This window comes from Alistipes sp. AM16-43 (assembly GCF_003435745.1).
GTDB classification, from domain to species: Bacteria; Bacteroidota; Bacteroidia; order Bacteroidales; family Rikenellaceae; genus Alistipes; species Alistipes onderdonkii.
The window spans coordinates 221,988-337,330 of record NZ_QTUQ01000004.1; the positions used below are offsets into that span (position 1 = coordinate 221,988).

The 115,343-nt window shown below is 59.6% G+C and carries 98 protein-coding genes, 1 tRNA gene and 1 riboswitch (1 of these 100 only partly in view); of the genes, 66 read left to right on the forward strand and 33 right to left on the reverse strand.

Annotated features, from left to right (window positions below):
* Positions 1 to 381 precede the first annotated feature (381 nt).
* Positions 382 to 2,412, forward strand: coding sequence for a glycoside hydrolase family 2 protein (locus DW189_RS09435; RefSeq protein WP_117507755.1), 2,031 nt, complete (start codon positions 382 to 384; stop codon positions 2,410 to 2,412).
* Here DW189_RS09435 and DW189_RS09440 read toward each other — a convergent pair.
* Both DW189_RS09440 and ispG read right to left on the reverse strand, forming a co-directional pair.
* Positions 2,336 to 2,950 (reverse strand): WbqC family protein, encoded by a 615-nt coding sequence (locus tag DW189_RS09440; RefSeq protein ID WP_232044663.1) that lies wholly within the window; start codon positions 2,948 to 2,950, stop codon positions 2,336 to 2,338. The genes DW189_RS09435 and DW189_RS09440 overlap by 77 nt on opposite strands.
* Positions 2,935 to 4,416, reverse strand: coding sequence for a (E)-4-hydroxy-3-methylbut-2-enyl-diphosphate synthase (ispG, locus tag DW189_RS09445; RefSeq protein ID WP_117507758.1), 1,482 nt, complete (start codon positions 4,414 to 4,416; stop codon positions 2,935 to 2,937). The genes DW189_RS09440 and ispG overlap by 16 nt, the downstream gene beginning before the upstream one ends.
* A gap of 101 nt (positions 4,417 to 4,517) precedes the next feature.
* Between ispG and DW189_RS09450 the strand changes: the two genes are divergently transcribed.
* From DW189_RS09450 to DW189_RS09480, 7 genes are all read left to right on the forward strand, one after another.
* Complete coding sequence (locus DW189_RS09450) at positions 4,518 to 4,967, forward strand: radical SAM-associated putative lipoprotein (protein ID WP_022331834.1); 450 nt, start codon at positions 4,518 to 4,520, stop codon at positions 4,965 to 4,967.
* An 86-nt stretch (positions 4,968 to 5,053) separates the two neighbouring features.
* Positions 5,054 to 7,162 carry an ATP-dependent DNA helicase RecG gene (recG, locus tag DW189_RS09455; RefSeq protein WP_117507759.1) on the forward strand — a complete coding sequence of 703 codons (2,109 nt, stop codon included), beginning with the start codon at positions 5,054 to 5,056 and terminating at the stop codon, positions 7,160 to 7,162.
* A gap of 44 nt (positions 7,163 to 7,206) precedes the next feature.
* Positions 7,207 to 8,004 carry a DUF3108 domain-containing protein gene (locus tag DW189_RS09460; protein ID WP_022331836.1) on the forward strand — a complete coding sequence of 266 codons (798 nt, stop codon included), beginning with the start codon at positions 7,207 to 7,209 and terminating at the stop codon, positions 8,002 to 8,004.
* Positions 8,005 to 8,083: 79 nt separating this feature from the next.
* Positions 8,084 to 9,022, forward strand: coding sequence for a hypothetical protein (locus DW189_RS09465; RefSeq protein ID WP_117507761.1), 939 nt, complete (start codon positions 8,084 to 8,086; stop codon positions 9,020 to 9,022).
* Positions 9,023 to 9,265: 243 nt separating this feature from the next.
* Positions 9,266 to 9,832 (forward strand): alkyl hydroperoxide reductase subunit C, encoded by a 567-nt coding sequence (ahpC, locus tag DW189_RS09470; protein ID WP_018696289.1) that lies wholly within the window; start codon positions 9,266 to 9,268, stop codon positions 9,830 to 9,832.
* Between the two features lie 5 nt (positions 9,833 to 9,837).
* Positions 9,838 to 11,388: an alkyl hydroperoxide reductase subunit F gene (ahpF, locus tag DW189_RS09475; RefSeq protein ID WP_117507763.1), complete on the forward strand. Its 1,551-nt coding sequence runs from the start codon at positions 9,838 to 9,840 to the stop codon at positions 11,386 to 11,388.
* Between the two features lie 28 nt (positions 11,389 to 11,416).
* Positions 11,417 to 11,890 carry a Dps family protein gene (locus tag DW189_RS09480; RefSeq protein ID WP_022331839.1) on the forward strand — a complete coding sequence of 158 codons (474 nt, stop codon included), beginning with the start codon at positions 11,417 to 11,419 and terminating at the stop codon, positions 11,888 to 11,890.
* Positions 11,891 to 12,068: 178 nt separating this feature from the next.
* Here the strand turns inward: DW189_RS09480 and DW189_RS09485 are convergent, their stop codons facing one another.
* Positions 12,069 to 13,073: an ROK family protein gene (locus DW189_RS09485; RefSeq protein ID WP_022331840.1), complete on the reverse strand. Its 1,005-nt coding sequence runs from the start codon at positions 13,071 to 13,073 to the stop codon at positions 12,069 to 12,071.
* Positions 13,074 to 13,189: 116 nt separating this feature from the next.
* On the opposite strand from DW189_RS09485, the gene DW189_RS09490 reads away from it, so the two are divergent.
* The 15 genes from DW189_RS09490 (at position 13,190) to DW189_RS09560 (ending at position 31,574) form a co-directional block, all read left to right on the forward strand.
* Positions 13,190 to 14,158: a polyprenyl synthetase family protein gene (locus DW189_RS09490; RefSeq protein WP_117507765.1), complete on the forward strand. Its 969-nt coding sequence runs from the start codon at positions 13,190 to 13,192 to the stop codon at positions 14,156 to 14,158.
* Between the two features lie 44 nt (positions 14,159 to 14,202).
* Positions 14,203 to 15,447: a peptidase U32 family protein gene (locus DW189_RS09495; RefSeq protein WP_117507767.1), complete on the forward strand. Its 1,245-nt coding sequence runs from the start codon at positions 14,203 to 14,205 to the stop codon at positions 15,445 to 15,447.
* A gap of 185 nt (positions 15,448 to 15,632) precedes the next feature.
* Positions 15,633 to 15,836 (forward strand): hypothetical protein, encoded by a 204-nt coding sequence (locus DW189_RS09500; protein WP_117507769.1) that lies wholly within the window; start codon positions 15,633 to 15,635, stop codon positions 15,834 to 15,836.
* Positions 15,837 to 15,856: 20 nt separating this feature from the next.
* On the forward strand, positions 15,857 to 17,773 hold the full coding sequence (locus DW189_RS09505; RefSeq protein WP_390613249.1) for a S9 family peptidase: 1,917 nt from the start codon (positions 15,857 to 15,859) through the stop codon (positions 17,771 to 17,773).
* Between the two features lie 412 nt (positions 17,774 to 18,185).
* Entirely contained in the window at positions 18,186 to 19,547 is a 1,362-nt protein-coding gene (locus tag DW189_RS09510; RefSeq protein ID WP_117507773.1) for an MFS transporter, read from the forward strand.
* A gap of 130 nt (positions 19,548 to 19,677) precedes the next feature.
* The gene (locus DW189_RS09515; protein WP_232045725.1) at positions 19,678 to 20,808 is read left to right on the forward strand and encodes an LD-carboxypeptidase; all 1,131 of its coding nucleotides are present in this window, start codon (positions 19,678 to 19,680) and stop codon (positions 20,806 to 20,808) included.
* A gap of 274 nt (positions 20,809 to 21,082) precedes the next feature.
* Positions 21,083 to 22,474 carry an aminopeptidase P family protein gene (locus tag DW189_RS09520; protein WP_117507775.1) on the forward strand — a complete coding sequence of 464 codons (1,392 nt, stop codon included), beginning with the start codon at positions 21,083 to 21,085 and terminating at the stop codon, positions 22,472 to 22,474.
* Position 22,475: 1 nt separating this feature from the next.
* Entirely contained in the window at positions 22,476 to 23,171 is a 696-nt protein-coding gene (locus DW189_RS09525) for a phosphorylase (protein WP_117507777.1), read from the forward strand.
* Positions 23,164 to 23,397: a hypothetical protein gene (locus DW189_RS09530; protein WP_055202212.1), complete on the forward strand. Its 234-nt coding sequence runs from the start codon at positions 23,164 to 23,166 to the stop codon at positions 23,395 to 23,397. Before DW189_RS09525 ends, DW189_RS09530 begins: the two co-directional genes overlap by 8 nt.
* On the forward strand, positions 23,394 to 24,170 hold the full coding sequence (locus tag DW189_RS09535) for a 1,4-dihydroxy-6-naphthoate synthase (RefSeq protein WP_117507779.1): 777 nt from the start codon (positions 23,394 to 23,396) through the stop codon (positions 24,168 to 24,170). Before DW189_RS09530 ends, DW189_RS09535 begins: the two co-directional genes overlap by 4 nt.
* A gap of 328 nt (positions 24,171 to 24,498) precedes the next feature.
* A complete protein-coding gene (locus tag DW189_RS14450) occupies positions 24,499 to 24,675 on the forward strand; it encodes a hypothetical protein (protein ID WP_153919712.1) in 177 nt (58 codons plus the stop codon).
* An 81-nt stretch (positions 24,676 to 24,756) separates the two neighbouring features.
* Positions 24,757 to 25,881 (forward strand): DUF418 domain-containing protein, encoded by a 1,125-nt coding sequence (locus tag DW189_RS09545; RefSeq protein WP_117507783.1) that lies wholly within the window; start codon positions 24,757 to 24,759, stop codon positions 25,879 to 25,881.
* Positions 25,882 to 26,050: 169 nt separating this feature from the next.
* On the forward strand, positions 26,051 to 28,207 hold the full coding sequence (locus DW189_RS09550; RefSeq protein WP_117507784.1) for an elongation factor G: 2,157 nt from the start codon (positions 26,051 to 26,053) through the stop codon (positions 28,205 to 28,207).
* Between the two features lie 297 nt (positions 28,208 to 28,504).
* The gene (locus DW189_RS09555) at positions 28,505 to 30,742 is read left to right on the forward strand and encodes an inorganic phosphate transporter (RefSeq protein ID WP_117507786.1); all 2,238 of its coding nucleotides are present in this window, start codon (positions 28,505 to 28,507) and stop codon (positions 30,740 to 30,742) included.
* 265 nt (positions 30,743 to 31,007) lie between these two features.
* A complete protein-coding gene (locus tag DW189_RS09560) occupies positions 31,008 to 31,574 on the forward strand; it encodes a DUF4924 family protein (RefSeq protein WP_117507788.1) in 567 nt (188 codons plus the stop codon).
* Between the two features lie 215 nt (positions 31,575 to 31,789).
* Here DW189_RS09560 and DW189_RS09565 read toward each other — a convergent pair whose 3' ends face one another.
* Together DW189_RS09565 and rpmH are read right to left on the reverse strand one after the other, a co-directional pair.
* Positions 31,790 to 32,287, reverse strand: a complete 498-nt coding sequence (locus DW189_RS09565; RefSeq protein ID WP_055202345.1) for a GNAT family N-acetyltransferase — start codon at positions 32,285 to 32,287, stop codon at positions 31,790 to 31,792.
* Positions 32,288 to 32,349: 62 nt separating this feature from the next.
* Entirely contained in the window at positions 32,350 to 32,511 is a 162-nt protein-coding gene (gene rpmH, locus DW189_RS09570) for a 50S ribosomal protein L34 (protein ID WP_018696309.1), read from the reverse strand.
* 247 nt (positions 32,512 to 32,758) lie between these two features.
* Between rpmH and murA the strand changes: the two genes are divergently transcribed.
* Together murA and DW189_RS09580 are read left to right on the forward strand one after the other, a co-directional pair.
* Positions 32,759 to 34,075, forward strand: a complete 1,317-nt coding sequence (murA, locus tag DW189_RS09575; RefSeq protein ID WP_117507790.1) for a UDP-N-acetylglucosamine 1-carboxyvinyltransferase — start codon at positions 32,759 to 32,761, stop codon at positions 34,073 to 34,075.
* 73 nt (positions 34,076 to 34,148) lie between these two features.
* Positions 34,149 to 34,727, forward strand: coding sequence for a thymidine kinase (locus DW189_RS09580; protein WP_117507792.1), 579 nt, complete (start codon positions 34,149 to 34,151; stop codon positions 34,725 to 34,727).
* A gap of 178 nt (positions 34,728 to 34,905) precedes the next feature.
* Here the strand turns inward: DW189_RS09580 and DW189_RS09585 are convergent, their stop codons facing one another.
* Together DW189_RS09585 and DW189_RS09590 are read right to left on the reverse strand one after the other, a co-directional pair.
* Positions 34,906 to 35,598 (reverse strand): tetratricopeptide repeat protein, encoded by a 693-nt coding sequence (locus tag DW189_RS09585; RefSeq protein WP_117507794.1) that lies wholly within the window; start codon positions 35,596 to 35,598, stop codon positions 34,906 to 34,908.
* Entirely contained in the window at positions 35,579 to 37,048 is a 1,470-nt protein-coding gene (locus DW189_RS09590; protein WP_117507796.1) for a carbon starvation protein A, read from the reverse strand. Before DW189_RS09590 ends, DW189_RS09585 begins: the two co-directional genes overlap by 20 nt.
* A gap of 131 nt (positions 37,049 to 37,179) precedes the next feature.
* On the opposite strand from DW189_RS09590, the gene DW189_RS09595 reads away from it, so the two are divergent.
* The 3 genes from DW189_RS09595 (at position 37,180) to DW189_RS09605 (ending at position 40,890) form a co-directional block, all read left to right on the forward strand.
* Positions 37,180 to 37,252 (forward strand) — tRNA-Thr (locus tag DW189_RS09595).
* Between the two features lie 61 nt (positions 37,253 to 37,313).
* A riboswitch (cobalamin riboswitch) is annotated at positions 37,314 to 37,534 on the forward strand.
* Positions 37,535 to 37,702: 168 nt separating this feature from the next.
* The gene (locus tag DW189_RS09600; RefSeq protein ID WP_117507798.1) at positions 37,703 to 38,773 is read left to right on the forward strand and encodes a YncE family protein; all 1,071 of its coding nucleotides are present in this window, start codon (positions 37,703 to 37,705) and stop codon (positions 38,771 to 38,773) included.
* Between the two features lie 20 nt (positions 38,774 to 38,793).
* Entirely contained in the window at positions 38,794 to 40,890 is a 2,097-nt protein-coding gene (locus tag DW189_RS09605) for a TonB-dependent receptor plug domain-containing protein (protein WP_117507800.1), read from the forward strand.
* A 216-nt stretch (positions 40,891 to 41,106) separates the two neighbouring features.
* Here the strand turns inward: DW189_RS09605 and DW189_RS09610 are convergent, their stop codons facing one another.
* The 5 genes from DW189_RS09610 to DW189_RS09630 form a co-directional block, all read right to left on the reverse strand.
* A complete protein-coding gene (locus DW189_RS09610; protein WP_117507802.1) occupies positions 41,107 to 42,489 on the reverse strand; it encodes an efflux transporter outer membrane subunit in 1,383 nt (460 codons plus the stop codon).
* On the reverse strand, positions 42,486 to 45,581 hold the full coding sequence (locus DW189_RS09615) for an efflux RND transporter permease subunit (protein ID WP_117507804.1): 3,096 nt from the start codon (positions 45,579 to 45,581) through the stop codon (positions 42,486 to 42,488). Before DW189_RS09615 ends, DW189_RS09610 begins: the two co-directional genes overlap by 4 nt.
* A 3-nt stretch (positions 45,582 to 45,584) precedes the next feature.
* Positions 45,585 to 46,835: an efflux RND transporter periplasmic adaptor subunit gene (locus DW189_RS09620; RefSeq protein ID WP_117507806.1), complete on the reverse strand. Its 1,251-nt coding sequence runs from the start codon at positions 46,833 to 46,835 to the stop codon at positions 45,585 to 45,587.
* 614 nt (positions 46,836 to 47,449) lie between these two features.
* Entirely contained in the window at positions 47,450 to 49,408 is a 1,959-nt protein-coding gene (locus DW189_RS09625; protein WP_117507808.1) for an ATP-binding protein, read from the reverse strand.
* Between the two features lie 11 nt (positions 49,409 to 49,419).
* Positions 49,420 to 49,812, reverse strand: a complete 393-nt coding sequence (locus DW189_RS09630) for a response regulator (RefSeq protein ID WP_117507810.1) — start codon at positions 49,810 to 49,812, stop codon at positions 49,420 to 49,422.
* Positions 49,813 to 50,161: 349 nt separating this feature from the next.
* Here DW189_RS09630 and DW189_RS09635 point away from each other — a divergent pair, with 349 nt between their 5' ends.
* Genes DW189_RS09635 through DW189_RS09670 form a run of 8 tightly spaced genes read left to right on the forward strand, consistent with a single transcriptional unit; the run spans position 50,162 to position 59,452 of the window.
* On the forward strand, positions 50,162 to 50,530 hold the full coding sequence (locus DW189_RS09635; protein WP_117507812.1) for a PleD family two-component system response regulator: 369 nt from the start codon (positions 50,162 to 50,164) through the stop codon (positions 50,528 to 50,530).
* A complete protein-coding gene (locus tag DW189_RS09640) occupies positions 50,527 to 51,693 on the forward strand; it encodes a sugar transferase (RefSeq protein ID WP_117507814.1) in 1,167 nt (388 codons plus the stop codon). The genes DW189_RS09635 and DW189_RS09640 overlap by 4 nt, the downstream gene beginning before the upstream one ends.
* Positions 51,694 to 51,706: 13 nt before the next feature.
* The gene (locus DW189_RS09645; protein ID WP_117507816.1) at positions 51,707 to 52,516 is read left to right on the forward strand and encodes a TolC family protein; all 810 of its coding nucleotides are present in this window, start codon (positions 51,707 to 51,709) and stop codon (positions 52,514 to 52,516) included.
* A gap of 3 nt (positions 52,517 to 52,519) precedes the next feature.
* Complete coding sequence (locus tag DW189_RS09650; protein ID WP_117507818.1) at positions 52,520 to 54,727, forward strand: GumC family protein; 2,208 nt, start codon at positions 52,520 to 52,522, stop codon at positions 54,725 to 54,727.
* Between the two features lie 13 nt (positions 54,728 to 54,740).
* Positions 54,741 to 56,246 (forward strand): O-antigen ligase family protein, encoded by a 1,506-nt coding sequence (locus DW189_RS09655; RefSeq protein ID WP_117507820.1) that lies wholly within the window; start codon positions 54,741 to 54,743, stop codon positions 56,244 to 56,246.
* A 1-nt stretch (position 56,247) separates the two neighbouring features.
* Complete coding sequence (locus tag DW189_RS09660) at positions 56,248 to 57,138, forward strand: glycosyltransferase family 2 protein (protein ID WP_117507822.1); 891 nt, start codon at positions 56,248 to 56,250, stop codon at positions 57,136 to 57,138.
* Positions 57,135 to 58,337, forward strand: a complete 1,203-nt coding sequence (locus DW189_RS09665) for a glycosyltransferase (protein ID WP_117507824.1) — start codon at positions 57,135 to 57,137, stop codon at positions 58,335 to 58,337. Before DW189_RS09660 ends, DW189_RS09665 begins: the two co-directional genes overlap by 4 nt.
* On the forward strand, positions 58,334 to 59,452 hold the full coding sequence (locus tag DW189_RS09670; RefSeq protein WP_117507826.1) for a glycosyltransferase family 4 protein: 1,119 nt from the start codon (positions 58,334 to 58,336) through the stop codon (positions 59,450 to 59,452). The genes DW189_RS09665 and DW189_RS09670 overlap by 4 nt, the downstream gene beginning before the upstream one ends.
* 178 nt (positions 59,453 to 59,630) lie before the next feature.
* Here the strand turns inward: DW189_RS09670 and DW189_RS09675 are convergent, their stop codons facing one another.
* Entirely contained in the window at positions 59,631 to 60,878 is a 1,248-nt protein-coding gene (locus tag DW189_RS09675; RefSeq protein ID WP_117507828.1) for an LruC domain-containing protein, read from the reverse strand.
* A gap of 226 nt (positions 60,879 to 61,104) precedes the next feature.
* Here DW189_RS09675 and DW189_RS09680 point away from each other — a divergent pair, with 226 nt between their 5' ends.
* The 7 genes from DW189_RS09680 to DW189_RS09710 all read left to right on the forward strand — a co-directional run bounded on the left by DW189_RS09680 (position 61,105) and on the right by DW189_RS09710 (position 73,831).
* Positions 61,105 to 61,719 carry an acyltransferase gene (locus tag DW189_RS09680; RefSeq protein WP_022332625.1) on the forward strand — a complete coding sequence of 205 codons (615 nt, stop codon included), beginning with the start codon at positions 61,105 to 61,107 and terminating at the stop codon, positions 61,717 to 61,719.
* Positions 61,712 to 62,656 carry a glycosyltransferase family 2 protein gene (locus DW189_RS09685; RefSeq protein ID WP_162508133.1) on the forward strand — a complete coding sequence of 315 codons (945 nt, stop codon included), beginning with the start codon at positions 61,712 to 61,714 and terminating at the stop codon, positions 62,654 to 62,656. The genes DW189_RS09680 and DW189_RS09685 overlap by 8 nt, the downstream gene beginning before the upstream one ends.
* Positions 62,653 to 64,107, forward strand: a complete 1,455-nt coding sequence (locus tag DW189_RS09690; RefSeq protein WP_117507832.1) for a lipopolysaccharide biosynthesis protein — start codon at positions 62,653 to 62,655, stop codon at positions 64,105 to 64,107. Before DW189_RS09685 ends, DW189_RS09690 begins: the two co-directional genes overlap by 4 nt.
* Positions 64,108 to 64,111: 4 nt before the next feature.
* On the forward strand, positions 64,112 to 65,239 hold the full coding sequence (locus DW189_RS09695) for a glycosyltransferase family 1 protein (RefSeq protein ID WP_117507834.1): 1,128 nt from the start codon (positions 64,112 to 64,114) through the stop codon (positions 65,237 to 65,239).
* Entirely contained in the window at positions 65,236 to 66,408 is a 1,173-nt protein-coding gene (locus tag DW189_RS09700) for a glycosyltransferase family 2 protein (RefSeq protein WP_117507836.1), read from the forward strand. Before DW189_RS09695 ends, DW189_RS09700 begins: the two co-directional genes overlap by 4 nt.
* 59 nt (positions 66,409 to 66,467) lie before the next feature.
* Positions 66,468 to 67,649: a hybrid sensor histidine kinase/response regulator gene (locus DW189_RS09705; RefSeq protein WP_117507838.1), complete on the forward strand. Its 1,182-nt coding sequence runs from the start codon at positions 66,468 to 66,470 to the stop codon at positions 67,647 to 67,649.
* Between the two features lie 161 nt (positions 67,650 to 67,810).
* Positions 67,811 to 73,831, forward strand: a complete 6,021-nt coding sequence (locus DW189_RS09710; protein WP_117507840.1) for a carboxypeptidase-like regulatory domain-containing protein — start codon at positions 67,811 to 67,813, stop codon at positions 73,829 to 73,831.
* A 42-nt stretch (positions 73,832 to 73,873) separates the two neighbouring features.
* On the opposite strand, the gene DW189_RS09715 is transcribed toward DW189_RS09710, so the two are convergent.
* Entirely contained in the window at positions 73,874 to 74,920 is a 1,047-nt protein-coding gene (locus tag DW189_RS09715) for an endonuclease/exonuclease/phosphatase family protein (protein WP_117507921.1), read from the reverse strand.
* A 92-nt stretch (positions 74,921 to 75,012) separates the two neighbouring features.
* Between DW189_RS09715 and DW189_RS09720 the strand changes: the two genes are divergently transcribed.
* A complete protein-coding gene (locus tag DW189_RS09720) occupies positions 75,013 to 75,972 on the forward strand; it encodes a UDP-glucuronic acid decarboxylase family protein (RefSeq protein WP_022332633.1) in 960 nt (319 codons plus the stop codon).
* Between the two features lie 105 nt (positions 75,973 to 76,077).
* On the opposite strand, the gene DW189_RS09725 is transcribed toward DW189_RS09720, so the two are convergent.
* Both DW189_RS09725 and DW189_RS09730 read right to left on the reverse strand, forming a co-directional pair.
* Positions 76,078 to 77,061, reverse strand: a complete 984-nt coding sequence (locus DW189_RS09725; protein ID WP_117507842.1) for an alpha/beta hydrolase — start codon at positions 77,059 to 77,061, stop codon at positions 76,078 to 76,080.
* Between the two features lie 101 nt (positions 77,062 to 77,162).
* Entirely contained in the window at positions 77,163 to 78,563 is a 1,401-nt protein-coding gene (locus DW189_RS09730) for a Gfo/Idh/MocA family protein (protein ID WP_117507844.1), read from the reverse strand.
* 95 nt (positions 78,564 to 78,658) lie between these two features.
* Between DW189_RS09730 and lnt the strand changes: the two genes are divergently transcribed.
* From lnt to DW189_RS09745, 3 genes are all read left to right on the forward strand, one after another.
* Positions 78,659 to 80,245, forward strand: a complete 1,587-nt coding sequence (gene lnt / locus DW189_RS09735) for an apolipoprotein N-acyltransferase (protein ID WP_117507846.1) — start codon at positions 78,659 to 78,661, stop codon at positions 80,243 to 80,245.
* 15 nt (positions 80,246 to 80,260) lie between these two features.
* Entirely contained in the window at positions 80,261 to 81,550 is a 1,290-nt protein-coding gene (locus DW189_RS09740; protein ID WP_055210138.1) for a bifunctional folylpolyglutamate synthase/dihydrofolate synthase, read from the forward strand.
* Positions 81,551 to 81,685: 135 nt separating this feature from the next.
* Positions 81,686 to 82,453 carry a TlpA family protein disulfide reductase gene (locus tag DW189_RS09745; RefSeq protein ID WP_117507848.1) on the forward strand — a complete coding sequence of 256 codons (768 nt, stop codon included), beginning with the start codon at positions 81,686 to 81,688 and terminating at the stop codon, positions 82,451 to 82,453.
* A gap of 45 nt (positions 82,454 to 82,498) precedes the next feature.
* Here DW189_RS09745 and DW189_RS09750 read toward each other — a convergent pair whose 3' ends face one another.
* Complete coding sequence (locus DW189_RS09750; protein WP_055202132.1) at positions 82,499 to 82,804, reverse strand: DUF3467 domain-containing protein; 306 nt, start codon at positions 82,802 to 82,804, stop codon at positions 82,499 to 82,501.
* Positions 82,805 to 82,998: 194 nt separating this feature from the next.
* Here DW189_RS09750 and DW189_RS09755 point away from each other — a divergent pair, with 194 nt between their 5' ends.
* From DW189_RS09755 to yidD, 10 genes are all read left to right on the forward strand, one after another.
* Positions 82,999 to 83,673 (forward strand): LysE family translocator, encoded by a 675-nt coding sequence (locus tag DW189_RS09755; protein WP_117507850.1) that lies wholly within the window; start codon positions 82,999 to 83,001, stop codon positions 83,671 to 83,673.
* Complete coding sequence (gene cmk / locus DW189_RS09760) at positions 83,663 to 84,361, forward strand: (d)CMP kinase (protein ID WP_117507852.1); 699 nt, start codon at positions 83,663 to 83,665, stop codon at positions 84,359 to 84,361. Before DW189_RS09755 ends, cmk begins: the two co-directional genes overlap by 11 nt.
* Positions 84,362 to 84,398: 37 nt before the next feature.
* Entirely contained in the window at positions 84,399 to 85,265 is an 867-nt protein-coding gene (locus DW189_RS09765) for a 4-hydroxy-3-methylbut-2-enyl diphosphate reductase (RefSeq protein ID WP_174760542.1), read from the forward strand.
* Positions 85,266 to 85,404: 139 nt separating this feature from the next.
* Positions 85,405 to 85,875, forward strand: coding sequence for a hypothetical protein (locus DW189_RS09770; RefSeq protein WP_055202124.1), 471 nt, complete (start codon positions 85,405 to 85,407; stop codon positions 85,873 to 85,875).
* A complete protein-coding gene (locus DW189_RS09775; protein ID WP_117507856.1) occupies positions 85,868 to 87,532 on the forward strand; it encodes a S41 family peptidase in 1,665 nt (554 codons plus the stop codon). The genes DW189_RS09770 and DW189_RS09775 overlap by 8 nt, the downstream gene beginning before the upstream one ends.
* Before the next feature lie 9 nt (positions 87,533 to 87,541).
* A complete protein-coding gene (locus DW189_RS09780; RefSeq protein ID WP_018697019.1) occupies positions 87,542 to 88,720 on the forward strand; it encodes a sensor histidine kinase in 1,179 nt (392 codons plus the stop codon).
* Positions 88,717 to 89,790, forward strand: coding sequence for a DUF4271 domain-containing protein (locus DW189_RS09785; protein WP_117507858.1), 1,074 nt, complete (start codon positions 88,717 to 88,719; stop codon positions 89,788 to 89,790). Before DW189_RS09780 ends, DW189_RS09785 begins: the two co-directional genes overlap by 4 nt.
* 38 nt (positions 89,791 to 89,828) lie before the next feature.
* Entirely contained in the window at positions 89,829 to 90,689 is an 861-nt protein-coding gene (locus DW189_RS09790) for a uroporphyrinogen-III synthase (RefSeq protein ID WP_232045723.1), read from the forward strand.
* Positions 90,690 to 90,696: 7 nt separating this feature from the next.
* Positions 90,697 to 91,065, forward strand: a complete 369-nt coding sequence (locus tag DW189_RS09795; RefSeq protein ID WP_117507860.1) for a ribonuclease P protein component — start codon at positions 90,697 to 90,699, stop codon at positions 91,063 to 91,065.
* Positions 91,022 to 91,282 (forward strand): membrane protein insertion efficiency factor YidD, encoded by a 261-nt coding sequence (yidD, locus tag DW189_RS09800; RefSeq protein ID WP_117507862.1) that lies wholly within the window; start codon positions 91,022 to 91,024, stop codon positions 91,280 to 91,282. Before DW189_RS09795 ends, yidD begins: the two co-directional genes overlap by 44 nt.
* A 174-nt stretch (positions 91,283 to 91,456) precedes the next feature.
* On the opposite strand, the gene DW189_RS09805 is transcribed toward yidD, so the two are convergent.
* The 8 genes from DW189_RS09805 to DW189_RS09840 form a co-directional block, all read right to left on the reverse strand.
* Positions 91,457 to 92,350, reverse strand: a complete 894-nt coding sequence (locus DW189_RS09805) for a cation diffusion facilitator family transporter (protein WP_117507864.1) — start codon at positions 92,348 to 92,350, stop codon at positions 91,457 to 91,459.
* Between the two features lie 5 nt (positions 92,351 to 92,355).
* Positions 92,356 to 92,961, reverse strand: a complete 606-nt coding sequence (locus DW189_RS09810) for a response regulator transcription factor (RefSeq protein WP_117507866.1) — start codon at positions 92,959 to 92,961, stop codon at positions 92,356 to 92,358.
* Entirely contained in the window at positions 92,958 to 93,716 is a 759-nt protein-coding gene (locus DW189_RS09815; protein ID WP_232045721.1) for a hemerythrin domain-containing protein, read from the reverse strand. Before DW189_RS09815 ends, DW189_RS09810 begins: the two co-directional genes overlap by 4 nt.
* Positions 93,717 to 93,792: 76 nt before the next feature.
* Positions 93,793 to 95,631 carry an LTA synthase family protein gene (locus DW189_RS09820; RefSeq protein ID WP_117507870.1) on the reverse strand — a complete coding sequence of 613 codons (1,839 nt, stop codon included), beginning with the start codon at positions 95,629 to 95,631 and terminating at the stop codon, positions 93,793 to 93,795.
* Between the two features lie 292 nt (positions 95,632 to 95,923).
* Positions 95,924 to 96,580 (reverse strand): uracil phosphoribosyltransferase, encoded by a 657-nt coding sequence (gene upp, locus DW189_RS09825; RefSeq protein ID WP_117507872.1) that lies wholly within the window; start codon positions 96,578 to 96,580, stop codon positions 95,924 to 95,926.
* 18 nt (positions 96,581 to 96,598) lie between these two features.
* Positions 96,599 to 97,816 carry a GTPase HflX gene (hflX, locus tag DW189_RS09830; protein ID WP_117507874.1) on the reverse strand — a complete coding sequence of 406 codons (1,218 nt, stop codon included), beginning with the start codon at positions 97,814 to 97,816 and terminating at the stop codon, positions 96,599 to 96,601.
* Positions 97,817 to 97,995: 179 nt separating this feature from the next.
* Positions 97,996 to 98,673: an energy transducer TonB gene (locus DW189_RS09835; RefSeq protein ID WP_117507876.1), complete on the reverse strand. Its 678-nt coding sequence runs from the start codon at positions 98,671 to 98,673 to the stop codon at positions 97,996 to 97,998.
* Positions 98,674 to 98,771: 98 nt separating this feature from the next.
* Positions 98,772 to 99,455: an energy transducer TonB gene (locus DW189_RS09840; RefSeq protein ID WP_018697007.1), complete on the reverse strand. Its 684-nt coding sequence runs from the start codon at positions 99,453 to 99,455 to the stop codon at positions 98,772 to 98,774.
* Positions 99,456 to 99,613: 158 nt separating this feature from the next.
* On the opposite strand from DW189_RS09840, the gene rlmN reads away from it, so the two are divergent.
* Both rlmN and DW189_RS09850 read left to right on the forward strand, forming a co-directional pair.
* The gene (rlmN, locus tag DW189_RS09845) at positions 99,614 to 100,645 is read left to right on the forward strand and encodes a 23S rRNA (adenine(2503)-C(2))-methyltransferase RlmN (protein ID WP_117507878.1); all 1,032 of its coding nucleotides are present in this window, start codon (positions 99,614 to 99,616) and stop codon (positions 100,643 to 100,645) included.
* A gap of 38 nt (positions 100,646 to 100,683) precedes the next feature.
* Positions 100,684 to 101,109 carry a thioredoxin fold domain-containing protein gene (locus DW189_RS09850; protein WP_117507880.1) on the forward strand — a complete coding sequence of 142 codons (426 nt, stop codon included), beginning with the start codon at positions 100,684 to 100,686 and terminating at the stop codon, positions 101,107 to 101,109.
* Here DW189_RS09850 and DW189_RS09855 read toward each other — a convergent pair whose 3' ends face one another.
* Genes DW189_RS09855 through DW189_RS09870 form a run of 4 tightly spaced genes read right to left on the reverse strand, consistent with a single transcriptional unit; the run spans position 101,110 to position 104,013 of the window.
* Positions 101,110 to 101,649: an HXXEE domain-containing protein gene (locus tag DW189_RS09855; RefSeq protein ID WP_117507882.1), complete on the reverse strand. Its 540-nt coding sequence runs from the start codon at positions 101,647 to 101,649 to the stop codon at positions 101,110 to 101,112.
* A 6-nt stretch (positions 101,650 to 101,655) separates the two neighbouring features.
* Entirely contained in the window at positions 101,656 to 102,279 is a 624-nt protein-coding gene (locus DW189_RS09860; protein WP_117507884.1) for a 16S rRNA (guanine(527)-N(7))-methyltransferase RsmG, read from the reverse strand.
* A gap of 25 nt (positions 102,280 to 102,304) precedes the next feature.
* The gene (locus DW189_RS09865; protein WP_055202095.1) at positions 102,305 to 102,868 is read right to left on the reverse strand and encodes an RNA polymerase sigma factor; all 564 of its coding nucleotides are present in this window, start codon (positions 102,866 to 102,868) and stop codon (positions 102,305 to 102,307) included.
* Positions 102,859 to 104,013, reverse strand: coding sequence for a glycosyltransferase (locus DW189_RS09870; protein ID WP_055210587.1), 1,155 nt, complete (start codon positions 104,011 to 104,013; stop codon positions 102,859 to 102,861). The genes DW189_RS09865 and DW189_RS09870 overlap by 10 nt, the downstream gene beginning before the upstream one ends.
* A 91-nt stretch (positions 104,014 to 104,104) precedes the next feature.
* On the opposite strand from DW189_RS09870, the gene tgt reads away from it, so the two are divergent.
* The 7 genes from tgt to DW189_RS09905 all read left to right on the forward strand — a co-directional run bounded on the left by tgt (position 104,105) and on the right by DW189_RS09905 (position 112,493).
* Complete coding sequence (gene tgt, locus DW189_RS09875; protein WP_117507922.1) at positions 104,105 to 105,235, forward strand: tRNA guanosine(34) transglycosylase Tgt; 1,131 nt, start codon at positions 104,105 to 104,107, stop codon at positions 105,233 to 105,235.
* 36 nt (positions 105,236 to 105,271) lie between these two features.
* Entirely contained in the window at positions 105,272 to 106,144 is an 873-nt protein-coding gene (locus tag DW189_RS09880) for a hypothetical protein (RefSeq protein WP_141417810.1), read from the forward strand.
* Positions 106,145 to 106,155: 11 nt separating this feature from the next.
* On the forward strand, positions 106,156 to 107,259 hold the full coding sequence (locus DW189_RS09885) for an LptF/LptG family permease (protein ID WP_055202093.1): 1,104 nt from the start codon (positions 106,156 to 106,158) through the stop codon (positions 107,257 to 107,259).
* A 1-nt stretch (position 107,260) separates the two neighbouring features.
* Complete coding sequence (mqnE, locus tag DW189_RS09890) at positions 107,261 to 108,334, forward strand: aminofutalosine synthase MqnE (RefSeq protein ID WP_055202091.1); 1,074 nt, start codon at positions 107,261 to 107,263, stop codon at positions 108,332 to 108,334.
* 12 nt (positions 108,335 to 108,346) lie between these two features.
* Positions 108,347 to 109,321, forward strand: a complete 975-nt coding sequence (locus DW189_RS09895) for a PASTA domain-containing protein (protein WP_055210165.1) — start codon at positions 108,347 to 108,349, stop codon at positions 109,319 to 109,321.
* Positions 109,321 to 110,412, forward strand: coding sequence for an RluA family pseudouridine synthase (locus DW189_RS09900; RefSeq protein WP_117507888.1), 1,092 nt, complete (start codon positions 109,321 to 109,323; stop codon positions 110,410 to 110,412). Before DW189_RS09895 ends, DW189_RS09900 begins: the two co-directional genes overlap by 1 nt.
* A gap of 167 nt (positions 110,413 to 110,579) precedes the next feature.
* Positions 110,580 to 112,493 carry a YgiQ family radical SAM protein gene (locus DW189_RS09905; RefSeq protein ID WP_232045714.1) on the forward strand — a complete coding sequence of 638 codons (1,914 nt, stop codon included), beginning with the start codon at positions 110,580 to 110,582 and terminating at the stop codon, positions 112,491 to 112,493.
* Positions 112,494 to 112,654: 161 nt separating this feature from the next.
* On the opposite strand, the gene DW189_RS14455 is transcribed toward DW189_RS09905, so the two are convergent.
* The 4 genes in view from DW189_RS14455 to DW189_RS09920 are tightly spaced (at most 36 nt apart) and all read right to left on the reverse strand, a layout consistent with a single transcriptional unit that may run on beyond the window.
* Positions 112,655 to 112,819, reverse strand: a complete 165-nt coding sequence (locus DW189_RS14455) for a hypothetical protein (protein ID WP_162851422.1) — start codon at positions 112,817 to 112,819, stop codon at positions 112,655 to 112,657.
* Positions 112,820 to 112,855: 36 nt separating this feature from the next.
* The gene (locus tag DW189_RS09910) at positions 112,856 to 113,932 is read right to left on the reverse strand and encodes a nucleotidyltransferase family protein (RefSeq protein ID WP_117507890.1); all 1,077 of its coding nucleotides are present in this window, start codon (positions 113,930 to 113,932) and stop codon (positions 112,856 to 112,858) included.
* A gap of 33 nt (positions 113,933 to 113,965) precedes the next feature.
* A complete protein-coding gene (locus tag DW189_RS09915; protein WP_117507892.1) occupies positions 113,966 to 115,042 on the reverse strand; it encodes a DUF1972 domain-containing protein in 1,077 nt (358 codons plus the stop codon).
* A 1-nt stretch (position 115,043) separates the two neighbouring features.
* Positions 115,044 to 115,343, reverse strand: the final stretch of a protein-coding gene (locus tag DW189_RS09920) for a glycosyltransferase (protein WP_117507894.1). 801 nt of this gene lie beyond the right edge of the window; 300 of the gene's 1,101 nt are visible here — the last part of the coding sequence; its start codon lies beyond the right edge, outside the window; its stop codon occupies positions 115,044 to 115,046.

The window sequence follows — 115,343 nt, forward strand, 5'->3', positions numbered from 1 at the left end:
AGTAAAACTCCTGCCTGCGGCAGACCGAAGAGGCGCGGTCTGCCGCTTTTTTTGTGCCCGGAAGTTCCGCGGAACTCTTCCGATCTTCCTCTCGCGGGCATCACGCGCGGCAGGCGGCCCGCAATGACCGACCCTGTCCTAATATCCGCTCGCGCCCGACCCGGCAGTGTTTCTACAATCACGCAACGGCCCAATACGAATGCACACCACTCAACCGACAAACACGCCGTACGTATATCCCGACATACATTCCGCCCCGAATAACGCCGGACAGCCGACTCCGGATACCGACAGCACGGAAGCGGCGCCCGCAGCGGAAAATTTGATTTTGAGCCGGCGTTGTATTATCTTTGCATCAGGACACCAAAACCATCCGAGACAATGAAACGATACATAGCGACACTCCTGCTCCTCGCCATCTGCGCCTCTACACAGGCCCGCGAGGTATTCCCCCTGAACGAGGGATGGCGTTTCTTCTTCAAGTCGGAGAACAGCAGCGACAACGCCCGACATGTTACGCTGCCCCACACCTGGAATACAGATACGGGAGGCACCGGATATTTCCTCGAAACAACGGCCAACTACCAGAACGACATGTATATCCCGGCCGAATGGGCGACCAAACGGTTATTCGTGAAATTCTACGGCGTGCAAAGCGTGGCCGACGTCTTCGTCAACGGCTACTATGTCGGCGGGCACAAGGGCGGAGGTACGGCTTTTGCGCTCGAAATCACCGACAAGATACGGTTCGGTTCCGACAATGCGCTGCTGGTCGTCGTCAGCAACAATTACTGCGACGACGTGCTTCCCACCTCGACGGACATGAATCTCTACGGAGGCATTTACCGTGAAGCGGAGCTGATCCTTACGGAAAAAACAGCCGTATCACCCCTCTACTTAGGCTCGGACGGAATACTGGTACATCAGAACTCGGTCGGCGACGAGCGGGTCGAAGGCGAAGCGGAGATCCATCTGGTTACCGGCGGGGAGAACAGTTGCGTCCTGACGCTCGACATCACAGCGCCCGACGGCAGCCGCGTATTTTCCAAACGACAGAAAACGCGCATCGACGGGAAACCCGTCACGATTCCCTTCTCGGTCGACGCCCCGCAGTTGTGGAGTCCCGCCAACCCGGCCCTCTACCGGGTATCGGTAAGCATCGGCGACGCGACCGTCACCGACAGCGTCGCCGTGCGCACGGGCTTCCGCAGCATCGTAGCCACCCCGGCGGGCGGCTTTGCGGTCAACGGCAGCCGCATCCCGATACACGGCGTAACGCTCTACCACGACAACGCCATCTCGGGCGGCGCACTCATCGCGCCCGACTATGAGGCTGACCTCGGCCAGATCCGCACCCTCGGGGCGAACGCCCTGCGTTCGGCCGTGATGCCCCATGCGCAATACCTCTACGACCGTTGTGACGAGCTGGGCATGCTGGTGTGGGTCGATGCGCCGTTCCACCGCTCCTCGTTCCTGGGCGACGTGGCCTACTACGCCACCCCGCAGTTCGAACAGAACGGCCTGCAACAGTTGCAGGAGATCATTGCCCAAAACTACAACCACCCCTCGGTGGTGATGTGGGGTATCTTTTCGCGGCTTTGGACGCGCGGCAACGACGTAACGCCTTACCTGGGCAAGCTCAACGCGGCGGCACACGCCCTCGACCCTTCGCGTCCCACGGTGGCCTGCAGCGACCAGGACGGCAATATCAACTTCATCACCGACCTGATCGTCTGGCGACAGGACGTAGGCTGGCGCAAAGGCACGACGGACGACGTGACCGTATGGCGCGACCAGTTGCAGAAAGGGTGGTCACACCTCCGCTCGGGAATCTGTTACGGGGGCAGCGGCTTCATCGGACACAAAAGCTATACGGCACAGGCGGCACCCCGCGCGAACTGGATGCCCGAGGAGCGTCAGACTCACTTCCACGAGCAGTATGCCAAAAACCTCCAGAACGACTCGCTTTTCTGGGGGACATGGATCAACAACATGTTCGACTACGGTTCGGTACGCCGGCCTTACGGGGTGAACGGCGCCGGTCTCGTGACCATCGACCGCCGCGAGCGCAAGGATGCGTTCTACCTCTATAAGGCTCTGTGGAACAAGGAGGAACCGACACTGCACATCACAGACAAGCGGCGGACGCTGCGCGACGGCGAACAGCAGGCATTCCATATCTATTCGTCGGCCGGTGCCCCCACGCTGCTCGCAGGGGCCGACACGCTGGCCGTGACGGAATACGCCACGTGCCAGTACCGCACGGATTCGGTGTCGCTGCGGGGCACGGTCGAAATCAAGGCCATCGCCGGGCCGTTGCGCGACAGCGTGACGCTCAGAGTCGGCAACGTCTTAAAACCGAAACGGCTTCAGGGCCCTCGGCGAACAGTAAATCCGCAACCGACAAATTAGGCTGGAAAGGCATACGGTCGGAGAAGACCTGCACATAGGGCTCGGCAATGAACGCCGGGCCCTCATTGCGCCGTTTGGGACGCAGGTCGGTGTCGCCCGCGGCGGCAGCGACATACGCCTGGGAGAACTCCGGCATGGGAACGCGCAGCAGGGAGCAGAGCCGACCGAGCAGTTCGGCATTGTAATCGGCCAGGAATCCGTATTCCCGGCGGTAGAAAGGTTCGAAATATTCAGCGTAAAAATCGAAATAGGGCGACCCTTTGTAGGAGGCGACCAACGCCCCCCAGTGCTGGTGCTGCCAGCGTTTCGAATAGTCGATCCGCACGTCGCGTACGGGCTGGCGGGGACGGTTGGCATGACACACGTGGACGGTCAGCTCCATCACCCCATCCGTAGCGAGGATACGGGCGCGGTTGCGCTCCGAGCGCTTCACGAAATGCTCGCCCAGGTCGACGACGCACCCGCCGCACAACAAGTGCGCGAAGTACTCGACCGAGGGCAGGTATGCGAGCGGCAGGATCGTCATGGCTCCACCCACTCGCCGTCGGCCTTGATCAGTTCCACGAGGCGGTCGAGCGCCTCCTGCTGCGGGATGTTGCGTGCCACGACCGTGCGCCCCTTGTAGAGCGTGATGCGGCCGGGTGCGGCACCCACGTACCCGTAGTCGGCATCGGCCATCTCGCCAGGGCCGTTGACGATGCATCCCATGACGCCGATCTTGAGGTTCGAAAGGTGCGACGTGCGCGATTTGATGTCGGCGAGGGTCTTTTCGATGTCGTAAAGCGTGCGGCCGCAACTCGGGCAGGCGATGTACTCGGTGTGCGAGAACCGCACGCGCGCCGCCTGCAGGATCATCAGCTCGATTTCGCGCACCTGGTCTTCGGCAAATCCGGGCGCGTCGATCCAGATGCCGTCGGCCAGCCCGTCGAGCAGCAGCACCCCCAGGTCGGCGGCAGCCTTCACGGCCAATGTCTCCAGCGAGGTCTCCTCGTAACGGCGTTTCACGACGACCGGTTCGGGGGTATCGAGGTTCAGGATCGCAGCGCGCAACTCGGCCGTGGGATTGCCCGACACGGCCTCGATTACGCGGAAGCCGTCGAGCGGCTCGCTGTGCACGACCGGCACCTGTATATTCGTACGGCGGCGGTACTCGGTCGGGGAGTAACGCTCGGGATGCAGCACGGGAAATATCCCGGGGCGCTCCGCGAAGTGCCTTACCAGCAGTTCCGCCACGGGAATTTCGTGCTCCGGGGCCTCGGTCAGCGATACGCGGATCGTGTCGCCGATGCCGTCGCAGAGCAGCGCCCCGATACCTACGGCGCTCTTGATACGCCCCTCGATGCCGCTGCCGGCCTCGGTGACGCCCAAGTGGATCGGATAGTGCATATCCTCGGCATCCATCGCCGCGACCAGCAGCCGGTAAGCGGCGACCATGACGCGCGTGTTGCTCGACTTCATCGACACGACGACCTGGTCGAATCCGTGCGCCTTGCAGACACGCAGGAACTCCATGGCCGAGACGACCATGCCCTGCGGCGTATCTCCCCACTGGTCGAAGACACGTTTGGCGAGCGACCCGTGGTTGACGCCGATGCGCAGGGCGACGCCCCGCTCGCGGCAGCGGGCGATCAACTCCTCCAGCTCCCCGCGATCCGTGCGGTAATTGCCCGGGTTGATGCGCACCTTGTCGACATATTGCGCGGCAATGGCGGCCACCTCGGGCAGGAAGTGGATGTCGGCCACGACGGCCGTATCGAAGCCCTCGTCGCGCAGACGGCGGACGATGCGGGCAAGGTTCTCGCCCTCGCGCCGCCCCTGTGCCGTAAGGCGCACGATCTTTCCCCCGGCGCGGTCGATCCGTTCGATCTGCGCCACGCTGGCTTCGGTATCGTTGGTGTCGGTGTTGGTCATCGACTGCACGGCGACCGGGTGCCCGCCGCCGATCACGACCCGCCCGATGCGCACCTCGCAACTCGGGCGGCGACTGTATTCCGAAAGATTCATCTTGTCTGCGATTGTGATGCAAAGATAAAGATAATCCGCGATTTTGCGAATTCCGATTTATTCCCTATATTTCGGGTAGCAACCACAATCCCGCTCCCGCCATGAAAAAACGCATCAAAAAACGCCTGTCTTTCCTGTTGCTGACACTGCTCGGGTTCTCTACGGCCTGCGAAAAACAGAAAAACGGAGAACCACCGACCGCCATGTACGGAACGCCGCACGTAAATATCTGGGTCGGCGGCAAGGTAACCGACAAAACCGGCACCCCGATACCCGGGATCGAGGTGCGCCAACCAAACAGCTCCTATAAGGCACAGACCGGGGACGACGGTTGCTACGAACTTCCCGGACAATTATTCTCCATTGAAACGACGGCGGACATCCTGTTTACCGACACCGACGGCCCGTCCAACGGCGGGGAGTTCGCGGCACAGTCCGTTCCGGTCGAATTCACCGAAGCCGACCGCGTCTCGGAAGCCGAGGGATGGTGCGGGGGCAGTTTCGCCCGCATCGGTGTCGACGTCACGCTGGAGGAGGACGCGCAGGAATAGCCCGGAATAGCCCGCGGCAACACCCGGCAAAAGGAATAACGCCCTGTGCGCGATACGGATTTCCTGTTTTTTCGTATATTTGTCGTGTGGACTACCTGGACAACGACATAAAATTCGTAGGCGGCGTCGGCGAAGCCCGCGCCCGGCTTCTGGACAAGGAGCTGGGCATCCGTACGCTGGGCGACATGCTGCGTCACTACCCGTTCCGCTATATCGACCGCACGAAAGTCTACCGCATCGCCGAGATCACCGACGATGCGCCCACCCTGCTCCAGTTCCGCGCCCGCGTGACGGGCGTAGCCTATGCCGGCACGGGCCGCAAACGCCGCTTCACGGCCTATGTCTCCGACCCCACGGGGTCGGCCGAACTGGTCTGGTTCCAAGGTATCAAATGGATCGAAAAACGGGTCGAAGTGGGACGCGAATACCTCATTTTCGGACGGCCGTCGTTCTACCGCGGCGAATTGTCGATGGCGCACCCCGAGCTGGAGACCATGGAACAGGCGCTCTCGCGCAAAGCCGAAAGCGGCATGCAGGGCATCTATCCCTCGACCGAGAAACTTTCGAACGTGCTCGGCGCCAAGGGCATGTACCAGATCATCTGCAATGCGTGGGCGCTGGCCAAAGACCATATCCCCGACTACATGCCCGACGAGGTGCGAACCCGCTACGGGCTGATCCCACTGCGCGACGCCTACTACAACATCCATTTTCCGCAGTCGCCCGAACTGCTGCGGCAGGCACAGTACAGGCTGAAATTCGACGAACTGCTGGGCATCCAGCTCAACGTCCAGTCGCGCCGTACGGAACGTCTGGCCAAAAACAACGGCTTCCTGTTCATGAAGGTCGGGGACGTCTTCAACACCTTCTACAACGAAAAGCTACCGTTCCCGCTCACCGGAGCGCAGAAACGGGTCATCAGGGAGATCCGGCAGGACACCGTCACGGGCTACCAGATGAACCGCCTGTTGCAGGGCGACGTCGGCAGCGGCAAGACCCTCGTGGCGCTGATGTCGATGCTGCTGGCCGTGGACAACGGCTACCAGGCCTGCATGATGGCGCCCACCGAGATCCTCGCCCGCCAGCATTTCGCCACCATCACGCGTATGCTCGACGGCATGGGGGTGAAGGTCGCCATCCTCACCGGCGCCTCGAAGGCCAGGGAGCGCCGGCTGGCGCTCGAAGGGATCGCCTCGGGCGAGGTGCACATCCTGATCGGCACGCACGCCCTGATCGAAGACCGGGTGCAGTTCGCCAACCTGGGGTTCGTGGTGATCGACGAGCAGCACCGCTTCGGCGTGGAGCAGCGCGCCCGGCTCTGGACCAAAAACGAGCAGCCGCCGCACATCCTCGTGATGACCGCCACGCCGATTCCCCGCACGCTGGCCATGACCCTCTACGGCGACCTCGACGTCTCGGTGATCGACGAGCTTCCGCCGGGACGACGGCCGATCAAGACCGTACATTACACCGATGCGGCGCGGCTGCGCCTGTTCGGTTTCATGAAGCAGGAGATCGCCAAGGGACGGCAGGTCTATGTCGTATATCCGCTCATCAAGGAGTCCGAGGCCATGGATTACAAAGACCTCACCGACGGCTACGAAGCCATATCGCGCGATTTTCCGCTGCCGGACTACGTCACGACGATCTGCCACGGCAAGATGAAACCCGCCGACAAGGAGGAGTCGATGCGCCAGTTCAAGTCGGGCGAGGCCGATATCATGGTCGCCACGTCGGTCATCGAAGTAGGCGTCGACGTGCCGAACGCCACGGTCATGGTCATCGAATCGGCCGAGCGGTTCGGGCTCTCGCAGCTGCACCAGTTGCGCGGGCGCGTAGGGCGGGGCGGCGAACAATCCTACTGCATCCTGATGTCGGGCGAAAAGCTCTCGAAGGAGTCCCGGGCACGCCTCGACGCCATGTGCGAGACCAACGACGGATTCCGCCTGGCAGAGCTCGACCTTAAGCTGCGGGGTGCGGGCGACATCAACGGGACGCTCCAGAGCGGCATGGCGTTTGATCTGAAGATCGCCAACCCCACGCTCGATGTCCAAATACTCACCGTTTCGCGCGAGGCGGCGGCCGGCATCCTCTCCGCCGACCGCACCCTCTCCCGGCCGGGGCACCGCGGCCTCAGGGAGTTAAGGAGGCGCTATTCGGGGCGCGAAGAGATTGATTTTTCGATGATTTCGTAATATTTCATACCCACGACCGTTTATCCATTAAAAACCCTTTTTCCATGAAACGACTGTTATTCACGATATTGTTATTCACCGCCGCACTGCCTGCCGCAGCCCAGCTCTACCACCCGGGCGAGCAGCTTTTCTACCGCGTCAGCTACAAGGCCAAGATGTTCCCCAACACCGAAGTGGGAGCGGTCGAGGTCAAGACGAGCGAGGTGCAGCTCGACGACCGCAAGTTCTACAAGGTCGAGGGCATCGGCCGCACGCTGCCCACCTACCGCTGGTTCTTCAACCTCGAAGATATCTACACGGTGTGGATCAGCCCCGAGACGCTGCGTCCGGTACGTTTCGAAAGCGACCTCAAGGAGGGCGACTACACGTTCCAGAGCTATTACACTTACGACTGGGACAACGACCAGGTGCATACCCGGTGGCGGCGGCGCCAACGGCCTTTCGAGGAGAAAACCATGCCCCTGACTCCCGAGAGCATGGATGCCATCGCGCTTTTCTTCACCATGCGCTCGGCCAATGCCGAGGATTTCAAACCCGGTGAGCCCGCAACCCTCCAAATGGTATTGCAGGACACGATCCGACACCTGAATTACAGGTACATAAGCCGCGAAACAAAGAAGATCCGCAACATGGGACGCTTCAAGACCCTGAAGTTCGAATGCCAGCTGGGCACTTCCGAAGGGTTCTCCTTCACCGACGGCACGGTCTTCACGCTATGGATCTCGGACGACGAGAACAAAATCCCGCTTTACATCGAGTCGCCCGTCCGCGTAGGCAGCATCAACGCCTATATTTCGGGCTACAAGGGGCTTAAATACCCGATGACGAGCCTCATAAAATAAAAATTTTGTTATCTTTGCCTCAGGATAACCCTGACCCGGCGAACAATCAGGTAAATTCGACACTGAAAAAACTGTTTTTATGGAAGAGAATAAGCAAGGGTACGACCCCTCGGAGTTCGAGGACGACGATTACATGACGTCGCAGCCCGTCCCGGAAAAATCCATCCGCGGCTACCGCATCGTCATCATCATCCTCTCGGTGATCCTGGTGGCGCTTTCGGTACTTTATTTCAGCATACACCGCCAGCAGATGGTCGACAACCAGTTGTTGCAGGCCGACCGCGACTCGATCCAGAACGACCTGGGACGCCTGATGACCGACTACGACAACCTGCAGGTGACCAACGACAGCATTTCGGCCAACCTCAACGTGGAACGCGACCGCGCAGACTCGCTGATGACGCGCCTGAAAAAGGAGCGTTCATGGAACCTGGCCAAGATCAAACAGTACGAAAAGGAGGTGGGTACGCTGCGCACGGTCATGAAGAGCTACATCCGCCAGATCGACTCGCTCAATACGCTCAACAAAAAACTCATCAACGAGAACGTAACCTACCGCAAGGAGATCTCGTCGGCGAAGCTGCGCGCCGAAATGGCCGAGGAGAAGGCTGCCGAGCTGGACAACAAGGTACGTGTCGGCGCCGTGATCCGCGCCCGCGACATCCGTCTCTCGGCGCTCAACGCCAACAGCAAACCCGTATCGAGGATCAAGAATGCCGCGCGCCTGCGCGTGGATTTCGTACTGACGGCCAACGAGCTGGCGACACCGGGCGAAAAGACCGTCTACGTCCGTATCACCTCGCCCGACGGCTATGTGCTGACGACCGAGGCCATGCCGACTTTCGATTTCGAGGGCGAACGCCTGAGTTATTCGGCCATGCGCGAAGTGGACTACCAGAACCAGGATCTCGAAGTGGGTATCTACTATAACAGCACAGGCTTTGCCGCTGGTGCCTACACCGTACAACTGTTCTGCGACGGCCGCCTGATCGGAACCTCGCAGATCGCGATGCGATAAAACAGGAACACCCCGCACCCAAGGCGGGCGGAGAACCCAAGCCCCGGAGTTAACGCTCCGGGGCTTTCGTTTTGCAGGCGGTTTCGGCCCCCGGCAACGGCACAGCACAATTATAGCATAAAACTATAATGATATAAATATTATCAATTTGATTTATATAAAGATTTCCCCTATTTTTGTATCAGCAAAGAGGAAGAAAACTAAAGCAGCAAAAAATATTCACATAAATAAAAAAGTACAGCTATGACATCAATCATCAATTCAACAGTACCCGAATTCAAGGTTCAGGCCTACCACAACGGCAAATTCGTAACGGTCACGAACGAAGACCTCAAAGGCAAATGGGCGATCTTCTTTTTCTACCCGGCTGACTTCACGTTCGTATGCCCCACCGAGTTGGTGGACATGGCCGACAAATACGACCGGTTCAAAGCCATGGGCGTGGAGGTCTACTCGGTAAGCACCGACACCCACTTCGTGCACAAAGCCTGGCACGACACTTCGGAAAGCATCCGCAAAATCAACTACCCGATGCTCGCAGACCCCACGGGTGTACTTTCGCGCGGCTTCGGCGTCATGATCGAGGAAGAAGGCGTAGCCTACCGCGGCACGTTCGTCGTCAACCCCGAGGGGAAGGTCAAGCTGGTGGAGATCCAGGACAACAGCATCGGCCGCAATGCCGAGGAGTTGCTACGCAAAGTCGCCGCGGCACAGTTCGTCGAGGCACACCCGGGCGAAGTATGCCCCGCCAAATGGCAGCAGGGCGCCGAGACGCTCAAACCGAGTATCGACCTGGTAGGTAAAATCTAAGGGCCATGCTGGATCATGCACTCAGGGAGCAGTTGCTCCGCTTGTTCGAGGGGCTGGAAGCCTCCTACGTGTTCGACGTCACGGCCGACCCCGGCCATGCGTCGCGCGGAGAGCTGCTCGAGCTGCTCGAAGAGACGGCCGCCTGTTCCGCGAAGATCGGCTGCCGGATCACCGACGGGCAGGGACTGGAGTTCCGGCTTCTGCGCAACGACAAGGACACCGGCATCCACTTCCGGGCGGTGCCCAACGGCCATGAATTCAGCTCGCTGATACTGGCCGTGCTGAACGCCGACGGCAAGGGCAAAAACCTGCCCGACGAAGCGACGCGCCGACGGATCGGGGCGCTCGGCGGGCAGATCGCGCTGACGACCTACATGTCGCTCACCTGCACCAACTGCCCCGATGTGGTACAGGCGCTCAACCTGCTGGCGCTCTCCAACCCCCGGATCACCCATACGGCCGTGGACGGAGCCCTGTTCCCCGAGGAGGTTGCACGGCTGAATATCCAGGCCGTGCCGGCGGTTTTCCACGGCGAAGAGCTGATCCACGTCGGCCGCGGCTCGCTGGCCGAACTGCTGGACAAACTCGAGGAGCGCTTCGGCACTTCGGACACAGGCATCACGCCCGTCGTGCGCGAATACGACCTGCTGGTCGCCGGGGGCGGCCCCGCCGGGGCTTCGGCCGCGATCTATGCAGCCCGCAAGGGGCTCCGCGTGGCGGTCGTGGCAGAAAAGGTCGGCGGGCAGGTCAATGAAACGGTAGGCATTGAAAACCTGGTCTCGGTGCCGCGCACGACCGGAGCAGAGCTCGCGGGCGACCTGCGCAGACACATGGAGGCCTACGGGATTGACATCTGCGACAACCGCCGCATCGAACGTTTCGACATGGACGGCGGCATCCGGGAGCTGCATGCCAAAGGCGGGGAGGTTTTCCGCGCCCCGGCACTGGTCGTCGCCACGGGAGCTTCGTGGCGCAGGCTCGGGGTGCCGGGCGAAGCGGAGTACATCGGCCGCGGCGTAGCCTTCTGCCCCCACTGCGACGGGCCGTTCTACGCCGGGAAGCATATCGCTGTGATCGGCGGCGGCAATTCGGGCGTCGAGGCCGCAATCGACCTGGCGGGCACCTGCGCTTCGGTGACGGTTCTCGAATTCATGGAGACTCTCAAGGCCGACCAGGTATTGCAGGAGAAGCTGCGCACGCTCCCCAATGTAGCGGTACATACGAACGTGCAGACGCTCGAGGTCGAAGGCGACGGCAGCCGCATGACGGCCCTGCGCACGAAAGACCGCCCGACGGGAGCGGAAAAACGACTGCTGCTCGACGGCGTATTCGTCCAGATCGGCCTCTCGGCCAACAGCAAGCTGTTCGCCGGCATCCTCGACACCAACCGCGCGGGAGAAATCCTGACCGACAAGGAGTGCCGCACATCGGTACCCGGCGTATATGCAGCGGGCGACGTGACGGACATACGTTACAAACAGATCGTGATCGCAATGGGCGAAGGGGCCAAGGCAGCCCTGTCGGCCTCGGAAGACCGGATCAAGGGAATAATTTGATATGCAAACTATTAAAATAAAAACGATTATGAAAACACTGGATTATTTGCACCTGGACGAGAAGAAAGTACAGGGCGTAGTATCGGCGCTGCATTCGCTGCTGGCCGACTTTCAAGTATTTTACACCAACCTGCGGGGTTTCCACTGGGATATCGAAGGGCACGGGTTCTTCGTCCTGCACGGCAAGTTCGAAGAGCTATACGACGATGCTGCCGAAAAGGCCGATCAGATCGCGGAGCGCATCCTGATGCTGGGCGGCAAGCCCGAAAACAGGTTCAGCGAATACCTCAGGGTCGCCAAGGTCAAGGAGGTTTCGGGCGTAACACGCGGCGATGAGGCCATCGGGCATATCCTCACCACGTACAGCTACCTTATCGGCGAGGAGCGCAAGCTGCTCGAACTGGCCTCGGAGGCCGGCGACGAGGCTACCGTGGCGCTGATGAGCGACTACCTGAAGGAGCAGGAGAAGATGGTCTGGATGCTGACCGCCTACAACAAATAGCCCTTCACAGGGACACCGGGCAGCCGGTATGTAACGGCAATGCCGGCGGAGCACAAACTCCGCCGGCATTCTTTTCATCCGGACAAATCCGAAAACGGCATCGGCAAGACAAGACAATCCCGGCTCATCCTCTGCCAGGCAAACCGAAGCGACGCCCGTCGCCCGGCCTTCCGCCGGATTATTTATGCTCCTCCTGCCAGATCAGGGCCGAAGCGCCGAGAATCGCGGCATTCTTACCCTGGATACCGCTCGGAAGCAGCTTCACCTTGTTCTTGAATGCAAAGAGCATATTCTCCTCCATGTACCACTGCGTAGGCTCGAAGATCAGCTTGCCCGCCTTCGACAGGCCGCCGAAGAGGAAAATCGCCTCGGGCGACGTGACGGTCACCACGTCGGCCAACGCACGACCGAGCATCTCGCCCGTAAAACGGAAGGCTTCGAGTGCGATGGGATCGCCCTGCTCGGCAGCGGCGGAGATCATCGAAGCGTCGAAATCGCCGAAAGCGATGTCGCGCAGCTTGCTGGGAGCCGACATTTTGGCCATCAGCTCGAATGCCGTGCGCTTGATGCCCGTAGCCGAAACATAGGTCTCCAGGCAGCCCTTCCGCCCGCAACCGCACTCGCGGCCGTCGCGCTCGACGATGACATGGCCGAACTCTCCGGCAAAGCCATCATGGCCGTAGATCATCTCGCCGTTGGCGACGAAACCCGATCCGAGGCCCGTACCGAGCGTAATCATGATAAAGTCGCGCATGCCCTTGGCATTGCCATAGATCATCTCGCCGATCGTCGCGGCATTGGCATCGTTCGTCACGAGCACCTTCACACCCCCGAAGCAGTTCCGGATGTCGTCCGCCAGCGGGAAAACACGGCGGCTTTCATCGGGATTGGGGTCTCCCTCGCGGAATTTCCAGAGGTTCGCGGGGTTTTCGACCGTACCTTTATGATAATTGGCATTGGGGGCACCGATACCGATACCCGTCAGTTCGTACTCGAACGAAAGGCTGTCGGCCAGTGCGTGCATCGCCTGGCAGAGGTCTTCGACATAGGCCGGATAATCGTCTACACTGGGGTATTTCTTGGTCGAAATGACCGATTCGGCATACAGGTCGCCGTTTTCGTCGACGAGGCCGAACGCAGTATTGATACCGCCGATGTCCACGCCGATAGCGAGTTTTTTCATATCGTGTTCTGGTTAAAGGTTAGAATTTATCAGGTCAAAGTTAATCCAAAATTCGGCTACTCCAAACTTTTTTCCTACTTTTGGGACAGATTCCGATCCAAAAGTATTATCAGACTATGCAAACGAACGAGCAACTGCTCTCCGCCATCGAAAATTACCTGGCCCAAACCGAGTTCCCGGCCGAACCCGGGCTACTTTACGCCCCGATCGGCTATTCGCTCGCGGGCGGCGGCAAGCGCCTGCGCCCCATGCTGCTGATGCTCTCCAACGGCATCTTCACCGACAAGATACAACATGCCCTGCCGGCCGCCGCGGCCGTCGAGGTGTTCCATAACTTCACGCTGCTGCACGACGACATCATGGACAATGCAGCCGTGCGGCGCGGCAAACCCTCAGTCTACGCCAAGTGGGGACAGAACGTGGCGATCCTCTCGGGTGACGCCATGCTGATCTGCGCCTACCGGTTGCTGGGCGAAGTGCCGGCGCAGCTGCTGCCGCAGATACTCTCGACGTTCAACACCATGGCGCTCGAAGTGTGCGAAGGACAGCAGTACGACATGGATTTCGAACGCAAGCCGAAGGTTTCGGTCGTGGAATACATGCACATGATCGAGCTGAAGACCTCGGTGCTGCTGGCCGGGGCCACCACGATCGGCGCCCTGCTGGGCGGCGCTTCCGAAGAGGACTGCCGCAAGCTGCGCCGCTTCGCCATCGAACTGGGACTGGCATTCCAGCTGCAGGACGACCTGCTGGACAGCTACGGCGACGAAAGGCTGGGCAAGGCCATCGGCGGCGACATCCTCGAAGGCAAACAGACTTACCTGATGATCACGGCCATAAGCCGCGCGGACGAACCTACGCGCGAAGTGCTCCGCTCGACGCACCGCTCACAGATGCCCGACGCCGAGAAAATCGCCACGATAAAAGCCGTCTACGACCGTCTCGACATACCACGCCTCACCGAACAGCAGATTTCGCTGCGCTTCGAAAGGGCGCTGGGCATCCTCGACACCCTTTCGGTCGAAAAATCCCGCACGGAACGGATGCGCGAATACGCCCTGAGCCTGATGGGACGCAAAAACTGATTCCGGAAACACCCCTCACAGGAACATCCCCCGTAAACGACACTATGCAACGCTCCGAGATAGAAATCATGGCCCCCGTAGGGTCTTACGAAGCACTGGCCGCAGCCATACAGGCCGGGGCGGACTCGGTATATTTCGGCGTCGGGAAGCTCAACATGCGCTCGGCGTCGGCTGCGAATTTCACGCTCGACGACCTGGCGAAGATCGTCGCCACGGCACACGCCGCAGGGGTCAAGGCCTACCTCACGGTCAACACCATCGTCTACGAGGACGAGATGCAAACCGTCCACGAGGTAATCGACCGCGCCAGGGCCGAAGGCATCGACGCCATCATCGCCACCGATTTCGCGGCGATACTCTATGCCCGGCGCATCGGGGTCGAGGTGCATATTTCGACCCAGAGCAACATTTCGAATTCCGAAACCGTGAAGTTCTTCTCGCAGTGGGCCGACACGGTGGTGCTGGCACGCGAACTGACGCTCGAACAGGTGGCGCAAATACACCGCCAGATCGTCGAGAACGACATCCGGGGCCCGCGTGGCGAGCTGGTCGAAATCGAAATGTTCGCCCACGGCGCATTATGCATGTCGATTTCGGGTAAATGCTACCTCTCGCTCTACGAAACCAACTGCTCGGCCAACCGCGGCGCCTGCCGCCAGCTGTGCCGCCGCAAATACACCGTCACGGACACCGAGACCGGTGCGGCGCTGGACATCGACGGGCGCTACGTCCTCTCGCCCAAAGACCTCTGCACGGTCGATTTCCTCGACAGGTTCATCGGTGCGGGTGTGCGGGTGCTGAAGATCGAAGGGCGTGCACGCGGCGCGGAATACGTCAAGCGCGTGGTGTCGTGTTACGACGAGGCGCTGCGCGCCATCGAAGCGGGCACCTACACCCCCGCCCTGGCCGCCGGACTGAAGGAGCGGCTCGCCACGGTCTTCAACCGCGGCTTCTGGGAAGGCTACTACGCCGGGCGCCCCGTGGCCGAACACAGCCAACATTACGGCTCGGCCGCCACGCGGCGCAAGGTCTATGTAGGCAAGGTGACGAACTTCTACAAAAGAATATCGGTGGCCGAGGTACTGGTCGAAGCCGCACCGGTGTCCGTGGGCGAGGATATTTTCTTCATGGGTGCCACCACCGGCATCGCCGAACAGACGCTCGCCGAGCTGCACGACACCGACGGCACCCCGGTGCAATCCGTGGCACAAGGCACCCTCTGCGCCGTGCACACCGACACCCCGATCCACCGCGGCGACCAGCTCTACAAATTCGTCGACGCGGAATAGACCCGGCTGTCAGGACAATATTCATTACAAGAAACGCCTCCGGGCGTTTTTTGTTACGGTTTCTCTGCGGTCAGGCAGGAAAAAGTTGCTTATCATAAAAATTTTATCGAAAAACAATAAATTTTATTTGTTTTTCAAAATTTCTTTTGTAAGTTTGCAGTGTCAAAAACAAAAAGACACCCAGTATGGAAATCGAAAAAGTCATCCGCATCCTGGCCATTTTCATCGCCGTGGCAGCCTTTGCAATCAAAGTAGCCACGCACCTGATGTTTCCCGGGGCGTCGCACACCGGCGACATCCCGATCCTGATCCTGCTGACCCTCTCGGTCTGCGGCATCTGGCGGGACGCCTTGCGCACGAAAAAGCAGAACGAAAATCCAAACGAATAAACCCCATGAAAAAACTCCTCATGTTCGCCGCCACGGCAGCCATACTGGCCGCCTGTACACCCAAGACAGCCCCCGAGCTGCCTTTGGAAACCTTCTTCCGCAATACAGAAAAAACCGGGTACCAAATATCGCCCGACGGAAAATATTTCTCCTACATGGCGCCTTACGAAAGCCGCCGCAACATCTTCGTGCAACCTGTCGACGGCAAGGACGCCGTGCGCATCACCTCGGAAACCGAACGCGACCTGGCCGGATACTTCTGGGCCAACGACCACCGCATCCTCTATCTGAAAGACACCGGCGGCGACGAGAATTTCCAACTCTACGGCGTGGACATCGACGGCAGCAACCCGCAAGCCTATACGGCCATCCCGGGCGTACGAACACAGATCATCGACCCGCTCGAAGAGATCGACTCGCTGATGATCATCGGCACCAACCAGCGCAACCCGATGATCTTCGACCCCTACCGCCTGAACCTCTCGACGGGCGAGATGACGATGCTGTGCGAGAATCCCGGCGACATCCAGGGCTGGCAGACCGACCATGACGGCAAGCTGCGCGTAGCCTATGCCATCGTCGACGGCGTGAACACGCAGATCCGCTACCGCGAAACCGAAGCCGAACCTTTCCGTCCCGTACTGACGACCAACTTCAAGGAAGGCGTGTCGTTCGCCACCTTCACCCCGGACAACAAGCTGGTTTACGCCATCACCAACCTCGGGCGTGACAAATCGGCACTCGTGCTGATGGATCCGGCGACCTGCGAGGAGCTGGAACAACTCTACACCAACGACAAATACGACCTGCGCGGCATCTGGTACAGCGATGCACAGAAAAAATTGCAGGGTGTTTCGTACGAAGGCCACAAAGGCGTGAGGCGCCATTTCTTCGACAAGGCGACGGGCGAGATGTTCGGCCGCATGGAGAAACACCTGCGCGGTTACGAAGTCGGCATCAGCGGCTGGAACAAGGCCGAAGACAAATATATCGTCTATGCGGGCGGCGACCGCACGATGGGCGCTTACTACCTCTACGACGTGAAAGCCGACACGATGACCAAACTGGCCGACCTCGCACCCTGGATCGAGGAGCAGCAGATGGCCGAGATGACACCGGTTACCTATACCTCGCGCGACGGCCTCGAAATCGAGGGCTACCTCACGCTGCCCGTCGGCAAAACGCTTCACAACGCCAAGAACCTGCCCGTAGTGGTCAATCCCCATGGCGGCCCGTGGGCCCGCGACTCGTGGGGATTCAACCCCGAGGTGCAGTTCCTCGCCAACCGCGGTTACGCCGTACTGCAGATGAACTTCCGCGGTTCGACCGGCTTCGGACGCAAATTCACAGAAATCGCCTACGGCAAGTGGGGCCAGACCATGCAGGACGACATTACGGACGGCGTGAACTGGCTGATCGAAAAAGGCATCGCCGATCCCGCGAAGATTGCCATCTACGGCGGCAGCTACGGCGGTTACGCCACGTTGCAGGGTATCGTCAAGGATCCCGACCTCTATGCCTGCGCCGTGGACTACGTGGGCGTATCGAACCTCTTCTCGTTCCTGCAAACCATCCCTCCCTACTGGAAACCGATGCTCGACATGATGTACGAAATGGTCGGCAATCCCGAAAAGGACGCCCAAATGCTGCGCGAAAACTCCCCGGCACTCAACGCCGAACGGATCAAAACCCCGCTGCTGGTGGTACAGGGCGCCAACGACCCCCGTGTGAACATTAACGAGAGCAACCAGATGGTCGACGCCCTGCGCAAACGCGGCGTGCATGTCGACTACATGGTCAAGGACAACGAGGGACACGGCTTCCACAACGAGGAAAACCGCTTCGATTTCTACCGCACGATGGAGAAATTCCTCGGCAAATACCTCAAGGGCATCGAACCCGAGGGCGAAATCGTCCCCGAAGACAGCCGAAGGTAAACCGTATGCGACACCCAATCCCTAAAACGAACACAGCCAATTTTTAAAATAAAAAGTTCAAATTCATAGTTGTGTGACGGAGGCCCGGATAATCCCGGGCTTCCGTTTTTTACAGCACAGGAAAGGGGGGGGGCACGGACAGCCTCACCTACGGCAGCAGCCGGAGGCGCGGGCGCCGCCAAAACGCAAAGCGCTGAGAGAGGCGTCCGGCGGCAGCATCCGACGACAGACACGCTGCGGGCAGTCAGAAGCATCCCCGAAACCGGCGGCGAGCCCTTTCCCGCAACCCGGCCGATCCAGCTACAACCAGCCTGCGGGCCGCCCCGAATTTGAATTGAGCCGCGATTACATTATCTTTGTCCCTGCAATGAACGCCGCACCCCATATCGCACGACCTGACGACGGGCTTCCGATGCCCCGCCGCCTGTGGGCCATCCTGGCCGTAGCGTTCGGCGTCTCGCTGTCGGTGATCGACAGCGCCATCGCCAACGTCGCCCTGCCCACCATCGGGCTGGAACTGGGGATCTCGTCGGCCGACTCGATCTGGATCGTCAACGCCTACCAGCTGGCCATCATGATCTCGCTGCTGTCGTTTTCGGCATTGGGCGACGTGGTGGGCTACCGCAAAGTCTATATCGGCGGCCTGATGCTCTTCACCGTGGCCTCGGTGGGCTGCGCCCTTTCGACATCACTCCCGACGCTGGTGCTGGCGCGCGTGATGCAGGGGTTCGGCGCCGCGGCCGTCACATCGGTCAACACCACGCTTATCCGCATCATCTACCCCAAGGCGCAACTGGGACGCGGCATGGGCATCAACGCCACGGTCGTCGCCGTGTCGTCGGTCGCCGGGCCTACGCTGGCTGCGGGCATCCTCTCCGTCGCCGAGTGGCCGTGGCTCTTCGCCGTGAACATCCCCATCGGGCTGGTGGCGCTGTGGCTGAGCCGCCGCTTCCTGCCGGACAATCCCGTGCGGGTGAGCGCACGCCGTTTCGACTGGCGCGACGCCGTAATGAACGCCCTGACCTTCGGCTTGCTGATGGCTTCGGTCGAAGGGTTTTCGCACGGGCTCGACCCGCGGCTGCTCACCCTGGGCATCGCAGCGCTGCTCATCGTCGGGTTCTTCTTCATCCGCAGCCAGCTGCGCGAGCCCTATCCGATCCTGCCGTTCGACCTGCTGCGCATCCCGATCTTTTCGGTTTCGGTCGTCACGTCGATCTGCTCGTTCCTGGGGCAAATGCTGGCCATGGTAGCGCTGCCGTTCTACCTGCAACACGAATTCGGCTACGACGAAGTGGCGACAGGGCTGCTGATGACCGCATGGCCGGCCGTGATCATGGTCGTGGCTCCCGTGGCCGGAATGCTCGTCGAGCGCATCCACGCCGGACTGCTCGGCGGGACAGGGCTGACGGCCATGGCCGCGGGACTGTTCCTGCTGGCATTCCTGCCCGAACACCCCGCACCGGGCGACATCGTATGGCGGCTGGTGCTCTGCGGTGCCGGCTTCGGGCTTTTCCAGTCGCCCAACAACAGCATCCTGATCGCCTCGGCTCCGCACGAGAGGAGCGGAAGCGCCAGCGGCATGCTCGCTACGGCGCGTCTCATAGGCCAGACCACGGGTGCGGCCCTGATGGCGCTGCTGTTCCACATCGTCCCCGACGACAGCACCCACACGGCACTCCTGCTCGCCGGCGGGTTCGCACTCACAGGAGCCGTCGTCAGCCTTACCCGTATCCGGCTACCCCTGCCCGAAGGGTTGGCCCGGCACAAGAGATAATTCCCCGGGCAGGCGGAACGACGGACACTCCGGCAGGTATCGGCACCGCCCATGCAACCCGGCACAGCACGCACGGCAAACACACAAGACAACCACACAAACAACAGCATACAACAACACTAATCCCAGCATGAAATACCCCTTGCTCCTCGCCGTCCTGTTCTCCTGCATCGGGATGGCGCCCGCACGACAAACCCCGCCTTCACCCTCCGATACGGTACAACGTGCAACGGCCGCTCTGCAAACCGACAATGCATCGATCTGCACCCCGCACGCAACCGGCGCGGAGACACCCCCTACACTGCACCCCGACACCGCACAACCATCCGCCCGGACGCAATTCATCCGCCCGCCCTACCTGCGGCCCGGCGACACGGTGGGCATCGTCACCCCGGCGCGGAAACTGTCGGAGAAGGCCGACACGGCAAAAGTGCGCGAGCGCTTCGAATCGTGGGGCCTGAAGGTTAAGTTCGGGCCGCATACCGCCGACCGCGAGCAACCCTATTTCGCAGGCACCGATGCCCAGCGCGCCGCCGACCTGCAGGCGATGATCGACGATCCCGGCGTGAAAGCCATCGTCAGCTTCCAGGGCGGGTACGGCTCGGTACGGCTGCTGCCGCTCATCGACCTCGACCGCCTGCGCGAGCAGCCAAAATGGATCGTCGGGTTTAGCGACGTGACAATGCTCCACCTGGCACTGGGACGGCTGGGCGTTGAGAGCCTCCATGCCACCATGCCGGGCAAGTTCCGCTTCGGCCGCGACGAGGCCCCCGAATCGATCGTCTCCGACGAAGCGCTGCGCAGTGCACTGCTGGGACTGCGGCAGCGTATCGACACCGACCCTCACCCGCTCAACAGCCCGGGCACGGCCCGCGGACGCCTCACGGGCGGCAACCTGGCGATCGTCTGCTCGTCGCTCGGCACACCCGAGGAACCCGACTTCGACGCCCCCGCGGTGCTCTTCATCGAGGAGGTCGGCGAACACATGTACCGCCTCGACCGCATGATGCAGCAACTCGCCCGGAGCGGAAAGCTCGCCAAATGCAAAGCCATCCTCGTCGGGCATTTTTCCGACATGGCCGGACAAAAACATTTCGGCATCACCGACCCCTACGACATCGTTGCGCAATACGTGCGGCCGCTGGGAATCCCGGTCGTCTTCGGCCTGCCCGCGGGGCACGAAGACCCCAATGTGGCGCTCTACATGGGGCGCGAAGTTACCGTCACGGTGGGCGAAACGGGTGCCGCCATCGAATTCTGACGAAGGAAGCGGGGTGCAGCGGAACGGCCCGGCTCCGCCCGGACAGCAGGGCGGCGGGGCAACCGCCCCGGGCAAAGCCGCCGGGCTGCGGCGGAGCGGCGAAAGCCTTCCGCTCCGGGCCATCGCCCTCCACAAAAAATAAACCCGCCGGGGAACGGGCTTGCCATATTTTTACTATTTTTGTAAAAGGTGGGATATGTAACCCTGCAAAAGGCGCGGGAAACCGTCCCCGGAAACGAAATACGGATTATCGGAAATCAAATACACTACGCATATGTTCTCAGCAAAAACCTACGCCGCGCGCCGCAACATGCTGCGCACCAAAATCGGATCGGGCATCGTCCTGTTCCCGGGCAACCCCCTGTCACCCAATAATTACCCGAACAACGCCTACTACTTCCGGCAGGATTCGTCGTTCCTCTACTATTTCGGGCTGAACGTCCCCTCGCTGGCGGGCCTGATCGACGCCGACACGGGCGAAGAGGCACTCTACGGCGACGATTTCACGGTCGAGGACATCATCTGGACAGGCCCGCAGCCCACGTTGCGCGAGCTGGGCGCAAAGGTCGGCATCGCAGCGACATATCCCCTCTCCGAACTCGAGAAACGGCTCCGCAAAGCCATTTCGCTGGGGCGCAAAATCCATTTCCTGCCCCCTTACCGCGGAGAGACAAAGCTTTGGCTGTCGTCGCTGCTGGGTATCAAACCCGCACTGCTGCACGACTACAAGTCGGTAGACCTGATGTTCGCCGTGGCCGAAATGCGCGAGAAAAAGAGCGCCGAGGAGATCGAAGAGATGGAGCGCGCGTTCCAAATCGGCTACAAGATGCACACGCTGGCCATGAAGATGTGCCGCCCGGGCGTCGTCGAGCGCGAAATCGCGGGCGCCATCGAAGGCGTCGCCAAATCCTACGGTTCGGGCGTGTCGTTCCCGTCGATCGTCTCGCAGCACGGCGAAACGCTGCACAACCTCAACGCCGACGGCGTACTGGAAGAGGGGCGTCTGCTGCTGTGCGACGCGGGCAGCGAAACGGTCGACAACTACTGCTCCGACCACACCCGCACCTACCCCGTAAGCGGGAAATTCACGCAGAAACAGAAGGATGTCTACAACATCGTGCTGGCGGCACACGACCATGTGGCCAACATCGTCAAACCGCACATGATGTACTCCGAGATACACAACGCCGCCTACACGACGCTGGCCGAAGGGCTTGCCGGAATAGGGCTGATCAAGGGATCGGCGGCCGACGCCGTGGCCGCGGGTGCCATGACGATGTTCATGCCCCACGGGCTGGGACACGGGCTGGGCATGGACGTGCACGACTGCGAGGCGATGGGCGAGCGGAGCTTCGACTTCTCCTCGATCGCCCAACGCGCCGCCAAGTCCGCGACCTGCATTTACCGTGCGGCGTGGCGCCTCGAACCGGGGACAGTAATGACCGACGAACCGGGGCTCTACTTCATCCCGGCGCTGATCGACAAATGCCGGGCCGAGGGCCTTTACAAGGGGATCGTCGATTACGACGCCCTGGAGGGCTACCGCGACTTCGGCGGCATCCGCATCGAGGACGACATCCTTGTGACGGAGAGCGGGAGCCGTATGCTGGGCGACAAGAAGATACCCGTCACGGTCGAGGAGCTCGAAGCAGTCGTAGGCCGGTAAGGTGAAACGGATTTTCATTTTCCCGACCATCGAGGAGGCCAAGGCATTCATCCTCACCGAGCCCCGCGACCCGGTATTCGTCGGCGGGGTGGGCATGGCCGAAATCGCGGCGGCGACGCTGCGCGCCGTGAAAGCCAAAAAGCCGCAGTTGGTGGTGCTGGCCGGCATTGCCGGCGCCTGTGACCGGACATTGCGGCGCGGCGAGGTGGTTGAAGTGGTCACCGAACGCATAGCGGGCATCCCCGAGCGTTACGCCCGCAAATACGAGACCTCGGGCCCCGACCTGGGGCTGCCCCTTGCAGCCGGGGTCACCGTCAGCCGTTCGGGCGACGGAGCCGCGGCAAAGGACGGGCCGAAAAGCGCGGCGGAAGGCACCGGGCACGCGGCAGGGGACGCCGGATTCGCGGAGCCGCACCCCGGATTTACGGCAGACGACAGGGCGGGACACGCAGCGGACGGCACCCAACGCCAGACGCCGGAAGGAAACCCGGAGAACACGTCGGAAGGGTACCTGCCGGAAGTGGAGAACATGGAAGGCGCAGCCTTTTTCGCCGTATGCGACGCGCTGGGCGTCGCGTGCTGCCAGATACGTGCCGTGTCGAACTACGTCGGCGAACCCTTTGGCCAGTGGGCTGTGGAGGAGGCCGTCGGGAACCTGACGGAAAAGTTAAACCAAATATTCGAAAACAATGAATAAAAATTGGATGCTCTGGGCGGGACTGATCCTGATACTGGTCGTCTTCATCCTGGTCTGGCAATTCGCCCCCGCCATCCAGCGGTGGCTGGCCAACGTATTTATCGACATCATCGTCCTCGTGCTGACTTTTGCCGCCGGATGGCTGCTGGGTCGTTTCGGGGGTAAGCGCAACCGCAGCGACAACGAGAAAAACGCCCGCAACATCACCGAGGCGCAAAAACGGTGAGGCTGAAGCTGCATATCTCGCCCTGCCCGAACGACACTTTCATGTTCGACGCGCTCGTTAACAGGCGCATCGACACGGGCAGCCTGCGCTTCGAGGTCGAATACCACGACATCGAAGAGCTGAACCGCGGTGCCGGGCTGGGACGTGCCGACATCAGCAAGATAAGTTGCGCCGTACTGCCCGCCATCGCGGAACATTACGCGCTGCTCGACAGCGGTGCGGCACTCGGACGCGGCAACGGGCCGTTGCTGGTACGCCGCGCAGGCGATACGCGGCCGATACGCCGCGTGGCCGTCCCGGGGCTGCACACAACGGCCAATGCCCTGATGGGCAAACTCTTCCCCCAAATCGAGGAGTGTACACCGCTGCTCTTCTCCCGAATCGCGGCGGCCGTCGAGCGGGGCGATTTCGACGCCGGAGTGCTTATCCATGAGGGCCGTTTCGTCTACCGTGAGCGGGAACTGGAACTGGTCGCCGACCTCGGGCAACTGTGGGAACAGCGGACGGCGCTGCCGCTGCCGCTGGGCGGGATCGCAGCCCGGCGCAGCCTGCCGGACGAGGTGCGGCACGAGGCCGAACGTCTGCTGCGCACGAGCATCGAATACGCCTTCACCCATCCCGAAGCTTCGCGCACCTATATAAAACAGCACGCACAGGAGCTGGATGACAAGGTAATCGACGCGCATATCGCGCTCTTCGTGAACGGATATTCGCTCTCGCTGGGCGACGAAGGCCGCCGTGCCGTCGAGGCACTGACGGGGGTGATCCCCTGAGCAACCGCCGGCCACCTCCAACACGTTCCGTCATGAAGTCCGTTTTATTATTGTTTCCGCTCCTGATCACCGCAATTCGTGCAACGGGCGAGGCGCCCCTGCGGCAGGCCGCCAACGGGAGCCGGGTACGCTTCCTCTGGCTGCGGACAATCGGCAATCCCGTCGTCGTGAGGATGGAGAAAAACGGTAACGGAATCACCCTCCGCAGGAAAACAGCCGGCGGGGCAAGCGGTTACGAGTCCGGAAAAATCGCGGCAGACGAGAGCAAAACCCTCGGCAGGCATGGCTGGAGTACATGGCCCGGTTGCAAAAGGCCGGCTACTGGCTAATGAGTACGACAGACAAAGACCTAATGGATTTCGACGGCTCGCAATGGATCCCGGGAGTAAATCCGAACGGACAATGCCACCTCGTCGACCGATGGTGCGGACACGGTATCCGGGAACTGTGCCTGCCGCTCTTCCGGCTGACCGGAATGGAAATAACCGGCAACGACATATATTAGGAAACGCCCCGGCAACCCGGAACATACAGCTTACGGCGACAACGAACCACTGCCAAGCAACCCCAAACCCCGCAATATCCCATGTACCGCACGACAAACCGCCCCAACACCCGTATCGAAGTGGCCGACGCACTGCGCGGCATCGCCGTGGCAGGGATCATCCTGTTCCACGCCCGCGAGCATTTCAACCTCTACTGGAGCGCCCTCGACCTGCCCCGCGCCGGATTCGGCAGCTGGGAACAGCCCGTGGCCGACGCGCTGGGATTCCTGCTTTCGGGCAAGATGTACGCCATCTTCGCATTGCTGTTCGGGCTGAGCTTCTTCATCCAGAGCGACAACCAGGCACAGCGGGGCAACGACTTTTCGCGGCGCTTCGCATGGCGCATGGTGCTGCTGTTCGGCATCGGGCTGGTCAACGCGGCGATCTACAACGGCGACGTGCTGACCTACTACGCCCTTTTCGGGCTGCTGATGATTCCCATCGGCAAGCTCCCCAACCGATGGGTGTGGGTCATCGCGGCCCTGCTTTTCATCCAGCCGCTCGAACTCTGGCAGTATTTCAGCGGACATACACTCTCGATCCGCGGCATCGAAGGCATGGAGACCCTCTATCCCACCCTCGCCACGGGCACCTTCGCCGAGAGCGCCCGCGTGAGCCTGCTCTACGGCCCGCTCAGTTCGTTCGGCTGGGGACTGGAACACGGCCGAGGCACGCAGACGCTGCTGATGTTCGTATTGGGCATGCTGGCCGGCCGCTACCGGCTCTTCTACGACGAAGGGCAGCACAGACACATCTGGGGCGGGCTGCTGGCCGTGGGCATCACGGGCACGTGGCTCGTACCGTTCGAAGCGATGCGCAACCTGATGACGGCCACGGCGATCGTCTCGACGGTCGTCCTGCTGTGGTACGGCTGGCCGGGGTTCCGCCGGGCACTGCACGGCATGACCTTCTTCGGGCGCATGAGCCTGACCAACTACCTGCTGCAATCGCTGCTCGGGACGGCGCTCTTCTACAACTGGGGGCTGGGGCTTTACCGCCACGTGGACGTGATATACGGCACGCTGGCGGGCGTGGGGATCATCCTGGTTCAGTATCTCTTCTGCCGCCTCTGGCTGCGGCGCCATACGCACGGCCCCGTCGAATGGGTGTGGAAAAAGCTCACCTGGGTCGACCTCCCGCTTTTCGACCGTAAAATCGCCTCCTGAGGGCGATTTTTTCGTGTCGCCGTTTGGTTATCCCGATTTTTTTGTATATTTATAGTCGGCTAATCGGAAAATGCTCCGCAGCACGACTTTCCGTTCCGGGAACCCGGCTCCGCGAAGTACTCCCGACGATGCCCCGCACCACCGCAAAACCTTAAAACCATACGGGAATATGAAAAACTATTCAGCAAAAGAAATCAAAAACATCGTACTCATCGGGGCGCCCGGCACGGGAAAAACTACCCTTGCCGAAGCGATGGCCTTTGAGGGTAAGGTCATCGACCGCAGGGGTAGTATCGAGGCGAACAACACGCTCTCGGACAACACGGATATCGAGCACGAATACAAACGCTCGATCTATTCCACGATCCTCTTCACCGAATTCATGGATCGCAAGCTGAACATCATCGACTGCCCGGGCTCGGACGACTTCTGCGGGAGCCTCTTCTCGGCATTCAAGGTGGGAGACGTCGGCGTATTCCTGTTCAACGCACAAAACGGCTGGGAGGTCGGCAGCGAAATCCAGGCCCGCTATGCACGCCTGCTGAAAAAACCCGTCATCGGCGTGGTGAACCAGCTCGACGCCGAGAAAGCCAATTTCGAAGCCACGATCGAGTCGATCAGGGCCGCATCGCGCGTGAAGCCCGTCATCGTACAATACCCCGTCAATCAGGGGCCGGAATTCAACGCCTTCATCGACGTGCTGCTGATGAAGATGTACCGCTTCAAGGACAATGACGGACACCGCGAGGAACTGGAGATCCCCGCCGAGGAGATAGACAAGGCGCAGGAACTGAACAAGGAGCTGGTCGAAATGGCCGCCGAACACGACGAGGCGCTCATGGAGCTCTACTTCGACAAAGGTACACTCACGCAGGACGACATTCGTGCGGGTCTGAAAATCGGCGTTTCGAAACGCGAGGTGATGCCGATCTTCTGCACCAGCGGCAAGCGCGACATCGGCACCAAGCGCCTGATGGAATTCATCATCAACGTGGCACCCGGCCCGCTGAAGGCTCCGTGTTTCCTCTCGACCGAGGGCGAGGAGATCGCCGCCGACGAGACGGCACCCGCCGTGGCGTTCGTATTCAAGAGCCAGGTCGAACAGCATATCGGCGAGATCACCTATTTCCGCGTCATTCGCGGCAGGATCGCCGAGGGCACCGAACTGGTAAATACCCGCACGGGCAACAAGGAGAAGATTTCGCAGTTGTTCGCCGTGGCGGGCAAGAACCGCATCAAGGTCACGGAGCTGTCGGCCGGCGATATCGGCTGCACGGTGAAGCTCAAGGGCACCCGCACCAACGACACGCTCTCGGCTCCTTCGGCACCGGTCAGCATCGAACCCATCGTCTTCCCCGAACCGCGCTACCGCGCCGCCGTGAAGGCCAAGGAGCAGAGCGACGAAGAGAAACTGGGCAAAGTCTTGAACGACGCCAAGTTCGAAGACCCGACGATTCTGGTCGAATACTCCAAAGAACTGAAACAGACCATCATCCAGGGTCAGGGAGAACACCACCTGAATATTCTGCGCACACGCATCGAGAAGGAGAACAAGCTCTCCTACGACTATATCGCACCGAAAATCCCCTACCGCGAGACCATCACCAAGGTTGCGCAGGCCGATTACCGCCACAAGAAACAATCGGGCGGTGCCGGGCAGTTCGGCGAGGTGCATATGATCATCGAACCCTACTACGACGGCATGCCCGAGCCCAAGAACTACAAGGTTCCCGGCAAGGGCGACATGATCGTGAACCCCAAGACCAAGGAAGAATACGACCTGGCATGGGGCGGCAAATTGCAATTCTACTCGGCGATCGTGGGCGGCGCCATCGACGCACGCTTCATGCCCGCCATCCTGAAGGGTATCATGGAGAAGATGGACGAAGGCCCGCTGACGGGTTCCTACGCCCGCGACATCCGCGTGGTGGTATACGACGGAAAGATGCACCCGGTGGATTCGAACGAAATCTCCTTCAAACTGGCGGCGCGCAACGCCTTCAAGGAGGCTTTCCGCAACGCGGGGCCCAAGATCATGGAGCCGATCTACAATGTCGAGATACTCGTCCCGAGCGACTACATGGGCGCCGTGATGTCCGACTTGCAGAACCGCCGTGCGATGATCGCCGGAATGGAGTCCGACAAGGGCTTCGACCGTCTGAACGCCCTGGTTCCGCTGGCTGAGCTGTACCGCTACTCGACGACACTCTCGTCGCTGACGTCGGGCTCGGCCACCTATACCATGAAATTCTCGTCCTACGAGCAGGTGCCGGCCGACGTGCAGGACAAGCTGCTGAAGGCCTACACCGATACCGACGACGAATAATCCCCGGCAGCGGAGAAATACAGCGGGAGGGCAATCCCCCTTCCGGGCAAGGGCGGGCAATTATGCCCGCCCTTTTTCGCCGTCCGGGAACCGGCAGTCCCCGCCTCCGCCCACCGGTGCTCCGCACGCCCTGCGGTATGGCGTATGCCCCCAATCCGCCCGGCATCCCGGCATATCCCGCGCGGCCGCAACGAACAGAGCCGCCTCATGTTAAATTAATGTTAACAATTCGGTGTCAAAACCGCTTCGTCGGAAAAAATGGCGTAAATTTGTTCACAATTTGCACTAAATCCTCACATGAGCGAAATCTACACCGTAATCGTAGTTATTCTGGGAATCCTCGCCATTTCAGGTCTTTTCGTCGGCGTCACGAACGACGCAGTCAATTTCCTCAACTCTGCCATCGGCTCCAAGGCCGCTTCGATGCGGGTCATCCTCACCGTCGCCTCTGTCGGCATTATCGTCGGCGTAGTCACCTCGAGCGGCATGATGGAAGTGGCCCGAAGCGGCATGTTCAATCCCGGACTGTTCACATTCCACGAGGTCATGATGTTATACCTGGGCGTGATGTTCGCCAACATTATCCTGCTGGATCTCTACAACTCGTGGGGACTGCCCACCTCGACCACCGTCTCGCTGATCTTCTGCCTGCTGGGCTCGGCCATCGCCGTGTCGATCTACAAGATCTCGAACGACCCCGCGCTGGGCGTCGGTTCGCTCGGGCATTTCATCAACACCTCCCGCGCCATGGGCATCGTTTCGGCAATCCTGCTGTCGGTGGTAATCGCCTTCACCTGCGGTACGATCGTCATGTATGTTTCGCGTACGATCTTCTCGTTCCGCTATACGGTGATCTTCCGCCGCTTCGGGTCGTTGTGGTGCGGCGCATCGCTTACGGCGATCATCTATTTCGCAGTCTTCAAAGGACTCAAATCGCTGCTTGCGGACAATGCCTTCGTCGGAATGGTCGACCGGCACCTGCTGCTGTCGCTCTTCATCTGCTGGGTGGCATGCTCCGTGCTGCTGTTCTTCATCCAGCGGTTCAAGATCAACATCCTGCGCATCACGATCCTGTCGGGGACGTTCGCCCTGGCACTGGCTTTCGCGGGCAACGACCTGGTGAATTTCATCGGCGTACCCGTCGCCGGATTCGACGCCTTCTCGATCGCCAAGCATTCGGGTGACCCGCAGATGATGATGGGGGCACTCTCGGAAAACGTCCCGGCCAATTTCCTGATTCTGCTTGCCGCAGGGGCGATGATGATCCTCACGCTCTGGACTTCGAAAAAGGCCATGCACGTCTCCGAAACCGAGTTGTCGCTCTCCGCAGCGCAGGAAGACGAAGGCCCCGAGCAGTACGGTTCGTCGGTCATGTCCCGTACGATTGTCCGCGCAGCGCTCAATATCAACGCCGGCATCGAACGGATCATCCCCGCACGCGTACGGGCAGCCGTCTCACGCCGTTTTGAATACGAGGACATCGAACATAGCGGCGCCCCCTACGACATGATACGCGCTACGGTCAACCTCACAACCTCGGCCATGCTGATCGCCATAGCCACCTCGCTCAAACTCCCCCTTTCGACCACCTATGTCTGCTTCATGGTAGCCATGGGTTCGTCGCTCGCAGACCGCGCATGGGGCCGCGAAAGCGCCGTGTACCGCATCTCTGGCGTCATGACCGTCATCGCCGGGTGGTTCATCACGGCGCTGGGCGGATTCCTGATCGCCTTCGTCGTCGGACTTGCCCTGATCTACGGCGGCACGATGGCCTTCGTTATCGTCACGGTACTCTGCGGCTACATGCTCATCCACAGCAATTTCCTCAAGAAAGGCAAGACATCCGCCGCCCCAGCCGCAGCCGGGGTGAAATCCCAGAGCACGGAAGACATCATCATCAACCTGCGCGACGAAGTATGCCGTACGATGGAGTCGGCGACAAAGATCTATGACCGTACGCTGATCGCCGTATTCAAGGAGAACCGCAAGGTGCTGCGCGACATGGTCAAAGAGTCGAACGACCTCTTCTACCAGTCGCGCGAGCGCAAATACACGCTGCTCCCCACCCTCAAGAAACTCCAGAGCAGCGATGTCAACACGGCCCACTACTACGTACAGGTGGTCGACTACCTCAACGAAATGACCAAGGCGCTGATGCACATCACGCGTCCGGCGTTCGAGCACATCGACAACAACCACGAAGGGCTTTCGAAGGAGCAGGCCAAAGACCTCATGTCAATCAACGACGACGTGGAGTCGATCTACCGCCATATCAACCAGATGCTGCGCGACGGCGATTTCTCCGAAATCGAGATGGTGCTCACGCTGCGCGACCAGTTGTTCGAGTCGATCGCCGAAGCCATTAAATCGGAGCTCTCGCGCATCAACGAAGCCCGCTCGAATACCAAGGCCAGCATGTTGTACCTGACGATCCTCACCGAAACCAAAAACATGGTGCTGCAATCACGCAACCTGCTCAAATCACAACAATACTTTCTCAAGCACCGCACGGGGCCGCAGAAGTGGATTAAATAACGGCTACGTATAAATCCCTGCATTCCGTTTGCAGCGGGATAAAAGCAGACGCGGCAACGGGCGCCCGGAGCAGGCGGGCGGAAAGCGCAGCCGTTTGGAACCGTTCGGGAAAAAACCGCGAACACTCCGCCAAAACGGCTTGCAGATGATTTTAGCCACCTTTTGTCACCCAAAGGTACTCGAGATTGCTTTTTTGCAGAAAAAAACACATAACCGCTTCCTGCACGAAAGCACACGACAGGTTACACAAAAAAACGCATACGACATGGATATAGCACAGGTCAAGCGGCGGGAGAACATCGCCGAATACATCCTTTACCTCTGGCAGTTGGAAGACCTGCTACGGGCGCTGCAATTCAGCCCCGAGGCGATCTTCTCGACGCTGATCGCCCCCCGCAAGGACATCGCCGAGGAGCAGAAGCACGTCTACCTGCTGTGGTACATGGACATCGCCAACCTCCTGCACCAGGAAGGCAAGGACGAGAAAGGGCACCTGGAGCATACGCTCCACCTGATCGGCGACCTGCACGACCTGCACCTGCAATTGATGAAGCTGCCCGTCGGCGAACATTACCGCCAGACCTACGCGAAACTGGAGCCCGAGTTGCCTCGTCTGCGCGCCGTCGTGGGCAATCCCGGCATGAACGACACGGAACTCTGTTTCCGGGCACTCTACGCGGCGATGCTTTACCGCATCAAGGGCGAGGGTGACAAGCAGGCCGTCACCGACACGCTCGAATACATCTCGCCCGTCATCGCCAACCTGGCAGACATGTACGGCAAAGTCGAACGCGGAGAAATCGACCTGTTCAAGACCGACACGGCGAAATAGGCCGTTCCGGAGGCAACGCAGCCAGATAGCGCGCCCCGGCATCAGGGGAGCCTGATGCCGGCATCGGGCAACAGCCCCGCCACCGAAGACTCCGGCAGCCCGGGAGGGGCCAAGAGCCGCGCCAAATCACCTGCGACCGGCCTCCAAGCGAAAAAACGGACACCCACAAAGGCATCCGTTTTTATCTTGCGAACCGCAGCAGCGACGCGCCGGCCCTACTTTATATCCAACCCCATGATATAGTCGTTCATATAATATCCGTCACCGATCGGGAAATCGCCTTCGCGCAGTTTGCGCATCCCCATCCGCTCGTAAAAGTGCAGCGCCCGGTTGTTGCGGTTGACGTTCAGCTCCATGCGGCAAGGCGCAGGATGCACCGAACGGATATATTCCACGGCATGGCGGAACAGGAATTCCCCGGCGCCGATTCCCTGGAAGCGGGGAAGGACATAGATTTTCTGCAAATGGAAAAGGTCTTCGGCCTCGTGCTGCACCGAAAGGTAACCGCACGGTTCGCCGTCGGCCGAGGCGATGAACCAGGCGAACTCCCCGCACATCTCGCGCGCAAGCACCTCCGCCCCGTACATCCACTCCATCATATACTCCATCTGCGACGGGGTGATGATCCCGCGGTAGGTCGCAGGGAACACCTCGTCGGCAAGGCGGCGTATCAGGGCGCAATCGGCCTCACAGGCCCATCGTATCGTCAGCATCATCTGAACCAATAAAAAAGGCCGGCACGAAAGCCGACCTCTTAGTCATTTTCCCGCAGGAATTAAGCGTACTTGAACGTCGACTCGTCCGATACGGTCAGCTTCTTGCGACCTTTTGCGCGACGTGCAGCCAGCACCTTGCGGCCGTTCGCCGTAGCCATACGGCTGCGGAAACCGTGCTTGTTGATTCTCTTCCGGCGCGAGGGCTGGTAAGTTCTCTTCATTGCCATAGCTATATAATTTTTGTTGTTTCAGACATTTTTACGGATTGCAAAAGTACAACAAAAAAGTTATCCGCAAAAATTTTTCAAGAAAATATTTCAAAAAGCCGGGTAAAAAGCATGAAATCTTTTTATCTTTGTCAACGAGAGAGTGGCCGCCGGCAAAGCAGCATGCCCGCACGGGGCATGTCCGCACGACAAGGGGCGGCTTACGGCGGGAAACGGTTCCTGCCGTTAATTTTCACGGATTATGGCGATTTTCAAAGTCGAAGGAGGCCATCGGCTCCATGGCAGCATCACGCCCCAGGGCGCCAAGAACGAAGCGTTGCAGATACTCTGCGCCACGCTGCTGACCCCCGAACGGGTCACGGTGCACAACATTCCCCAGATCCTCGACGTCATGCAGCTCATCGAACTGCTGCGGCGCATGGGCGTCGAGGTCGAACAACTCGCGGAGGATACATACAGTTTTTGCGCCCGCGAAATAGATTTCGACTACCTCCGCACGGAGGACTACCGGCAACGCTGCACGCGCCTGCGCGGCTCGGTGATGCTCATCGGCCCCATGCTGGCGCGCTTCGGCGTGGGTTACATCCCCAAACCCGGCGGCGACAAAATCGGCCGGAGGAGGCTGGACACCCATTTCCTCGGGTTCCAGAAGCTGGGTGCGAAGTTCAATTTCGACATCGCCGACGAATTTTTCATGGTCGAGGGCCCCGAGTTGAAAGGAACCTACATGCTGCTGGACGAAGCATCGGTGACCGGTACGGCCAACATCGTGATGGCCGCCGTGATGGCCAAGGGCTTCACGACGATCTATAACGCCGCTTGCGAACCCTACCTGCAACAGTTGTGCAAGATGCTCAACCGTATGGGCGCACGCATCTCGGGCATCGCCTCGAACCTGCTGACCATCGAGGGCGTCGAGTCGCTCGGCGGCACGGAGCACACGCTGCTGCCCGACATGATCGAGGTGGGCAGCTTCATCGGCATGGCCGCCATGAACCAGTCGGAACTGACGATCCGCAACGTATCGTTCGAGAACCTGGGCATCATCCCGGCGCAGTTCGCCCGCATGGGCATCCGTTTCGAGCAGCACGACGACGACATCTATATCCCGCAGCAGGAACATTACAGCATCGACACCTTCCTCGACGGGTCGATCATGACGATCGCCGACGCCCCGTGGCCGGGGCTTACACCCGACCTGCTGTCGATCTTCCTCGTGGTGGCGACGCAGGCCAAAGGCGCCGTGCTGATCCACCAGAAGATGTTCGAAAGCCGCCTGTTCTTCGTCGACAAGCTGATCGACATGGGGGCGCAGATCATCCTCTGCGACCCGCACCGTGCCACGGTCATCGGTCACGACCACCGCATCCGCCTGCGGGCCACGCGCATGACCTCGCCCGACATACGTGCGGGTGTGGCGCTGCTGATCGCCGCCATGTCGGCCGAAGGGGTTTCGACGATCCAGAACATCGACCAGATCGACCGCGGCTACAAGGACATCGACGGGCGTCTGAACGCCCTCGGCGCACGGATTACCCGCATCGACGACTGCGAATAAGAGGGAAGCCAAACTGCAGCGCCGCAGCGGGGAACAGGACTGAAACAAGATTAAGAAACACGATTGGGAACTTATGTTTTTGGAAAATGCCAGCCGCAAGGGCTGGATCGAAGTGATCTGCGGCTCGATGTTCTCGGGTAAGACCGAGGAGCTGATACGCCGCCTCAAACGCGCCAGGTACGCAAACCAGAAAGTCGAGATATTCAAACCCCGCATCGACGTACGCTATTCGGAAGAGGAGGTGGTCTCGCACGACGCCAACGCCATCCGCTCCACGCCGGTCGACTCGCCGCGCAACATCCTGCTGATGACCTCGGAGGTCGACGTCGTGGGCATCGACGAAGCGCAATTCTTCGACGAGAGCATCGTCGAGGTCTGCCGCGAGCTGGCCGACAGCGGCGTGCGGGTCATCGTCGCAGGGCTGGACATGGACTACACCGGCAAACCCTTCGGGCCGATGCCAGCGCTGATGGCCACGGCCGAATATGTCACCAAGGTACACGCCATCTGCGTCCGCTGCGGCAACCTTGCCCATCACTCGCACCGCCTCACACAGGACGAAAAGCTGGTCGTACTGGGTGAAACGGACTCCTACGAAGCCATCTGCCGGCACTGCTTCAAAGAGCTGGTTCGTAACAAAAAAGAGAAATAAGCGCAACGGGCTCGCACGGGGAACCGGGCACCTGCCAGCCTATACCAAGAGAAGCACACCGAGGGCTACAAACGCGCCACCGAAGGACATTTCAAACGTCGCATGGCCTATGCGGATCGCAGTCGGCAACAACCCCGCCCTGCCGAAGCCTGCGAAGAATAGCGGACACACCTGCGGCCTACTGCGCAGCCTGCAGCGCAGCGATAAACCCGGGCCACAATACCCACAGGTTCTCGGTCTGCAACCAAAGTTCGCGCGCCTGCGCCTGCACGGAGGGGCGTTCGCTTTCGATATCGCGCAGGTAAGCATCGTCGGCAGGGTGTTCCGCGGCCGTAAATTCCCGGAAGAAAGGCGCAAACCGTGTCTTGAAATGCAGCAACTCCCCTTCGGGGAATTTCCCGTCACGGCGGAATGCCGACCAAAGCAGCAATATCCCGCGGCTGGCACATTTGTCCGAAACGTCGTTTATCACCTCGTCGAACAACTCCTGCTCGTCCATCGCCAGGTAATCGAACGCCAGCAGTTCGCTCCCCTCGAGGTGGTCTTCGGGATCCAGCTCCAGGAGCATCTCCAGCAGTGCCGCAGACATCTCGAAATCGTTGATCAGGAAGTGGTCGATGGCCGAGGCACGGATCAGTTCGAGCGCAGCCTGCGAATTGCGGTGGCTCCATTCGAGGTTGATCTCTTCGTCCTCGGGCAGCAACCCCGCAAGCCGCTGGAATGCCTGGTAACGTTCATTGCAGGCATCTTCGACATTCCCGGCGGCCTCCAGCTCACGGGTGTGTGCCAAAACCCTGGTGAAATTATACGGCCCGTCGCCGACGATTTCGAAAGTCTGGTCGGGCGTGGGGTTAAGATATGCTTTTTGCATCGCGGCGCATTTTAAAAATCATGGTTATCAGTATAGCGAGTGTCAGCGCGCCGCCCAGCAGGTAGGCCGCTGCCCGGTCGCGCATGCCGCACATAAGCGGCGATATAAAGACATAGGACATGCAGACGTAGGTCATGACCAGCGCCGGCAGGAGCCCCACCCAGCGGTTACGGCCCCGTTTGTTTAGGTAGGCCGTAATCATCCACAGCGTGACCATCGCCAGTGTCTGGTTCATCCATGCGAAATAGCTCCACATGGCCTCGAACGGCAGGCAGAAAATAATGACCAGCCCCGCAGCGAAGAGCGGGATGCTGATATAGATTCGCTTGCGCAGGCTGCGCTGTTCGAGCCCCATGAAATCGGCCACGATCAGCCGTGCCGAACGGAACGCCGTATCGCCCGAGGTGATGGCGCAGGCCACGACCCCGAAAATCACCAGTCCGGCCAGCACTTCGCCCAGCGTAGTGCGGGCGATGACATCGACCATCACGGCCGCCTGCCCGCCATATTCCGCAATCGCGGCATTCAGCCCGGAGGCACCGTTCCAGAAGGCCATGGCGATGGCCGCCCATATCAGCGCGATGATGCTCTCGGAGATCATGGCGCCGTAAAACACGGGGCGGGCCTGCCGTTCGGAGCGCAGGCAGCGTGCCATCAGCGGCGACTGGGTCGCATGGAAGCCCGAAATAGCGCCGCAGGCGATGGTCGTAAAGAGCATCGGCAGGATCGGAAACCGCTCCGGATCGGCGATGCAATTTTCCAGGGAGGTAAACTCTGGGATCGTGTATTTACCGCTGAAAAGCAGCACAGCGAGGATTCCCAGCGCCATGAAAAGCAGTGCGCAGCCGAAAACCGGATAGATACGGCCGATGATCTTGTCCACGGGCAGCAATGTCGCCACGATATAATAGATCAGGATAACACCCAGAATGATGAGTAGCAACCAGGAGAACCCGCCGAAGGCAATCCCCGACAGTGCCGGGGCGTCGATACGGTTGGCGATCAGCTGAGCGGGCTGCGACAGGAAGACGGCACCGACGAGCACCATCAGTCCCACGGAAAAGACCCGCATAAGCTGCTTTACCCCCGGCCCGAGGTAGGTGCCGACAGTCTCGGGCAAACTCGCACCGTTGCTGCGCAGCGAGACGATCCCGGCGATGAAGTCGTGCGCCGCCCCCATGAAGATACCGCCGAAGGTGATCCACAAGAATGCCACGGGGCCGTATGCCGCGCCCAGTACGGCACCGAAGATCGGCCCCAACCCCGCGATATTGAGCAGTTGTATGAGGAAAGTCCTCCACATCGGCATCGGGATATAATCCACCCCGTCGAACGACGTGGCCGAAGGCACAGGCCGCGCAACATCCACGCCGCACAGGCGTTCGAGATAGCGTCCGTAGGTGAAATATGCTGCCACGAGGAGCGCCAGGCACCCCAGGAAAGTAATCATAGCCCGGTCTGTTTTCGGTTAGTTTTGACGCGAATATAGCAAGAAATGCGAGAATTTTCGGAAAATTGTTGCGAGAAAAATATTTTTTTCAGATATTTGCAGTCCCAAAGAGAACTTAATGTTCTCGGTAAGCCGAAATAGCTCAGTTGGTAGAGCGTTTCACTCGTAATGAAGAGGTCCCGGGTTCAAGTCCCGGTTTCGGCTCGGAAAGGTCGCCATACGGCGACCTTTTTTCGTTATAAGACCTTGCGAACCCGAATTTTTTATACTTTTGTTGCGCAATGGTTCGCAAAGGGGTTCCGCAACCCCCAGACCGATTAAAAGGGAATGCCGTGAAAATCGGCAACAGTTCCCTCTGCTGTGAGTTCCTGCCACCCGAAATGGCACAACAAGTCCTGACAATCTTTTGCCACTGGCCCCAGTCCGGCCGGGAAGGCGTCTCGACGGGAACGAGTCAGAAGACCTGCCGTTGCAATGATTTTACAATCCAGGGGAATGGATCGTGATCGGCATGAAGAGCCTGCCGGCAAGGCATATTCCCGGATGTAAAATCAGTTTGACAAATACGAAGGCCGCACCGGACATCCGATGCAGCCGGCTGCAGCCCCGTACCAGGGAAGAGGTGGGGCGGGCCGTTTCTTTAATTTTCGACGCATGAAACGGATTTTACGACATATCCTGCCCGTGATCCTGTGCCTGCCGGCACTGGGCGGCTGCATGAAGTGGGACTACGCAGACATGGAAGAGTTCGCCGCGACGGGGCCGGGGTTGTTCATCACCAACGAGGGAAATTTCCAGTACGGCAACGCCACGCTCTCCTATTACGACCCGGCAACGAAAAAGGTCGAGAACGAGGTTTTCTACCGTGCCAACGCCATGAAGCTGGGCGACGTGGCACAGTCGATGACCATCCACAACGATTTGGGATGGATCGTCGTGAACAATTCGCATGTCGTCTTCGCAATCGACCTCCGTACATTCAAGGAGGTGGGCCGCATCACGAACCTCACCTCGCCGCGGTACATCCACTTCGTCTCCGACGAAAAGGCCTATGTGACCCAGCTCTGGGACAACCGCATTTTCATCGTCAACCCCAGGCGGTACGAGATCACGGGCTACATCGAGTGTCCCGGCATGACACCCGGATCGGGATCGACCGAGCAGATGGTACAGTACGGGCAATACGTCTACGTGAACTGCTGGTCGTACCAGAACCGGCTGCTGAAGATCGACACCCGAACCGACAGGGTGGTGGACGAACTGGTCGTCGGCGTACAACCCACATCGCTGGTACTGGATGCCAACGACAAGTTGTGGACGATCACCGACGGCGGTTACGAAGGCAGCCCCTACGGATATGATGTTCCGGCACTGTACCGCATCGACGCCGCCTCGTTCCGCCTGGAAAAGCAGTTCCGTTTCAGAGAGGGGGATGCACCCTCGGAAGTGCAGCTCAACGGCACGCGCGACACGCTGTACTGGATCAACAAGGATGTCTGGCGCATGCCCGTAGCTGCCGAGCAGCTCCCGGCGCGCCCGTTCCTCGAATACCGGGAGACGAAATATTACGGGCTGACGGTCGACCCGGACAACGGCGACGTTTACGTGGCCGACGCCCTCGACTACCAGCAGCAGGGGATCGTCTACCGCTATACGGCCGACGGCGACGCGGTAGACGAATTTTACGCGGGCGTTACCCCGGGCGCCTTCTGCTGGAAACGATAACCCGACAAACACGCGAAGCAATGAAGAGACTCCTAATTCCGCTGTTCAGCATCGCCCTCTGGTGGAGCGCCGCCGCCCAGGACAAGGCGCAGTCGGACGGAGGGTGGTGGAACGAGAATCCGTCGCTGGTGTTGCCCATCCGCGCAGTCGGGGTGACGGGCGTGAAGCCCATGAAAGAAATAGGCGTTCAGAAAACGCAGCTCGACACGCTCGTCCTGCACGAGAACATTGCCCTGTCGATGGCCGACGTGCTGACATTCAATTCGTCAATCTTCATCAAGCAATACGGACGGGCGACGCTTTCGACGGTCGCATTCCGCGGCACGGGCCCTTCGCATACGCAGGTGGTGTGGAATGGCATGCGTATCAACTCGCCGATGCTGGGCATGACCGATTTCTCGATGATTCCCTCCTACTTCGTCGACGACGCACAACTGCTGCACGGCACCTCGTCGGTCAACGTCACGGGCGGCGGCCTGGGCGGTGCGGTCATGCTGGCGACCAAACCCGCCGATACGCAGGGCTTCGGGCTGCAATACACCCAGGGCATCGGGTCATTCTGGACGACGGACGAATTCCTGCGTCTCACCTACGGCAACGACCGCTGGCAGACCTCCACGCGCGTGGTATATTCGTCGTCCCCCAACGAATATTCCTACCGGAACCACGACAAGAAGGAAAACATCTACGACGACGAGCACAACATCATCGGTTCGTACTATCCCCGCGAAAAGCACGACGACGGAGCTTTCCGCGACTTCCACCTGTTGCAGGAGGCCTATTACAACACGGGCAACGGAGACCGGTTCGGCCTGAACGCCTGGCTGATCGCCTCGAAGCGCGGGCTGGGGCGCATGACGACCGATTACGGCGATCCGAAGAAATTCATCAACGAACAGCGCGAACGCACGCTGCGCAGCGTGCTGTCGTGGGATCACCTGCGCCGGAACTGGAAAGTCGCGGCCAAGGCCGGATACATTTACAGTTGGTTCGCCTACGACTACGCCAACGACGTGGGCAACGGGAAACTGGAATACATGACCAACTCCCGGAACTGGTACCACACGCTCTTCGTCTCGGGCGAAGGGGAATACTACATAGGCCGCAAATGGCTCTTCACGGCACAGGCCGACCTGCACCAGCATTTCGTCACGAACAACGACCGCAGGATCATCTCGCAGGACATGAACCGAAAGACCGTCGGGTACGACCACGCGCGCACGGAGCTTTCGGCCAGCATCACGGCCAAATGGATGCCCACCGAACGGCTGGGGCTGTCCGTCACGCTGCGCGAAGAGATGTACGGCGCGCAGTGGACGCCGCTCATCCCGGCGTTCTATGCGGACTACCTGATCTCGAAACGCGGGACGATCCGGGCAAAAGCCTCCGTATCGCGCAACTACCGTTATCCCACGCTCAACGACCTCTACTTCCAGCCGGGCGGGAACACCGACCTCGTGCCGGAATCGGGGTTCTCGTACGACGGCGGGATATCGTTTGCCATAGGGAAGGAAGGAGTATATTCGCTGCACGGCGAGGCGACATGGTTCGATTCCTACATCGACGACTGGATTCTCTGGCTGCCGCTGGGCGGCAACACCAACTACTGGACGCCGCTCAACATGAAGGACGTACACGCTTACGGCGTGGAACTGAAAGCCGGGTACGACCGTATGCTCTCCAAGGAGTGGCAGCTGGGGCTGGACGGCAACTTCTCGTGGACGCCCTCGGTCAACCGGGGCGAAGCGTTCAGCAAGGGCGACCGGTCATTGGGCAGGCAACTCCCCTACGTGCCCGTATATTCGGCCGCGGTGACGGGGCGTCTGGCCTACAAAAGCTGGCGCCTGCTATACAAGTGGTGCTATTACAGCGAGCGGTTCACCATGACGAGCAACGCCTTCACCTACACGGGCAACGTCCCCTACTACCTGATGAACGACGTGACACTCGAAAAGCTGTTTTCCGCGCGCTGGGCCGATCTTTCGGTCAAGGCCGCCGTCAAAAACCTCTTCGACGAAGAGTATGTTTCCGTGCTGGGACGCCCCATGCCGGGGATAAATTTCGAAATATTCCTCGACATCCGCCCCAAATGGGGGAAGAAAAAAGCCAGGGATTGATCTGACCCGCACAAGGGCATCGGCAGGCCGGCACTATTCCGATTCCCTGACTCCGAATCACGGCCCGGCGGTAAGAACTTTCCCGGGAAAGGACGTTTCGTAGGAGCATGGCAAAAAGAGTTTTCGTGACATCTTCCCCGAAACGGCGTCCCGGAAATAAAAAGCCCGGATCCGCAGGGATCCGGGCATACCGATAAACCAAAGAAGCCGGCAGGGTTATTCCGCCCAGCCGCCACCCAGAGCTTTGTAAAGGTCGACCAGAGCCAGGTGTTCGTCGCGCACGGCATTGCTGACCCCGATCTGGGCGTCGAAATAACGGCGCTGGGCATCCAGCACGTCGATATAATTGATGCTCCCGCCCCGGTATTGCAGTTGGGCGAGTTCGACGTATTTCCGGGCTGCGTCGCGCAGGTTAACCTTCAACGCGGCCGTCCGGCGGACGCTGCGGTAGCTGACCACGGCATCGTTGGCCTCCTTGAAAACCGTCAGCACCTTCTGTTCATACCCCAGCCGGGCCTCGTCGTAGGCGGCCAGCGCGGCCTTGTACCTGGCCTGCTTGCGGCCGAACCCGAAGACCGGCGAGGCGAGCGTACCGGCGACATACGAGAACGGCGAACGGAAAAACCCGCTCACATCGTTGTTTTCCCATCCGCCCGTCAGGTTGAACACGATGCGCGGGAACCGGTCGGCGTAGGCCATGCCCGCGGCTGCCATCGCCGCACGGAGCTGTTGCTCCGAAGCCCGCACGTCGGGACGCCGCAGGAGCAATTCCGACGGCAACCCCACGGGAAGCGATTCGGCGAACTCCGCCTCGGTATTCATCTTGCTGCGCACGACCCGCCAGTCGGGATTTTCACCCATGAGCAGGGAAATGCTGTTCTCCATGACCTCGATCTTGCGTTCGAGGTCGGGGATCAGCGCCGCCGTAGAGGCGTACTCCACTTTCGCCTGCTGGAAGACCGTTTCAGAGGTGAGGCCGCCCTCGAAACGCAACTGCGCCTGGTAAGCGCCCTCGCTGCGCGTGATGAGCGTACGCCGCACGATGGAAAGCTCGTTGTCGAGCGCCATCAACCGGAAATAGGCGGCGGCGACCTCCGCGACGAGCGTCATCTGCATCGCACGCCTGTCCTCGACCGATGCGAGGTATTCGGCACCGCCTTTGCGTTTGGCCCAGCGCAGGTTTCCCCACAGGTCGAGCTCCCAGCTCACGGTAGCCTTGGCGCCGAGTTCGGGGTCGCGGCTCGGCTCCTCGCCCGCATAGTCGTTGGTTTCGTGATCGGCGTAGACCGTTCCCGACACCGACGGCAGGCGTCCGGCCTTGCCAATACGGTAGAGCTGGCGCATACGTTCGACACGCGCCGCCGCGGCAAGCATGTCCTTGTTGTTGGCCAACGTATGACGGATGATGTTGCACAGGGTCGAATCGCCATAAAACCGCCACCACTCCATGTCGGCGATGGCGAGCGAATCGGCCGCAGCACCCCCGGCGATAGCCGCCGGGAAGTCGACCTCGGGCGCCTTGCAGTGACGCACGGCCGAGCAGGAGCCCAATCCAGCGGCAGCGGCCAATATCATAAGTAATATCGCAAGTCGTTTCATCGTTTCAGTTTTTCTTTAATCCGGTAAATCCACACGAAGAAGAAGGGCACGAAGACAATGCCTACCGTAATGGCGACCAGCATGCCGAAAAAGACGCCCGTCCCGATCCCCTGGCGGCTCGCCGAGCCCGGCCCCGAAGCGAAGACCAGCGGCAGCAGGCCGAGGATGAAGGCCAGCGAGGTCATGACGATCGGGCGGAAACGCAGGTGCGCCGCCGTGAGCGCAGCGGAGACCACGTCACGGCCTTTCTCAACCTCTTCCTTGGCAAATTCCACGATCAGGATGGCGTTCTTGGCCACCAGGCCCACGAGCATCACCAGTCCGATCTGAAAATAGATATTGTTCTCCAGCCCGCAGATCCAGATACCCAGGTAGGCGCCGATACCGGCCACAGGGAGCGACAGGATGACGGCCACGGGCACCGACCAGCTTTCGTACTGCGCCGCGAGGAACAGGAAGACGAACAGGAAGGCCAGCGCCAGTACCAGGCCGGTCTGCCCGCCGACATGCTTTTCCTGGTAGGAAAGGCCGCTCCACTCGACGCCGACCGACGCGGGCAAGTGCTTTCGGACGAGCTCTTCCAGTACGCCCATCGCCTGCCCCGAACTGTAACCGTGTGCGGCCTCACCGGTAATGGTAGCCGAATTGAACATGTTGAAACGCTTGATATTCCCGGCACCCGTCGTGTAGTGCGTCGTTCCGAGCGAAGTGATCGGAATCATCACACCGCCCGCGCCGCGGACGAAAAAGAGGTTCAGGTTATCGCGCTGCGCACGGTAGGGAGCCTCGGCCTGGATGTAAACGCGGTAGATGCGGTTGAACATATTGAAGTCATTGACGTAGATCGACCCCGTAAAGGCCTTCATCGTCGAGAAGATGTCGGACATCGATACACCCAGCAGCTGCGCCTTGTCGCGGTCGACGTCGAAATAGAGCTGCGGGATGTCGCCCTGCATGGACGATGCCAGCCCCGTAAATTCGGGACATTGCGAAGCGTAATACATCAGCGTATCCACGGCATGCTGCAAATCCTGATAGGTCGTATTGCCCCGCGCTTCGAGCACCATCTCGAAACCGCCCGAGTTGCCCAGGCCGGGAATCACGGCGGGCGTCGAGAGGTATACCTTGCTTTCGGGGTAGCGCGAGAGTTCGGTGCGCACGCGCTGCATCACGGAGCTCAGCCCCTCGGAGTCGCGGTCGCCCCACGGTTTGAGGATCACGGTCAGCTGGCTGCGCGCCTGGTTGGTACCCACGCGGGGACTGGAACCCGTGACGTTGAGCACGTACTCCACGTCGGGGTCGGCCATCAGGAACTTCATCGCGCGGTCGGTCACCTCGCGGGTACGTTCGATCGTCGCCCCCTCGGGCAACTCCAGTTCGACGGTGAAGTAGCCCTGGTCTTCCTGCGGCATGAAACTTTGCGGCACGAGCCTGTTCATCAGCCAGATGCCGATCAGCACGATGCCGAAGGCGGCGAACATGCGGCGCGAATGTTTCAGCGCCCCCTGGATCATGCGGCCGTAAAACTTGTTGCCCGTCGCCAGGGAGAGGTTGATGCGGCGGAAAAAGCGGTTTTTCTTCCCCTCGCCTTCGGGACGCAGAAAAAGCGCGCACATCACGGGGCTGAGCGTCAGCGCCACGACGGTCGAGATGACCACCGACACGGCGATGGTGATGGTGAACTGGCGGTAGAGCTGACCCGTAATGCCCGAAAGGAAACTCACCGGGACAAACACGGCGCACAATACCAGCGACATGGCGATCAGCGCCCCGCTCAGGTTGGACATCGCCTTTTTAGTAGCCTCGTAGGGCGAGAGATGCTCCTCGTTCATGATGCGGTCGACATTCTCCACGACGACGATGGCGTCGTCGACCACGATGCCGATGGCGAGAATGAGCCCCAACAGCGTCAGCATGTTGAGCGAAAACCCGAAAACGAGCATCACGCCGAAGGTACCGATCAGCGAGATGGGCACGGCGACGATCGGGATGATCGTCGCGCGCCAGCTCTGCAACGAGAGGAAGACCACGAGAATCACCAGCAGCAACGCTTCGAACAACGTCTGGTAGACATGATGGATCGACTCCGAAATGTAGGTCGTCATGTCGAACGGAATCTCGTAGCCGATGCCCTCGGGGAAGTTGTGGCTGATCTCCTCCATGGCCGCCTTGACCAGCGCCGCCACCTCCATGGCATTGGCTCCGGGCAGCATGTTGATATTCAGCACGGCGGCGTTCCCGCCGTTGATGCCGCTCTCGGTATTATAGGACGACGCTTCGAGCGAGATACGCGCCACGTCTTTCAGGCGGATGATCGACCCGTCGGGGTTGGCCCGCACGACGATGTCCTCGAATTCGCTGACAGACGACAGACGCCCCTGCGCCGTGATGGGGATCGTCACGTCGATGCCGTTCATGGGGGCCTGCCCCAGCACGCCGGCGGCAGACTCGCGGTTCTGGTCTTTGAGCGCCGTCTGCAAATCCTTGACCGTCAGCCCAAGGTCGGCCAGCTTGTCGGGCATGACCCATATCTGCATGGCGTAATAACGGCTGCCGACGTTCGAAACGCTGCCCACTCCGGGAACGCGGCGCAACATGTCCAGCACGTTGAGCGTCGCATAGTTCGAAAGGTAGATTTCATCGAACTTGGGGTCGGACGAAAGCAGGGTTATGGTCATCAGTTTGCTGGCCGCCTGCTTCTCTACCGAGATGCCGTTCTGCACCACTTCGGCAGGAAGGCGCGCCTCGGCCTTTTTCAGGCGGTTCTGGATATCCACGGCTGCCAGGTCGGGATCCGTCGAAATGTCGAAGGTCACCGTGGCGGAGAAACCGCCCGAGTTGGAGCTCGACGACTCCATGTAGATCATGCCGGGAGTACCGTTCAGCTCCTGCTCGATGGGCGTAGCCACAGCCTGCGTCACGGTCTGCGCATCGGCACCTGGGTACGACGCCGAGATACGCACTACGGGAGGTACGATCTGGGGATACTGGTCGACAGGCAGCAGTGCCAGGCCGATGAAACCCACGATCACGATGATGATGGACAGCACCGTCGAAAAGACGGGCCTGTCGATAAAGAAGTCCGCTTTCATAGGCTACTGTTGTTTTTCGGGCTCTTCATCGCGGCGCGGAGCGACCGGTTCGACTTTCATGCCGTGCTGGAGTTTATGGTAGCCCTCGACGACGATATCCTCGCCCCGCACCAGGCCGCGTTCGACGACGATGTTGTTGCCCCATTCGGGGCCCGTCTCGACAAAACGCTTCTCGACGATGCTGTCGGGGCGCACCACGTAGATGTAGGCGCCGCCCTTCTCGATCTCGATAGCCTTCGACGGCACGACAACGGCATCCTCACGCACGTCGAGCAGCAGCCGCACCTTGGTGAACTGCCCCGGCAGCAGGATGTGGTCGGGGTTGGCCATCTCGGCTCGCACGGAGAAGGTACCCGTCTGCGGGTCGACCTGCGGATCGGCGAAATCTACCAGGCCGCGGTAGGGGTATTCCGAGCCGTCGGCCAGGGTCACGGTGATGTAGGGATCCCACTTGCGGGTCGAATCGCGGTGCCCGAGGTTGACGTTGCGCGCCTTGCTGCGCAGGTAGTCGAGGGCCGTCATGCTGAAATCGACACGCACGGTATCGCTCTTCACGACCGTGGCGAGCAGCGATTTTCCGCTCGGCCCCACGAGCGTACCGATGTCGGCGTTGCGTTCGGAGATATAACCCGAAATAGGCGACTGCACGGAGGTATAGCCCAGGGTCATCTGCGCCTGCGTGAGGTCGGCCTCGCCGACGGCCACATCGGCCACGGCACTCTCGTAAGCCGCCGTGGCATTGTCGAGTTCGAGCTGGCTGGCGGCACTCTGTTCAAAGAGCGGACGGATACGGTCGAGGTCGCGCTTGGCTTTCAGCGCCTGCGCCCGGGCCTTGTTCAGCTGCGCCTTGGCCTTGTCCACGCGCGCACGGTAGACCCGGGGGTCGATCACGAAGAGGGTTTGCCCCTTCCTGATGTAGGTACCTTCGGCGAAGAGCATCTTTTCGAGGTAGCCCTCGACGCGGGCGCGGATTTCAACGAACTGCTGGGCGCGGATGCGGCCAACGTAATCGCCATAGATATTCACGTCTTCGGTCGTTACGGGTTCCACCGCCACGACGGGCAGGACGACTGCGGCGGGACGCGGCCGGAGCAGGATGACGAGCAACACCGTCACGACCACAAGGCCGGCAATGACTCCGATCCACTGGCCTCGGCTCAGTCTTATCCGGACATGGGCAACACGGGAGGCCGCTTTTTTCACACCGTTCAGGTTCAGCTCCTGCAAATTCGGTTTCAATTTATCAAATTTCATAAAGCACTAAATATAATTGGGGGCAGCAAAACGAGGTTCAAACCTTGCGCCAGAATTGCAGGCAGCCCTTTAAAACATTTATTGACAGCAAAATATCTACCAAATACCCAATCAAATATATACAAAAATATGTAGAATAATTCCACACGGATGTAGAATAATTCCACATCGCCCCGGCAACTCCGCCTGCCCCGGGGTCTTGCGACGGCCGGAGCCGTAATCGGCGCATCCGAACGCATTGGAGGCAACTGCCCCGGCTTCGCGGCGCAAAGGTAACAAAACAAGTCCGGGCAGGCGAAAAAATGCACCAGGAAGGTTACAGCAAATCCGGCCGGAATATTATCCGAAACGGGCACATTTCCGGCCGGGAAGCCATAACTTCGGGGGAAGCATCTCCGACGGGAAGGCACAAAAAAAAAGACCCGTACGGGTCTTTTTGCCATATCGCGGCAACGCTGTCCACCGCATCATACACCCCGCCTCACGCGGTGTTCTACACATCTGCGGAACAAGCTGGAACCAAGCGGAAATTCCACACTCAGAGGGCTCATTTCCGATCGCAAACGAGGCGGCCTTCCCCCGTCACCTTAAGGATCCGGGCGCTTCCAGAGGGCTCAAATCCCCCCCCCCTCACGGTTCTCTCCATCCTCGGGGAAACGAATGTCGATCGGATGGGCAAAGACAAAACGCGCACCGGCGGTATAGGTCGGATCGACCCAGATGCGGCCACCGAAGATCATGGCTATCTGGCGGCAGATGGCAAGGCCGAGGCCCGTGCCTTTCTTCTTGTTGCCGTCGAGTTTCTCGAAACGGTTGAAGACCATCTCCTGTTTGTCGAGCGGAATGCCGGGGCCCGTATCGGCTACCGAAAAGAGCACTTCGCGGTGTGCCTCGTCTATCTCCACGCCGAGTGTGATACTCCCCTGGGAAGTGAACTTACCGGCGTTGGTGAGCAGGTTGATCAGAATCTGCGACAAGCGGTGGACATCGGTTACAAGCATGTAGGAACCCACGGCACATTCGAGACGCCCCTCGACACCTTCCTGCCGCGTATGGGCGGTCGTCATGAGCACATGCTGGCAGACCTGCACGATCTCCTCGGACGAGCAGTTGAACTTGATCTTGCCGCATTCGAGCGACGAAATGTCGAGGATGTCGTTCAGCAGCGTGAGCAGCATCTCGGAATTGTTGACCACGATGGCGCAGTACTCGGCACGTTCCTCCTGTGAAAGTTCTTCGCCCTGCATCAGCGACGAGAAGCCCACGATGGCGTTGAGCGGCGTGCGGATCTCATGGCTCATATTGGCCAGGAACGCCGATTTGAGCATGTCGGACTCTTCGGCCTTCTCGCGGGCGACCACCAGCTGTCCTTCGCGCTCTTCGAGCGTGCGCTTGAGACGCCGCGTGCGCAGGAAAAGCGCCGCGACGAAAACCAGCAGCAGTACCAGCAGTACGATACCCGCCACGAGCAACTCGATGTAATGGGAATATTTCGAGAGTTTGGCCGCTACGGTATCCTCGACCACACTCCCCTTGGGCAGGGCGTATTCGGCAATCTTCAACTCCTTGAGCTTGCGCGAATCGAAGAGGTACTGGCCGTCCGTAAGGCGGAAATGCGTCCCGTCTATCTTCCCCGAGGCGTAATACTTCTTGATCTGCGATGCGATGACCGAGGCGGCGTTCTCGTATTTGGGGACATAGCCACCCACAGCCACGTCGCCGATGCCGATCTGGGATATCGAAAAGACCGGTATGCGCGGATTGAGCTGCACCAGGTCGTTGAGCGAACGCTGCATGAGGTACTCCCCGTCGCGGCCCACACGCCAGGTTCCGAGTATCGCCGCGGAACGGTGCGACAGCGAGGCATAGGTCTCATGCATCGCATCATCCCCCTCGCGGCTGTCCACCAGCACAAGGTTCATGTCGGGATAGTTTTTCATCTCCTCGCGTACGAGCGCCTGGAGGGAAATACCCCCGTAGGTGTTATCCGAGATGAAGGCGATGTTCTCGGCTTCGGGAAAAAGCGAACGAACCAGCTCGATATTGCGGCGGACGTCATACTTGTTGAGCATACCGCCCACATTGTTCAGGCTGTCCGTCATGTTCATGTAATTGATCGAAGGGGGCAGCCACATGCCGAGACTGTCCTCCGGCGGCGGGAGCACGATGCCGTTGGAACTGACATAGCAGCAGAAGCACATCACATCCTTGGGGATATGCCCCAGCGAGACGAACGATGCCCATGCCTCCTGCCCCAGCAGGACGATGGCGCGAAGCCCCTTGTTCTCATACCGGGAAATCATGTTCTCGGTCTGCGACATCCAGATGGGTGCGTCGTTGATGCTCTTGCATTCGAGCGTTTCGACATAGATATCGCACGGGATGCCCGAAGCCATGATGTTGCGTTCGAACTCGGTGATGAAGCCCGACATGCGGCGCGTATCCGGATTATACGAGGAAATAATCAGGATACTCTCCCTCTCCTGCGGCGCTTGAGCCCGAAGCAATGCGGGCAACAGGGCGCAACACAGAAGAAGAAATATCCGATTTATTTTCATTGGGTTCCTGGTCATAGTTTCCCTTTCTATCGCGAAAGCAGCGCCGCAATCCGCGTGCGGAGTTCATCCGCCCGCAGGGGTTTGGCAAGACATTCGTTGAAACCGGCCTGGAACATGCGTTGGCGGTCGGTTTCGAACGCATAGGCCGTGAGTGCGATGACGGGGACGTCGGGCGAAATCTCCCGCACGCCCCGGAGCGCCTCATAGCCGTCCATGACGGGCATGTTGATATCCATCAGCACCAGGTCGGGGCGGCAGTCGGCAAACAAGGCGACGGCCTCCTCTCCGTTCCAGGCGTGCAACAGGTCGTAATCACGGCGCAGCAACACCTCGACGAGCTTATAATTACTCGGATTATCCTCGGCTACCAGCAAGCGGGGACGGTTGCCGACCGGACTTACACTATTGCCACACTCCATCACTTCATCGGTTTAACAAAATAGCCCGACAACAATAAAGACCGGACAATTGCACAAAAATACCATTTTTTTGATTAATAATAAAATATTTCTTTAAAATTAATAACATCCAGAAAACGGAGGTGTAAAATCCGGACGTTTTTGCTATATAAATTACCTTAAAAAGTTTATAATGCCAATTATTTTACCGATATTTGCACTGGGTATCCGGATCAGGAGCGGGAAACGGCACGTTTTGCAACGCCCGCACCGGAATTCCAGGTAAATAATAAACAACCGACCGGAACCGGACAACGAACATGCGACGCTTCCCGTTCCGGCAAAACCCGACGACAACGAACCGCTGAACATGAATCGCAAGAAAGTACTGATCGTAGACGACAAGGAGCAGATCGCCAAAATACTTTTCGCATACCTTCACAAGGATTACGAATGCTTTTACATGCAAAACCCGCAGCAGGCCATCGAATGGCTGTTGCGGGGGAACATGCCCGACCTGATCATCTCGGACATCCGCATGCCCGAAATGCGCGGCGACGAATTCCTGGCATACCTCAAACTCAACGAACTCTTCAAGCAGATCCCGGTCGTGATGCTTTCGAGCGAGGACAGCACCTCGGAACGCATCCGCCTGCTGGAAGAGGGTGCGGAAGACTATATCGTCAAACCGTTCAACCCGCAGGAACTCAAAATAAGGATTAAAAAGATTTTGGATTGAAGTACCCCGTCATCTACATCAAAGGCAGAGGCAACCACACGGCCCGTTTCACGGAGCTGACCGAGGGACAGATGCGTATCGCAGGGGATATCGGCGCAGCCATGGGCAAGCTCATGCCGCTCAAGGACGACCACGCCTTCATCCTCTACGAACAGCAGGGCGAGGAGGACATCCGCAGCATCCGCTTCCTGCGCTCCTGGTTCCCGGGTGCCGGCATCATCCTCATCATCTCGGGGCAACTGACCGGGGAGGAGCGGCGCGCATACCTCGGAGCCGGCGTGAACAGCGCCGTACCGGGCGACATATCGCGCGCAGATTTCCTCCGCATACTGCAATTCATGACCGACTATACGTTCGTCCACAAACCCGTCGCAGGTAGCGGGAACGACGTAGAGTTGTTCCGCATGCCGCTCTGGAAACGGGCGTTCGACATCGCGGCATCGCTCTCGGCGATCCTCCTGCTCTCCCCCCTGCTCATAGCCGTGGCCGTGGCCGTCAGACTCGACAGCCCGGGGCCGGTCATCTACAAGTCGAAACGCGTGGGGAGCAACTACCGGATCTTCGATTTCCTGAAGTTCCGCTCGATGCGCTCCGACGCAGATCAGCGGCTCAAGGAGCTGGAGGATCTGAACCAGTATGCCTCGGAACCCGTCGCCGAAGACGATGCGAAGATGGCGCTCAACGACGACGAGATTCGCAAACTGCTGGCGGACACCGAAAACGGCATGCTCTATGCGGACGATTTCGTGATCCCCGAGGAGGCCCATCACCACCAGCTGGAAACCGAACAGGAAAACGCGTTCGTGAAGATCGAGAACGATCCCCGCATCACGCGCCTGGGGCGTTTCCTGCGCAAATACAGCATCGACGAACTCCCGCAGCTCTTCAACATCCTGCGGGGCGACATGTCGGTCGTGGGCAACCGCCCTTTGCCCCTCTACGAAGCCGAACGTCTCACGAGCGACGAATATATCGAACGGTTCATGTGCCCCTCGGGCCTCACGGGGCTGTGGCAGGTCGAAAAACGCGGGCAGGCGGGAAAGCTCTCGCCCGAGCAGCGCAAGCAGCTCGACATCGAATACGCCCGCCGAATGTCGCCGTGGTTCGACCTGAAAATAATCCTGCGCACGTTCACCGCATTCATACAGAAAGAAAATGTATAATAAACAGCAACATATGAAAAGGGCCGTCTTAACACTCTGGCTGCTGCTGGCTGCCGCCGCCGTTACGGCGCAAAGCGAGCCTACGCCTCCCGAATTCGAGTACAGCGACCTGCAACGGCTTACCCCGGAAGACTATATCGACATGCAGCTTCCCCCGCTCCACGTACTGATGGAGAATGCGCGCCACGCACCGCAGGTCGGCTATTACGAGTCGAACCGCGAGATCGAGGAGCGCGAACTGAAAACCGTGCGCCGCAACTGGATGCGCAATTTCAAGCTCAACGCCAACTACAACTACGGGTCGTCGGACATCTACAACCAGAATTATCAGGACAGCAACATCCCGATATGGACGACGACCACGACCGGGCGCGAGCAAAGCTGGTGGAACGTCGGGGCATCGTTTTCGATCCCGCTCGACGAGATTTTCAACCGCCGCAACAAGATCAAGCAGCAGAAGAAGCGTATCGAGAACACCCAGTACGACCTCGACCGCTGGTACGACGAGTTGCGCATGAAGATCATCGACGCCTACACCACGGCCGTCGAGCAGCTCTCGATCCTGCGGAGCGCCGCCGAAGCCAAGATCACGTCCGAGGCACAATACCGCATGACCGAAGTGGACTTCGTCAAAGGCAAGCTCGACGCGCAGACTCTGAGCCGCCAGAAGAGCCTCGAAAACTCGGCGACCCGCGAATACGAGCAGGTGCGGCGCAACCTCAACGACGCCCTGCTGCGGCTCGAGATACTCACGCACACGCCGATCATCAACAAACCCATATCAATGCCCGGGGTGTCGAAAGAAGCGCCCGAAACCGAATAGCATATGAATTACATCGCCTATACCGCGCGGTTTCTTTACCGCATCAAGTGGTGGCTGATACTCTGTCCGCTGCTGGTCGCGCTGCTCGTCTACCTGAAGATGGGTACCAAGCCGCGCAACTATAAATCCACGACGACGATCTACACGGGCATCGTCTCGGGATACGACATCACGACCACCGAAGGCTCGCGCCAGGACTGGAACGTCATCAACAACGCGATGGACAACCTGATCAACATCATCCTGTCGCAGTCCACGCTCAAGAACGTCTCGCTGCGCCTCTACGCACAGGGGCTTACGCATCTCGACCCGGACAACGACAACCAGTACCTCTCGGCACGTACTTCACGGTACCTGCTGAGCAAAACCCCGCCGGACGTCATGGAGCTCGTCGACCACACTTCGGAAAAGAACACCTACGAGAACCTGCGCAAATACGAAGAGATAGACCATAACAACCACGTCTACGGCATGTTCCACTGGAGCCCTCCGTATTACAGCTACCAGGCGCTGAGCCAGATCAAGGTCAAGAGGCTGGCCAACAGCGACATGCTGGAAATCAGCTACGAGAACGACGACCCGTATATCGTCTACAACACGCTGATTATCCTCAACGACGAATTCGTCAAGCAGTACCGCGACCTGCGGTTCGGCGAGACGAACAACGTCATCGCCTATTTCGAATCCGAGCTGGAGCGGGTGGGCAACAACCTGCGCAACCTGGAGGATTCGCTGCGCGACTACAACGTCCAGCACCGTGTCATCAACTACGACGAGCAGACCAAGCACATCGCCGCCCTCTCGCGCGACTACGAATTGCGCTACGAGGAGATCCTGCTGAACTTCGAGAGCGCCGAGAAACTGCGTGCCTCGATCGAGGGGCAGCTCGAAGGGTTGCAGGAGACTTTCCGCAACAACGCCGAGTTCATCGAGAAACTCCATAAGATCGGGAGCATCTATTCGCGCCTGTCGGCCGCCGAGGCCTTCCAGCCCGAAACCGACGGCACGGAAGGTATTTCCGACCGGACGGCCATGCCCGCCAGCCGCAACGACACGGGGCAGTTACGCAGGAAACTGAGCGAGGAGACCCGCAGCCTGCAGGAGCTCACCACGAACATCGCCAACCAACAATATACGAAGGAGGGACTTTCGGCCAATACGATCGTGACGGAGTGGCTCGCCGCCGTACTGCTGGCCGAGAAATCCCGCGCCGAACTGGCGGTGATGAAGCTCCGCAAACAGGAACTCGACCAGAAATATACGCAGTTCTCGCCCGTGGGCTCGACCCTCAAACGCAAGGGGCGCGAAATCAACTTCTCGGAACAGTCCTACCTCTCGATCCTCACGGCGCTCAACACGGCCCGCCTGCGGCAGAAGAACCTGCAGATGACCTCGGCAACGCTGAAGATCATCAACGCCCCGGTGCTTCCCCTGGAGGCGGAACCGAGCAAACGCAAGATGATGGTCGCCGCGGCAGGCCTCGCCACGCTCCTGTTCGTACTGGGATTCTTCATCCTGCTCGAACTGCTCGACCGCACGCTGCGTGACAAAGTCCGCGCCGAGCGCATCACCAAGGGGCGGGTCATCGGGGCCTTTCCCGGCAAAGCCTATTTCGGACAGCGGAGGTTCACCAAGCAATACCGTGAGATCGCATCCCGCTACATCGGCAATGCGGCGGTCAACTATTTCGACCCGGCCAAACAGCCCAACGTGCTCAATATCCTGAGTACCGAACGCGGGGACGGCAAGAGCCTGATCGCCGAACACCTGGCGGCATTCTTCCGCGAAGCGGACATGAAAGTCCGCATCGTTTCGTGGAACAAGGATTTCGACATCGAACGCAAGGAGTACCTGCTGGCCGAGAAACTCGGGGATTTCGTGCGCGACACCCCGGGCGAAGTTCCCCTCACCGAGGCCGACGTGGTGCTGGTGGAATACCCGCCCTTCGCCACGAGCTCCGTACCGAAGGAATTGCTGCGCCATGCGGCGCTGAGCATCGTCATCGCCCCGGCGAACCGCACGTGGAAAGATACCGACCAACTGCTTTTCGAAAAGGCAGAAAAACTCTCGGGGCGCACCCCCGTCGTACTCTGCCTCAACTGCGCGGGCCGCGACGTGGTGCAAACCTTCACGGGCCTGATGCCTCCGTACAGCCGCCTCCGCAGGTTGGGGTATCAGATCAGCCAGTTCGGGTTCACGGCCGTCAAATAAACAGCGACACGTCATGGAACGCTACGGCAGCATAACCACCCCGGTCAGCGTGCCCCGGCTCATCGTCGGGGCAATGCTGGCCGCCGGTGTGGCCGCGCTCATCCTGGCGTTCACCCAATACGGGTTGCTTGCCGGACTGGCCGTCTCGGCGATTCCGGCGGCGCTGTGTATACTGTGGGTCACGCTGCGCAACCCCGCCATATCGATGCTCGGGCTGTTCGTGGTCAACTATTTCATCATGACGCTCACGCGTTATGCCTACGACCTGCCGTTCGGGATGATCCTCGACGCACTGATCTTCTACAACTTCCTGATAATAACGCTGCAAGCCCTGATGCGCCCCATCGAATGGAAGCGAGCCAGCTCGGGACTGACCGTTGTGGCGGCGATCTGGATGGCCTACTGCATCCTCGAAATAGTGAACCCGGAGTCGGTCTCGGTCGCGGGATGGTTCTCATCGGTGCGGTCGATCGCGTTTTATTTCTTCTTTATCGTCGTGCTCACGCAGCTCACGATGACCGAGTACAAATACCTGAAATACATGCTCGCCGTATGGTCGGTGCTGACGCTGATCGCCGTCGGAAAGGCCTGCATACAAAAATTCTTCGGCTTCAACGCTGCGGAGAACTACTGGCTGTTCGTGCTGGGCGGCCGTTCGACACACATCATCCACAGCGGCGTGCGCTACTTCTCGTTCTTCAGCGACGCGGCCAATTTCGGCGGCTCGATGGGGCTGTCGATGGTCGTGTTCTCGATTTCGGCGCTCTATTACCGCAACTCGTGGATGAAGCTCTACCTGCTGCTCGTGGCGGCCGCGGCATGCTACGGCATGCTGATCTCGGGAACCCGCAGCGCACTGGCCGTACCGTTCGTGGGCTACTCGGCCTTCATCATGATGTCCCGCAATATCAAAATGATCGGCGCGGGTATTTTCCTGGTCATCGCAGCCTTCGTCTTCCTGAAATTCACCACTATCGGGCAGGGGAACAGCATTATCCGGCGTGCCCGCAGCGCCTTCAATACAAACGACCCCTCGTTCCAGGTGCGCCTGGCAAACCAGGCCAAACTGCGCGAGCTGATGGCAGACAAGCCTTTCGGCGCCGGACTGGGGCACGGTGGCGGCAAAGCCAAGACCTTTGCCCCGGACGCCCCGCTGTCGCAGATCCCGACCGACTCGTGGTTCGTGATGGTCTGGGTCGAAACGGGCGTCGTCGGCATCCTGCTGCACATCGGCATCCTGCTCTACATACTGGCGCGTGGCGCCTACCTGGTGGTCTTCAAACTGCGGAACACCCAGCTGAGGGGATTCACGGCGGCGCTTACGGCGGGAATCTCGGGTATCGTGGTCATGGCCTATGCCAATGAAATTCTGGGACAGATCCCCACGGGCGCCATCCTCTACATGAGTATGGGTTTCATCTTCCTCGCGCCGCGTTTCGACCGCGAACTGGCGCGCAAGGAGATACTGGACAGGGCGATGTCCGCACAACGGCCACACGCAAGGGAAAATTACGAATAGCATGAAACCGCTGATTTCGGTCATATCGGTCAACTACAATGGCTACGCGCTTACCTGTGCCATGGTCGAATCGCTGCGGCGGCACGTCACCGCGCCGCTGGAGATCATCGTGGTGGACAACGGCTCCGCCCGCGACGAGGCGGCCATGCTGCGCGAACGCTACCCGGGGATCAAGGCACTGCGCAGCGAGCGCAACCTGGGATTCGCCGGAGGCAACAACCTGGGGTTCGCAGCCGCGGCAGGCGATTACCTGCTGCTGCTCAACAACGACACCGAGGTCGAAGACGACACGCTGCACTACCTCTGCGAAACCCTGGCGGGCAACCCTGCGATCGGCGCCGTATGCCCGAAGATCCGGTTTTTTGCTCCCCCGCGACATATCCAGTTCGCCGGATATACGCCCCTGACGCACGTCACGCTGCGTAACGCGCTCATCGGCTTCGGGATGCCCGACGACGGGTCGTTCGACACGCCGCGCGATACGCCCTACGCCCACGGCGCGGCGATGATGGTACGGCGCGAAGTACCCGCAAAAGCCGGAACGATGCCCGACATCTATTTCCTCTACTACGAAGAACTCGACTGGTCGGTGCGTATCCGTGAACAGGGCTGGCAAATAGCCTACGACCCCCGTTGCACGGTATTCCACAAAGAGAGCGCGACCACCGGGCAGGAAAGCCCCCTGAGGAGTTACTACCTGACCCGCAACCGGTTGCTGTTCGCATGGCGGAACCTGCACGGCACCGCCCGGATGCTTTCCGTCGCCTACCAGCTCTGCATCGCCGTCCCCAAAAACATCGCCGCGGCGCTGGCACGCGGGCGCGGCGACCTGGCAAAGGCCGTACTGCGCGGTGCCGGGGGCTTCTTCACCCTGAAAAACAAAACGGCATGACGCTACTGCTCGACATCCTCGACTGGACATTCGTCTTCGTACTGGGACTCCCGGTGCTCTACCTCTTCGTCTTTGCGGCCGCCTCGACGCGCGCACGCAAGGACACCTATCCCCCGGCACGGCGGCAACGCCGGTTCGTGACGCTGATCCCGGCCTACAAAAGCGACGCGGTGATCGTCCATGCAGCGCAGTCTGCGCTGCAACAAGACTATCCGCAGGAACTGCACGAGGTAGTCGTCATCGCCGACCGACTGCAACCGGCCACGCTCGCCCAATTGCGCCGGATGCCGATCCGCGTACTGGAAGTCTCCTTCGAAAACAGCTCCAAGGCTAAGGCGCTCAACTTCGCCGTAGGGGAAATCGGCCCGGACGGCGCGGAGGCCGTGGCCATACTCGACGCCGACAACCTGGCGGGCAGGGAATTCATCGCCCGCATGAACGACGCCCTCGACAGCGGCATCCAGGCCGTGCAGGCACACCGCACGGCCAAAAACCGCGACACGGACACTGCCATACTCGATGCGGCGAGCGAGGAGATCAACAACTCGATTTTCCGTCGCGGGCATGTGGCGCTGGGATTCTCTTCGGCGCTGATCGGCTCGGGCATGGCCTTCGATTACAAATGGTTCCGCGACAATATCGCCCGCTGCACCACTTCGGGCGAGGACAAGGAGCTCGAAGCGCTGCTGCTGAGGCAGGGCATCTACATCGACTACCTGGACGACGTGCGCGTGCTGGACGAGAAGGTACAGGGCGAAGGTGCCTACTACAACCAGCGGCGGCGCTGGATAGCGGCACAGTTCTACGCCCTTTCATCGGCCGTAAGGCAGCTTCCGGGCGCAATCCTCTCGGGGAATACGGATTACTGCGACAAGCTGCTGCAATGGTGCCTGCCGCCGCGCATCCTGCTGCTGGGGCTGGTGCCCCTGTGGGCCGTCGTGATGACGGTATGCGCACCCATGGGTTCGATAAAATGGTGGGTGGCCGTCCTGCTGCTGCTCCTGGCCATGGCGATGGCGCTGCCCGACGAGCAGGCCGACGCCCGGCTGGGACACGCCCTTAGGCGAATGCCCGTCCTGTTCCTGCTGACGCTGGCTAACCTCTTCCGGCTGCGGGGCACCAAAGACAAATTCATCCACACCGAACATACCGGGGCCGGAAACAAAGCCCCCGGAAACAATACCGGAAACCGACCATGAAAATTGCGATCGAGGCACAGCGCATCTTCCGCCCCAACAAACACGGCATGGACTTCGTGGCGCTCGAAACCATCCGCTGCCTGCAACGGCTCGACACGAAGAACGAATACTTCATCTTCACGGGCGAAGGCGAAGACCGTTGCCTGGAGGAGAGCCCCAACATGCACATCACGACGCTCCGCTGCCCGAGCTACCCGCTGTGGGAACAGTGGGCGCTGCCGCGCGCCGTGGCCCGTGTGAAGCCCGACCTGCTGCACTGCACGAGCAACACGGCACCCGTATGGGGAAAGGCCCCGCTGGTCCTGACGCTCCACGACATCATCTTCCTCGAGGAACAGGCCGCCCGCAACAAATCGCTCTACCAGTTGCTGGGGCGCATCTACCGCCGCCTGGTAGTGCCGCGCATCCTGCCCAGATGCCGAATGGTCATCACCGTCTCGCAATTCGAGTGCGACCGCATCCGCACCGCACTGAACTTCGACCCCGAACGCATCATGGCCATCCACAACGGCTACAACGACCGGTTCCGCCCGATGGAAGGCACGGCGGAAACCGTCCGCAAATACCTGCAAGACCCCGAATTCCTCTTTTTCCTGGGCAATACCGACCCCAAAAAGAACACGCCCGGCACGCTGAAGGCTTATGCCGAATACGTACGGCGCTCCGAAAAGCCGCTGCCGCTGCTGGTCGCAGACCTCGGGGAACAACCCGCAGAGGCGATCCTGCGCGAGATCGGCGAACCCCGACTGCGCGGAATGCTCCGCCTGGCGGGATATATCCCCAACAGCGACCTGCCGGCCATCTACAACGAAGCTTCGGCATTCCTCTACACCTCGCTGCGCGAGAGTTTCGGCATCCCCCAGCTCGAAGCGATGGCCTGCGGCACGCCCGTGGTGACATCCGCGGCCTCGGCGATCCCCGAGGTGGCGGGCCAAGGCGCCATCCTCGTCGACCCTACCGACCCGACGGCGATCGCCGATGCCCTGCTGCGGCTCGAAACCGACGCAGCGTTCCGCGCAAGGCAAGTCGCCTACGGCCTCGAACGGGTGAAACGTTTCTCGTGGGAAAAGACCGCCCGGCATTTGCTGACACTCTACGAATCGCTCGGGAAGTAACCCGGACACAGCGCAAACGATTGAAAAAACCCGTCGTCCGGAAGCGGACAACGGAAACATCGCAAGTCCTTCCGACACTCCGGGAGCCCGCACATCGGCGGGACAGGACTCCGGCGACGAAAAGAGGGTGCCCGCACTTGCGGACACCCTTCTATTCAGAAAGTTCCTTGCTACCTGTTTATTTCTTCCTCACCAGGTATTGCTCGACCCCGTGCAAATACCAATCCTGCGATTTTGCACCGCCCGACTGCGCCCAATCGGCCATCTCGGGATAAGCCTTCAGGAAATCCACCTTCTCATAGGGATGCCGGATATCATGGGGAATATTGAGCGCCCATACCAGCCTGTCGTTCGAATAATAATAATCGCCGGCCTTGTCGGTAGCAGCACTCCCGGCTTTCAGGAAAGCGTAATCAGGTTCGGCATCGGGAGTCGGCTCGAATCCGCCCATATGAATCTCGATGTTGTTGCCGTCACGTTCGCGGCTGAGGAAGAAATCGAACGTGTCGAAAGCCACATCCCCGATAGCGATCGAATTACGGAACTCGACAAAGAACGAGGCATTGACCAACTGAGCTTCCGTCATTTCGAACCCTTCCTCGGTATTTACATAAGCGGCGCCGGACTGCCGGTTAGGATTGGTGCGGATATTCTCGAAGCGCAGGACGGCAGGGTCTTTCACGTAGTTCGCCGAATTGAGCGCCACAAGCCGGGCATTGCCGGTATTATACATTTCGACGGGCTCGATCCCGTCGATCTCACCGCCTTTCACACCTTTCATCGCAAGGCAAAGGTCATAGGGCAAAGACCCGCCGACCGCTTTCACACGAACGCCGATATGCATGCCCCAAACCTTGTTCTTGTTGTTCATATGGAGCTGCACCTTATAATTAATGACGAAATCGTTGAAATCGAAATCACCGTACGACGGCCACAAATCCTCGAAAAGAAGCGTTCCCCAACCGCTTGCAGGCATATAAATCACATCGCCGATCGTGGTGTTCTTGTCCCCGTCCTCGATGCCCGTATAATCCTTCCCGTTCGAAGCGAGCGCATACGATACGGCCGAACCGGCCACAGGAACGGCCTCTTGCGGCGACAAGCCGTTTTCAGTTTCATAACTTACGTAAAGCGTCTTGGCCGTGACAGGCAGATCCAGCTTCACGGCATCGGCACCGTCGCCTACCATGAACGAAGCGAAAGGCTCAGCGCCGCGTTGCGCAGCCACATGCACACGCGAAAGGTGCGGTGCGGTGAACTCGCAGGCCACAGGAGCCGTCGTTTTCCAATCGAACGATGCGGGAACGGACATATCCACGACCCGCTCGACATCTTCGGGAATGCCATTCGGATTCGAAGGAACCTTTTCCACACATCCGCCCAGCAACAAGGCGAACATAGCCGTAAAGAGGGATAGGTTTTTCATAATCAACGTAATTTTCAAACGTAATTAACACCCGGATCCGGATGTAATTTAAAACTGCACAAATGTAAACATTTTAATTCTATTTTATATCAAAAAAGCCCGAAATATTTTCAGCCCCGCATTCTTCCGCCGCAAAACGCCCTTTTTGCACCGAAAAAACACCCGGAATGGCAAATCCCGCAAAGTTTGCTTATATTTGCATACTGACGCATATGGATACAACAAGATGATCGACCGAATCAAAAATAATCCCCGGCTCAAACAATTCGTCATCGGGCTGATTTCGCCGCACAAGCACCCCCGGCCCCGTCTTTGGGTGCGCTGGTTCGTGAACCCTTTTGTTCACAAAAAAGGCCGCGGTGCGCTTATCCGCCGCCACGCGCGGCTCGACGTTTTCCCCTGGCGGCGCTTCGAAGTGGGACGCGACGCCCTGATCGAGGATTATGCGGTCGTCAATAACGGTGCGGGAGACGTGGTGATCGGCGACCAGGCGCGCATCGGCATCGGATCGGTGATCATCGGCCCCGTGCGCCTGGGCGACCGGGCCGGACTGGGCCAGCATGTCTTCATCTCGGGGTTCAACCACGGTTATGCCGACGGGACACGAGACTCGAATGCACAGGAACTCGTGCGTAAAGAGGTGACGATCGGACGTGAATCGCATATCGGCGCCAATTCGGTGGTCGTGGCGGGCGTCACGATCGGCGAACGCTGCCAGATCGGCGCCGGGAGCGTCGTCACCAAGGACATCCCTTCGTACAGCGTCGCCGTAGGCAACCCGGCGCGCGTAATCAAGCGTTATGACGCCGCACGCGCAAAATGGATACGTGTCGATGAATAACCCGAAAGTCAGCGTCGTCATTCCCGTATACAATACGGAGGCCTATGTCGAACAGACCCTGCGTTCGATCATGGGACAGACCCTGCGCGACATCGAACTCATCGTCATCAACGACGGCTCGACGGACGGCAGCCTGTCCGCACTCGAACTCATAGCCACCGGAGACCGCCGCATCCGGCTCTACACCCAGCCCAACAAAGGGCTTTCTGAGACCCGCAACGCAGGGATCGACCGTGCCCGGGGCGAATTCATCTACTTCATGGACAGCGACGACCTGCTGGAACCCGACGCCCTCGAACGCTGCTACGAACGCTGCCAGTCAGACCGGCTCGATTTCGTGTTCTTCGACGCCGAAAGCTTCGGGGCGGCGGCCTCCGACGCCGCATGGTTCGACTACCGGCGTGCAAAATATTTCGGAACGGAGGTCTGCGACGGCACCGCCCTGCTGCGCCGGATGCTCGCACTGCACTGCTACCGGGCTTCGGCCTGCCTGAGTTTCATCCGCACCACCTACCTGCGCGGACTGGGACTGCGTTTCTACCCGGGGATACTCCACGAAGACGAACTCTTCACCCCGCAACTCTACCTCGGGGCGTCGCGTGCAGGCGGAATCGAGCGCTCGTTCTTCAAGCGGCGCGTACACGGCGATTCGATCATGGGACGCGGCTTCTCGCGCCGTAACCTCGAAGGCTACACTACCGTCCTGCGCGAATTGAACCGCTTTGCCGCGCAGCGCGACGCCTGCCAGCGGCAACTCGTACGCACACTGACGACCCAGATACTGCGCCCCGTGATGTGCAACGCCTGGGCACTTCCGGCCGGGGCACGCTGGAAACTGGCCTGGGATGCCCTGCGGCACTACCCGGGCAGCATCGACGGCCGCGCCCTGGCGACGCTGCTGTTCAAGAAACCGCTAAAAAAAGAAAACGGGAAATGAGTGTCAGGCGGGAATTGGCTTCGGGCGTATTCTACACCTCGATCGCAAAGTACGCGGGCATCGTCGTAACGCTCGTGGTGACGGGTATCCTTTCGCGCCTGTTCACCCCCGAGCAGTTCGGCGTGGTGAACATCGCCACGGTAGTGATCGCCTTCTTTGCCATCTTCAGCGATCTGGGCATCGGCCCGGCCGTCATCCAGCACAAAAACCTCGACAGGCACGACCTGGGCGGGATATTCTCGCTCTCGGTATGGTCGGGGGCAGTCATGGCGCTGCTGTTTTTCGCAGCAGCCGGCACGATCGCCTCTCTCTACGGCGATTCGCAGGTGCTGCGCAACGTCCTGCGCATCCTCGCGCTGAACCTCTTTTTCGCCGCGGCCAACATCGTCCCCAATGCCCTTATCCTGAAGGAGAAACGCTTCCGGTTCGCCGCCATGCGGTCGCTCACGGTGCAAATTGCAGGGGGCACGGCCGCCATCGCCGCAGCCTATGCCGGGGCAGGAATCTACGCGTTGACGATCAACCCGGTGTTTTCGAGCCTGATGCTCCTGGCGATAAACTACCGCCAGAACCCGCTGCCGCTGCGCCTGCGCCCGGGACGCAAGGCGCTGGGCAAAGTATTCTCGTTCTCGGCCTACCAGTTCTCGTTCCAGTTGATAAACTATTTCAGCCGCAACCTCGACAAGCTGCTCATGGGACGTTACATGAGCCTCTCGCAACTGGGTTATTACGACAAGTCGTACCGGCTGATGATGCTCCCGCTGCAAAACATCGCCTATGTCATATCGCCCGTCATGCACCCCATCTTTTCGGAGATGCAGCACGACCTGAAACAATTGGGCGCCTCCTACCTGAAAGTCGTCCGGCTGCTGGCGTTCATAGGGCTGCCGCTCTCGGCCGTGCTCTTCTTCACGGCACAGGAGCTGGTGCTCATCATCTTCGGCGACCAGTGGGAGCCGTCCGTCCCGGTGTTCCGGATACTGGCGCTCTCGGTCGGCATCCAGATCGTGATGTCCACCTCGGGCTCGATCTTCCAGGCCGCCAACGCCACGCGGATGCTCTTCCTCTGCGGCGTATTCTCGGCGGCGCTCAACGTCGCGGCGATCTGCACCGGCATCTTCGCATTCGGCACGACCGAAGCCGTGGCCTGGTGCATCTGCGCCTCGTTCGCCGTCAACTTCGTGCAATGTTACCACGCGTTGTTCTGCCTCACGCTGCGCACGGGATGGCACCGGTTCTGGCGGAATTTCCTCTCGCCGCTTCTGCTCACGGCACTCGTCGGCCTGCCCCTGGCAGCAGTCGGATGGCTTCTCCCGCCGATGCCGCTCGTGGCGTCGCTCACCCTCAAGGGGACGGCGGCACTCGGCGTATGGCTCCTTTATGTGCACCTGAGCGGCGAATACGACCTGAAAGGGCTCGCAGGACGGCTCCTGGCCCGCAAAAAACGATAACAGCATGAAAGGACTATTTGTCGTCTTCCACGGGTTTTCGGCCCACAGCGGCATCAGCAAGAAAATTTTTGCCCAATGCGACGCACTGCGGCGCAACGGTGCCGACATCGAGTTGTGCCACATCGAGATAGCACCCGACGGCACGCAGCACCGGATGGTCGGCGGGCAGGCGATCCGCACCTTCGGCAAGGGATTGCGGGCCAAGCTCGAAAAAAGGGTCTCGCTGAGCGACATCACGCGCTACATCCGCCACGAAGGGGTGGAGTTCCTCTACATCCGCCACGACCACAACGCCAGCCCGGTGCTGATCCACTGGCTGCGCAAGGTCAAAAAACTCGGCGTGCGGATCGCGCTTGAAATCCCGACCTACCCTTACGACGCCGAATTCGCGCAGTCGCCCGCGGTGCGGAAGCTCAAACTGCGCATCGACCGCATGTTCCGCTGCCGCATGGCCCGCTACATCGACCGCATCATCACCTTCTCCGACGATACGGAAATATTCGGTCGCCCGACGATCCGTATATCCAACGGCATCGACTTCCGGAGTATCCCGCTCAAAACCCAGATACACGGGGATCACCACAACTTACGGCTGCTGGCCGTGGCGAACATCCATTTCTGGCACGGTCTCGACCGCGTGATCGAAGGACTGCGGGACTATTACGCCGCCCCGCACCAGTGCATCGTCCGCCTGCGCATCGCGGGCGACGGCGTGGAAACGCTCATCGCAGAGTACCGCCACATGATCGACGCATACTCCCTGGCAGAGTATGCCGAGGTCATCGGCCCCCGTTCGGGCGCGGCGCTCGACGCCGAATTCGAGTGGTGCGACATGGGCATCGCCAGCCTCGGGCGCCACCGCAACGGCATCACCGGTATCAAGACGCTCAAAAACCGCGAATACGCCGCACGCGGCATCCCGTTCGTATACTCGGAACGGGACAGCGACTTCGACGGCATGGGCTACGTGATGAAAGCCCCGGCCGACGACACGCCCCTCGACATCGCGGCGCTCGTGCGTTTTTACGACGGGCTGCACCTCACACCCGCCCAAATCCGCGGCACGATCGAGGGACACCTCTCGTGGGACAACCAGATGAAACAGGTATTAACCGAACTTTTCGAAGCATGACAACCGTAGCGATACTCTTCTGGGCGGGGGTATTCCTCGTCTTCTACACCTACCTCGGATACGGCATCCTGCTGTGGCTGCTGGTGAAGATCCGCGAAGCCGTGCACCCGGCACGGCGGTACGCCTTTCCTGCCGACCCGCCCGAGGTGACGCTGCTCATCGCCGCCTACAACGAACAGGAGGTCGTGGCGGAAAAGATGGCCAACTGCCGGGCGCTGGATTATCCGGCCGGAAAGCTCCGCGTGACGTGGATCACCGACGGCTCGACCGACCGCACCGTCGAATTGCTCGCCGCCTACCCCGAGGTGACGGTGCTGCACAACCCGCGCCGGGGCGGCAAGACCGCGGCGATGAACCGGGCGCTGGGAATCATCCGCACGCCGCTGGTCGTATTCACCGATGCCAATACGATGCTCAACCCCGAAGCCGTGACGCAGATCGTCCGCTGCTTCGAAGACCCCGCAGTGGGGTGCGTGGCCGGCGAAAAACGCGTCGCCGGGACAGGGAATACGGGCGCCGCCGCAACGGAAGGCGTCTACTGGAAATACGAGTCGAAGCTCAAGGAGCTGGATCACCGCCTCTACTCGGCGGTGGGGGCAGCGGGGGAGTTGTTCGCTGTGCGGCGCGAACTGTGGCAGACGCTGAGGGAGGATACGCTGCTCGACGATTTCGTCTGCTCGATGCTGATCGCGGCACAGGGATACAGGATCGCCTACTGCAAGGAAGCCTATGCGCTGGAGAGCCCTTCGGCCGACATGGGCGAAGAAGGCAAACGCAAGAAGCGCATCGCGGCGGGCGGGCTGCAATCGGTATGGCGGCTGCGCAAGCTGCTCAATCCGTTCCGTTACGGGGTGCTGTGGTTCCAGTACGTATCGCACCGCGCGCTGCGCTGGACGCTGACCCCCGTAGTGCTTGTCGCACTGCTGCCGCTCAACGTCGCGCTGCTGTGGTCGGGCCATCCGGCGCTCTATGCCGCGATCCTCGCCCTGCAATGCGCATTCTACCTGGCCGCCCTCACGGGATGGGCGCTGGAGCGCAGCGGGCACCGCAACAGGCTGCTCTTCATCCCCTACTATTTTCTCTTCATGAACCTCAATGTTTTCCGCGGGGCATCGTACCTGGCGACCCACCGCGGAAAGGGTGCCTGGGAGAAAGCCCGCAGAGCCTGACCGATTTTTGAACGGAACCTGAAATATTATGCTATATTTGCATGTCTAAACCTCTCCTCATGAAAAACATCGCCATAAATCCCGAGGACTACACGATCCTGGCCGTCGACGACATTGCCACCAACATCATGCTGCTGAAAGCCGTGCTGAGCCGTGCCAAATACAAGATCGTCACGGCATCGGGAGGTAACGAGGCACTCGAAAAGGCCGCGACGGAGCTCCCCGACCTGATCCTGCTGGACATCATGATGCCCGACATGGACGGCTACGAGGTAATCAGGCACCTGAAGGCAGACCCCGCATTGCAGGACATCCCGGTGATTTTTCTCACGGCGCTGCACAACCCCGAAGACATCGTCAAGGGGTTCAAGCTGGGAGCCAGCGACTACGTCTCCAAGCCGTTCAACCACGAGGAGCTGATCACCCGCGTATCGCACCACATCTATCTGGCGGCGGCGCAGCGCACGATCATGCAGCAGCGCGACGAATTGCAGGCCACGGTCGACGCCCGCGACAAGATGTACTCGGTAATAGCCCACGACCTGCGGTCGCCGATCGGCACGTTGAAGATGGTTTTCAACATGCTCTCGATAAACCTTACGCAGCAACAGATAGGCGAAGACAACATGGAGATGATCACGATGGGCAACAACATCACCGAGAGCACCTTCATGCTGCTGGACAACCTGCTCAAATGGACGAAGAGCCAGATCGGACGCATGAACACGGTGTTCCAGGAGGTCGACATTTCGGAGGTCGTGGTTTTCGCCAGCAAGATGTCCGACCTCGTGGCACAGGTCAAGAACATCGCCGTCGAATACGACATCCCCGGCCCGATTACCGTCCCGTGCGACGTAGACATGGTGAAAACGATCATGCGCAACCTGATGTCGAACGCCATCAAGTACAGCAACGAAGGCGGACGGATCGTCATCAGCGTGCGGGAAACCCCCACCCATGCCGTAATAAGCGTACGCGACTTCGGCACGGGTATCAGCGAGGAAAACCTGCCCAAACTGCTCAACCCCGAAATACACTACACCACCTACGGCACCAAGAACGAAGAGGGATCGGGGCTGGGCCTGCAGCTCGTGCAAGACCTCACGCGCCGCAACGGCGGGGAGCTGACCATCGAATCGACACTGGGCGAAGGCTCCACGTTTACGTTCACCATCGCCAAGGTGCAACCTAAGTCCGAGACCGTAGAAGACTCGGAGGGGGGGGGGATTGCGCGTCCCTGAGCGATAAATGGTTCGATAGTCTGACCGCATTTTTCCGCGTGGAAAAGGCGGAAGAGACGATATCTCCGTAAAATCCGGGCGGACACGCACAGATAGTTCCCCGAAAAGGTCGCCATGAGCGATCTTTTTGTTATATTGCAGGATAAAACCCCGACCTCGCCATGAAGTATTGCAGTACGATCCTCGTGGGGCTTCTCTGCACGGCCGCCTGCCTGGCGCAGACCCCGCTGCCCGAAAGCCGCCGCACCTCCCCGGAAATATTCATCTATAAACCCGATGCCAAAGAGCTCCGCGAACTGCATGTGAAAGGCAAGGCGCCCGACGAAGAAATGCTGCACACGTTCGTCGGCAAATATGCTGCGGCGGGAAAGATCCCGCAGCTCCCCCAGGGAAACTACCTGCGGGTCTGGACGGACGGGAACGAACTCGTATACGGCGACCATGTCGTGGACAATTTCTACTACCGGCTCGTCAGGGACGAGCAGGTGATGCTGATACTCTGCGACACGCTGGGCAACACCATCGACGATGCCGTGGTAAAACGGGGCTCGAAACGGATGAAATACGACCCTGCCACGCGCACCTACAACCTGCCGCGCATCCGCGGCGAAGAGGCCACGGTCGAAGTAAACAACGACGGCGTACTGCATTACATCACCATCGCGAACGAACCGGACTACACCTACCGTCCCGGGTTCTTCAAAACGGCCTGGGGAAAGGTCAAAACAGCCTTCAAACGGGTTTTCGCACCGGGGAAACTGCCCGCGCGGGACAAGTACGACGGATTCGTGGTATTCAGCAAACCCAGGTACAAACCCGGGGAAACGGTGAAATTCAAGGCGCACATCGACCGCAAAGGCAAGCCCTTCGACGGGAAGGTCGACGTGGCGCTCGTTTCGTATTACTCCCCGTCGATAGACACGACCCTCGTATCGCTGGCGCCCTACCGTCCCGGCATGTACGCATGGGAGTTCAGGCTTTCGGACAGCCTCCGCCTCCGCCTCGACAAGGATTACACACTCCGTTTCCGGACGGGCGACAAGCGTGCGAATGACGTCACGGGCCGTTTCCGCTACGAGGAGTACGAACTGGGCAAGCTCACCTTCACGGCCAGGGCCGACAAACAGAAATACGCACGGGGCGACACGGTGAGGATTTCACTGAGCGCCGTGGATGAGAACAACATGCCGGTATACGACGGACGGGTAAAGGTCTTGGTCAAACCCGCCAGGTACATGGGCTGCAAATTCCTCGCCCGCACGGCATTCGTCCCCGACCGGCTCTGGGAGCATACGTTCGGCATGGAGGGCAAGTCCACGAAGGAAATCATTCTGCCCGACTCGATATTCGTCGACGGCGTGTCGATGTATTACGACGTCGCCTGCTCGTTCTTCGATGCGGGCAACGAACGCAGGGATGAGCGCATAAGCCTGTACCGGGACGCAAGGCGGAGGCGGATCGACTATTCGGCCGACCAGGGGATGCTCGCCCTGCGTGAACTGTACGACGGCAAAAGCGTCGAAAGCCGTGCCCTGGTAACCGCCTACAACCCGGAATACGGGATCGTATGGCAGGATTCGGTTACATTGCCCTGCAGTGTGCCGCTGTCGTGGATCGTCAGCGAATACGAGGTGCAGAGCGCCACGGCATCGGAGGACATCGAGGTCGGAAAGCTGCCGGGCGAACTGATCGGGCACCGCTTCTTCCGCCGGGACGGCAACGTCCGGCTGGTGGTGAACAACCCCGCGAAATTCCCGTTCTGGTACACCATCTGCATGGGGGACAAGACGATTGCCAAGGGGTATGCCACCGAACTTGACTTCGCGCGCAAGGACAACGGCCGCAAGGGCTATTCGATGCAGATAGCCTATCTGCAGGGGGAGAATGCCCGGACGATACGCGGCGAGCTGCCCTTCACGGAGAAAAACATCACGATGGAGGTAAAGACGGCGGCGACTGTCTACCCCGGACAGAGCGCAAAGGTCGAAGTGGCGGTGAAAGACCGCAAGGGACGCCCGGTGAAAAATGCCGACGTGACGGCCTATGCGTTCACCTCGAAATTCGAAGCCCAGCCGCCGGAAGTGACGATCTACGGGAAATCGGCATCGGGAAAGGCCATCACCCCGAAAAACTACGAAGCCGACGAGGATTTCCTCTACAACACCCGCAGCAGGATGGATTGGCCGCTGTGGCGGCAGCGCATGGGACTCGATTCGATCGAATACTACAAATTCCTCTACCCGGAGCCGTTCTACGCCTACACCGAGGAAGTCCCCGGAAGACTCACCCAGCTATCCCCCTATGTGGTCGTCGACGGGGAAGTGCAGGGTATCCATGTCCTGTGGATCGACGAACAACCCCACTATTTCAAACAGGCGCAGCAACTGACGCCGTACAGCTTCCCGATATGGCCGGGATTGCACACGCTGCGGCTGCGCACCTACGACAGGGAGGTGACCGTCGAGAACGTCTATGCGGGCGAAGGGCTGAAGACCATCGTTTCGGTAGACGGCGGACGATCCGCAGTGCAACCCTGGGAGGCTTCCGGAGACAACCATCCCGTGCGGATCTCCGTCCGGGAATACGGAAGAAAAGAGAAAGGCATGCTCACGCAGCGCGAGACAGCGCTGCTGACGCGGCACATGATTACGGTCGACAATACCTTCGGGAAAGCGACCCTGCTCACGGGACAGCCGGACAAGCAACCCTCCTACACGGTTGAAACCGAGCTGCCGGGCATTATAAATGCCGGCGGGGTCTGCTACTACCTCAACGGCGCGGAGAAACAGGCCCGCCGCTACCGCTGGGACAGGCCGCAGGCCGAAACGGCGATCCTGGCAGGGCCGTTCCCCTACCGGGGATTCACCACCGGGGGCATGCAGGTCGGAACGCTCTATTCGGATACGCTTGCAGTCAACAGTTTCGAGATCGAGGGCGGCTACCGTTACGACATTCGGAACAACTACCTGAAACAACAGAGTTGGGAGCAGAACCCGATCCGGAGGCAGCTCGAACCGTTCACGCAGGAGGTCTGCTTCGGGCAGGACGCGCTAACGGCCGAATCGATCCGCGGCATATTCAGGCGGCAGCTCGCCGACATGGTCGAAAACGAATCGGGGCTGATCTCTGCCGTCCCGCAGATATCGCTCATGGACAGCTGCCGCCTGCAACTGTCCACAGGCAAGCTGGCGGACGGCACAAGGGCACAGCCGATCATGGTGCTCCTGCAATCGACGGGCAAGTACCCCGCCAGCAGGCTCTACTACGGCACGACGACCGAAATCGACAGGCTGCCGGAGGGGAACCTCCGCGTAGACCTCATCTTCAGGGATACGACCCGCTGTTCGGCCACCGTAAAGCTGCGGAAAGGCGGCATCAACTACCTGCGGATGGATTCGCTCATAAAGGAGCCGGCCGACGACCGCAGCCGCGCGCTGTTCGGGAAACTGGAAAGGATGTTGCGCGTATCGCGCCCCGCGGCACCGCTGGCCGACTATAAGCCCGCGGTCGCGGAGCGGGACAACCCGTTGCGGAACCCGGGACGCATCAGCGAAGCCAACCTGACGGGCAAAGTCGTCACGGGCACCGTGCGCGACCCGTATGGGGAGCCCATTGCCGGGGCATCGGTGCAGATCGACGGGACTAACGTCGGAACCGTCACGGATACGGACGGAAAATTCACCCTTTCGGACACGGGACGGGGAACGCTCGTCGTCAGTTATATCGGCTACCGGAATTTCGCCACCAAACTGATCTCCGGCTACAACTATAACATCGCCCTGGAAGAAGATTACAACGCACTGGAAGAGGTCGTGGTCGTAGCTTACGGAAAGTCCGGAAAGAAGGCCGTGGTGGGAAGCAGGGCCAATTCCGCGACGGTCACAACGGAAGTGGCATTCGCAGAATTCGACGAGGAAACGGAAACGCTCACAAGTACGCTCGCGGGCATGTCCGCCGGGATACAGGTGCGGGGAACGGGCACAATCGCCGGCCAGGCCCCGATGATCGTCGTGAACGGCGTACCCTACGACGGGGCGCTGTCGGACTTCGATCAGGGAAGCATCCTGTCGATGAACCTCGTCAGGGACGCGAACACAGCAATCTACGGGGCGAGGGCCGCAAACGGGATCATCTTCATCGAAACCACCGACCGGAACGGGGCGGGCGGCGACGGATTCCCGCTCGAGGCCGGCATGCCGAACACGCTGCGCACCGATTTCCACGACGACGCATTCTGGAAACCCCGCCTGACGACCGACAAAGCGGGGCGTCTGACCTTCGAAGTGACTTATCCGGACGACATCACCAGCTGGGACGCCAATTTCATCGTCGTCGGCGGCCGCAGGCAGGCGGACAGGAAGCAACTGCGCATAAAATCGTACAAGCCGCTCAACGCCCAACTCTCCGTTCCACGCTTCGCCATCGCGGGCGACAGCCTCAATGCTGCCGGACGGCTGACCAACCACACCGGCGACACCTTGTCCGTACGCCGCATGGTCGAAACCGACGGACGGACAGCCGAGGAGCAAATCCGCATCGCCACCTCGCATACGGACGCAATACCCGCCGTCGCAGGGGATGCCGACAGCATCCGGATAGTCTACTCGCTGACGACGCCCGGCGGCTATTTCGACGGGGAGCGGCGTGCGATCCCGATCTACAAGGCCGGAATCCTGGAAACCCACGGGGAGTTCGCCGTCCTCAACGACACCACTGCCCTGCGGTTCACGCCCGACCCGGCGCTGGGTACCGTGACGATCCACGCCGAGGCATCGGCCATGCAGGCATTCCTCGACGAGATCGGGAACATCGACCTCTATCCCCACCTCTGCAACGAGCAAATGGCTTCGAAGGTCAAGGCTCTGCTCTCGAAAAAACGGATATACAGCCTGTTCGGACGGAAATTCAAGGACGACGACAAGGTCACGAACCTGCTGCGCAAACTGACGGCCAACCAAAACGACGGCAAGTTATGGGGGTGGTGGAACCGGGAACAGACCGAACTGTGGATCTCGCAGCAGGTCGTGGAGGCATTGCTCGACGCCGAAACGGAGGGTTATAAGACCGGCCTCGACCGGCAGGCACTGACGGACGCGCTGCTGGCCGGCCTGAACCGCCGTATGCCGGCAGCGGCATCCGACACGACAGGGATGCGGAAAAACGAACTGCTCTTGCTGGTGGGGCTTCTCCGCAAGCTGGACGCCAGGATCGACTACCCGCGCTACTGCGCTTTCATCGCGTCGATCCCCGACGCGACGCTCGGCAACCGGCTCCGGACGGCGGAAATGCTGCAACAGTTCGCCCTTGATGGGATGCCCGCCGCGGATTCGCTGCTGGCTCTTGCCTCCCGAACCATGATGGGATCGTTGTACTGGCGCGACAAAACACCGCGGGAACCGACGCCCCGCAGGTTCGCGCAGCCGGACATGAGCGACGTCGAGAACACGCTCACGGCATACCGCATCCTGCGCGCCGCGGGCAACCGCAAGGCCGAGTTGGAAAAGATCCGCAACTACTTCTTCGAACAGCGTAAAAGCGGTTCGTGGCGCAACACCTACGAATCGTCACGGATCGTGGAAACCATCATGCCCGACATGCTGGAAAAGGACGGCGGCGCGTTCCGCGAAGCAAGCCTGACGATCGACGGACAACGGTTCGGCAAATTCCCGCTGACCCGGACATACGCCCCCGGAAAGGAGATAACCGTCCGCAAAGAGGGTTCCATGCCCGTATTCTTCACAGCCTACCAACAAGCCTGGAACGACAAACCGGAACGTGCGGCAGAAGGCTTCACGGTCTCTACCCTGTTCCGCAAGGACGGCAAGCCCGTGACAACTCTCCATGCCGGGGAGCGCGTCGAACTGGTGGCAACCGTAACGGCCGATTCCGACGCCGAATACGTCATGGTCGAGATCCCGATCCCCGCGGGCTGTTCCTACGACTCGAAAGAAAAAGGCGATTTCTGGAAAGAGACACACCGGGAATATTACAAGGAGAAGGTCGCCGTCTTCTGCAACAAGCTCCGCAAGGGGACGCATACCTTCACCGTCAGGCTCCTGCCCCGCTATACGGGCTCCTACCACCTCAACCCGGCGCGTGCCGAGCTGATGTACTATCCGGTATTCCATGGCCGCAACGAGATGAAAAAATGCGGCGTGGCCGAAGCGCAGGAGACCCGCTGATCCCGGGAAAAAGACATGACGGCAGCGTGACGATTGCGTCCGCTACCTGAACCGCAGTTCAGCGACCACGGCCTTGTGGTCGCTGACATCTTCCGGAGGCATGTAATAACGGATGCCCTCGAAAGCGTCGTCGTAAAAGATGTAGTCGATGCGCAGTACCCCTCCCAGATAGCGGAAAGTACCGCCGTAACCGCTCCCGCTGTCGCGGAAACCGTCGGTCATGTTCCCCTTCATCGTATGGTAGGTATAGGACGAAGGCGTATCGTTGAAGTCGCCCGCAAGGATCACCGGGTAGGGCGAAGCATCTATTTCGACCCGGATTTCACCTACCTGCCCGGCACGGATACTACTGTTGTGTTCCAGCTCGCCCAGTATTCGCTCGACGGGTGCGTCGCGGTTGTAATCTTTCCGGAACCGGCGCCTGAGCTGGGCGATGCCCGAAGTCTGGAGGTGGACGGAGAAGAGACGCACCGTATCATCGCCGACGAGCAGGTCGGCACGCAGGTAGTCGTTGTTCGTATCAGCAAACCGGACGTATTTATGATCGAGAACGGGATAACGGCTGGCCAGGGCCGCACCGCCCTCATGCAGGAAATAGGGCATCCGCCGAGCGAAGACCTTCCCGATGCTGTCGGCCGGAAATTCCCTGCTGTCCATAAACTCCTGCAGGCAAAGCACGTCGACCTGCTCGCGGTTCACCATGCCGGCGATGGCCCTGGCCGTAGCGGGCGTGGATTCCAGTCTGCGGAATCCGTTTACGTTGAGCGTGGCGATGCGGATGTCGTGCGGATTACCCCTCTCCTTGAAATCGGGAAGCTGAACCATGGCTGAAATATACCCCAGGTTGAGTACCAGCGCGACCAGCGGCATCAGCAGGACGATCCATTTGCGGCGAACCGCCCACCAGACCAGCGCAACTACGTTGGCCAGCAGCACGACCGGCATCAGCAATGCGAGCGTCGCCCAGAACCCGCCCTCCCCGGGGGAGACGGACGCAGCGTGCCGGCACAGGACGGCGGCAACCAGAAGCAGCCCGGTGAGCACCACCGAAATGCCATAAAAAAGGAAAGAAACGGCTTTGCGACCCATTTTGTGCACTATTAAAGCGATTAACGCGTACAAAGATATGCTTTTACAAATAAAATCAGTATATTTGACGATCAAAAAAGACGCGATTTGGAATGAAGAGGATTTTAATCTCTGGCGGTGCCGGATTCATCGGTTCGCACCTATGTGAAAGACTGCTTGACGAAGGAAACGACGTGATCTGCATCGACAACTATTTTACCGGGCACAAAAGCAACATCCGGCACCTGCTGAAACACCCCAATTTCGAAGTCATAAGGCACGATATAATCTACCCCTACATGGCGGAGGTCGAGGAGATCTACAACCTTGCCTGTCCTGCTTCGCCCATCTACTACCAGCACGACCCGATCAAGACGACGCAGACTTCGGTCATCGGTGCGATGAACATGCTCGGCATGGCGCGCTACAACCGCGCCAAGGTGTTGCAGGCTTCGACTTCGGAAGTATACGGCGACCCGCTGGTACATCCGCAGACCGAGGATTACTGGGGACACGTGAATCCGCTGGGGCTGCGCTCGTGCTACGACGAGGGCAAACGCTGTGCCGAGTCGCTCTTCATGAGCTACTACCGCGAACATGGCATCCCGGTGAAAATCGTCCGGATTTTCAACACCTATGGCCCGAAGATGGACATCAACGACGGCCGCGTAGTCTCGAATTTCATCGTCCAGGCATTGCGCAACGAACCGATCACGATCTACGGCGACGGTGAACAAACCCGCTCGTTCCAGTATATCGACGACCTGGTCGAAGGGATGATCCGCCTGATGGACGATACGCCCGACGATTTCACGGGCCCGGTCAACATAGGCAACCCCAATGAATTCACCATCAATGAGCTGGCTGCCATCGTCCTGGAACTCACGGGTTCGAAGTCGAAGATCATGCACATGCCCCTGCCGTCGGACGACCCGCAGCAGCGCAAGCCCGACATCTCGCTGGCCCGCAAGATGCTCAACGACTGGGAACCCACGATCCAGCTGCGCGACGGACTGGTAAAGACCATCGCCTATTTCGAGGATATCCTGTCGCGGGGGAGCGTCCGGCACTGATCCGCCCCTGAAATCGGCCCGCCCTTCTTTGAACACCGTCAGCCTGTTGAGCACCGCCCGCCTGTTTGAGTACAGCCCGGCACAATTCCCAATGCAGCCCCAACCCTATTTTTCCAGGTAGTCCCGCAATACGGAGCCAACCAGCCGTATCAGCGTGCGCGTCGGATGCAATGCGGCGAACCCGTTGAGCATTCCCCAATCGTGTACCACGCCGTTGAAGCGCACGGTCGTCACTTCGACGCCCGCCTCGTCCAGACGACGCCCCATCGCCTCGCCCTCGTCGCGCAGGATGTCGTTCTCGGCAACGACGATCAGCGTCGCAGGCAATCCCCGCAGCCGTTCGGCAGAAGCACGCACGGGCGACATGAGGTCGTTGCCGCGCTGAGCCGGGTCTGAAACGTACTTGCCGAACATCCATTTCATCAACGGTGCGGTCAGGAACCGCTGGCGGCCGTATTTCACATACGAATCCCAGTCGTACCCCGCATCGGTCACGGGCCACATCAGCACGAGCGTGCGCAGCCGCGGCCCGCCGTGATCCTCGGCCACGAGCGCCGCCGCAAGCGACATGTTACCGCCGACGCTGTTGCCCGCCAGCGCCAGCCGGCTGCCGTCGACCCCGATCTCCCGGCCGTTTTCGGCCACCCATTTCACTGCGGCATACACCTCCTCGACAGCCTTCGGAAAATGCGCCTCGGGCGAAGGAGTATAGTTGACGAATACCGCCGCACAACCCGACTCCACGACAAGGTCGCGCACCAGCCGCCTGTGGGTGGGATAGTCGCCCAGCACCCAGCCCCCGCCGTGAATGAACACGAACGCCGGAAGATACCCGCGCCCCGCCCCCGAAGGTCGGACGAGGTTCAGGCGGAGCGTATGCCCTTCGCTTTCGACCGTCCGTTCGGACTCCTCGATGCCCGACAGATCGACATGCACGGCCGCCTGCACATCAGCCAGGACGCGACGGGCCTCCCCGACCGGCAACGATTCGACGGGAGCGCCGCCGTTCAACACTTTCAGATAAGCTTTGGTTCCCCGCGACAGGTGGTCGTCCTGCAAATAATCCGGAGCTTCCTTCAGATGATCCATAACAAACCGTTTTAAAGTTTATGACACGGACTGCAAAGGCGCTGCCACAAACGAAAAAAGCCGGACGAAATGTCCGGCTTTTCGGTATGTCAAAGCGGTTTTTACTGCGCCATGGCATGGCGGAACCCGTCCACCTTGTCCCAGTCGCCGCGCGTGAAGTCGGGCACGGCGACCGGCATGCTGTTGTGTTCGAGCGAAGCCGAGGTCAGCGACCCGATGCACGACCACTCGGCAGCGTCGTAAACGTCCTGATCGAGCGGCAGGCCATGCTGCAGGCAGTAAACGAGGCGATAGTCCATGATGAAATCCATGCCGCCGTGGCCGCCCACGCGGCGGGCCTTCTCCTCGATGTCCCGGGCGATCGGATGCTTGTAACGCTCCATCAGCGCCGCCTTCGCCGCCTGGGGGATGAACGAATGCTCGCTCAGATTCTCGTGGTCGGGAATCTCCTCGCCGGCGATTTGCTCGGGACGGAACGCATAGCCCTCGACAGGGTATTTGTTGGCGAAGCCCTCGGTGCCCGTAAGCTGGTACATGCGGCTGTAAGGACGGGGCGTATAGACGTTGTGTTCGAGCAGAATCGTGCGTCCCCGCTCGGTCTTGATGAGCGTCAGCGTCTGGTCGGCATTGGCGAAGGTCTCGGCACCCATCTTCTCCTTGGCGAGTTTCAGGCCGTTGACCGACTTGGTATCCATCGCCACGAGGTAATTCATCTTGTCGCCGCGGTGGATGTCCAGCAACTGGCAGGCGGGGCCGAGGCCGTGCGTGGCATAGACGTCGCCGCGGTGCGACTGGTTGAAGTCGAGGCGCCAGTTGCCCTGGTAATAATCCCAGTAGGGTTCGAGGTTATGAATATAGGAGCCTTCGGTGTGGAGTATCTCGCCGAACAGCCCGTGCTGAGCCATGTTGAGCGTCGTCAGCTCGAAGAAGTCGTAGACACAGTTCTCGAGCATCATGCAGTGGCGCTGTGTCTTCTCGGCAGTGTCGACCAGTTGCCAGCACTCGTCGAGCGACATGGCGGCTGGGACTTCGACGGCGACATGCTTGCCGTGCTCCATGGCATAAACCGCCATCGGGACGTGCAGCTGCCACGGGGTGCAGATGTAAACCAGGTCGATGTCATCGCGCCGGCAAAGTTCCTTCCACCCCTCCTCCCCGCTGTACGGGGCGGCGGCCGGGAGGTTATGTCCGGCGAGGATCTCCTGAGACTTGTCGACACGCTCGGGGTAGAGGTCGCAGAGCGCCACGATCTCGACCCCGTCGATATTTGCGAAGCGTTCCACGGCGCCCGGGCCGCGCATACCCAACCCGATGAACCCTACGCGTACGACCGGGATCGGGTCGACCGTCAGCCGCAATACGGAATGCTGGCCCTCGGCGCGGGCCGGGACGTCGAATACGATCACGCCGTCGACGATGCTGTAACCTTCCTTCGGCGAGGTGCTGCAACCGCAGAACAATACGGTCGCCGCCGAGAACAATAAAAAGGCAAATTTCTTCATTATATCCGGGATATTTAGATGTTTAGACAAAAGTATGAAATATTTTGAAATCTGCGCTCATTTGACTACTTTTGCCGACGTAAAAATCACACACCATGTTTCGTAGATTAGCGGCGGTAATCCTCTCGGTCGTCCTGCTCTCACCGGGCTGGCTCGGCATGACGGGGCTCACGCTGCCCTTCGCCATGATCCCGCTGCTGTGGATCAGCGCATCGTACGACCAGACGCGCCGCTCGTGGTGGCGCATGTTCGGCTGGGCGGCGCTGACCTTCGCGCTGTGGAACATCTCGACCGTATGGTGGATATGGAACGCCACTCCGGTGGGGCCCGTGGCCGCGACGCTCGCCTCGACGACGCTCAACATGATCGCCTTCATGCTGTTCCACACCGTCTCGAAGAAAGGGCCGAAGGCTCTGGCATACACCTTACTCATTGCCGGGTGGATCGCAACGGAATACTGGTATACGGTCGGCGAATTCTCGTGGCCGTGGCTGATCCTGGGCAACGGGTTCTCGCACGACGTATGGCTCGTACAGTGGTACGAATACACGGGTGTCTTCGGCGGTTCGCTGTGGGTGCTGCTCTGTAATATCCTCTTCTTCGAGGCGCTGCGGGCACGCCGCAGCATCGGGCGGTGGATCCCGGCCGCGGGCGTCCTGCTCCTTCCGGCCGCCGTGTCGCTGGGCATCTGGTGGAGCTGGGAGCAACCTGACGAAGGGACGGCCGAGGTGAGCATCCTCCAACCCAACGTCGACTGCTACGACAAATTCAACGGCCGCGCCGACTGGCAGGAAGACAACATCACCGACCTTCTGGCACAGGTGCCCGCCGGGGCGCAATTCATCCTGCTGCCCGAGACCGCCGTACCGGGGCATTACTGGGAACCGGAGCTTTCGGAACTCCGCCCAGCCGACGAACCGGGCATGTTCTGGCAGGAACTGACCGACAGCCTGCGCCGGTCGCACCCCGGGGCGCTGCTCGTCACGGGCGCCAACACCCTGCGTTATTATGCCGCCGGGGTACAACCCCGCACGGCACGCAGGGACGGGTTCGGCGAAGGTTACTACGACGTATTCAACACGGCCGTAGGGCTCGACTCCGCAGGCCGGATGCAGCTGCACCACAAAGGCAAACTGGTGATCGGCGTGGAAAATACCCCGACACTGCTCTTCGACATCCTGCAATTCCTCGTGATCGACCTGGGCGGCGTCGTGGGACAGATCGGCATGGGCCAGCACGGCACGGCCTTCGAACACCGGGGCATGAAAACCGGCCCGGCAATCTGCTACGAAGGACTTTACGGCGATTTCTTCGGCGATTTCGTGCGCCGCGGGGCGCAGTTCATGGCCATCATCTCCAACGACGGCTGGTGGGGCGACACGCCCGGCTACAAACACCTCTTCACGATCTCGCGCCTGCGCGCCGTCGAACACCGCCGTGCCATCGCCCGGTCGGCCAACACCGGCATGTCGGGCTTCATATCGGCCCGCGGCGACATCGGCCAGACGCTCGGCTGGGAAAAACGGGGCGTGCTCACCGCGGCCGTGCCCCTCAACTCCCAACTTACCTTCTACACCCGGTACGGCGACTACCTGGGACGCATCTCCGAATACCTGATGCTGCTCTGTGTGCTCTACTACATCGCCTACCGGGCCAAGAAAAAGAACCACCTCGTAAAATAAAACCCGAAACCCGATATGAATTACACCCAGACCCTCGAATTCCTCTTCCAGTCGCTGCCGGCCTTCGAAACCAAAGGCGCAACGGCCTACAAGCCGGGATTGGAGCGCATCACCGCATTCTGCCGCCACATCGGCAACCCCCAGCGCAATTTCTTCACGATCCACGTGGCGGGCACGAACGGCAAAGGTTCCGTATCGCATATCATCGCCTCGGTATTGCAGCAGGCCGGCTACCGCACGGGGCTTTTCACCTCGCCCCACCTGCAGGATTTCCGCGAACGCATCCGTGTCGACGGCGAGATGATTCCCAAACAGAAGGTCGTGAACTTCGTGGACAAACACCACGACAAGATGGTCGAACTGGAACTGTCGTTCTTCGAAATGACCGCGGCACTGGCTTTCGACTACTTCGCACAGAGCGACGTCGAGGTCGCGGTGATCGAAACGGGACTGGGCGGACGACTCGACGCCACGAATATCATCGTACCGGTCGTAAGCGTCATCACCAACATCGGGCTGGAGCATACGGCGCTGCTGGGCGACACGCTCCAGAAGATCGCAGCCGAAAAAGCCGGAATCATCAAGAAGAGCATCCCGGTCGTGATCGGCGAGGGCGACGTGCGCTACAACGAAGTGTTCGAGCAGGTCGCTGCGGCCAACAAATCGAAAGTCATCTATGCCGAAAAGGTATTCTCGTGCCAAGAGTGCGGTTGCCGGGAAGGGCGGCAGCACTTCTGCATGCACCGCATGCGCGACGACCGCAAATTCGAGGTAGACCTCGACCTTACGGGCAATTACCAGCGCCATAATATCCTGACGGCCGCGGCGACGGTCGATTTCCTGCACGAGGAGACCCCGCTGACGATCTCCCGCCGTGCCTTCCTCGAAGGGACGCGCGATGCGGCGGCCATCACCTCGCTGGCGGGACGCTGGCAGAAGCTGGGTGAAAATCCGCTCGTCGTCTGCGACACGGGGCACAACCCCCACGGCATCGCCTACGTGGCCGAACAGCTCAAAGCGACGCCCCACAAGGAGCTTTACTGCGTGATCGGGTTCGTCCGCGACAAAGACCTGGCACACATCCTGCCCCTGCTGCCGCGCGACGCGCACTACATCTTCACGCAGGCACAGACCGAAAGGGCATTGCCCGCCGCCGAACTGACAGCCAAGGCTGCGATCTACGGGCTCAGGGGGGAAACCATCCCCGAAGTGCCGGCCGCCGTGGCACACGCCCGGGAACTTGCCGCTGCGGACGATATGGTCTTCATCGGCGGCAGCACCTATGTCGTCGCCGAAGCGCTCTGATACATACGATATTCAGAACCCGTATAAAGTCCGTCCGAGTGTCTCGGACGGACTTTCTTTTGTCATCGCGAATAAAACTATAAAAAATAGTTTCATGTGAAGATTTTTTAGTTATATTTGCAGAAAACCAATCGCATGAAACGAATCCTTCCGCTCCTGGCGGCCATGATCGCATTGACAACCGTACTCCCCGGCAAGGCGCAAACCGGCAAATATTACATCGACGGACGGGAAACCACCCGTGAAGAGCTATTGAAGCTACCCGCGGGTACAATCGAATCCATGGCGAATTCGGTGGAAAACGGATTGCCCGTAGTGCGTATAAAATTAAAACCCGAAGGCGGGGAACAGGCTCCGGCCACCGGGCAACAGGAAAAAAACACTGCGACCCCGCATGAAAAAGCGATGCAACTGGTACGAGGAATCTACGAGCAGCACACCCTGCTCAAGGAGGGCGACCTGGCGGCCGATTTCCGGGCCGCGAAATATGCCGGAGGGGATCTCACGCTTACAGCCCTGCGCGGCAAAGTCGTGCTGCTGAACTTCTGGGCTACCTGGTGCGGCCCCTGCCTGCGGGAACTGGCGCCGGAAGCCCTGCCGAAAATCATTCTCGAACGGTTTGCCGCAGACAGCGAATTCGTATTCCTGCCGGTCGCCTATACCGATTCGAAAGAGAGCCTCGACAAGTTTTTCGCAGGCGACGAACAGCATAATTACGCTTATCTGCGCGACCTGACGGCAATGGATCCGGATAAACGGGTATTCGGCCTTTATGCGGAGCAGGGCGTCCCGCGCTCCTTCGTAATCGACCGCAACGGCCGCATCGTCCTCGGGTCGCTGGGTGCGGCACAGGAGGAGCTGGAACGCATAGCGGCGGCTATCGAAAAAGAACTTTCCAGATAACGGATAAAAACAGCCCGGCCGAAAAACGGTCGGGCTGTTGCGATTTTAAGCTTCACCCATCTTGGGACCCGTTTCGGGAACCGGCGGAGGAGTGGGTATTTCGATCTTGCCCACATTGCTTTCATAACGCACGATATTCTCCTGCAGCGAACGCAACAGCCGTTTGGCGTGTTCGGGCGTGAGGATAATGCGGCTCTTGACGCGGGCTTTCTGCACGCCGGGAAGCACCGCGGCAAAATCGATAATGAATTCCGAGGTGGAGTGGGATATGATCGCCAGGTTCGAATAGTGGCCCTGGGCCACCGTATCGTCGAGTTCGAGGTCGATCCCGAATTGTTTCATTTCTGCCATAGGCCCGCGCTTGTTGTTTCTGCAAATTTACCGACTTTCGACTGTCAGTATACAACTCTGCGGCCAAAGTTTTCGATATTTTATCAACATATCGGCCATTTCCGACAATCGGCCGCGCCCTTTTTTCACCCGGCCTTGACGGATGTCCGAGGTTTTTCGTATCTTTGTTGCCTGAAACTCCGCAACCGAAGAAAATGGGATTGGAAATCTTGGACATTATGTTCCGTGGCATCTGCGTAGGCGTGGCGGCATCGATCACGGTAGGCCCCGTGGCCGTGCTGTGCATCCAGCGCACCCTGTCGAAAAGCCGTCGTTCGGGAATCGTCTCCGGCCTGGGCGTAGCCTGTGCCGACACCTTCATGGCCATGGCGGCGTTGTTTTTTTACTCGATGCTCCAGACCCAGATCGAGCAGTACAACACCCTGCTGCGCGTGATAGGCGGCATCTTCGTGGTAATCGTCGGCGTCTACATCTTCGCCCAGAACCCCGTACCGCAGATACGCCGCAACCGGGCGGGCAAGACGTCGCTGTGGCAGGACTTCGCCTCGATCTTCGGGCTGACGATCGCCAATTTCATCATGGTGATCCCCTACATCCTCGCCTTCTTCGCGGTATTCAAGATTTCGGGCGGCGACATCACGCACGAAGGCGTGGGAGGCTTCTTCCGCGCCATGTTCATCATCGCCGGATTCTTCGGCGGCGCCGCAGCCTGGTGGACGATGCTGGCCTTCGTCATCAACCTTTTCCGCCGCCGCTTCCGCCCGCGCCACATGCTGACGATCAACCATGTCGCCGGCCTTATCATCGGGATACTGGGTATTTACACGATACTTTCAACATTCTTTGATATATTCCCCAATGTCGGATAACAAACACAAGATCATAATCGCCATCGACGGCTTTTCGTCGTGCGGCAAGAGTACGTTCGCCAAAGCCATCGCCCGCGAGCTGGGTTACATCTTCATCGACACCGGTGCCATGTACCGCGCCGTCACGCTCTATGCGCTCGAACACGGTGCGATCCGGTCGGGCATCGTCGACGAGGACGCAGTCGTCAGGCTGCTCGACCAGATCGCCATCACGTTCCGTTTCAACCCCGAACGCGGTGCCAGCGACATCTACGTCAACGGCGACCTGGTCGAAGGCAAGATCCGCACGATCGAGGTGAGCAACTGCGTGAGCCGCGTGAGCGCCATCGCCGCAGTACGCAGGAAACTGGTGGCCATGCAGCAGGAGATGGGGCGCCGCCGCGGCGTGGTGATGGACGGCCGCGACATCGGCACGGTGGTTTTTCCCGATGCCGAACTGAAGATTTTTATGACGGCCGACCCGCGGGTTCGCGCCTGCCGCCGCTATGACGAGCTGCGCGCCAAGGGAGACCCGGTGTCGCTCGAGGAGATCGAACGCAACGTGCGCGAGCGCGATAAGGCCGATATGGGGCGTGCGATATCGCCGCTCAGGCAGGCTGAAGACGCCATCGTACTCGACAACAGCTGCATGACGGTCGGGGAGCAGATGGCGTGGTTTATGAAGGAATTCGAACAAGTTACCAGATAGGAGCACGGATCGCCGTGCACAGGGCACAGTGAAAGGGTTGCGAATAGAGATCGATGACAAATCGGGCTTCTGCTTCGGCGTAGTCCGGGCTATTTCGGAGGCCGAGAAAGCCCTCGCCGAGGGGAGTACGGTCTATTCGCTGGGCGACATCGTCCACAACCGCATCGAAGTGCAGCGCCTCGAACGGCTGGGGCTGCGCACCGTAACCCACGCCGACATGCCAGCGCTGGGCGGCCGGCGGCTGTTCATCCGCGCCCACGGGGAACCGCCCACGACTTACGCGCGCGCGAAGGAGCTCGGCATCGGGGTGATCGACGCCACCTGCCCGGTGGTCGCCCGTTTGCAGAACCGCGTGGTGAAGGCGCACGAACAGATGCACCCCGTCGGCGGACAGGTAGTGATCCTCGGCAAACGGGGCCATGCGGAAGTCGTGGGGCTCACGGGACAGGTGCAGGCACCGACCATCGTCATCGAAGGCGAGGAAGACCTCGGCCTGATCGACTTTACGCGGCCGATCTATTTCCTGTCGCAGACGACCCAGAGCATCGCCCTGTTCGAGGCCCTGGGTGCCGAGATGCGCCGCCGGGCAGCACATCCGGACGGGGTGCGGATCGACGACACGATCTGCCGGCAGGTATCGAACCGCGAACAACACCTGGCGGAATTCGCACGCCGCTTCGACGTGGTGGTGTTCGTCTGCGGGCGCAAGTCGTCGAACGGCAAGGTGCTCTCGGAGGTGTGCCGCAGGGCGAACGCCCGGACACATACGGTCGAGGAGGCCGCCGAGATCGACCCGGCATGGTTCCCGGGGGCCGAGTCGGTCGGAATATGCGGCGCCACGTCGACCCCCAAATGGCTGATGCAGGAGGTTGCCGACCGCATCGGGCAAATTGGGAGAAGATGATAAACAGGAAAACGACCGCATGCAACAAGCCCCTCCCACGGAAGAGGTTTGGGATGGGGTCAAAATTGCAAACGGCGCCGGCGGCGGCTACGACCAACAAAGGCATTGTAACGATACAAATCCAACAAAAATCACTGTTATGAAATACTTCATCCGCTCGTTAAAATATTTCGTCGCCCTGTGCGTTATCTGTGTAGCCATCCTGGCCCTGATGCTCGCAACGGGGACTTCGGCACTGACCCTCGACCAGACAGTCTACGTAATGTTCCACACCAGCCGTTACGCGACGCTGTTCGCGGCAATCGTGGTGCTTGCGGCGCTATACCCGAAATTCGGGTTCGTGGTGCGCAAGGTCGAAGGCGACGTGGAGGAGAACCGCGAACAGATCATCAACGCCTTCAAGTCGGCAGGCTTTTCGCTGCGCGGAGAGGAAGACGGGGTGATGACATTCCGCGCCGACGGCCCGCTGCGCAAGCTGATGCTGCTGGGAGAGGACGAAATAAAGGTTTCACAATACGGACAGTGGATTCAGATCGACGGCATACGCCGCGGCGTCGCCCGGGTCGAATACCGGCTGGATTCGTACATACAAATGAGTAAACATGATTAGGAAAGGATACAGATACCTGCTCACGGCCGTCATTGCGGCCTCGGCGGCAGCCCTTTTGACCTTTGCGGCCCGCAACGACTTCGGGCTGGGGCGCAACATGGAGATCACGGTCAATATGATGCGCGAACTTTCGCTCGGCTATGTTGACCCGGTAGACCCGGACAAGTTGATGGAAGGTGCCGCAGAAGGCATGGTCAGCGACCTCGACCCCTACACGGAGTTCATCCCCGAAGACCAGATGTCCAACTTCGAGCTGCTCACCACCGGTAAATACGGCGGCGTGGGTTCGCTCATCCGCAAGAAAGGCGACTGGGTAACGATCGCCCAGCCCTACAAGGGATCGCCCGCCGACCGCGCCGGGCTGAAGATCGGCGACAAGATCCTCGCCATCGACGGCAAAGATGCCAAGGGCTTCACCACCGAGCAGGTCAGCTCACGCCTCAAGGGAGACCCGGGCAGCAAGGTCAGGGTGACCGTCGAACACCTGACGGGAGGCACCGAGACCGTCACCCTGCAACGCGAACGGATCGCCATTCCGGGCGTACCCTACGCGGGATGGGTGGACGAAGGCATCGGGTACATCCGCCACAGCGATTTCACCGAAGGTTGCTACGAGGATATGCGGGCAGCCATCGAACGGCTGCGTTCGGAGGGCGAACTGAAGGGGCTGATCCTCGATTACCGCAGCAACGGCGGCGGCATCATGCAGGAGGCCGTGAAGATACTGGGGATGTTCGTCCCGAAAGGCACCGAAGTGGTAAGCACCAAAGGCCGCACGGAAGATTCGCGCCGGGTATACCGCACCGAATCGGAACCGATACTCCCGGACTTGCCGCTGGCGGTGCTCGTCAACGGCAACTCGGCATCGGCATCGGAGATCGTGACGGGAGCGTTGCAGGATCTCGACCGCGCGGTCATCATCGGCCAGCGCAGCTACGGCAAAGGGCTCGTGCAGACCCCGCGCCCGCTGGGATACAACGCCATGCTGAAGCTCACCACCGCCAAATACTACATCCCTTCGGGACGCTGCATACAGGCCATCGACTATTCCCACTCGCAGGAAGGCACCGTCCGTTCGGTACCCGACTCGCTCATCTCGGAATACACGACCCGCGCCGGACGCAAGGTCTACGACGGGGGCGGCATCATGCCCGACATCCGCACCGAACCGGAGTACATCAGCCGCTTCGCCATGACGCTCTATGCGCTGGGGTTCATCGAGGATTTCGGGGACGAATACGTGCGCCGGCACCCGGGACAACAGATCGACATCCGCACGTTCTCGATCACGGACGGGGATTACGCCGAGTTCGCCGAGTTCATGAAGGACAAGGAGGTTCCCTATGAGTCGGATACGCGGCGGGCACTCAAGAAACTGCGCGAGGCTGCCAAAACGGATCGCTTCGAAGAGGTGGAACAGCAGATCGCAGCCATCGACTCGACGCTCCGGGACGACACGGCGACCAATCTTGAAACCTACCGCAAGGAGATCGTCGAGTCGATCAACAACGACATCGTACTGCGCCACGGCTATTCGGAAGGCGTCATCGAGCATTCGCTTCCCGACGACGGGGACGTGCTGAAAGCCATCGAAATACTCGGCAACAGGCAGGAGTACGCGCGGATCGTCACCGAGCAGGACACCCCGCGTAAATAAACACAGGCCATGAAAATCCGCCGCGACATATTCTCGTTCCGCAACCGCGTGGTGGTCATCATCGTGGGGGTATCCCTCGGCATGGTGTCGCTGCTCTACACCAACAACATGGCCAAGCGCCTGAAGGAAAAGGAGCAGCACGACGTGGCACTGTGGGCCCATGCGATGGAACGTGCGAACCGCAACGTGATGGGAGGCTCGATGGAAGACCCGCTCATCACCGACATCGTGTCGAACGGCAACAACATCCCGTTCATCATGACCAACGAGAACCTGGAGGTGCTCCAATTCCACCTGGTTCCCGAAAAAATCATCGACCACCCCGACCGGCTGCGCAGGCAGATCGACAAATTCACGGCCGAGAACACCCCGCGCACGGTGCGTTTCTGGTGGTCCAACGACCACTACCACATCATCTTCTACGGGCGATCGGCACTGCTCAAATCGCTCTACTACTTCCCCTATGTCCAGATATTGGTCATAACGGCCTTTATCCTGCTGGGGTTCATCGCATTCCGGTCTTCGAAACACGACGAGCAGAACCGGGTGTGGATCGGGCTGGCGAAGGAGACGGCACACCAACTGGGCACCCCCACCTCGTCGTTGCTCGGGTGGATCGAATACCTGCGCTCGCAGGACGTGGATCAGAGCGCCGTGGAGGAGATGAACAAAGACCTCACGCACCTGATGAAGATCGTCGACCGCTTCTCAAAGATCGGCTCTGAAACACCCCTTACCCCGGCCAACATCAACGAAGTTGTGGGCGAGTCGGTCATGTATTTCCGTAAGCGCATCCCGCGCAACGTGACGCTCGACTACAACGGGCTGGCCATCGCCCCCGTGCAGGCCAACATCAACGCCGCACTGTTCGAATGGGTGGTCGAGAACCTGATGAAAAACTCGCTCGACGCCCTACAGGGGCACGGGTCGATCGACGTGCGCATCTCGTCGGACGACAAGAACGTGATGATCGACGTCAAGGATACCGGCAAGGGCATCCCCAAGGGGAACTGGAAGCGTATCTTCGAACCGGGATTCACGACCAAGACCCGCGGCTGGGGGCTCGGACTCTCGCTTTCGCGCCGCATCGTGGAGGATTACCACCAGGGTAAGATCGGCGTGACGGAATCGGAGATCGGCAAAGGCACGACGATCCGCATCACGCTCAAACGCATATTCGAGGAATGACCGACACGCTGAGACATACCGTGCCGGTTCCGCTGCCCCGAACGCAGGAATCCGGCGTTGCGCCGGTACACGGCACCGGGGGTTCCGCCACGCCACAGACAGCGGCCCCGGCCGGGGATTCCGTACCGCACCGCCATGCAGGTATGCCCGCGACACCCCCGGGGGACTCGCCCGCAGCACGGACGCTCCAGGCACAGTCCCCGACGGACAGTACGGAAAATACGGCCGCAGGCGACACGCTCGCCGCAGACAGTGCTGCGGACGGCGAATTTCCGTTCCTCCCCTTCGGCGACCCGTTCCCGGAGCTGCCGGCAACGCCCTGGCACGACGTCCCGGCCGCGGAGGTCTTCGGCACGGCATCCGTGCTGGTTCCGCAGCAGCCGATCTATTCCACCCGGGCGGAGTCGCTCACCGAAAATCCCGTTTTCCAGGGTTTCGTGCTGTTGCTGGCCGCAACCTATGCCATGCTCCTCTACCGCAATCTGGAGGATGTGCGCCTGCTGCTGACACGTGTTTCACGCGACAGGGCCACGGGAGAACGCCTGACCGAAGACCCCGGCGGCAGCGGGTTCTCGCGCTTCCTGAATATCGCCACGACGATCGGCATGCTCTTCATGGGGGTCATGGTCGTCAAATACGGGGATTCCCTGATGCCGGGACGCCTGACCGAACTCCTGTCGCACGGAGCCGTACTGGCCCTGAGCCTGCTGGCGACGCTCGCCTGCATGGGGGTGGTACTCTTCCAGCTGGCAACCGTAAGGCTGGCCGGGGCGGTGACGCTTTCGCAGCCCTTCATCTCGCAGATCGTCCTGCTGAAACGCACCTACTTCGCCCTCGCCGTCATCGTCACGTCACCCGTACTCCTGCTCTTCGCCCTCTGTCCCCGGGGTACCGGAGGCGTCTGGTTCTGCATCATTGTCATCGAGTTGATCGTAACGGCTATCTTATACCTCAGGGAGGTGCTGAACCTGTTTATTTCCAAAAAAGTTTCGATTTTGCATTGGATTTTGTACCTTTGCACCGTGGAAGTCTTCCCGGTCAGCCTGTTATGGCTGCTCGTGGCAAGGTGATTCAGTGATTGAAGAACAACGTAAAACTTAGGTCAGCATTGAAAGTTAAAAAAGTATTGGTTTCGCAGCCGAGGCCCGCAGTTATAGAGAAGTCCCCGTTCTACGAATTGTCCGAGAAATACAACGTAGAGATCGCCTATAAACCTTTTATACGTGTCGTGGGCGTATCCCTGAAGGAGTTCCGTGCCCAGCGGGTCGAGATACTGACACATACGGCCGTTATTTTCACGTCGCGCACGACGGTAGACAGCTTTTTCCATATCTGCGAGGAAGCCCGCATCACCGTGCCGGAAACCATGAAATACATCTGCCAGACGGAAGCCGTGGCACTCTACCTGCAAAAATACATCGTTTACCGCAAACGCAAGATTTCGTTCGCCGACGGATCGTTCACGTCATTCATCGAACTGATAATCAAACATAAGGACGAGAAATTCCTGCTGGCGCTGAGCGAGCCCCACAAACCCGAACTGCCCGAGACGCTTGCCAAGCTCAAGCTGGCGGTAGACCCCGTCATCCTGGCGCGCACGGTGGCTTCGGAACTCGAAGACGTGCAGCTTGCGGATTACGGACTGCTGGCGCTCTATTCGCCTTCGGACGTCAAGACCCTTGTCGACAAGTTCGGCACCGAAAACCTGCCCGCCGTGGCGGTATTCGGTGAAGGCACGCTGCGCGCTGCCCTTGCGGCAGGCATCACGGTACAAGCCAACGCCCCGACCCCGGTGGCCCCGTCGATGGCCAAGGCCGTCGACATCTATTTGCAGAAGGTTCATAAAGGCGAGGAGATAGAACCTGTAGAGTTGGTTACCGATACGGAAAAAGAGGAGTTCATCCGCAGCCAGCAGCATAAACTGGCCAAAAAGAGCCGCACGCGCCGCACTGCCGAACCCCGCAAATAAAATAGCCATGCCCGACTGCTCGCTTCCCCGCACGGAACGGCTCCGTTCGCTCGGTGCCGTGCGCCGCATGTTCGAGAGCGGGGAGAGCGGGTTTATCTTCCCGTTCCGGTACGTCTGGTTCGCCGAGGCCGACGAGATACCTTCGGTCGAGGTATTGTTCTCCGTGCCCAAGAAATTCCACAAGCGGGCCAACAAACGCAACTTGCTGCGGCGCCGTACCAAGGAGGCATACCGGTTGCAGAAACAGACGTTGAAGAACGGCAGCCCGGCGAACCTCGACCTGGCGCTGATCTACTCCTCGAAAGAGATGCTACCCTATAAAACCATTCAGAATGCAGTCCGCCGGATTCTGGAAACAGTCGTGGAACACCTTTAAACACATCTGCGCCCTGCCGCTGATCGCGTTGGTGAAGTTCTACCAGCTCTGCATCTCCCCGTTCACGCCTCCGTCGTGCCGCTTCACGCCGACCTGCTCGCAATATGCCCTCGAAGCACTGCGTAAATACGGGCCGTTGAAGGGGCTGTGGCTGACGCTCCGGCGGCTCGCACGGTGCCATCCGTGGGGAGGCAGCGGTTACGACCCGGTACCCTGAACCCGCAGGTAGACAAAGCCCGAAAGGCACAAATGCTGCCCGAGACAATAAAAACAATCCGACCTTTCGGGGTCGGATTGTTTTTTCAGATAGCATACACGCAACCCGCAGGGCGGAAAAACCGGAGGAACCCGCAAAAGGCAGGCACACAGTCCCTCCCGGCCGGTAGCGCTATCAGTCGCACGTCCCGGGGCAATGTTCGGCCGAAGATTCGAATTCGAGTGTCACATGGTGGATCCCGGCCGTTTCCAGCTCCGCTTTGAGCTGTCTCTTGACCGTTTCCATACGGGGCAGCTCTGCCAACACGACATGCGCCGTAAGGGCATTTTCGGTAGTGCTGATCGCCCAGACATGGATGTGGTGCACGGCCTTGACACCCGGCACAGCCACCATCGTCTTTTCCACTTCGGCAATGCGGATACCCACGGGCACACCGTCGAGCGACAGGCGCAGGCTGTCGCGCGTCAGCGACCAGACCGATGCCACGATCACGGCGGCAACGACAAGCCCGACGACGGGGTCTACGATCGTCCATCCCGTCCACGAAATCACGACACCCGACACCAGCACCCCCACCGACACCAGCGCATCGGCGGCCATATGCAAATAAGCCCCTTTCACGTTCAGGTCTTTGTCCTTATCCTTCATGAAGAGCCAGGCCGTAAAGCCGTTGATCACAACCCCGACGCCGGCCGTCCAGGCGATGGCTCCGCCCTCGACGGGTGCCGGATGCAGCATCCGCCCCACGCTCTCGGCAACAATGACCCCCACGGCGACGAGCAGGATCACGGAGTTGAGCAGCGAAATGAGCACCGTGCTCTTCTTATAGCCGTAGGTATACCGGGGCGTAGCATGGGCCTGTGCAAGGCGGAAAGCCAGCATGGCCAGCAGCAGGCTCGCCACGTCGGAAAGGTTGTGCCCGGCATCGGACAGCAGCCCCATCGACCCGTAATAGAGCCCGACGGCGAATTCGACGACAACGAATGCCACGTTGAGCACAATGCCGAGGATAAAGGCTTTGTTGAGCGACGTGACCGTATGGTCGTGATGATGGTGTTCGTGTGCCATAACCGTTATATTTCAGCGATCGTATCCCGGATGTCCGAGAGATCGACCAGTTTGTTGACGATGGCGTAGATCGTAAGCCCTGCCGGAGAGTGTATCTGCAACTTGGCCACGATGTTGCGCCGATGTGTGATGACCGTATGGGTCGAGATGCAGAGTGCATCGGCGATCTGCTTGTTGGTCATGCCCTTAACGATGCAGACGACGATCTCGCGTTCGCGGGCGCTCAACGGCTCCTGGCGCTCTTCACGGGGTGCATCGCCGACCGGTTGCATGATCTTTTCGCGCAGCGTCTCGACCGGGTCGTAGACCGAAAGCACCTCATCATAGGCATTGAGCATAGCAGCGTCCGTCACGGCCATTTGCAACGCAATGCAGCGCAGGCTCTCGCAACCGGTTTGCATCCTCAGTTGCTGCGGCGTACAGAACCCCAGCGAAGCCGGGTTGACGACCAGCACGTCGGGACGATGGCGCGACAACTGCGCCGTGAGCTGCGAAATATCGGCGATTTCGAGGATATCGACGTCTGGGGCCGGCAGGCGGCGCAACACGGCGATAATGCCGCAGCGCAGGATGGCCGAAGGCTCGGCGACGGCGAGTTTCAACGCCTTCATCGACGGCCTCCTTTCTTGGGGGCGGGTTGCCTCGGAGGCATGTCCCCGGGCTGTGCGCCCGATGCCCGGCCTCGCGTTCCCGTCTGCTCTTCGAGCCGCTTGATTGCCGGAATGAACAGACGATCCTCGATATCGTTGTGCGACGCCAGGTCGCGCTCGCAGGTGAAGATGTCAAAAAGCACGCCGTTCAGTTCGTTGGTGCTGCCCGAGGGGTAATAACGGATGATGATCCGCTTCAGTTCGGCGAGTTTCGCCTCGACTTGGTCGTGGTGCCGGCGGAATATGTCGATCGAATAACCCTCGGGATGCTCCCCCCGGAGCAACCCTTCGACATAGGGGAAAACCTTTTGTTCCTCGTAGTCCATGTGCTTGTGCACTTCGGCGACGTACTCGTCGAAGAACCGCAGGATGGCGAAAGCCACGTCGTTATGACTGCAATCGATCGCCTCGATCAGCTTGCGGCGGATAGCCGGAAGCCGGAAATCGAGAAAATAGACATGCGAATTGCGCAGGTAGCCGACGAGCGCAGCCACCGAGATCGTCTCCGGGTCGGGAGCCTTATCGTCGGAGTGCATGTTGACGACAGCCAGGAAAGTAGCCGTATCGACCCCGCTGTCGAGGCAGACCTCGCCGATGGTCTTGTCACCGAAACCCAATGCGATACCGAAGCGGCTCATGATAAGCAGCACGGGATAGCGGTCGCAAACCAGGTCGCACATGCGGTCGTCGGAATTGTATCGCCCTATTCTATACATAATATGTTCTATATCTGCAAAAATAACGAATTACCGCACACCGCGCAATACCTAATTTCAGGTATTTGTCCCGGAATCAGCGGTTTCCGATGTCGACATAGGTTGTCTGAAGCATCGTGCGGCCGATATCCAGCAGGCCGGGCGCGGTCTCGCTGACGGCCTTGCCGCTCGTAGCGTCCCACACGGCCTCCCCCGAGGCATCGACCACGCCGAAACCGTCGTTGAACGTATAGTAAGCGAATTTGCGGGGGGGGGTCGGCGCGAAAATATCCTTGCTGTAATCGAAATCCGAATGGTCGATCCCCAGCTGCCCGAGGATCGTGGCGCAGATGTCGATCTGCGAGGCGTAGGTATCGACCACACGCGGTGCAGCGACGGCGCCGCCCAGCCAGATCATCGGGATGCGGTGGCGCAGCGGCTCGTTATAGGAGAGGCTCCGCGGCCACGGATAGCCGTGGTCGGCGACCAGCACCAGAAGCAGATTGTCCCATGCCGGCGAAGCCTTCAGTTTGTCGACCATACGGCCGACGCATTCATCGGAAAAGGCGAAGGCGTTGAGTTCCTTGTCGTCGAACTTCGAGAACGGCACGTCGAACGGGCGATGGCTGCTCAATGTCAGCATGCCGGCCAGGAACGGCTCGCCCTTCCCGCTCAGGGCGATCACGCGGTCGGCGAACCAGTCGCACATCACCGCGTCGTCATAGCCCCAGTCGGCCGGCGGGGTATCGAAGCGCAGGTCTTTCTGCCACGTGAGCTGCTGCCAGCCCGTAGCGTACATGTACGAAGCCTGGTTGGTGAAGTTCAGGTCGCCGCCATAGGAGAAGCAGGTGGCATACCCCACGCCGGAGAGCGAACGCGCCAGCGAGGGCAGGTTACGGCTCTTGGCCGGGAGCTTCATGATCGACATGCGGGTCTGGGCAGGAAATCCGCTCAGGATAGCCACCTCGCCCCGGTCGGTGCGGAACGAGTTGGCGAAGAAATTTTCGAACCAGATGCCTTCGCCCTTCAGGCGCTGCATGTTGGGCATGACGGGCAGGCCGCCGACATCGGCATCCATGACCGTACGGGCGAAACTTTCGAGAATAACCACCACGACATTGGGGCGAGGGGTCGTCAGCACCCGCTCGGGAGCGGCGGCGGAAGGGTTGTTCCCGCGCAAGGGGGCAAACCGTTCCTCGCGTCCGGCCTCGTCGAAGAAGGGGTATTCGGCGGCATAGTCGGTATGATCGCCGAGGCTCGTGAGGAACGAAAAGACCGGGTTGGTCGCCGCATGATTCAGAAACATGTTCGCACTGAAATAGGCCTTCGACACATTGGCGACCGAAGCCCCCAGCCCGCCGCGGATGGCGAGGAAATCGCACCCGGCGAGCAGCAGCAGGACAAGGCTCCACGGCAGCGCCGCACGTCGGCGCAGCGGCTCCCCGTCGAACAGGCGGCAGACAAGGCGGTAGACCCAAACCATAAGCGCCGCGTAGGCGACGGCCAGCAAGGTCTGGCGCACCCCGAGCCAGAAATCGACGCTCGCCATGGCCTCCCGGGGGTCGGTAAGGTAAATCAGGATCGTCGCATCGAGGCGGAAGCCCCAATGCTGGTATAACTCGACATCGACGGCGAAGATGACCGCCGTGACGGTTGCGACCAACACGAAATAGCCTGTCAGCACCCGCCGCCATATTCTCCCGGGCAGCCGCACCCACAGCGACACAAGGGTCAGCAGCAGCGGCAGTGCGGTGACATACCCGGCGACGGTGCTGTCGAGCGTCAGCCCGTGCCACACGACGCCCAGCCATTCGCCGACGGAAGCCTGCGCGGCATCGGCCGCATAGTAGGCCAGGAAAACGGGTTTCTGGACGGCCATCAGCAGAACGGTCGCACAGAACACCGCTAAAACAAAAGCTATCTTCTTCTTTACCATGCGCACATCTTAATTTGGCGGTTATACCTATCAAAGTGCCGGAACCCGCCGAAAGCCCGCCCCGGCAGGGCACATCCGTTCCGAACAGACAGCCACAGGAAGCAGCGGATCGGATTTTTCCACCGCAGGAAACCGACACCGGCTCCTCCGCCATACGGAGCAGAGGTTCGTTTGTCGGTCGACACCGGGTTCTCCGCCCCCTACCGCAGGGCTTGAGGTCGGCGGCACCCCCGACACCGGGATTTTCCGAGACAGATCGGTGCCGGATGAATCCGGCACAGGGATGCCGGGGTCAGACCTTCTCGCCGTAGGCCAGGTCACCGGCATCGCCGATACCCGGAACAATATAGCAGCGCGAGGTCAACTCTTCGTCGACGGCGGCCGCCCAGACCGTGGTGGTTTTGCGCGGCATATTCTTCTGCACGTAGTCGATCCCCTGTTCGCTGGCAATCACAGCCGCAACGTGCGTATATTTGGGTGTACCGCCCTTCTCGCACAAGGCCTTATAGGCCAACACGAGCGAAGAGCCCGTGGCGAGCATCGGATCGACCAGCAACAAGACCTTGCCTTCGAGGTCGCCGCACGAGATATACTCGACCTTGACCGTAAACTTGCCGTCTTTCGTACTTTTACGGTAGGCCGAAACAAAAGCGTTCTCGGCATCGTCGAAGTAGTTCAGGAATCCCTGATGGTAAGGCAGCCCGGCCCGCAGGATCGTCGCCACGACGACCTGGTCGTTGATCAGCCCGACCTCCGCTTCGCCCAGCGGCGTCTCGACGACACGGGGCGAATAGGCGAGCTCCTTCGAGATCTCGTAGGCCGTGATTTCCCCGATACGCTCCAGGTTACGGCGGAAGCGCATCGAGTCCTTCTGCACCAACTTATCGCGGATCTGTGCGATGAACTTGTTGAGGACAGTGTCCTGTTTACTCAAAATATGCAAGGTCATAGGTATGAAGTTTGGTTGTCAATAGAGGAAGTTGTTGAAGGGGTAACGCCCAGCATGTATCTCGCGTACCATCCCGTAGAGATCCGAACGGAATTTCTCGATGTTGGTCTTGGCAAGCGCCGAAAGGAAAATGCAGGGGGTATTGGCCCGGGCAATCCAGCTCTTTTTCAGGTCGTCGAGCGACAGGTTCTCGCGCGTGGCGGGCGTGAGGTCGTCCTCGTCCTTCCTGACATAGGTATAGGCATCGACCTTGTTGAAGACCAGGTAAACGGGTTTGTCGCCCGCGCCGATATCCTGCAGGGTCTGTTTCACCACGTCGATCTGCTCTTCGAACTGCGGATGCGAGATGTCGACCACATGCACCAGCAGGTCGGCTTCGCGCACCTCGTCGAGCGTCGATTTGAACGACTCGATCAGCTCGGTGGGCAGTTTGCGGATGAATCCCACGGTATCGGACAGCAGGAACGGGAGGTTGTCGAAAACCACCTTGCGCACCGTCGTGTCGAGTGTCGCAAAGAGTTTGTTCTCGGCAAACACCTCGCTTTTGGAGATCAGGTTCATCAACGTGGACTTGCCCACGTTGGTATAGCCTACCAGCGCCACACGCACCATCGAACCGCGGTTCGAGCGCTGCACGGCCATCTGACGGTCGATTTTTTGCAGATCCTCCTTGAGTTTGGAGATCCGGTTGCGGATGATACGGCGGTCGGTCTCGATCTCGCGCTCACCGGCACCGCCGCGGGTTCCGGTACCGCCGCGCTGCCGTTCGAGGTGAGTCCACATGCCCGAAAGGCGGGGCAGCATATATTCGTAGTTGGCCAGCTGCACCTGCGTCTTGGCATAGGCCGTCTGCGCCCGCGACATGAAGATGTCGAGGATCAGGCGCGTACGGTCGAGGATGCGGCAGGGCATGGCCTTTTCGATATTGCGCGTCTGCGACGGGGAGAGCTCGTCGTCGAAAATCACCACGTCGATCTGCTGCTCCCGGCAGTAACCGGCGATCTCTTCCAACTTGCCCGGGCCGACGTATATGCGGGCCGAAGGCTGCGGCAGCCGCTGCGTAAAGCGTTTCACACTCACGATATCGGCCGTTTCGGCCAGGAATTCGAGTTCGTCGAGGAACTCTTCGGCCTGCCGCGGATCCTGGTTGTCGCGGATAACGGCGACCATCACGGCGCGCTCCCTGCAATCGGGAACGGCCTCGGAGTTCGGGGTTATATTCTTATTCTCAGTCAAAGTCGTACACTTAATTTTAAACAGTCACATCGTGCCGCAACATGCGGCAGGGAAGGTGCTCCCTGCGGGGAGCAAACATTATGCTACAAAAAGGGTATCCTGCTTTCGGCGGATACCCTATTTATTAAATTATTAAATTGTCATGCAGAACATTCTCAACTCAAACCACATACGTCCGGTCAGTTCTGTACGCGAAAATCGACCGGGAGCGTGTATTTGACACGCACAGCCTGGTTACGCTGCTTGCCGGGGCTCCATTTCGGCGACTTGTTCAGCACGCGGATGGCTTCTTCGGAAAGCGACCGGTCGGGCGACTGCAACACCTCGATATTGGTCAGGCGACCGTCCTTGTCAATTACGAACGAAAGAACGACACGACCCTGAATCTGGTTTTCGAGGGCGAGCTGCGGGAACTTGACGTTCTGCATCACCCACGTCCGGAACGTATTGAGGTCTCCGTCCTGAAACGATGGCATCGTCTCGGCGGTAATGAAAATCGTGTCGTCCGCGAAATCCTCGTCCTTGGCCGGCGGCACAATTTCGACAATCGCATCCGGATCGAAATCCTCGAACGTGAGATCTGTCTGCACGAACCGGTGATTGGGAATGACCTCGATCAACTGGGAAAGAGCCTTTACCTCGACCTTCTGGGGTTTCTGTTTGGGCGCGTCGGTCGTGACCGGGACAATATCGACATCGACGGGCATAACATTCACTGCGACTTTCTGGATCCTGTACTCGTCCGGCGTATAGGTAAATGCGACAATGACCAGGGACAATGCCACGACCAAACCGATCTCCAATAAAAGGCCTCTCTTATTCCTAAGATCTGCCTTGAATGATTTTTTAATCTCCATATCAATCAGAATTAGGTGGTTAGTACGCGAATCCAGTGCAGCGTATGTATCGTCGGGATTCCGGGTCGCTGCCGCCGGAATCCCCTCACCGTCCCGGCTTAGTTCTGCACGCGGAAGTCAACGGGCAGGGTGTACTTTACACGTACAACCTGGTTACGCTGCTTGCCGGGGCTCCACTTCGGCGACTTGTTCAGCACGCGGATGGCCTCTTCGGAAAGCGACCGGTCGGGCGTCTGCAACACCTGGATATTGGTCAGGCGTCCGTCCTTCTCGATCACGAACGAAAGAACCACACGACCCTGGATGCCGTTTTCGAGGGCGATCTGCGGGAACTTGACGTTCTGCTGAACCCACGTACGGAAGGTATTGAGGTCACCTCCCTGGAACGAAGGCATCGTCTCGGCGATCAGGAACGGCTGGTCGTCCTCGATGGTCTCCTCGACCACGTCGACCTGCTGGATCACCTCGGTGTTCTCGTCGAATTCGGCAAAGTCCACCTCGGTCGTGATCTTCGTGTCGTTGGTCACCACCTGCAACAGGTCGGCGATCACCTTCACCTCGACCTTCTTGGGAGGTTCGGGCGGCTTCTGATCCTGACGGGTAATCTCGGTAATTTCTTCTTCGACCGGGCCGTAGTTCAAGTCCGGCTTTTCGATCCGGTACTCCTTCGGCGTGTAGGCAAAAGCCGCAATAACCAGGATAAGGGCTACGACAAGTCCGATTTCAAGCAAAAGACCCCGCTTGTTCTGAAGGTCTGCTTTGGGTGATTTCTTGATTTCCATTTATTTTAAATTTAATTGTTCGGCAATGATAAATCGCACATAGACATGCTATGCACCACAAATATATGGATAAAAATTCAAAAATGCGCCATTCGGCACGAAAATCTTTATTTTTTGCCTACTTTTGCGGGGTAAAAGATCACATCGGAGATTGATAAATGGCCGTTTCGGAACCACTATACGGGAAAAACCCTGCGGAGCTCGCCGCCCTCTGCGCCGAGACGGGCCTGCCGCGTTTCGCGGCACGACAGCTCGCCCGCTGGCTCTATGTGAAGCACATCGAAGACCCGATGCTGATGACCGATATCCCGGCTGCCCGGCGCGCCCTGCTGGCCGAACGGTTCCGGCAGGTGCTGACCCCGCCCGAACGGGTCACCGAATCGGCCGACGGCACGAAGAAATACCTCTTCCGCACACAGCAGGGAGCCTACATCGAATCGGCCTATATTCCCGACGGCGACAGGGCCACGCTCTGCGTCTCGTCGCAGGCCGGGTGCCGCATGGGGTGTAAATTCTGCGCCACGGGGCGGCAGGGGCTGCAACACTCGCTTACGGCGGCCGAAATCCTCAACCAGATCGTCTCCCTGCCCGAACGCGACACGCTGACGAACGTAGTTTTCATGGGCATGGGCGAACCGCTGGACAATATGGACAACGTGCTCAGAACGCTCGACATCCTCACGGCGGAATGGGGCTTCGGTTGGTCGCCCACGCGCATCACGCTCTCCACGGCGGGCGTCGTCCCCGAGTTGCGGCGGTTGCTCGACAGCACGAAGGTGCACCTGGCCGTGAGCCTGCACAACCCCTTCCACGAGGAGCGGGCAGCCATCATGCCCGTCGAACGGGCATGGCCGGTCGCCGAGGTCGCGGCAATCCTGCGCCGATACGACTTCACGCACCAGCGCCGCGTATCGTTCGAATACATCGTCATGAGCGGGCTGAACGACTCGCCGCGGCATATCCGCGAACTGTGCCGCCTGCTGGACGGCATCAAGTGCCGCATCAACCTGATCCGGTTCCATAAAATCCCCGGGTCACCCTATTTCTCGCCGGACGACGCAGCCATGGTGCGTTTGCGCGACACGCTGACGGCCAAGGGCATACAAACCACGATCCGGGCTTCGCGCGGGGAGGACATCCAGGCGGCCTGCGGGCTGCTAAGCACTTCGGCACTCGAAGGCGGGCAATAGAGCACGGTTCTTGCACGTTATACGGAAAACGAATCCGCATGAAAAAACTGACCTTCATACTGATGCTGGCACTCGGAGCGGGCGCCGCACAGGCACAGGTGAAATTCGAAACAAAATCGACCGACGCCGTCCGGGAGATGGCGGTCAAAACCGGGAAACTGGTCTTCATCGACCTCTACGCCACGTGGTGTCCGCCCTGCCGCACGATGGAACGGGAGGTTTTCTCACGCAAGGACGTGGGGGATTTCATGGAACGGCATTTCGTGGCCGCCAAATACGACGTGGACAAAACCACGGGCAAGGAACTGCTGAAACGCTACGGCAGCGGGGCGATCCCGCTCTACCTGGTCTTCGACACGCAGGGCGAACTGCTGGGGCGCATACAGGGGGCGGCCAAGCCCGACAAATTCATGGCCAACCTGCAAACGATCCTCGACAGACAGCAGCCCAAACAGGGAAAGTAATCACCTGTGCTCCCGGCCTGAAACGGCTGGTGTCGCCAGCCGATGCACGAGCCAGAGATTGACCGCGGCGACGAGACATCCCGCCATCCCGCATAACACGAACTCCCGGAGCGAAAAGAACCGGGAGTTTATCATGATGCACAGTCCCCAGCCACAGCACGCCAGGCACGACAGCGACGTCGCAACGACGGGGACATAGCGTCCCACGGCAACCCACTGCCCGAGATGGATCAGCAGGTGCATCCCGAACGCAAGGAACAGGGCCAGCCACGGATAATAACAGCCGGCAAGGGCCGCACAGGCCGTTACCGCCACCAGCAAAACCAGTTCTTCGACAGCCATGGCGGCAAACCGCAAGGGGGAGATCCCGTCGAAATGCAGGAGCATGCGGCGGGCGAGCTGCGGGAAACGCCGCGCCAGCCACTCCCGGTTGCGGCGAAGCCACGGCGGAAGCAAGAGCACCTCCTCGGCATCGTGGAGCAGGAACATCGCGGGCAGCGACCACAACAGCAACCCGGGAAGGAGCGCGCCGTCTGCCATACGGATTTATTTTTTAGGGGTATAGACCACTTTCTTGGTCTCGAAGAACTCCTCGCCGAAGAAGCGCGGAATATCGTAGATATACCAACGCATACCGGTCTGCGCCAGTTCTTCGGCCAGGTCGCCGCCCTTGAGGTAGAGAATGCCGTTCGGAAGCGAGCCTTTCTGTCCCTTCCCGATTTTCGCCCAGATCCATCCGACGAACTCCGGCATTGCCGTGACGGCGCGCGAAACGACATAATCGTAGCGTTCCTGCAGCGTCTCGACCCGCACGCAGCGGGGATCGAGGTTCCGCAGCCCGAGCCCGGCGGCGACGCCCTCGACGACCGTGATCTTCTTGCGGATGGAATCGGCGGCGGTGAAATGCGCCTCGGGAAAGAGAATCGCCAGCGGCACCGAAGGGAAGCCGCCGCCGCACCCCACGTCGAGGATACGGGCACCGGCATCGAACGTACAGACCTTGGCGATGGCGAGCGAATGCAGCACATGGCGCAGGTAGAGCTGGTCGAAATCCTTGCGCGAGACGACGTTGATCTTGGCGTTCCAGTCGGCGTAAAGGCCGTACAAGGCGGCGAACTGCTGCCGCTGCAACTCCGTCAGGGCGGGGAAATATTTGTCGATAAGTTCCATGCGGATCGGTTTTTCCGGGGGGGGGTTAGTTTTTCTCGCCTTCGGTTATCAGGCGGCACATCTGTTCGCGGGCACGGTGTATCTGCGTCTTGACGGTGCCGAGCGGCAATTTGAGGTTGGCGGCGATCTCTTCGTAAGAGTATTCGTCGAAGAACCGCATGACGATCAGCGTCCGGTAGCGCGGGGCGAGGCGTTCGAGGTAATGCTCGATCTGCGTCCGTTGCTGCATGCTGATGACGCTCTCTTCGGGCGTCGGAGTCGTCGACGGAGGCGAGGAGAAACGTTCGTCGATCGACAGGTCGTCCTGGCGGCGCCGCACGAAGTCGATGAACGTATTGCGGGCGATGGTGTAAACCCACTGCCCGAAGGTATAGGCGGTACTGTAACGGTGCAGGTTGATGTAGACCTTGATGAACGTCTCCTGCAACAGGTCGTCGGCATCGTTGACACCCCCCAGCCGCTGCACGAAAAGGCGGTGGATCGCATCGCGGTAACGGTTGAACAGGTATTCGAAGGCCCTGTCGTCGCCTTCGAGCACGAGTTCCACCAGGCGCCGGTCTTCGGCGACGATATAGTCGGCTATCTCCATACGCGGTCATCTCGTCGCAGCAGCAGCACCCCGAGCAGGAACGCCCACAGCGGACTGAGCAGGTCGTAAACAAAATAACGGCCGGCCATGCCCGCCTCTCCCAGGCGGCGTGCGATGCGTCGCACCTGAATCGCCACGAGCAGGTAGCGAACCAGCACCAGCACGAGGGCCGCGATCTTGTATTCGAACGGCATCACCGCCAGCGCACAGGCGGCCGTGATGAAAAAAAGCGCCCGCGACCCCAGTTCCCACTGGATGTAATTCTTCACCTGCTGCGGATAGAACGCGAATGCCGAACCGTAATAACGCAACTGCCCCATCCACCAGCGCATACCGCCCCACATTTTCTCGCGCAACGTCGCACGCGGCGAGAGGATCACGCTCACATTGTCGTGCGTCATGACCTTCTGCATGTAGAGGTCGTCCTCGCCGATATTCATGTTGAGATGGCTGAACCCCTTGGAGCCGAAATAGATGTTCTTCGTAAACCCGATGTTGTGGAGCGTTCCCCGGTAAGGGTTTCGGCGCACGGCACGGGCGATCCAGTCGGCGGAGTGCATCATGCGCCAGGCGCGCATCATGTAGTTCGCAAAGCCTTTCCTGCGCTCCACGCCGCAGTAACCCACAACGATCTCGCCCCGCGTAAAGCCCTTGGCCATCAATGCCAGCCAGCGGTCGGTCTGGGGGACGGCATCGGTCGAAGTGAAGACCATGCACTCGTAGTGCGCCGACTTGATGCCCACGTTGAGCGCCATCTTGCGCGAGATGGGAAAGCGGGGATCGAGGTGAATCTTGGTCGTCACGATTTGGGGGAACGACTGTTTCAGCCGCACGAGCTCCTCGTAGAAATCGGAATCGTGGCCGACGTAGACGATCACCACCTCGAAATCGGGGTAGTTCTGCGCCAGGATCAGCGGCAGCCGCTCCTCGACGAACGAATAGTCCTCCGAGAAGAGCGGGATAACGACCGACACCTGGGGATCGGCCTCCAGCACGGCCGGGCGGCGGTTGTTCTTGTAGCCGGGAATACGGCCGTAAACGAAAATATAGTAGTACAACTGCACGCCGAACATGGCGAGCACGGCCCCTGCGAGGGCAATGCCTTCCCAGCCGTAGCATGTCAGAAAAGTATCGAAAAATTGCATACAGGCGAAATATGTGCAAAGGTACAAAACAATTCAGAATTCAGAATTCCCAAATCAGATTATTTTATGTATTTTTGCCGAATATATGAGCATGAAGTTTACATTACAGCATAAGGATCCGGCATCCAAAGCCCGCGCGGGCGAACTGGCGACAGACCACGGCGTCATCCGCACCCCGATTTTCATGCCTGTGGGTACAGCCGCCACGGTCAAAGGCATTTTCCACCGCGACGTGCGCGACGAGGCCCGGGCGCAGATCATCCTGGCGAACACCTACCACCTCTACATGCGCCCCGGCATGGAGATCATCGAAAAGGCCGGGGGCGTACACCGTTTCTCGACCTGGGAAGGGCCGATGCTCACCGACAGCGGCGGCTTCCAGGTCTTCTCGCTCGCAGCTTGCCGCAAGCTCAAAGAGGAGGGATGCCATTTCCGGTCGCATATCGACGGTTCGAAACACCTCTTCACCCCCGAAAGCGTCGTGGACACCGAGCGCACGATCGGCGCCGACATCATGATGGCTTTCGACGAATGCCCCCCGGGCGACGCCCCGCGCGAATACGCGGCCAAATCGCTGGCGCTGACCGAGCGATGGCTGGATCGCTGCTTCGACCGTTACCATCAGACCGAGCCCAAATACGGCCACTACCAGGCGCTGTTCCCCATCGTACAGGGATGCACATACCCCGACCTCCGGGCGCATGCGGCCGAAAACGTGCAACAGTACGGCGCCGACGGGTATGCCATCGGCGGACTGGCGGTCGGCGAACCGACCGAGGTAATGTACGAGATGATCGAAGTGGTCAACGCCATACTGCCCGAAGACCGTCCCCGTTATTTAATGGGCGTGGGCACGCCGGTGAACATCCTCGAAGGGATCGAGCGCGGCGTGGACATGTTCGACTGCGTGATGCCGACGCGCAACGGCCGCAACGGGCAGCTGTTCACGGCCGAAGGCGTCATCAACATCCGCAACAAGAAATGGGAGGACGACTTCTCGCCGATCGACCCCGAGGGCACGGCGTTCGTCGACACGCTCTATACGAAAGCCTACCTACACCACCTGGTGACATGCGGCGAAATGCTGGCGGCGCAGATCGCCTCGCTGCACAACATCGCCTTCTACCTGCGGCTGGTGACGATGGCCCGCCAGCACATCGCGGCCGGGGATTTCAAGCCGTGGAAGGAGGCGATGGTCGGCAAACTGATGCGCAGACTGTAAAAGGCTTTTATCAAACAACCAAACGAAAAAAAGATTATGAAAAGATCAATTCAAGTCATCCTGTTCGGGTTGTGGGTCTTGCTGGCCAGCCCGTCCTGTTCGGAGAACAAACCGGCGGCGGCATCTCCTGCGGTTGGGGTTTGGGCTGATAAGGACTGCGAACTGTTCCGTTCAAAACGCTTCGCGCTGCTATTCGAGCGCAATGACAGCATAACAACCTCCCTCCTGCAACTCACGGACGCCACGGACACCGTGTTATTGGGTAAAACCGTATTCACGCCCGACACGGTGCTCATGCAGTATATCTGGACACCCGGAGAAGCACGACAATCCGCCGATTTGGGAACCGTGCAGCCCGACGGACGGCTGCGTATCGTGGTAGACGGTCGGGAACGAATGCTCGAAAAAGTGGAAAACTTTGAGGTCGTCGCACCCTACGAGATGCTGAAAGCCTCGCCGTTGGAGATCGGCTCCTGCATCCAGCAATGGTGCTTGGGCACGAGATGCCACTGCGAAAACGGAACCGTCAGCTTCCAAGCGGGAACCAACCGGCACAGTTATACGTTCAATATCGAGCCGGGATTCGTCTATTGCCGAGCCGCCCGCCTGCGGTTTAACGACCACGGCGGACTTTTCGCACAGAACGTCCGTATGATGGACAACTCGCGGGAGCACACCGCCTACATGGCCCCCGACAACCGCGCCGAGAGCGCCGAACCGCTGAAAATTGACAACACGAAATTCAGTCCCTACCAGTGTGTCTTCGACGAGGACGGCATCTACTGGTCGTTTATCCGGTTCGAAGGCAATACGGCCGTTATCCACGGCTGCGGAGAGTTGTACAGGTTCGCACGGCCTGCGATCGACGATCCGGATCAAACCGAATGGATCGCATTCGAAAAATATTGACAACCGAAAAGATGAAGCTGCGTTTTCCGGGGTTTAAGATCTTAGACCGCTACATACTGGGGAAATTCCTCGCGACCTACTTCTTCGCCATCGCGATGATTATCGTCGTGGTCGTACTGTTCGACTACGTGGAGAAGATCGACGACTTCACGGAACTGCACGCCCCGCTCAACGAGGTGATCTTCGACTACTACCTGAATTTCATCCCGTTCTTCATCAACCAGTTCAGCGGACTGTTCACCTTCATCGCCTGCATCTTCTTCACCTCGAAGATGGCCTACCAGACCGAGATCGTCGCCATGCTCTCGGGCGGCATGTCGTTCCGCCGCCTGATGTGGCCCTATTTCCTCGGGGCGCTGATCATCGGCAGCCTTTCGCTGACGCTGAACCTCTGGCTGATACCCATTTCGCAGCGGCACATCGTCAATTTCGAGTCGCAGTACATAAAACGCAAGCAGAACGCCAAGTTCAACCGCCACATCTACCGGCAGATCGAGCCGGGGACGTTCGCCTACATCCGCGGTTACAACGACGGTTCGCAGCAGGCGTCGTTCCTCGCGCTGGAGGAGTATTACAGCGGCACGATGACCCGCTCGCTCGAAGCGGCCGACGTGAAATTCAACCCCGAGACCAAACGCTGGACGGCACCGCGCTACACCAAGCGCGAATTCGACTCGCTGGGCATCGAGAAATTCGAGCAGTTCCGCAACCTCGACACGCTCATCAACCTCGAAGTGGCCGAGCTGGGCGAGATCAACGACCTGATACAGACCATGAACATTACGGAACTGAACGAGTTCCTCGACCAGCAGCGCGCCAAGGGTTCAGATTCGATCAACATCATCGAGGTAGAGAAGCACGCCCGCTTCGCCTATCCGCTCTCGACCTTCATCCTGACGCTGATCGGCGTCTCGCTCTCCTCGCGCAAGGTGCGGGGCGGAACGGGACTCCATATCGGCATCGGCACGGGGCTCTGTTTCTCGTACATTCTCTTCAACCGCTTCTTCGAGGAGTTCGCCAAGAGCGGCACCCTGCCGCCCGGGCTGGCCGTATGGCTACCCAATATCATCTACCTGTTCATCGCCATCTACCTCTACCGGAAAGCCCCGAAATAACATGCGACACATCGACGACATAGCCGCCAAAGTGCGCCGCGCAGAGCGCATCGACGACGCCGAAGCCGCACGGCTCTGGCGCGAGGCCCCGCTGTGGCTGCTGGGCGAACTGGCAACCGCAGCCAAACAGCGCGTAAGCGGCGACAAGGTTTATTACAACCGCAATTTCCACATCGAGCCGACGAACCGCTGCGTCTTCAACTGCCGGTTCTGCTCCTACCGGCGTCCGGCGGGCGACCCCGAAGCGTGGGACTATACGATGGACGAAATCGAACAAATCGCCCGCGAACGGCAGGGGAAAGGCATCACCGAAGTGCATATCGTAGGCGGGGTACACCCCGACCACGGGCTGGATTACTACACCGACATGATCCGCCGCGTGAAAGCCATATTGCCCGGGGCGGCCGTCAAGGCATTTACGGCGATCGAACTGTCATACATGATCCGCAAGGCGGGACTGACGACGGAGGAAGGGTTGCGGCAGCTCAAGCAGGCCGGGATGGACGCCATACCGGGCGGAGGGGCGGAGATATTCGACGAGCGGATCCGGCAGCGGATATGCCCCGAGAAGGGCTCGACGGCCGAATGGCTCGGAGTACACGAGGCGGCACACCGGCTCGGCATCCCGACCAACGCCACGATCCTCTACGGGCATGTCGAGGAACTCCGCCACCGCATCAACCACCTGCGGCGCCTCAGGGAACTGCAAGACCTCACAGGCGGGTTCAACGCCTTCATCCCGCTCAAATACCGCAATTTCGGCAACCCGATGTCCGAAATCGGCGAAGTGTCGGTGATCGAAGACCTGCGGATGCTGGCCATGAGCCGGATCTACCTGGACAACATACCCCACATCAAGGCTTACTGGGTGATGTACGGCAAGGCAACGACCGAACTGGCATTGGCGTTCGGCGCCGACGACATCGACGGCACGATCGACGACACGACGAGGATCTACTCGATGGCCGGGGCCGAAGACCGGAAGCCTTCGATGAGCATCGGCGACATGCACCGCATCGTCCGGGCGGCCGGCTACCGCGCCGTGGAACGCGACACCTTCTATAACGAAATATAACCCTACCCCGCAATGGAGAAACTGGCATATTACTGGAAACGGCTCCGGCAAAACCGACTGGCATACAACCTCGTACTGATCGGGGCGATCATCCTGGCGATGGCCGTCGCGGCCCATATCGTCATGCAGGTCGGCACGCGCCACGGCGCCCGCCGCACGGTGCCCGACTTTTCGGGCGTGAAGCTCGACCAGGCACAGCGCATGGCCCGCAAGTACGACCTCAAGCTGCACATCAACGACTCGCTGTTCGTGCCGGCTTACGAAGGGGGCATCGTCCTCGACCAGCTGCCCGAAGGGGGCGTGGAGGTCAAGCCCGGCCGTACGGTCTACATCACGATCAACTCCTTCCGCCAGAAGATGGTGCCCGTGCCCTATGTGGCGGGGCGTTCGCTGCGGCAGGCCAAGAACATGCTGGAGATCGCGGGGCTGGAGATCGACGAGCTGGTCTACCGCGCCGACATGGCGACCAACTACGTACTGGACGAATACTGCGACGGCCGCCCCGTAGCGGCGACGAGCAAGATCGAGGCCGAGCTGGGCTCGGGCGTGACGCTCTATGTGGGCGTCGAAGGCGGCTACGGCACGACGGTCGTACCGCGCCTGGTCGGGTTCCCGCTCAAGGAGGCCAAGGGCCGCCTGTGGGAACTGGGGCTCAACGTCGGCAAGGTGGATTTCGACGAAGGGATCAACCTCCTGAACCAGAAGGATGCCCGTGTCTATATCCAGCATCCCACGGCCGAGCGGAGCGCCGGTCTGGGCTCGCGCGTCGACCTCAGGCTGACGCTCGACGAGAAGAAACTCGCCCAACATCGCGCCATAGCCGAAAAACAGGCGAAGGAGGCGGCCGAGGAGCGTCTGCAATCCGAACGCGAACATGCGGATTCGCTGGCTCAGGCGGAGTTCGAACGGGCGGCGGCAGGCACCGCAGAGGAACAGCCGGCAGACGAGCCTGCGGCAGCCGGAAACGACGAAGGATTTTTCGACTGATGGCCGACGAACGCTACATAGAGGAGGATCCCGAACTCGACCAGGGATCGGAAGCCACGGAAGAGGACGGCGAGGGAGCCGGGCTGTATGAGCACTTTGCGGTCGTAGCCGACAAGGGGCAAACCCCGCTGCGGCTGGACAAGTTCCTGACCGTACGCATGGAGAAATGCTCGCGCAACCGTATCCAGGCGGCTGCCGACTGCGGCAACATCCTCGTGAACGGCAAGCCCGCGAAATCGAGCTACAAGGTCAAGCCGCTCGACCGTATCCAGATCGTGATGCCCTACCCGCGGCGCGAAGTGGAGATCATCCCCGAAGATATCCCGCTCGAAATTCCCTACGAGGACGACGACCTGCTGATCGTCAACAAGCCCGCCGGGCTGGTGGTGCATCCCGGGCACGGAAATTACAGCGGTACACTCGTAAACGCGCTCACGTACCACCTGCGCAACCTGCCCCTGTTCCAGGAGGGCGACATGCGCGCCGGGCTGGTGCACCGCATCGACAAGAACACGTCGGGGCTGCTCGTGGTGGCCAAGAACGAACAGGCGCACGCACGGCTGGCCAAGCAGTTCTTCGACCATACGATCCAGCGCCGTTATGTGGCACTCGTGTGGGGCAATTTCGACCAGGACGAGGGGACGATCACGGGCAACATCGGCCGCAGCCCCCGCGACCGGCAGAAGATGTTCGTATTCGAAGACGGGTCGGACGGCAAGCACGCCGTGACCCACTGGCGGGTGCTGAAACGTTACGGCTATGTGACGCTGGTCGAATGCCGGCTCGAAACGGGCCGCACGCACCAGATACGCGTCCACATGTCGTGGCAGGGACATCCGCTCTTCAACGACGAACGCTATGGCGGCGACCGCATCCTGAAGGGCACGACCTTCTCGAAATACAGGCAATTCGTCGAAAACTGCTTCGCCGTGCTGCCCCGCCACGCGCTGCACGCGCGGTCACTCGGGTTCGTACACCCGACGACCCGCGAAACGGTATATTTCGAGAGCAAACTGCCCTCCGATTTCCGTGCGCTGCTCGAAAAATGGGAAACCTACGCAGCGGCATCGAAAGAGACGGATAACGGATAAACGGCACGGCAGCGGACTGACTTACGGCAATACGGAGGGCCGCACCTGCAGCTTCCCAAAACGGCAAACGCCCCGAAAAGCAGGCATAAAACGCCAGTCCGCACCTGCAAACACATGGATACAGACCGGAATTACTCCGGAACGAAATAAAAAAAACTCACTGCACCTTGTTTTTACCGACCACGATAAAGGAAGTCCGCGCACGCGGGTGGGAGCAGTTGGACGTCATCCTCTTTTCGGGCGACGCCTACATCGACCATCCGGCATTCGGCGCGGCAGTGATCGGTCGCCTGCTCGAAGCCGAAGGCTACCGCGTGGCCATCGTGCCGCAGCCCAACTGGCGGGACGACCTGCGCGACTTCACCAAGTTGGGCACGCCGAGGCTCTTCTTCGGCATCACGGCCGGGTCGATGGATTCGATGGTCAACCACTATACGGCCAACATCCGCCTCAGGAGCAACGACGCCTATACGCCCGGCGGCAAAGCGGGGTTTCGGCCCGACTATGCCGTGACGACCTATACGCAGATACTCAAGCGGCTGTTCCCGCACGTCCCAGTAGTAGTCGGGGGAATCGAAGCCTCGCTGCGGCGGCTGACGCACTATGACTACTGGAACGACTCGCTCAAGCCTTCGGTGCTGGCCGAAAGCGGCGCCGACCTGCTGATCTATGGCATGGGCGAACGGGTCGTACAGCAGGTCGCCCGGGCACTGCGCAACGGATACAATGCCAAGTTGTTGCGCAAACTGCGGCAAGTGGCGTTCATGGCCGGCAAAGATTACGTGGAGCGGCTCGACCCGGCGGAGACGATCCGGCTGCACTCCTACGAGGAGTGTGCGCGCGACAAACGGGCTTTCGGGGAGAATTTCACGGTCATCGAGACCCAGAGCAACCTGATGGAACCGACAGCGACGCTGGTCGAGGCCGTGGGCGACCGCTACGTGGTCGTCACGCCGCCCAACACGACGCTCACGACCGAAGAACTCGACCACTCGTTCGACCTGCCTTACGAACGGGCACCGCACCCGCGTTATAACGGCAAAGGGGATATCCCGGCGTGGGAGATGATCAAACACTCGGTCAACATCCACCGGGGATGCTTCGGCGGCTGTTCGTTCTGCACCATATCGGCTCACCAGGGCAAATTCATCAACTCGCGCAGCGAGCGCTCGATCCTCGACGAGGTGCGGCGGATCGCCTCGATGCCCGGCTTCAGGGGTTACCTCTCGGACGTCGGTGCGCCGTCGGCCAACATGTACCGCATGGGCGGCCGCGACAAGGAATTGTGCCGCAGGTGCCGCCGTCCGTCGTGCCTGCACCCGAAGATGTGCCCAAATCTGGACAACGCCCACCGGCCGCTGTTGGCTTTGTACGAAAAGATCCGAGCCGTGAAGGGCATCAAGAGGGCCTTTGTCGGCAGCGGCATCCGTTACGACCTGTTCGACGACAGCCCTTACCTCGCCACGGTCGTGAAACACCACACCTCGGGACGCCTGAAGGTCGCCCCCGAACACACCGAAGACGCCGTGCTGAAACTGATGCGCAAGCCTCCGTTCGCACTTTTCGAGCAATTGAACGCTGATTTCCAGCATATCTGCCGCCGCGAGGGACTGCCCTACCAGCTGATCCCTTACTTTATCTCGTCACACCCGGGCTGCACCGAACGCGACATGCGCTCGCTGTCGGCAAAAGTGCTCGGCAAGCTCCATTTCAATCTCGAACAGGTACAGGATCTCACCCCGACGCCGATGACCCTTTCGTCGGTGATGTTCTACACCGGGGAGAACCCCTATACACATGAAAAAGTCTACGTCGCCCGTTCGCAGGAGGAGAAACGGCGGCAGAAAGCCTATTTCTTCGGCGAACGACCGACCGAGAAAGCAGGAGAGCCGGAAAGAAAGGGATCGAAGGGCGTGCCAGCGAAAGCATCCCGCCCCCAAGGCGCATGCCCGGGAGACAAAGCAGGAGCCGGCAAAAAAGCCACGCAGGAGCTTAGCGCCAAAACGACGTCCTCCAAGGGAGAACAGCCGGGAGACAGCCGGACAACGCGCCCGATACCGGGAATGCGTCGCAAAAGATAAAACCCCGGCACCGCATTGCCGCAAGAGAGTTTGCTCGCACGACCGTCATGGCCGAGGCGTAACAAGGTTTGCCGCAAACATGGCCGCCGTCAAACACGAACGCAGGTGCCGAGCCGTACAATCGAAAGGGGCTGTCTAACAAGTTTTAGACAGCCCCTTTATTATTTTCTATTTAGGTTCCACTTTTCATTAAGGCGTTCCAGAAGGCGGGAAATACGCCGCACTTTCAGGTCATCGTCCTCCGTGACCGGCGTCTGGCGGATAACCCACCGCAGGAAAATATAGAACAGGACGAGGAATACCGCCCAGATGAGCAAATACTTCATATTCCGATTATCCGATGAATATGGGTCAACGGCAACTTACTCCGATTCAGGGGAACGATCGAATAAAACACCAAATACCGATCGTGCCATCTCCCCGAAAAAACTGCGTCCGTATAGTTGCTTGTATTTCCACCGCGACGACAACATATTACAGATCAATAACGGCCGCCTTTTATAGAGGGGCAATCCGCTGACGTGCCTCCTTTGGGCCAACACATCGTCCAACACCCTGTCCAATAAACAGCGGTCAAACGACATACCCGGATTTGCCAAAAAAATTCCCCAGACATCGGCGGCAATGGCATTCAACGTATTCGCAAACCGCGAGAAACCCAGATCGTCGCAAATACTATAAAAACGGATCCAGTCTATCGTGTCCTGTTCAGCCTTGACAAACAAAGCCCAATCGAGCAAATGGCGCAGAGTTATCCCCTCGATCAAGAAATGAAAGAAGCTATGGTAGGTAATATACAGAGCGTTGGCCGTAGGAGACAACGCATAAAACCCGGCATCGCCGAACGGTGCAAAATTCCCCTCTTTTATAGCATTCTGCAGTATTTTCTCCAAGCGTCTGATATCGTTCTTTCCCTTGAACGAGGTCAGATAACGATGATTTTCGAACATGATACCATTCGAATAGATATGGTTATGTTTGTAATCCAGGCCGGAAATCGTCATCCCATGCGACTTCGCGATCTCGTTCCCGATCTCGAATCCTTCCGGCAAAAGAATATCTATATCACCGCATTCGCGCTGTAACGGGACGGGGTAATAGCGGGACAATCCGATTCCTTTAAGCAGGATCAACCGGCATCCGGCATCGGCGCAGAGAGTCGCGAAACGGGCTGCTTCCTGCATCTGCCTCTTTGACCTAGAAACAATCTGCTCCGCCCCATACGCCCATTGCAGTTTCAAACTCCGCGACGGCTGCAAATCCTGCGGCAACCGCCGGACACTTTCCCACATCACAGCCAGAACGCCCTGCTTTGCCGCCTGTCCATATACCAGGTTCCACTCCGAATCGGACAATGCCCTATCGAGGGTCGGATTCTGTGCATTTATCGCGGCAGAAAGCAGTTGCAGCAATATCCGGTCGGAAGATTTCATCGTCATAACATATCATGGATTCCTCCCGGCAACGGGATTTCAGTAAAGCGCCTCATATTGGCCGACAACTCTTTGCCATGTATAATATTTATTAGCCAACCATTTTAGGTTGTCGGAAGCACAATCGTGCGAACACCCGGCGGCAAAAGCCACTAATTCTTCCGGAGTGCTCCAGTAACGAGCTTTGTGACCAGTCGTCTCCCGGTTATATCCCACATCGAACGCCAGAATCGGAGCATCGCAAAACATAGCCTCCACAAGCGACGGATTAGTTCCGCCGGCACTATGTCCGTGAATATAAAACAAGCATTGTTTCCGCAGCACAAAGAGTTGTTCCTTGTCATAGACCGGATCGACAATATGAATATTACTGAATTTTCCGTATTCGGTTTTCAGCTCCCGGCCATACACACCTACGTTCCAATTGCCGATAAACACAAGCGGGATATCGGTTTTTGAAAATGCCTCCAGAATCAGATGACAATTATTTTCCGGTTCGATACGGCAAATCGTGCAGGCATATGCTTTCGCCTCAACCCCGAAGCGTTCGAGGATTTCGTGTTGTCGGAGAGGGTTGACTGGAACCACGGCATGATCCCCGCCATAGGCGATCAGAATCGACGGTTTATGGTAAGTTTCTGTGACATAATCCTGGATTACTTTGTTGTCCGCAACTACGTCATCGGCATACTTGACCGCGATCCGTTCGGACAAGAGGAGAAACCTGCGCGCCCACTTACCCCATTTGTCCCGCTTATGTTCCAGGCCATCAATATTGACGACAATCTTTTTACGGAAAAACAACCGGTACAATGGCAAGAACATACACCCGGAAACGCCTAAGATAAGCACAACGTCATACCCCCAGCCAATGGTGCGAATCAACGACCAAATATCATACAGAATGCTTTGTATACCATTTGCATACAACGGCACGTATTTGAGCCGGGCATTTTTATACGTTTTCAATCTGGTCGGATAAACTTTGCCACTGCAAAAAACAGTATAATCCACATCTTCAGAACAACACTCCCCAATCAGGTTTTCCACAAGGGTTTCAAAACCTCCGTATTTCGCCGGTACACCGACGGTTCCGATAATCGCGACCTTTTTCATATTACCGTTTTATCCACGCATCGAATTGCTGCTTAAACACCTTTATTTCAATCCGGTTAGTATACCGAAAATAATCTTCGTCCAGAAAATAAGCCGCAGAGGAATGCTGCCCTATAACCGAAGCAAGTGTCGCGGCATATGCCGGGACATCCTTGTCAGACAGGATGCCGAAACTCGGGAATTCAGTCAGCATTTTATTGAAATAAGGGACGTCGCTCGCAAGGATCGGTTTACGGAAATAAAATGCCATTTCAAGGATTCCGCTCTGCGATGTTTTACGATACGGCAACGCCACATAATC

Bases quoted from the DNA above. Each gene is read 5' to 3' on its own strand.
- DW189_RS09715 (WP_117507921.1), bottom strand. From the start codon at position 74,920: ATGGGTCGCAAAGCCGTTTCTTTCCTTTTTTATGGCATTTCGGTGGTG.
- DW189_RS09605 (WP_117507800.1), top strand. From the start codon at position 38,794: ATGAAGAGACTCCTAATTCCGCTGTTCAGCATCGCCCTCTGGTGGAGC.
- DW189_RS09685 (WP_162508133.1), top strand. From the start codon at position 61,712: ATGAATAACCCGAAAGTCAGCGTCGTCATTCCCGTATACAATACGGAG.
- DW189_RS09555 (WP_117507786.1), top strand. From the start codon at position 28,505: ATGAGCGAAATCTACACCGTAATCGTAGTTATTCTGGGAATCCTCGCC.
- DW189_RS09545 (WP_117507783.1), top strand. From the start codon at position 24,757: ATGTACCGCACGACAAACCGCCCCAACACCCGTATCGAAGTGGCCGAC.
- DW189_RS09695 (WP_117507834.1), top strand. From the start codon at position 64,112: ATGAAAGGACTATTTGTCGTCTTCCACGGGTTTTCGGCCCACAGCGGC.
- upp (WP_117507872.1), bottom strand. From the start codon at position 96,580: ATGACCTTGCATATTTTGAGTAAACAGGACACTGTCCTCAACAAGTTC.
- DW189_RS09710 (WP_117507840.1), top strand. From the start codon at position 67,811: ATGAAGTATTGCAGTACGATCCTCGTGGGGCTTCTCTGCACGGCCGCC.
- DW189_RS09720 (WP_022332633.1), top strand. From the start codon at position 75,013: ATGAAGAGGATTTTAATCTCTGGCGGTGCCGGATTCATCGGTTCGCAC.
- DW189_RS09840 (WP_018697007.1), bottom strand. From the start codon at position 99,455: ATGGAAATCAAGAAATCACCCAAAGCAGACCTTCAGAACAAGCGGGGT.
- DW189_RS09725 (WP_117507842.1), bottom strand. From the start codon at position 77,061: ATGGATCATCTGAAGGAAGCTCCGGATTATTTGCAGGACGACCACCTG.
- DW189_RS09675 (WP_117507828.1), bottom strand. From the start codon at position 60,878: ATGAAAAACCTATCCCTCTTTACGGCTATGTTCGCCTTGTTGCTGGGC.
- DW189_RS09815 (WP_232045721.1), bottom strand. From the start codon at position 93,716: ATGTATAGAATAGGGCGATACAATTCCGACGACCGCATGTGCGACCTG.
- DW189_RS09465 (WP_117507761.1), top strand. From the start codon at position 8,084: ATGGAAGAGAATAAGCAAGGGTACGACCCCTCGGAGTTCGAGGACGAC.
- DW189_RS09880 (WP_141417810.1), top strand. From the start codon at position 105,272: ATGAAAAGATCAATTCAAGTCATCCTGTTCGGGTTGTGGGTCTTGCTG.
- tgt (WP_117507922.1), top strand. From the start codon at position 104,105: ATGAAGTTTACATTACAGCATAAGGATCCGGCATCCAAAGCCCGCGCG.
- DW189_RS09855 (WP_117507882.1), bottom strand. From the start codon at position 101,649: ATGGCAGACGGCGCGCTCCTTCCCGGGTTGCTGTTGTGGTCGCTGCCC.
- DW189_RS09585 (WP_117507794.1), bottom strand. From the start codon at position 35,598: ATGCAAAAAGCATATCTTAACCCCACGCCCGACCAGACTTTCGAAATC.
- DW189_RS09660 (WP_117507822.1), top strand. From the start codon at position 56,248: ATGAAACCGCTGATTTCGGTCATATCGGTCAACTACAATGGCTACGCG.
- DW189_RS09900 (WP_117507888.1), top strand. From the start codon at position 109,321: ATGGCCGACGAACGCTACATAGAGGAGGATCCCGAACTCGACCAGGGA.
- DW189_RS09485 (WP_022331840.1), bottom strand. From the start codon at position 13,073: ATGAAAAAACTCGCTATCGGCGTGGACATCGGCGGTATCAATACTGCG.
- DW189_RS09870 (WP_055210587.1), bottom strand. From the start codon at position 104,013: ATGCAATTTTTCGATACTTTTCTGACATGCTACGGCTGGGAAGGCATT.
- DW189_RS09435 (WP_117507755.1), top strand. From the start codon at position 382: ATGAAACGATACATAGCGACACTCCTGCTCCTCGCCATCTGCGCCTCT.
- DW189_RS09600 (WP_117507798.1), top strand. From the start codon at position 37,703: ATGAAACGGATTTTACGACATATCCTGCCCGTGATCCTGTGCCTGCCG.
- DW189_RS09775 (WP_117507856.1), top strand. From the start codon at position 85,868: ATGATTAGGAAAGGATACAGATACCTGCTCACGGCCGTCATTGCGGCC.
- DW189_RS09670 (WP_117507826.1), top strand. From the start codon at position 58,334: ATGAAAATTGCGATCGAGGCACAGCGCATCTTCCGCCCCAACAAACAC.
- DW189_RS09580 (WP_117507792.1), top strand. From the start codon at position 34,149: ATGTTTTTGGAAAATGCCAGCCGCAAGGGCTGGATCGAAGTGATCTGC.
- DW189_RS09625 (WP_117507808.1), bottom strand. From the start codon at position 49,408: ATGACCAGGAACCCAATGAAAATAAATCGGATATTTCTTCTTCTGTGT.
- yidD (WP_117507862.1), top strand. From the start codon at position 91,022: ATGCAGTCCGCCGGATTCTGGAAACAGTCGTGGAACACCTTTAAACAC.
- ispG (WP_117507758.1), bottom strand. From the start codon at position 4,416: ATGAATCTTTCGGAATACAGTCGCCGCCCGAGTTGCGAGGTGCGCATC.
- DW189_RS09745 (WP_117507848.1), top strand. From the start codon at position 81,686: ATGAAACGAATCCTTCCGCTCCTGGCGGCCATGATCGCATTGACAACC.
- mqnE (WP_055202091.1), top strand. From the start codon at position 107,261: ATGCGACACATCGACGACATAGCCGCCAAAGTGCGCCGCGCAGAGCGC.
- DW189_RS09820 (WP_117507870.1), bottom strand. From the start codon at position 95,631: ATGGTAAAGAAGAAGATAGCTTTTGTTTTAGCGGTGTTCTGTGCGACC.
- DW189_RS09480 (WP_022331839.1), top strand. From the start codon at position 11,417: ATGAAAACACTGGATTATTTGCACCTGGACGAGAAGAAAGTACAGGGC.
- DW189_RS09565 (WP_055202345.1), bottom strand. From the start codon at position 32,287: ATGCTGACGATACGATGGGCCTGTGAGGCCGATTGCGCCCTGATACGC.
- DW189_RS09610 (WP_117507802.1), bottom strand. From the start codon at position 42,489: ATGAAACGACTTGCGATATTACTTATGATATTGGCCGCTGCCGCTGGA.
- DW189_RS09550 (WP_117507784.1), top strand. From the start codon at position 26,051: ATGAAAAACTATTCAGCAAAAGAAATCAAAAACATCGTACTCATCGGG.
- murA (WP_117507790.1), top strand. From the start codon at position 32,759: ATGGCGATTTTCAAAGTCGAAGGAGGCCATCGGCTCCATGGCAGCATC.
- DW189_RS09865 (WP_055202095.1), bottom strand. From the start codon at position 102,868: ATGGAGATAGCCGACTATATCGTCGCCGAAGACCGGCGCCTGGTGGAA.
- DW189_RS09505 (WP_390613249.1), top strand. From the start codon at position 15,857: ATGTTCGCCGCCACGGCAGCCATACTGGCCGCCTGTACACCCAAGACA.
- DW189_RS09910 (WP_117507890.1), bottom strand. From the start codon at position 113,932: ATGACGATGAAATCTTCCGACCGGATATTGCTGCAACTGCTTTCTGCC.
- ahpC (WP_018696289.1), top strand. From the start codon at position 9,266: ATGACATCAATCATCAATTCAACAGTACCCGAATTCAAGGTTCAGGCC.
- DW189_RS14455 (WP_162851422.1), bottom strand. From the start codon at position 112,819: ATGAAGTATTTGCTCATCTGGGCGGTATTCCTCGTCCTGTTCTATATT.
- DW189_RS09755 (WP_117507850.1), top strand. From the start codon at position 82,999: ATGGGATTGGAAATCTTGGACATTATGTTCCGTGGCATCTGCGTAGGC.
- DW189_RS09520 (WP_117507775.1), top strand. From the start codon at position 21,083: ATGTTCTCAGCAAAAACCTACGCCGCGCGCCGCAACATGCTGCGCACC.
- DW189_RS09750 (WP_055202132.1), bottom strand. From the start codon at position 82,804: ATGGCAGAAATGAAACAATTCGGGATCGACCTCGAACTCGACGATACG.
- DW189_RS09805 (WP_117507864.1), bottom strand. From the start codon at position 92,350: ATGGCACACGAACACCATCATCACGACCATACGGTCACGTCGCTCAAC.
- rlmN (WP_117507878.1), top strand. From the start codon at position 99,614: ATGGCCGTTTCGGAACCACTATACGGGAAAAACCCTGCGGAGCTCGCC.
- DW189_RS09680 (WP_022332625.1), top strand. From the start codon at position 61,105: ATGATCGACCGAATCAAAAATAATCCCCGGCTCAAACAATTCGTCATC.
- DW189_RS09510 (WP_117507773.1), top strand. From the start codon at position 18,186: ATGCCCCGCCGCCTGTGGGCCATCCTGGCCGTAGCGTTCGGCGTCTCG.
- DW189_RS09690 (WP_117507832.1), top strand. From the start codon at position 62,653: ATGAGTGTCAGGCGGGAATTGGCTTCGGGCGTATTCTACACCTCGATC.
- DW189_RS09500 (WP_117507769.1), top strand. From the start codon at position 15,633: ATGGAAATCGAAAAAGTCATCCGCATCCTGGCCATTTTCATCGCCGTG.
- DW189_RS09860 (WP_117507884.1), bottom strand. From the start codon at position 102,279: ATGGAACTTATCGACAAATATTTCCCCGCCCTGACGGAGTTGCAGCGG.
- DW189_RS09850 (WP_117507880.1), top strand. From the start codon at position 100,684: ATGAAAAAACTGACCTTCATACTGATGCTGGCACTCGGAGCGGGCGCC.
- DW189_RS09915 (WP_117507892.1), bottom strand. From the start codon at position 115,042: ATGAAAAAGGTCGCGATTATCGGAACCGTCGGTGTACCGGCGAAATAC.
- cmk (WP_117507852.1), top strand. From the start codon at position 83,663: ATGTCGGATAACAAACACAAGATCATAATCGCCATCGACGGCTTTTCG.
- DW189_RS09740 (WP_055210138.1), top strand. From the start codon at position 80,261: ATGAATTACACCCAGACCCTCGAATTCCTCTTCCAGTCGCTGCCGGCC.
- DW189_RS09450 (WP_022331834.1), top strand. From the start codon at position 4,518: ATGAAAAAACGCATCAAAAAACGCCTGTCTTTCCTGTTGCTGACACTG.
- DW189_RS09620 (WP_117507806.1), bottom strand. From the start codon at position 46,835: ATGAAATTTGATAAATTGAAACCGAATTTGCAGGAGCTGAACCTGAAC.
- DW189_RS09530 (WP_055202212.1), top strand. From the start codon at position 23,164: ATGAATAAAAATTGGATGCTCTGGGCGGGACTGATCCTGATACTGGTC.
- DW189_RS09885 (WP_055202093.1), top strand. From the start codon at position 106,156: ATGAAGCTGCGTTTTCCGGGGTTTAAGATCTTAGACCGCTACATACTG.
- DW189_RS09785 (WP_117507858.1), top strand. From the start codon at position 88,717: ATGACCGACACGCTGAGACATACCGTGCCGGTTCCGCTGCCCCGAACG.
- DW189_RS09515 (WP_232045725.1), top strand. From the start codon at position 19,678: ATGAAATACCCCTTGCTCCTCGCCGTCCTGTTCTCCTGCATCGGGATG.
- DW189_RS09895 (WP_055210165.1), top strand. From the start codon at position 108,347: ATGGAGAAACTGGCATATTACTGGAAACGGCTCCGGCAAAACCGACTG.
- DW189_RS09780 (WP_018697019.1), top strand. From the start codon at position 87,542: ATGAAAATCCGCCGCGACATATTCTCGTTCCGCAACCGCGTGGTGGTC.
- ahpF (WP_117507763.1), top strand. From the start codon at position 9,838: ATGCTGGATCATGCACTCAGGGAGCAGTTGCTCCGCTTGTTCGAGGGG.
- DW189_RS09635 (WP_117507812.1), top strand. From the start codon at position 50,162: ATGAATCGCAAGAAAGTACTGATCGTAGACGACAAGGAGCAGATCGCC.
- lnt (WP_117507846.1), top strand. From the start codon at position 78,659: ATGTTTCGTAGATTAGCGGCGGTAATCCTCTCGGTCGTCCTGCTCTCA.
- DW189_RS09630 (WP_117507810.1), bottom strand. From the start codon at position 49,812: ATGGAGTGTGGCAATAGTGTAAGTCCGGTCGGCAACCGTCCCCGCTTG.
- DW189_RS09705 (WP_117507838.1), top strand. From the start codon at position 66,468: ATGAAAAACATCGCCATAAATCCCGAGGACTACACGATCCTGGCCGTC.
- DW189_RS09560 (WP_117507788.1), top strand. From the start codon at position 31,008: ATGGATATAGCACAGGTCAAGCGGCGGGAGAACATCGCCGAATACATC.
- DW189_RS09645 (WP_117507816.1), top strand. From the start codon at position 51,707: ATGAAAAGGGCCGTCTTAACACTCTGGCTGCTGCTGGCTGCCGCCGCC.
- DW189_RS09590 (WP_117507796.1), bottom strand. From the start codon at position 37,048: ATGATTACTTTCCTGGGGTGCCTGGCGCTCCTCGTGGCAGCATATTTC.
- DW189_RS14450 (WP_153919712.1), top strand. From the start codon at position 24,499: ATGAGTACGACAGACAAAGACCTAATGGATTTCGACGGCTCGCAATGG.
- DW189_RS09795 (WP_117507860.1), top strand. From the start codon at position 90,697: ATGCCCGACTGCTCGCTTCCCCGCACGGAACGGCTCCGTTCGCTCGGT.
- DW189_RS09460 (WP_022331836.1), top strand. From the start codon at position 7,207: ATGAAACGACTGTTATTCACGATATTGTTATTCACCGCCGCACTGCCT.
- DW189_RS09495 (WP_117507767.1), top strand. From the start codon at position 14,203: ATGCAACGCTCCGAGATAGAAATCATGGCCCCCGTAGGGTCTTACGAA.
- DW189_RS09810 (WP_117507866.1), bottom strand. From the start codon at position 92,961: ATGAAGGCGTTGAAACTCGCCGTCGCCGAGCCTTCGGCCATCCTGCGC.
- DW189_RS09650 (WP_117507818.1), top strand. From the start codon at position 52,520: ATGAATTACATCGCCTATACCGCGCGGTTTCTTTACCGCATCAAGTGG.
- DW189_RS09615 (WP_117507804.1), bottom strand. From the start codon at position 45,581: ATGAAAGCGGACTTCTTTATCGACAGGCCCGTCTTTTCGACGGTGCTG.
- DW189_RS09835 (WP_117507876.1), bottom strand. From the start codon at position 98,673: ATGGAGATTAAAAAATCATTCAAGGCAGATCTTAGGAATAAGAGAGGC.
- rpmH (WP_018696309.1), bottom strand. From the start codon at position 32,511: ATGAAGAGAACTTACCAGCCCTCGCGCCGGAAGAGAATCAACAAGCAC.
- DW189_RS09700 (WP_117507836.1), top strand. From the start codon at position 65,236: ATGACAACCGTAGCGATACTCTTCTGGGCGGGGGTATTCCTCGTCTTC.
- DW189_RS09655 (WP_117507820.1), top strand. From the start codon at position 54,741: ATGGAACGCTACGGCAGCATAACCACCCCGGTCAGCGTGCCCCGGCTC.
- DW189_RS09490 (WP_117507765.1), top strand. From the start codon at position 13,190: ATGCAAACGAACGAGCAACTGCTCTCCGCCATCGAAAATTACCTGGCC.
- DW189_RS09730 (WP_117507844.1), bottom strand. From the start codon at position 78,563: ATGAAGAAATTTGCCTTTTTATTGTTCTCGGCGGCGACCGTATTGTTC.
- DW189_RS09665 (WP_117507824.1), top strand. From the start codon at position 57,135: ATGACGCTACTGCTCGACATCCTCGACTGGACATTCGTCTTCGTACTG.
- DW189_RS09770 (WP_055202124.1), top strand. From the start codon at position 85,405: ATGAAATACTTCATCCGCTCGTTAAAATATTTCGTCGCCCTGTGCGTT.